This is a genomic window from Deltaproteobacteria bacterium, assembly GCA_005879535.1.
Classification (GTDB): domain Bacteria; phylum Myxococcota; class Myxococcia; order Myxococcales; family 40CM-4-68-19; genus 40CM-4-68-19.
In genome coordinates, this window is sequence record VBKI01000060.1 from 3,747 (window position 1) to 94,216 (window position 90,470).

Genomic DNA, 90,470 nt, shown 5'->3' on the forward strand with positions numbered 1-90,470 from the left:
CCCTATCTCGACGCTGCTCTGAGGCTCTCGCCGTCCAGGTGGGTGTTCCCTGCCGCGGATGGATCGCAGCGCGCACCCGACACCAATCTCAAGGCCGTCCTACAGCGCTCCCTCGGCCGCGCCGGCATCGTCGATGGCTACGAGCACCGCTGCCGCAAGCCAGGCTGCGGCCACGTCGAGCTTGCCAACGACGACAGCAACCGCCGCTGCCCGAAAGACAACCGCGCGCTCTGGATCCGGCCGCTGCCCAAGAAGGGCATCGTTTTCCACTCGCTCCGGCACACGACGGCGACACTGCTCGCGCGCGCGAAGGTTCATCCTTCTGTGGCACAGAAGATCCTGCGGCACGCGAACATCGAGACCACGCTCGCGATCTACACGCACCTAGACGGCATCGAAGACATGCGCGCGGCCGTCGCGAAACTCGACTTCGGGCCGCTCGCGGAGCGAGCGCCAGCTCCCGTTGTTCCGCTCAAGAAACAGGGGACCTTTGCTGCCAATTTGCTGCCAGCAGCCCTTTCCCCAAAACCTGAGGCCCCTGACCGTCCCGAAAACTTCGGAAAGATCAGGGGCCTCCAAGAGTCGGGGCGACTGGATTTGAACCAGCGACCACTTGCACCCCAAGCAAGTGCGCTACCAGGCTGCGCTACGCCCCGGCACGGTCCAACGGGGGCAGCGTCGTAACACCCGCTCCCGCGGGCGTCAACGCTTCAGGCCGACTTGTTGAGCGCGTTCTTCAGGACCTGCGAGGGCCGGAACGTCAGCACGCGCCGAGCGGAGATTTCGATCTCCTGCCCGGTCTGCGGATTGCGGCCGACGCGCGACTTCTTCTCGCGCACGACGAAGTTGCCGAACCCGGAGAGCTTGATCTTTTCGCCGCGCTCCAGCGTGTCCTTCAGCGTGTCGAAAACCATCTCGACGATCTCGGCGGACTCCTTCTTGGAGAATCCGACTTTGCCGCAAACGCTGTCGATGACGTCAGCCTTGGTCATGGCACGACAGTACACGGACAGCGCCAACTCGGTCAAACCCCGAAGGAAAAGGCCCTCTCTTACCCGTATGACGCAACGCATTAGCGCAGCGCGGCGCAGCCCTTGAGAAGCATCTCCAGGACCGCTCTGCTAGCGTTCGCGCCGATGCAGTTCTGGTTCGATTTCGCCTCCACGTATAGCTACGTCGCCGCTCTCCGCGTCGCGGACGAGTGTGCGGGCGCCGGTGTGGAATTGGAGTACAAGCCGTTCCTCCTCGGGCCGATCTTCACCCAGCTGCTCGGCATCAAGGATTCTCCGTTCAACGTGGAGCCGATCCGGGGCCGGTACATGTGGCGCGACCTCGAACGCCTCTGCGAAAAACACCGGCTTCCCTGGCGTCGCCCAACGGTCTTCCCGCGCAACAGCCTGCTGGCCGCTCGCGTGGCCTGCTGCGCCGGAACCGCGATCTCCACGCTCACGCGAGCGATCTTCGGCGCCAACTTCGCCGACGATCGCGACATCGCGGATCCCGCAGTGCTGCGCGAGATTATCGATTCCAGTGGCGCCGATGGACGCCGACTCGTCGATCTCGCGCAGACGCCGGAAGTCAAAGCGCAGCTTCGCGCCAACACCGCCGAGGCGCAGCGGCTCGGCATCTTCGGCGCACCGGATTTCGTCGCCGATGGCGAGCTCTTCTTCGGGCAGGACCGGCTGGAGGATGCCATCGCATGGGCGCAGCGCTCCGAAAGATTCAAGCGCGGATTTCCGCCCCCAACCGTGCCTTGAGCCGATCGCGGATCGCGGTGCAGAGCGCGTCCGCTTCGGCGTCCGTCAGCGTGCGATCCGGCGCTCTGAGCGAAAGGCCGAACGCGACGCTCTTGCGTCCCTCCGGCACCGGCGCCCCCCGGTACACGTCGAAGAGGGTGACCCGCTCGAGCAGCTTCCCTCCATCCGCGGCACGGATCTCCCCGAGCAGTTTCTCCGCCGGAACGTTGGCGTCAACCACGAACGCCAGGTCCCGCGCGACGGCCGGGAACCTGGGCACCCCGCGAAGCTGCTTCAGCGCGAGGGAACGCTCGAGCAGCGCCTCCCAGTCCAGCTCGGCGAGATACGTCCCGGCAGGCACCTCGAAATGCGCGGCGACTGCCGGATGCACTTGCCCGAGATGTCCCGCGGCTTGCCCTGCGACGAGCAAAGCCGACGCGCTCGCCGGATGCAGCGCCCGATGCGCAGCGAGCTGGTAGCGCGAATCCGCGATTCCCATCGCCTCCAGCACATCCTCGACCACGCCTTTGAGGTCGTAGAAGTCGGCCGCATCGCCGCCGCCATTCCAGCTCTTCGCGCGGCGGGCTCCGCTCAAGACCACACCAAGCCGGCGCGGCTCGTGCACCGGCCAGGCCAGCTCGCCCGACGGATGGCGCGCGTCCCGCTCCGGCAAGTACACGCGGCCGAGCTCATAGAGCTTTACGTCCGGGACGCCGCGCGCGAGGTTGTAGGCGACGTTCCGCAGGAGCCCGGCCAGAAGCGTCGTGCGCATCGCGCCTTGTTCGGTGGTGAGCGGGTTGGCGAGGCGAATCGCTCGCTGCGCGGAGACCGCCGCCAGGTCTTTCTCCGCCAGGAAGCTGTAGTTGAGCGCCTCGTCGAAACCGTGCGCCGAGAGCGCGGCGCGGGCGTGCGCAGTGACGCGCCTCTCGGGCGCAACCGCCGCGGTCTCGCCGACGCCCGCGGGATGCGGCTTCACCGGGATGGTGTCGTAGCCGCGCAGGCGCGCGATCTCCTCGATGCAGTCGATCTCCCTCGTCAGATCGCGCCGCCAGGAGGGCACACTCCAACGGCCGTCACCGACCGGAACGAGCTGGAGCGCGCGCAGCCAGCGATCGACCTCCGCGTCGCCGATGGTCACGCCGAGCACCGCCGAGACGCGGCCGGGCCGGACCATGACCTTCACCGGTTCCCGCGGCGCCGGGTAGACGTCGAGCGCACCGGGCAGCAGCCGACCGCCGGCGAGCTGCACGATCAGCTCCGCGCAGCGATTCGCGGCCGCTTCCGCCGTTCGCTCGTCCATCCCCCGCTCGAACCGATGCGACGCCTCGGTGTGCAGCGCGTGCCTGCGCGAGGTGCGGCGGATTCCCGCCGGGTCGAACATGGCGCTCTCCAGCAGGATCCTCGTCGTGCCGTCACCCACCTCGCTGGTCTGACCGCCCATCACGCCCGCAAGCGCGACCGGCTTCTCGCCGTCGGCGATGACGAGGTCGTCGGCGCTGAGCTTGCGCTCCTTGCCGTCGAGAGTCGTCATCGGTTCGCCTTCGCGCGCGCGGCGCACCAGGATTCGCCGGCCAGCGAGCCTGTCCAGGTCGAAACCATGCAGCGGATGCCCGAGCTCGAGCAGCGCCAGATTCGTCGCGTCCACCACGTTGCTGATGGGTCGGACCCCACAGGCGCGCAGCCGCTCCTGAACATGAAGGGGAGAGGGACCGATGTGCACGCCCTCGATCACGCGGGCGACATAGCGGGGACACCGCTGCGTGTCCTCGATGTCGATCCGCGCCGGCAACTCACCCTTCCCGGCCGGCTGCGCCGGTGGCACCCGCACCGCCACTCCCGTGATCGCCGACAGCTCCCGGGCAATCCCGAGGTGCGACAACGCGTCGGGCCGATTGGGCGTGACGTTGATCTCGAGAATCGTGTCAGGCACCCCGAGCAGCTCGTCGAGGGGCGTTCCGACCCGGACGTCGCGGGGCAGGATCATCAGGCCGGATTGATCGTCGGAGAGTCCGAGCTCGTGCGGCGAGCAGAGCATCCCATCGCTCTCCACGCCGCGAACCTTCGCCCGCCGGACCTCCATCCCGGCCGGCAACCTCGCACCGGGACGCGCCATCGGTACCACGTCGCCGGCGGAATAATTCTGCGCCCCGCAGACCACCTGATGCGTTCCGGCGCCGTCGTCCACCTGGCACACGCTCAGCTGATCGCTCCCCGGGATCGGTGACCGCGTCACCACCACCGCCGCGACGACGCCAGGTCCGAGGGCGCGCCTCTCGCGACCCTCGACCTCGAGGCCGATGGCCGTCAGCTTGCTCGCGATCTCGTCGTCGGAGAGCGCGACCGGGCAAAGCTCGCGCAGCCAGCTCAGCGAGATCTTCATAGCTGCTCCAGGAACCGGACGTCGTTCTCGAACAGCGTGCGCAGGTCATCGAGGTCGTGGCGCAGCATGGCCAGCCGATCGATGCCGACGCCGAAGGCGTAGCCCGTGAACTGCTCCGGGTCATACCCGACGCCCGCCAGCACGTCGGGGTTGACCATGCCGGCGCCGAGGACCTCGAGCCAGCCGCTTCCCTTGCACAGCTTGCACCCTTTTCCGCCGCAAAGCGGGTGCGAGATGTCGACCTCGGCGGACGGCTCGGTGAACGGGAAATAGCTGGGGCGCAGTCGCGTCTGGATCGTCGGCCCGAAGAACGCCTTGACGAAAGCGTCGAGCGTTCCGCGCATGTGCGCCATCGAGATGCCTTCCTCGACGTGCAGGCACTCGACCTGGTGGAACATCGGCGTGTGCGTCGGATCCGAGTCGGAGCGGTACACCTTGCCGGGGCAGATGATCCGGACGGGCGGCTGGCGGCCGAGCATCGCGCGCACCTGGACGGGGCTGGTGTGCGTGCGCAGCAGGAGCTGCTGCATGGCTCCCTTCGTGGGAGGCGAGCCCGGCGGGGGCGGCGGTTGCGACGCCACGTCGATGAAGAATGTGTCCTGCATGTCGCGCGCCGGGTGATCGGGCGGAAACCCGAGCTTCTCGAAGTTGTAAAGGTCCCATTCGATCTCGGGGCCATCGGCGACGTGGAACCCGAGCCGGGCGAAGATCTCCACGATGTCGTCCATCGCCTGGCTCACCGGATGGCGGTGTCCGCGGCGCCGCGTCCGTCCGGGCAGCGTGACGTCCAGCTTCTCGCGATTGAGATCCTTGTCCAGCTCGCGGCGGCCGACGTTCCGCCGTGCGTCCTCGAGCAGCGACTCGAAGGTCGCGATGGCGTCGGTGACGAGCTTGCCCACCCGTGGCCGATCCGCTGCCGCAATGGCGCCGAGCGACTTGCGCAGTCCCGAGAGCGAGCCGCTCTTGCCGAGGTACTTCACCCGCGCAGCCTCGACCTGTTGTTCGCTCTGCGCCGCGGACAGCTCCTGCCGCGCCTCGGCGAGCAATGCGTCGATCCGGTCGATCACCTCATGCTCCTTCGGAAACGACGAAAGCCGCGCCGGGATTCGCCCGACGCGGCCTCGTTGGGAACTGCCTCGAGTGCCTACGCCGCGGCGCGCTTGGCGATCGCGGCAAACGCCTGTGGATCGGCTACGGCGATGTCCGCCAGAACCTTGCGGTCCAGGACGATGTTCGCCTTCTTCAGGCCAGCGATGAAGCGCGAGTACGAGACGCCGTTCAGCCGCGCCGCCGCGTTGATCCGCGCGATCCAGAGCGAGCGGAAGTCGCGGCGGCGCACGCGGCGGCCCCGGGCCGACTGCATCATCGCGCGCTCGACGGCCTCGATCGCGCGTTTGTAGGTGCCGTGACGCCGGCCGCGGAAGCCCTTCGCGAGCTTCAGGACGCGATTTCTCCGGCGACGAGCCTTGAATCCACGCTTGACGCGCATGTCCTTCTCTCCTCGTCCACCACCGGGGACTTCCCGGAGGCCCGCCGCGGGCGCTGGTCCATGCGGCGAGTGTGGGGCCTTGCTTACTTCGGCAGGCCGTAGGGCAACGCTTTCTTGAGGTGTCGTTCATCCCGGCGCTGCAGGATGAGCGCGTTGCCCAACCGGTTCTTGCGCTTGCGGTTCTTTCCCAGCGACAGGTTGTGGCGCCGGCCGGCCTTGCCAGCCTTGATCTTGCCCGAACCGGTCATGCGGAAGCGCTTCACGGCGCTCCGCTTCGTCTTCAACTTCGGCATCTTGCGGATCCTTCCGGTCGCTGCGAAAGACGGCGCTTGTACACGCGCCGTCCCTGACCGTCAAGCCTTCGGCGCCTCGGCGTGCTGGGCCGGGGCGGGAGGAGCGACAGAAGCCGCCGACCCTCCGCTCGCCTGGCTGGCGGACGGTGCCGGCCGCGGCTGCGGCGGGCGCGGAGGGTGCGCAGCCTGGGCGGCTGGCGCCTTGGCCCGCTGCGACTGCAGCCAGCGCGGATTGGGGGCGAGGATCATGAAGAGCAGGCGGCCTTCGAGGCGCGGCGCCTGTTCCACCACCGCGATGTCCTTCAGGTCCTGCCCGATGCGGCTGAGGATCGCCTGCCCAATCTCGCGGTGCGTGATCTCGCGCCCGCGGAACATCACCGTGCAGCGGGCCTTGTTGCCCTCCTCGAGGAACTCGCGGATGGCCTTGGTCTTGAAGTTGTAGTCGTGCTCTTCGGTCTTGGGCCGGAACTTCACTTCCTTGAGCTTGACGACCGTCTGCTTCTTCTTGGCCTCGTTGGCCTTCTTCTTCGCTTCGTACTTGAACTTGCCGTAGTCCATGATCTTGCAGACCGGCGGCTTGGCCATCGGCGAGACCTCGACCAGGTCGAGGCCATACTCTGCTGCTTTGGCGAGGGCGACTTCGAGGGGTATCACCCCCAACTGCTCTCCCTCTGGACCGATGACTCGAAGCTCACGTGCGCGGATTCGGCGGTTCGTACGTGCGTCGCGGATGGCAGACTCCCTGGTTTGAGGCCTTGCTCTGAAAATGATTCCGGCGGGACCCCGGGCGATTCAAGGGGCACCGCCGGCTTGAACCTACGCTCGTGTAGTGAAAATCCCGCAGCAGCCCGCGCATGGTAGCGAGTGTAAGCCTCGTGTCAAGGGCAGCGGACGCGCGTGCGTGCCACCGGATGTGCGCCGCTACACTGCTGTAGAAGGAGCCATGCTTTGTCTCCTCCTCGCCCTTCTCGCCGCCCCGCCAGAAGACATGGCGGCGCGCGTGAGCCGACCGGTTGCTCTTCGCGTCCCCGGAATGGACAAAGTCCGAGTCCAGCGCGATCTCGTTTACGATCCCGGCAGCGGTCTGCGTCTGGACGCCTACACGCCTCCGCGGTCCCGGCGCCATCCGGTCGTCGTCCTGTTGCACGGCGGCGTGCCCGACGACGTGCCTGTTCGTCCCTCGAGTGCCGCTGAACGACGCTTCGCCGTTCAATAGGGTGCCGCGGCTATGGACGTGCGACCTGCGTCGAGTGACTCCGGCATTAGGGGCACTGGAAATTCGTGCAGCTCGTCCTGCAGAAGAGTCCGTCGGAACAGCAATCGACCAGGCCATCAGCGCACTTCGGTGGCGGCGGAGGAGGAGGGGGCGGCGGAGGGTCACAGCGGTTCGAGACATTGCAGGTCGACCCATCGACGGCGCACTGGCCGCACCAGATGTAGCCGCCGCATCCGTCGTCGATCGAGCCGCATACGGCACCCACCGCCGCGCACGTCCTCGGAATGCAGGCGCTGCAATCATCCGGACAAGAGTTGATCTTCGCGCCCGACGAGTTCCGCGCCGGCTGACATACGGCGGCATGAGCTCCCATCAAGAGCGGCCAGTCCGGCGCGACTCCGGGGATCGCGGAGTCGTCCGCGAAATTCCGACGGACGGACAAAGACAGCGTGCCGCCGCCGGCGTGTGACAAGGACACCGTCCAATCGCTGGGAAGATCGCGGTCGGCGCTGCCAACGAAGTAACCATACGGTTGTTGGTTCGCAATATAGGCTGCAAAGTTCGAATCGCCGGCCCACCCGTTCGCGGAGTCCTGCCGCGTCAGGTTGTAGTCTGGATGGACGGCGCCGACGCACAGGGGAAGAGCAGGTTCGTAGTCAGGAACCTTGAACGTCGCCTGGAGTCCGTCGAAAGCAGTGTGCGTGGCAAAGGGATAAGGCGCGTGCGACATGGCCTTGATGTGGACAGTACTGGTCTTTGGCACATCCTGCTGGTGCAACCATGTCATCGCCACCGCAGGGTGCAGTTCCGTCCTGTAGCCGTAATCAAAGCCATAGGCCACAGCGGTATGTCCGCAGTCAAAGACGGGTACCCCGCGGACCGCGGCCTGGTCCCCGCGCGTGGGAAAATCGGCCCGCCACCCATCATTGTTCACGACCGTTGGTGGAAGAGGCTTGGGCTCACCGGTGCTCCGGTCGACGACGAAGAAGTCGCTCGGTTCGCGCGTGCGCAACATGATCGGGCCAGTCAGGCTCGAGGTCCAATATGTCGCGGGTCCCTGACGGGGATACAGGTACATCCACTCAGCCTCGATCCCCAAAACCGGAATCGACCCGTCCTCGGGAGCCATCTTGTTGGCCCATCCGAGGAGGGATCCGTCGATGTAACCGTCCGGTCGAAGCGGGATGATATGCACGTTGAAGTCGCGGTCACGATGGTGCGGCGTCCAGTCGTCGTGCGCGACTCTTGTATAGGCGCATACGTTCGACGCCGAGCCAGGCTGCAGCGAGGTTCCCTGGGGGACGGTACACGACAGACCGTCGCGCACGCAGCCAGCCTCATCGGTCCAGCCGCCTCCGGAAACGATTCCAGCGGCGGTGCCCAGGTAGTACGGGAAGTTCGAGTACACGTAGTGGAAGTGGTCGTCCGTCGGCGGGATGCTGAAGTTTTGCAGCGCAGTGGTGACTGCGTCGTCGAATTTATACGGGCAATAGGTGATGCCCGGCGTGTTGAACATGATCCCTGGATTCACATAGCTGAGATTGAGCTTCGGTGGCGACGTCGGGCACGGAAAGACGAAAACGCCCGAGTTTCCGATCAGGTCGTTCGAGCCCCCGATCGGCGAAATGCCGTGCACGTAGATCTTCTTGTTTCTGAGCTGGTAGTTGAGCGCCGCGCTAATCGGAATGTCGAAGCGGAGGGCCGTCGCTCCGTCGAGCTTGCAGGCTGAGGCGACGTCGGGCTCGCTCGCGAGATTGGCGGTGGCCGCCGTCACGAAGGTGCCGGAACCCGCGGGTCCGCCCGCATAGAGGTGAACGTTGATCGAACCGGCCACTCCGTGGGCGCATGCCCAACCGGGGATGTGCTGCGCGTCGGATGCGGTGGGAAAGATCCCGTCGATGTTGCCGACGACGGCGCCATCGGGAAACTTGAAGGCGCCCGAATTGGACAGCAGGTCATTTGTGGTTCCAACCGGCGAGATCCCGTGCACGTAGATCGGCGCCGACTTGAACTGGCTGACCATCGACGGCGTGATGGGAATGTCGAACCGGTATGCACCACCGCTGACGTAACAAGCCTGCGCGACGGCTGGTTCGCTCGCGACGCTCGCGGTAGCCGCGGTGACGAACGTGCCGGACCCGGCCGGTCCTCCTGCGTAGACGTGAACGTCGATCGATCGCGCGACGTACTTTGCGCATGCCCAACCCACGATCCGTGGCTGCCCGGCGCGTGACGGAGCCCCGTCGATATAGCCGGTGATCTTGCCATACGCGATCATGCATGAACCGTCGCCGTCGCAGATTCCGGCGCCACCGTTGCACGATGTCCCATAGGCCAGCGGCAACAGATCCCAGCCGCCGGTATCGGACGAGCAGATCGCCTTGTTGCACTCCGGAACGTACGGCGCTGGTCCGCAACGACCCAGTGCCATCGCACGCATCGGAACGCCCGCTGCAAGTACGCAGGCGGTCAGGAACAGACTTCGAGTCGACAAGTGGTTGGCAACGCCCCGAGCCATCGGACTTCCCTCCTCCGGACTCTGCTGCGGCCGGGCCCGACGCGACGTGGTCTGCTGGAACTCCCCCTCAACAGCGCGCGGATGGTGGCATACGCGAAGAACGCGCACAAATACGGAGCTCTTTATTCAATGATTGCGGGAGGATCCGTTAATACGGAGCCGCGGCTTCCGCTGACAACTTCGCAGCGAACGCGTCCAGCGGTTGAAAGCCGAGGTCGGCGTCCTTGCCTTCGCCGTGCTTGCGTGGCGAGACGCCCTTTCCCTCCACTTCCTTGTCGCCGATCACCAGCGTGTACGGCACCTTCATGAGCTGGGCGTCGCGGATCTTCGCGCCGAGCTTCTCGGACGACTCGTCCAGCTCGACCCGCAGCCCCCGCAGCTGGAGCTGTGCGTAGACCGCGCGCGCCCAGTCCATGTGGCGGTCGGCCACGGTGATGATCCGCGCCTGCATCGGCGCCAGCCAGACCGGGAAGTTCCCGGCGAAATGCTCGATGAGGATGCCGATGAACCGCTCGAAGCTACCGTAGATGGCGCGGTGGATCACCACCGGCCGATGCTCCTTGTTGTCGTCGCCCACGTAGCCGAGCTCGAAGCGGTCGGGAGCGTTGTAGTCGAGCTGGATGGTCCCGAGCTGCCACTCGCGGCCGATGCTGTCCTTGACGTGGAAGTCGAGCTTGGGGCCATAGAACGCGCCATCGCCCGGATTCTCCACCCAATCGATGCCCGTCTGCTGGACGGCCGCGCGCAAGCTCGCCTCGGCGCGGTCCCACAAGTCATCCGCTCCGATCCGCTGCGGCGGACGGGTCCCGAACTTGGCGCGGAACGGCAGCCCGAGCGCGTCGTAGACCTTCTTGATCAGCTCGGTGAGCCGCTTCACCTCGTCGACGATTTGCGACTCCGTCAGGATCACGTGCGCGTCGTCCTGCTGGAACTGGCGCACGCGCGTCAGTCCCGAGAGCACGCCCGTCGCTTCGTTCCGGTGCAGCACGTCCTGCGTGTGGTAGCGGATCGGCAGCTCGCGATAGCTGTGCTTCTTCATCTGGTAGAACAGGTAGTGCGAAGGGCAGTTCATCGGCTTGAGCGAAAAGCTCGCCCGCTCGTCGATGTTCTCTTCCTTCGACTCCGGGTCGAGCACGAGGAACATGTTCTCCCGGTACTTGCCCCAATGGCCACTGCGCTCCCAGAGCGTCTTGTTGAACATCAGCGGCGTCTTGATCTCCTGGTAGCCGTTGCGCAGGCACAGGCCGCGCATCGCGTCGCTCAGCGCCTGGAAGAGCAGCGTCCCGCGGTGGGTCCAGAAGACCGCGCCCGGGGCCGCCGGATGGAAAGCGAAGAGATCCAGCTCGCGCCCCAGCTTGCGATGGTCGCGCTTGCGCGCCTCTTCCTGCTGTTTCAGCCAGGCGTCGAGATCCTTCTTGTCGAAGAACGCCGTCCCGTAGATCCGCTGGAGCTGCGGGTTGCGATGATCTCCGCGCCAGTATGCGCCGGCGACGTTGAGCAGCTTGATCACGCCGATCTTCCCCGTCGACGGTGCGTGGGGCCCGAGGCAGAAGTCCACCCAGTCGCCGTGCGAATAGAGGGTCAGCGTCTTCGCGCCCTTGCTGAAGATGTCCTCGACGATCTCCTTCTTGAACGTCTCGCCGAGCCTGTCGAAGAGCTGCAGGGCTTCTTCGCGCGAGACTTCCTTGCGCACGAAGGGAAGGTCCTTGCGGATCTCCTCGTTGGCCGCCTTCTCGATCTTCTCCAGATCCTCCGGCGTGAACGGCTCCTTGCGGAAGAAGTCGTAATAGAAGCCCTCTTCCGTGTGCGGGCCGATGGTCACCTGCGTGCCGGGGAAGAGCCGCTGGACGACGCTCGCCACCACGTGCGCCGCGTCGTGACGGATGAGGTCGAGCCCCTCCTTCTGCTTGCTGGTGATCACCGTCAGCTTGCCGCCGCGGTCCAGCGGACGGGAGAGATCGAGCTCCTGGTCGTCGAGCTTCGCGAACAGCGCCGCTTTGGCCAGGCCCGCGCCGATCTGCGTCTTCACGAACTCGAAGACGGTGGTGCCTGCGGGCACCTGCTTGCTAGAGCCGTCGGGCAGCGTGATCTGGACTACGTCGGGCATGCGCCCCTCTATAACGCGAAAGGCCCGACCGCAGCCGGGCCCTTCATCTGGTGCTGGTGCGTCCTGCTGGAATCGAACCAGCGACCCCCACCGTGTCAAGGTGGTGTTCTACCGCTGAACTAAGGACGCGAGCCGGGCTGTGGCGTGTAGCAGCGGCGCTCGGACGGGTCAAGCAGTTCGCAAGCTACGCCGGCTGCGGCGGACGCCGCATCAGGTCGATGAAGATCGCCAGGTACTGGGCCCAGGAGATCACCATGCACTGCGCGGCGATCATCGCCAGGGCGATCAGCAGCGGGCCCGGATCGACTTCGCGCGCCCCCTGGACCAGCGCGAAGATGCTGGCGGCGGCGAGGAACGCGGTCCCGTACTTGCCGAAGCGCGTCGGCCGGATCGCATAGGTCCGTCCGCTCCGGGTCAGGATGCCGATCGCGCTCAGGATGCAGAGCTCGCGGAAGACGAGCAGCCCGAGCAGCCACCGGGGCAGCCGCTGCGACCAGCAGAGAAGGACGAGCGCGGAGAGACCGAGGAGCTTGTCGGCAATGGGGTCGAGGATCGCGCCCAGGGCGGTGAACTGCTTGAGCAGCCGGGCGGCGATCCCGTCGAGCCAGTCGGTGACCATGGCGCCGATGAACACCGCCAGCGCGGCGCCGAGCCGGCCGTAGACGAACAGCACGACGAACACGGGGACGGCGACGATGCGCAGGCCGGTGAGGAAATTGGGGACGTTCACTTCGTCGCGGCGTCGCGCTGCTGGTTCCAGCGCGCGAAGGCGTCGTCCTTGTCCACGTCAGCCGGGAACTCCTCTGGCTCGCCCGGGGTCCCGTCGGCGGCGATGAAGATCTGCATTTGCTTGCCCACCAGCTTCTCCCATTGCTCGCGCGTCACCTCCTGCGGCCCCGCCACTTCGCGGCGTTCACCTCCGGGAGATCCCGCTTGCGCCGCGCCCTTTCCCACCGCGACGGAGCCGTCGTAGACGCGCACCAGCACGCTCTTGTCGTCGTTGGCATCGACCCGGAAGGTGGTCCCGCGCACACCCGCTACGGCGTTCTCCGTCTCGACCTCGAACTTCTGTTCTCCCTGGAGCACGGAGGTGACCTTCGCCCAGAGCTTGCCAAAGAACAACCTCGCGGTCAGCCTGCGCCGCGCCGCACCAACGGCGAAGTGCGCTTCCGCGAGCTGGAGCTTCGCTTTGCCGCCGAGCCTCAGCACGGAATTGTCGCTGAAACGGATCTCCAGGCGCGCCTTCTCTTGCGTCTCGATGGTGTCGCCCTGCCCAACTGCCATCCCCAGGCGGAGCTCGCCCCGGGGACCGCTTCCGCGCGATCTCTGCGCCCTGCCTTCGAGCGCGGAGACCTGCGCAGTCTTCGGCGCCGCCCCCGCCGCGAGCACGCCGATGAGGCTTGCGACGGCCGCAAGGCTCATCCGCCGGCCTTCACGGTCCGAGCTCGAGATCCACGGTATTCGCCGTCAGGCCGAGCACGCGCACGGAGAACTTGCCCAGCTTCTTCGTCTCCACCTCCTGCGCGAATTCCTCGGCCGTGCCCAGCATCGTGACGTCGAGCTCCTGCGTCCCGGCTGCGAAGCTTCGCTGCGAGACGTTGCGCACGCCGCGGACGCGCTGCGAAAGCGCCGCGCGGAAGTCCGATGCGGTCCGGAACGAGGGCACCTTGCGCACGGTCACGTGCAGGTCGTTCCCGGACGACACGTCCTTGACGAAGCGGGCGGCGATCTTCTTCGTCATGTCCTGCGCGAACGCGCGCGACGCCTTCTTGATGGCCTCCTTCCCACAGGAGAGATCATCGAGCTGGGCGGCATTCTGCGTGGTTTCCGCAGTGGAAAGGATATCCCCGTTGTCGGTGTTCACGGCGCGTCCGGAGATCGTCGCCGAGCAGGATCGCCAGCCGGGGCCGAGGTCGGCCACCTCTCCGCGCGCGATCGCCACCGCCTGTCCGAACAGGATCACCTCGGCGCCGGTGAGCGACTTCAGCTTGCGCGCCTGCGCGGCGGTGATCTCCGTCGCAATGCCGCCCACCTGGACGGTCTTCTCCGCCGCGATCTCGGGATCGATGAGCTGTGCGAAGCCGCCGTTCTTCAGCGCGTCGAGGACCGTCGTCTCCGCGATGCGGAGATCGGTGGAGACGAGCGCGCGCTCGCCGCGCATCCACACCGCCCGCGGCGCCACCATGCCGATGTTCTGTTCGGCGATCAGCACCATGGTGCGCGGCATGCCCTTGCGGGCCATCAACAGGCCCATCGCCTCGAGGTCCTTGTCCAGCTCCGCGGTGCCGATGAAGGCACGGACGGCGACCTGGACGACGGCGCCATCCATGGATTCCTTGACGATCTCGTAACGACGCACGAACCCCTGCGCATGCGTGAGGACCCGATCCATCCGGATCTGGAAATCCTTCGTCTCCGTCGTGGAAGAGACGCGCGTGCCCGCCGCCATTTCCACCGCGCGGCGGAGGGCGTCGTCGGTCGCTTTCTGGCGCGCCGCCGGACGATCGCCGTCGAGGACGGCCGCTTCGCCTTGCGCCACCTGTACGATCGCATCTCCCTGCACCTGCGCAGCCGGGACCGTGCCTCCCGACGCCGCCAGCGGCGCCACTCCAGCCGGGACGCGGATGGCGCCTGCCAGCTCCGGCGGCAGCTCGTCGAGCGGCACTTCGATGTCGAGAGAGACTCCACCGTCGGAGTAGTAGTGCGTCTTGATCGGCTTGACCCCCTTGAGCGTCCCGTCTACCCGGGTCATCAGCGTCGCGTCATTCTGGAGCATGCCCGCGACAGTCCCGCCGGATTGCACTTCCAAGCCCTTCAGCGACTCGAGCGCATTGCGATAGGCGTCGAGCTTCGCCGCCCGCTCCGCACCGAGCCGCGCCACTGCAACAGAGGGCGCGTTCAGGTCGGGGGCGCCCTGGCCGTGTCCGAGGAGCACGCGGCGGTTCCAGTCGATTTCCCCTTTGGTCTGGGCGAGCGTCGGGGCCGCGGCGAGCACGGCAACGAGAGCGAATCGGCGGAGCACGGCAACCCTCCCGGTCAGGCGTGCGAGTATCCCAAAGAGATCCGGAGGCAGCCAGATCTCGGTCAGCGGGTCGCCTTGCGCTTCCGCTCGACCAGCGCTTCCACGGTCTGGCCGATCCGTTGGGTGAGAATGAGCATCTCGCCCATGTCGGTTGGCGCCTGCTTCTTGTGACCGTTGTCGAGATACAGCATGTGCGACACGCGGCCCCGGTGGAGGATGGGGAAGATCAGCGCGCTGAGCGGGACCTTCTTGCCGAGCGTGGCGAGGAAGCGGATGTTCGCGGGCGTCTTCTGCAGCGGACCCATGTAGTGGCTGCGCGTCTTCACCACCAGCGAGAAGGCCGACTCCGCGGCGAGCGGCATCGCCACCTGGTGCGCGTTCTCCGTGCCTTCGCCGAGACCATCCCATCCCAGCGCGACGCCGCCTTGCACCTGAAGGAGCAGCGCCCGGGCGGCCTTGCTCCGCGAGGCGCGCAGGACGATATGCGCGATCGAATCCCGGTCCGACACCCCCGCGAGAGCCTGGAGCGCCTGCTTGAAGTCGAGCGGGCTTTCCTCACGTGCCGGCGGCGGCGGCGGTTCCGGGACGTCGTCCCAGGCTACTGACGGCAGCGGCGCCTCCTCTGGTTCGACGGCGGCGGCAGCGAGCTGCATGGGCTCGGTGACGATCGCGTCCGCAGGAAGCTCCGCGAGGATGGCATCCTCCGGCAGCGACTCCAGCTTCTCCTCCTCCGGTTGCGGCTCCGGAGGCTGGATGTGCGGGAGCACCGGCGCCCTCGAGGACTGTCCACGATGCGAGTACCAGGAGGCGGCGGGCTCCCTCGCCGCGGGCGCCGTGATCGGCGGCGCAGGCTGCGGCGGCGTACCCGCCGGCTGCACCATCCGGTTGTAGATCTCGTTGAAGGCGCCCTCGTCGATCAGCTCCGGCGTCGTGTCCGCCAGCTTCTCCACTTCCTTCGCCTTCCGCTTCAGCCGGCGGCCTTCCTCGGGCACGACGCCGAAGTCGAGCGCGCGCATCTGCCGGATCGCCTGGTAGTGCATGCGCAGGAGCTGGAAGACGCGAAACTCGGGGGCGATCACGGGCACGCACGTGCGACCCGTCTTGTAGGAGAGCTGGTCGAGCTCGCTCACCTTGATCTCGCAGCAGAGCAGCTTCAGCCGACGCTTTTCCACCTTCCAGGGGACGATTTCATGCCGGTCGGCGACGTGCTTCGGGATCGAGCTGACGAGCGACGGATCGACCTGCAGCTCGCCCCACGCCACTTCGGCGCCGAGTTGCTTGCCCAGCGCGCGTGCGAGCTGTACTTCTTCCACCAGCCTCAGCTCGAGGAGATTGGTCCCCAGGCGGCCGCCATAGAGCACCTGCCAATCCAGCGCTTCCTCGAGCCCTTCTGGGGTGAGGTGGCCCTCGCGGATGAGCACCTCGCCGATCTTCGCCATCTGCCCACGCAGGCTAGCACGGACATGGCGCCTGCCCGCAAAGCGAACGTCCCCGGGCAGAAATCCCCGACTCCCGGCGTTGCAAGGGTCATGAGACGCACGCTCGCCATCCTCGCCGGCCAGGCCCGCGCCCATCCGGTGCACCAGCGCGCGGTGATGCAACGTGGCGATCGCGCCGGCCTGCCCACCGCAGGAGTGACCGGCGCTGGTGCGGGGACGGTCAAGGAAGGGATCGCGGTGCGAGGATGAAGGAGCGCCAGATGATCACCCAGGACGATTGGCGGCTTCAGGGTCAGGATTGGCTGCGCGAGGAGCTGCTCCGGTACGCGGCATATCGGCCGCCGCGTCCCGGCTCCGAGCACGACCACTGCGAGTTCTGCTGGGTCCCCTTCCGCACACGCGAGCTCCCGGGCACCGCGCGCGAGGGCTACGTGACCCAGGACCGCCGCTGGATCTGCGAGACCTGCTACGAAGACTTCAAGTTGATGTTCGACTGGGTGATCGAGACGTAGTCAGCCGACGCGCGCGAGCGAGAGCCGCCCGCGCCAGCGGTGCATCAGGTCTCGCACCGCCGCGTTCTCGGGGCTGCGCAGCTCGGGATCCTCCTCGACCAGCGCGAACGCCTCCTCCCGCGCCTCCTGCACGATGACCTGATCGCGCGCCAGCTCGGCGACGGCAAAGTCGGGCATGCCGCTCTGCCGTGTCCCGAGGATGTCGCCCTGGCCACGCAGCTCGAGGTCCTCTTCCGCGATGCGGAAGCCATCCGTCGTCTCTTCCATCACCTGCAGCCGTCTCCGGGCCTCCGGACCCCACTCCGCTCCCGAAGTGCCCGTGAGCAGCAGGCAATACGACTTCGCGGCTCCCCGTCCAACCCGGCCGCGGAGCTGGTGCAACTGCGAGAGGCCGAACCGCTCCGCGTGCTCGACCAGCATCACAGTGGCGTTGGGCACATCGACGCCGACCTCGATCACGGTGGTGGCCACCAGGATGCGCGTCTCGCCATGCCGGAACCGCTCCATCTCCTCATTGCGCTCGGCCGCGCTCTGGCGCCCGTGGACAAGACCGATGGTGACGTCGGGGAAGACGTCCAGCGCGAGGTGATCGCGCTCCTTGATCGCCGACTTGACGTCGACGAGCTTCTCGCTGTCTTCGACGAGCGGCAGGACGACATAAGCCTGCCTGCCTGCGCGCAGCTCCCGCCGGATCACGTCGTACGCCTTCTCGCGCACGGCGTCGCGGTACACCTTGGTCGCGATGGGGGTGCGCCCGGGCGGAAGCTCGTCGAGAACGCTGGTGTCGAGATCGCCGTACACGGTCAGGGCCAGCGTTCGCGGAATGGGGGTAGCCGTCATCACCAGCACATCGGGCCGATGGCCCTTCGACATGAGCTGCGCGCGGGTCATGACCCCGAAGCGGTGCTGCTCGTCGATGATCGCGAGGCCCAGCCTGTGAAAGGCAGTGGCCTCTTCCGCGAGCGCGTGCGTGCCCACGACGATCTGCGCCGTCCCCGAGCGAAGCAGCCGCGCGGCATGGTCACGCTCCCTCTGCGACAGGCTGCCGCTCACCAGCTCGACGTGGACCTGGGCGCCTCGCAGGAGCATCCGCAGCGACCGCGCGTGCTGCTCGGCGAGGATCTCGGTCGGGGCCATCAGAGCGGCCTGATACCCGTCCTCGACGGCGATGCGCGCCGCGCAGAGGGCGACCGCCGTCTTGCCGCTGCCCACGTCCCCCTGGAGCAGCCGGTTCATCGGCTCCGGCTTGCGCATGTCGTCGGCAAGGGCAATGACCGCGCGCTGCTGGGCGCCGGTCAGCGGCCAGGGCAGCGCGGACACGATGCGGTCGACGGCCTCTGGAAGCGCCCGGAACGAGATTCCCGGCTCGACCTTCACGCCGCGCCGCCGGAGCGCCAGCCCCAACTGGACGAGGAACAGCTCCTCGAACGCCAGCCTCCGACGCGGCTGGCCCCCGGGAACGCCGCGGGCCAGCTCTTCGGCAAATTTCTCGGGAAAGTGGGCCTCGCGCAACGCTTCCGGCAGCGTGAGCAGCCGCCGGCGCTTGCGCACCGGTTCCGGGAGCAGGTCCTCGACGAAGCGGACGTACTCGTCGACGGCCCGCTTCTCGATGCGCCGGAACGTCCGGGGCGGGATGCCTTCGACGTCGCTGTAGACCGGAACCACGCGCCCGAAGGAATCGTCGTCACGGGGGCCCGACGGCTCACCGGACGGACCGAGGAGCTCGACGTCCGGGTGGTGCATCACCTTGCCGCCACCGCGATATCCCTGCCGCACCTCACCGGAGACCATCGCCTGCGCCTGGAGCGGAAAGCGCTGCAGGAAGCTGGGCCGGTAATGGAACCAGATGCAGACCAACGTTCCACCTGCCTGGTCGCGGATCAGCACTTCCAGCCGCCGCCGGCGGCCGCTCGCCTCCTGCGCCTTGACAATCTTCCCGGCGATCACCGACCGCTCGCCGACGGGCGCCTGCGCAACCGTGCGCGGAGTCCGCCGATCCTCGTAGCGGCGCGGCAGGTTGAGGAGCAGGTCTCCCGTGGTCCGCAGGCCCTTGGCCTCGAGCTTTTCCGCGATGGCGGGGCCCACGCCGCGGAGCTGGATGACGGGGGTGGAGAGCGGATCCGCGGGGGTCTTCGGCGCCGCGGCAGCTTCTTTGGACATGGGCGCGAGCCTGCCACCCGCCCCTGACATCCCCTGCGCCAGGGCCGCGATCTCGAGCGGGACGGGCAGCAGCGCGCCCAGCTCCCGCACCAGGGCGGCGATCGCCTTCCGCCGCTCCTCCTCCCCCGCGGCATCGAATCCGCGGACGCTGGCCGCGAGCCGGTCGAGGGGGCCGGCCGAAGCGGCGGTCGCGTAGGCGCGCGCCTGTTCCACGACCCGCGCCACCAGGTCCTCGAGCCCGTTCAACCGGGAAACCCCGGCGCGGGTGGCGAAGCGCAACGGCTGAAGGAGCGGCGACAGCGCAAGCGAGAGCGCGGGGTCGCCCTGGCTCACGGTCACTCCTCTTCGTCGACCGCGTACTCGGCGAACAGCACTTCGAGGACCTCATACTCCCGCTCGCCCCCCGGAGTCCGGATGGTCACCGTGTCGCCCACCTCGCGCCCGATCAGGCCGCGGGCGATGGGGCTCGTGATGCTGATGCGGCCCTTCTTCAGATCGGCTTCCGTCTCTCCCACGATGGTGTACTGCGCGCTCTGCCCGGACTCGGCTCCCTCGAGCTTCACCGTGGCCCCGAACACGACCCGATCGCCGGAGAGGCGCGAGACGTCGATGATCTCCGCGCGCGCCAGCCGGTCCTCCAGCATCTGGATCCGCCCTTCGACGTGCGACTGCCTTTCCTTGGCGGCGTGGTACTCGGCGTTCTCGCTCAGGTCGCCGTGATCTCGCGCGACGGCGATCTCCTGGACGATGCGAGGGCGCTCGACGGCCTTGAGGCGCTTGATCTCGCGCTTGATGGCGTCGGCGCCGGCTTTGGTCATCGGGATGTTGTCGCCTGCCATCGGGGCTGCCCTGTGCGAATGAAACGAAATGCGGCCGAGCCCCTCGCGAGGGTCCGGCCGCGACAGCGAATCATCGCCGCCCCGGCGGGGTCCGTCAAGCGAAAGTAGGTGAAGGTAGTCGTCGAGGTCGCTGGCAACGTCGCGTGCGATTTCGCTTGCGCGGCGCGGCAAACTGCATAATTATGCGTTCGCATGCAGACCGTACCCGTGGGGATCATCGGTGCGTCGGGATACAGCGGCCTCGAGCTGAGCCGCATCCTCGCGCTGCATCACCCTCATGTGGAGATCAAGCTGCTGGGCAGCGACAAATGGGCTGGCGAAAGTGCCGCGCGGCGCGCCGGCCTCCCTGGAGCGGCCGGGAAGCTGAAGTATGCGCCGCAGGACCGCAGCGCCGAGCTGGCGCGCGAGTGCGCCGCCGTGTTCCTCGCGACTCCGGCCGAAGCTTCGCTGCAGCTCGCGCCGGCGCTCCTCGATGCGGCCGTCCGGGTCATCGACCTCTCGGGCGCGTTCCGGCTGCGCGATGTAGCGTTCTATCCGAAATTCTACGGCTTCGCGCACCCCCGTCCCGATCTCCTGGCCAAGGCGTTTTACGGTCTTCCCGAGCTCCACCGGACGCCGAAAGGCGCGGCGCTGGTCGCGAACCCTGGCTGCTACCCCACCGCCGCCGCTCTCGCCCTCGCGCCGTTGATCGAGGCGGGCGCGCTCGATGGGAGTCAGCTGATCGTCGACGCCGCTTCCGGCGTCACCGGCGCGGGCCGCAGGGCGGCGGAGGACTATTCCTTCGCCGAGATCGACGGCGACTTCCGGGCGTACAAGGTGCTGCGCCATCAGCACCAGCCGGAGATTGCCCAGATGCTCGGCAGGTCCCTGACGTTCACGCCCCATCTCCTTCCCACCAGGCGCGGGATCCTGGCCACGTGCTACGCGAGGCTCGCTGCCGATCGTGTCGCTTCCGACCTCACTGGCGCATACGCGCATAAATATGCAGGAGCGCCGTTCGTCGAAGTCCTCGAGTCGCCGGATGCGGTGACGCTCAAGGGCGTGACGGGCACCAACAAGTGCCAGGTCGCGGTCGCGGCCGAGGGCGACGTGGTGGTGGCGATCTCCGCCATCGACAACCTGGTGAAGGGCGCCGCGGGCCAGGCCGTGCAGAACCTGAATCTCATGATGGGCTGGCCGGAGACGGCCGGCCTCGACACCTTGCGGGGGTTCCATCCTTGAAGCTAGCGAAGGGGTTTCTCTGGGCCGGCATCCAGGCCGGCATCAAGCCGAACCGCAAGGACCTGGCGCTCGTGTACAGCGAGATGCCCTGCTCCGCCGCGGGCTGCTTCACGCAGAACCTCGCCAAGGCGGCGCCGGTCCTCGACGCCGAGAAGCGCCTGCCTGCCGAGCAACTCCGCGCCGTGGTGATCAACAGCGGCAATGCCAACGCGCTCACCGGACCGGAGGGGCTCGAGGACGTCAAGACGGTCTGTGAAGCCGCCGCAAGGCAGCTGCGGATACCTGCCAGCGCGGTGCTGACCGCGTCGACGGGAGTCATCGGGGTGCGGCTGCCGGCGCACAAGATCGTCGCCGCGATGCCGGCGCTCTCCGCCTCGCTCAAGCCCGACGCCATGGCGGCAGCGGAAGCGATCATGACGACCGACACCCGGGTCAAGCTCGCGAGCCGGACAGTCGCCATCGGCGGCAAGGACGTGACGCTGACCTGCATCAGCAAGGGGTCGGGAATGATCGCTCCCTCGCTGGCCACCATGATCGCGGTGGTCGCGACCGACTGCGCGATCACGCCGCACGCGCTCGCCGAAGCCCTGCAGCAAGCGATGCGCCGCAGCTTCAACGCGCTGACGGTGGACGGCGACATGTCCACCAACGACTGCGTGTTCGCCCTTGCCAACGGCGCCGCCGGCAACGCGCCCATCGCCGACCCCGGGCCCTCGCTCGACGCCTTCTCCGCCGCCCTCGACGACGTCTGCCGGCAGATGGCCAAGGAGATCGCGGCGGACGGCGAGGGAGCCACCAAGCTGCTCGACATCACGGTCGAGGGCGCACCCCGGGAGGAGATCGCGCTCGACCTGGCGAAGGCGTGCGCCGGCTCGAGCCTGGTGAAGGCCGCCATCTTCGGCGCCGATCCGAACTGGGGCCGCGTGCTCGCCTCCATCGGCGCCCGAGCCGGGACCGCCGGATACGCCATCGAGCCGGCGGAAGCCCGCGTCACCGTCCAGGACGTCGCCGTCTACGACCGGGCGCCCCTCGCCTACGACGCGAGCGTGCTGAAGGCGCGCATGCGCGAGCCCGAGGTGCGGGTGCTGGTCGATCTGCGCCGTGGTGAAGAGAAGGCCCAGGCCTGGGGCTGCGACCTCTCCTACGACTACGTGAAGATCAACGCCGACTACACTTCGCTGATCGTCACCACGCCGGACGGCGGCGTCGCCAAGGACGACCGCCTTTCCAACTACAGCCCCACCTTCAAGGTGAAGCTGCTCGTCGACGCCCTCGGATACATCCAGAAGTTCTCCGGCACCCGTTGCGTGATCAAGTACGGCGGCGCGGCGATGGTGAAGGACTCGCTGAAGCGCATGTTCTGCGACGACATCCGCCTGCTGCGGTCCGTCGGGCTGCGGCCGGTCGTGGTCCACGGCGGCGGCCCGGAGATCACGCGCACGCTGGAGAAGCTGGGCGGGAAGGCGGAGTTCGTCGACGGACAGCGCGTCACCAACGCTTCCGACGTGAAGGTGGTCGAGATGGTGCTGACCGGTTCGGTGAACACCGAGCTGGTGACGCTGCTCAACGGCAACGGAAGCGCTCTGGCGGTGGGAGTCTCGGGCAAGGACGGCGGACTCATCCGCGCGCGCAAGCTGGTGCAGGAGGGACGCGACCTCGGGCAGGTAGGCGAAGTCACGCAGGTGAACCGCGACTTTTTGGAGATGCTCCTGCAGCAGGGGTACGTGCCGGTGATCTCGCCGGTCGGCCTCGGCGCCGACGGCCAGAGCTACAATATCAACGCCGACAACGTCGCCGCCGAGGTGGCGGTGGCCATCGGCGCCCAGAAGCTCATCTACCTCTCCGACGTGCCCGGCATCCTGAAGGCCGGAGAGCTGATCGGGCAGCTGACCGCCGCCGATCTGGAGACGCTGATCGACGACGGGACCATCGTCGGCGGAATGAAGGCGAAGGCGAAGAGCATCCTCAAGGTGCTCTCCGCAGGCGTGCACAGCGTGCACCTGCTCGACGGGCGCGTGCCGCACTCGATCATCGGCGAGCTCTTCACCGACAACGGCGTCGGCTCCTGGATTCGAGCATGAGACTCGTCCGCGAAAGGACCGGAAAGCACGACCGGCACGAGGAGATCCGGCGCCTGTTGCGCGCCCGGCGCATCTCCACCCAGCAGGAGCTGGCCGAGCTGCTCGTCGCGCAAGGCATCGAGGCGACGCAGGCCACTCTCTCTCGCGATCTGGCAGAGCTGGGCGTGCTCCGCGTCTCGCGGCCCGAAGGCGCGGTGTACGAGCTCGAGGTGGTGAACGCGACCGCCACCCCGCAGCTGGCCGAGCTCGGCGAGACCGTCCTCTCCCTGCGGGAGAACGACGTTCTCGTCGTGCTGCGGACGCGGCCCGGAATGGCCTCGGCCGTGGCGCTGGCCATCGACAACGCTCGCATGCCGGAGTGCCTCGGCACGCTGGCAGGCGACGACACCATCTTCGCCACACCCGCGCGCGGCGTCGCCACACGGCGGCTCGCGCAGCAGATCCGCAGTCTCTTCGGAAGGGAGATTCCGTGACCAGGCAGAAAGTCGTACTCGCATACTCCGGCGGTCTCGACACCAGCGTGCTCGTTCGCATCCTCACCGACGAGTACGGATACGACGTCATCGCCTGCCACGCGGACGTCGGCGAGTCGAAGGACCACGAGAAGCTGAAGGCCAAGGCGCGCCAGGCGGGCGCGGTCGCGGCGGAGATCGTCGATGCGAAGGAGGAGTTCGCGACGCGGTTCTGCTTCCCCGCGCTGCAGGCCAACGCGCTCTACCAGGGCGTCTATCCACTCAGCGCCGCCCTCAGCCGCCCGCTCATCGCCAAGCACCTGGTCGCGGCGGCTCGCAAGCATGGGGCGACGGCGGTGGCGCACGGAGCGACGGGCAAAGGCAACGATCAGGTCCGCTTCGATCTGGCGGTGAAGGGCATGGCGCCGGATCTGAAGATCCTCGCCCCCCAGCGGGAGCGCAACATCACGCGCGACGCCGCGATGGAGTATGCGGCCAGGCACGGCATCGAGGTCCCCACGTCCAGGAAGTCGCCGTTCTCCATCGACGAGAACCTCTGGGGCCGGTCCATCGAAGGCGGGGTTCTCGAAGATCCGGCGCAGGAACCCCCGGAAGCTGCTTTTGCCTGGACGCGCAGCATCGAGGCTGCACCGAGCACGCCCGCCCATCTCAAGATCGGCTTCCAGCGCGGGCTCCCGGTGACGGTCAACGGCGAAAAGCTGAAGCCTGCGGCGTTGATCGCGAAGGTCGGAGAGATCGCCGGACTCCACGGCGTGGGCCGGATCGATCTGATGGAAGATCGCGTCGTCGGCATCAAGAGCCGCGAGACCTACGAGTGCCCCGCGTCGGTGGCGCTGATCGCCGCACACCAGGAGATCGAGCGGTTTACGGTGATGGGCGACGCGCTCCGCGTGAAAGCGCAGCTCGACCAGCGGTTCGCGCAGCTCACCTACGAGGGCTTCTGGTTCAGCCCGCTTCGGATCGCGCTGGAGGCGTTCAACGACTCCTTGGCGCAGACGGTGGATGGCGAGGTGACCCTGAAGCTCTACAAGGGCTCGCTGCGGGTGGTCGGGCGCACCTCGCCGCACGGCTTGTACAACCACGCGCTCTCTACCTACGGCGTCGAAGATCGCTTCGACCACCGGGCGGCGGAGGGATTCATCCACCTCCTCGGCCTGCAGCTGCAGGAATTTGCCCGGCAGCACGGCGGAAGCGAAACGTGACCGTCGTCGGTTCCGGCGCCGCCTCGGGGGGAGCGCAGCTCCTGCCCGAGGTGCTGGCGTTCTCCAGCTCGCTGCCGCTCGACCGGCAGCTCCTGCGCGAGGACGTGATCGGGTCGATGGCGCACCTGATCATGCTCTCGCGCACGGGGATCGTTCCCCGCGAGGCGGCGTCCGCCATCCGCGCGGAGCTCACCCGCATCCTGGAGACCGGGCCGGAGCTGCCCGAAGAGGAAGACGTGCACATGGCGGTCGAGACGTTGCTGGCGCGGGCCCTCGGGGAAACGGCCGGCATGCTGCATACGGGCCGGTCGCGCAATGATCAGGTGGCGCTCGACCTGAGATTGCACGTGCGCGAGCAGGCGGCCCTGGCCCTGGAGGAGCTTGCCCTCCTGCTCCGCGATCTGGCCGAGCGTGCCGCGCGCGAACGCGACACCTTGCTGCCCGGGTACACGCATCGCCAGCGCGCGCAGCCGGTGAGCGCGGCGTACTACCTGTGCGGGTGGGGCGCGATGTTCGCCCGGGATCTCGATCTGCTTCGCGCTGCCTCCTCGCCCGAGATGCCGCTCGGGGTCGGCGCCCTGGCCGGGACTTCGCTTCCCATCGATCGCGAGATCGTGCGCCAGTTGCTGCGCTTCGAGCGGCTGACGGCGAACGGCCTCGACACCGTTGGCGACCGCGACTTCGCCCTCGACTTCGCTTACGCGGCCGCGCGCGCGCTGCTGCACGCGAGCCGCGTGGCCACGGACGTGATCGACTTCTGCACCGCCGAATTCGGCTACTTGCACCTCGACGACGAGATCGCCATGGGCTCGTCGATGATGCCGCAGAAGCGGAACCCGGACCTGTTCGAGCTCATCCGCGGGAAGTGCGGCCGCGCCGTCGGAAACCTCAACGCTCTGCTCGTGACCGTGAAAGGGCTTCCTGGCGGGTACAATCGCGACCTGCAGGAGGATCGCCAGCCGCTCCTGGACACAGGGCCGCTCCTCGTCTCCGTCTTGCGGATGCTGCGGCTGGGCCTCGGCCGCGTCCGATTCGACCCGGGACGGGCGCGGAGCGCGCTGGAGGATGGCGCGACTGCCGCGACCGACGTCGCGGAGGCGCTCGCCCAGAGCGGAGTGCCGTTCCGCACCGCGTACAAGCTGACCGGGGCGCTGGTGCGGCGGTGCATGGATCAAGGCGTGCCGTTGAGGCGCGCGCCGCTCGAGCTGGCGCGGCAGATCGATCCGCGCTTCACGGCCGAGGTCCTCCGCGCGGCCGACGCAGCGTCCGCAGTGGCGCGGAAGAAGAACGCGGGCGGGACTGGACCGGTCTCGATCGAGGCGCAGATCGCGTCCCTGCGCAGGATCGCCCAGAGCGCTGCATCGGCCGGACAGGCGATTCCGCGGCTGATGCAGCTCCGGGCCGAGCTCGAGGAGGCATCGCTGTGAAGCGTGATTTCTTGCAGCTAGCGGACCTCTCGGCGGAGGAATACCGCACCTTGTTCAGGCGCGCCCGGGAGCTGAAGGCGAAGCGGCGCGGCGGCGAGGCGGTGCGAACGCTCGAGAGCCGCTCCCTGCTGCTCCTCTTCGAGAAAGCGTCCACGCGCACCCGGATTTCGTTCGAGGCCGCCATCGGCCAGCTCGGAGGTACCGCGATCACGCTTCCGACGGCGGAGAGCCAGATCGCGCGCGGAGAAACGATGGAGGACACCGCTCGCGTCGCCTCCCGCTACGTCGACGCGATCATCTTCCGTACCCACGGCGACGACCGCCTGCGCGCCTTTGCGCGCGCCGCGACGGTCCCGGTGATCAACGGCCTTTCCGACGGGGGCCACCCGGTGCAAGTCCTCGCCGACCTGTTCACGGTGGAGGAGAAGCTCGGCGCGGTCGCCGGCAAGACGTTGGCGTTCGTCGGCGACTGCGGCTCGAACATGGCGCTCTCCTTCTGCGAGGCGGCGCCGATCTTCGGATACCAGCTCCGGCTGGCGGCCCCCAAGGGCTACCGCCCCCCGGCGGCTGCGCTGCGGGGCGCGACGGTGACCAGCGATCCCGACGAGGCCGTCGCGGGCGCCCAGGTCGTGATCACCGACGTCTTCGTCAGCATGGGCCAGGAGAAGGAGGCGGCAGCGCGAATGAAGGCGCTCGCCGGGTATCAAGTGAACGCCGCGCTGCTCGCGAAAGCCGACCCGAAGGCCGTCGTGCTCCACTGCCTCCCGGCGCACCGCGACGCGGAGATCTCCGCGGACGTCCTCGATGGGCCGCAGTCCGCCATCTTCGACGAGGCGGAGAACCGCCTCCACGTGCAAAAGGCGCTCCTCGAGCACCTCATCCTGCGCGGCTGACCCAAGTGTTCCGAAGTGAACTCGCTCCCGGATCGGACGCAATGCGTCAGACGCGTACTGGCGCGAAATGACGTTCGTTTTCTACCGACCCTGATTCAGCCGGCTGAACCAGAAGTGTTGGAAAGTCAACTCGCCCCGGGGCGAGTTCTTCGCCGCAATGCCGCGCCTTCCCGGACATCCGGGGTCTGGGACGATCTAATCCAAGGCGAGCTTCATGCCCTCGTGCGTGGCGCGGAAGCCCAGGCGCTCGTAGAAGCGGTGCGCGTCCTTGCGGGACTTGTTGCTCGTCAGCTGCATGCGGCTGCATCCCCGACGGCGGGCTTCGTCGATTGCCCAGCGCATCATCGCCGCGCCATGGCCGCGGCCACGTTCGGACGCATCGACGCGAACGGCCTCGATCTGCGCAACCAGTCCCCCGCGCCTCATCAGGTGCCGGATGAACGTCAGCATGAAGGTGCCGACGATGCGGTCGTCCACCTCGGCGACGTAGATCCCGTTCCAATCGGCATGTTGCATCTCCGCGAAGGCGTCCGCGTAACAGCGCGCTTGGGGGTCCGCCTCGTTCGAGGGGGTTGCGCGGTCGTCGAACAACATCCGCAAGATCTCCGGCAGATCCTGAGCCGTCGCGCGTCGGATGTGCATGACGCACGAGTGTAGCCGTGCGCAGCGCGGCGGTCAGTGGGCCGCTTTGGCCTTCACGCCCCCATGGTCGTCACAGGCGCCTTTGTCCTTCTGCTGCCCCTGCGTCTGGATGCTGCCATCGTTGCAGTGGACGCGGGCCCTGGAGCGCTTTTTCGCTGGGCTCCGCTTGGCGTGGGGAGCTCCGAATGCGGAGTAGGGGCTCTCGTGCGCGGGACGATCCTCTGCCCTCTGCGTAGGCGGAACCGACTCCTTGGCGGGCGAAGGCTTGGACGGTCCCTCGGGAGCCGCGACGAGGAGCGCGAGCGCTGCTAACCAGGAGAGGCTTTCCATGCGACGAAGGTAAGAATCCACGTCCGCCCGCAGGAGTGTCGCCCGAAAGGCGAGCGGTCTCTTGCTCGCAGAGATGGTACGAAACAGCGATGCGATTGCACCTCCTGATCTTTCCGGCGCTCGTTGCTTGCGGCGGCGGTTTCGAGGCGTTCACGTGGTCTTCCAAGGCGCCGCTGCCGATACCCCGGACCGATCTCGCCCTGGCGAGCCTGGGGGGAAATCTCTACGCCATCGGTGGTTACTCGGGTTCCACCCTCGCGCGCCTCGACCAATACGCACCGGACGCGAATACGTGGACGCAGAAGGCGAGCCTCTTGTCGGCGAGGCGCGAGTTCGCTGCCGGCGTAATGAACGACAAGATCTACGTCGCCTGCGGCATGGCCTGGACGGACCCGAACGCCGTCACCTACGTGATGACGACCGAAGAGTACGATCCCGTGGCAGATCGCTGGAGCGCGCGCGCGCAATGCCCCATGCCGCAGGCTTTCAACAGCGTCTATGGCAATGTGCACATCGCCGGGGCGGCAGTGAACGGTCGGCTCTACGCCCTCGTCTACAACACCAACATCAATGGCGCGGCGGCGATGTACGAGTTTGATCCGCTGGCGAACGCGTGGACGACGAAGTCGCCACCGCCCTTCAGCTATGCGACCTATGCCGCTACGGAGCTCGGAGGGCAACTGTAACTTGCAGCCAGCGGGAACCTGGGCGGAGGCGGCCCGCCGGCGACGAACTTCGCCAGATACGATCCCGCCACCGACACGTGGGTGATTCGCGCATCGCTCTTCGGAATCTGGGGTTCGGCGCTGGCGTCGGCGAACGGCAAGGTCTACGCCCTGGGCGGCGTCGGTGCGACGCGTTCCGGAGCCGGGGCGGCGAGTGCAAACGTGAACGAGTACGATCCAGTCACGGACAAATGGACGGCAGCAGGGCGGTTCGGGAGCGCCAGACAATCGGCCGGCGCCTCTCTTCTCGGTCACGACCTCTATGTCGCAGGAGGAGCCGTGCCGGCGAGCGGTTACGGACTGCAGCCTGTTGCGAACCTCGAGATTGGCGTTCCGCGCCCGAAGTAGCGCTGGTTACGCCGCCGAGTGGTACTCCTGCAGCGACTTCACAGTGAGCGGCCCCTGCGTCAGCGCCTCGATGGCCGCGACCGCCGCCCGGCAACTGGTCAGCGCGGTGAAGTATGGGATCCCGTGCATGAGCGTCTGGCGGCGGATGCTGTAGCTGTCCTCGATGGCCTTCTTTCCGCTCGTGGTGTTGAAGACGAGCGCGATCTCGCCGTCGATCAGCTTGTCCACGATGTGCGGCCGTCCTTCGGCGACCTTGAAGACCTTCTCGCAGGGCACGCCGTGCGCACGGAAGAACTCCGCTGTCCCCACGGTCGCCACGATCTCGAAGCCCAACTTCACCAGCCGGGCTCCCAGCTCCACCACGCCGGCCTTGTCCTCGTCGCGCACGGAGATGAAGACGCGGCCGCCGAGAGGCAGAGCGTTTCCCGCGGCGATCTGCGCCTTCGCGAAAGCGCGCGGGAACGAATCGTCGACGCCCATCACTTCGCCGGTGGAGCGCATCTCTGGACCGAGGATGGTGTCCGCCTTGGAGAAGCGGTGGAAGGGAAACACCGCTTCCTTGACGCTGAGATGGCGCGGGACCGCGGTGCCGCGGATGCCCTGCTCCGAAAGCGACTTCCCCACCGTGCAGAGCGCCGCGATCTTCGCCCACGGCACGCCGGTGGCCTTGCCCACGAACGGCACCGTGCGCGAGGCGCGCGGATTTCCTTCCAGGACGTGAATCCGGCCGCCTTGGACCGCGAACTGCACGTTCATGCATCCGACCACGCGGAGGTGCCGGGCCAAGGCGAGGGTCTGCCGCGCGATGTCCGCGACGATCTCCTTCGCCAGCGAGAACGGAGGCAGCGCGCAGGCCGAGTCGCCCGAATGGATGCCGGCCTCCTCGATGTGCTCCATCACTCCGGCGACGACGTATTCCTTGCCTTCGCCCACGCAGTCGACGTCGACTTCGGTGGCGTCCTTGAGGAAGCGGTCGATGAGGATCGGCCGCTCTTCGGACGCCTGCACCGCCTCGGTCGAGTACTGCACGAGGCCGGCGTCGTCGTAGACGACCTCCATCGCGCGTCCGCCGAGCACGAAGCTGGGCCGCACCATCACCGGATAGCCGATGCGGCGGGCCGTGGCGAGCGCCTCGTCGGGGCTCCTGGCGATGCCGTGATCGGGCTGGCGCAGCTTCAAATCCTCGACGACCTTCGACCACAGCTCGCGGTCCTCGGCAGCGTCGATGGCGTCGACGCTGGTGCCGAGGATCCGGATACCCGCCTTCTCCAGCCCGCGGGCGAGCTTGAGCGGCGTCTGGCCACCGAACTGCACGATGGCGCCGATGGGCTTCTCCCGCCGCGCCACCGCCAGCACGTCCTCGAGCGTCAGGGGCTCGAAGTACAACCGGTCGGAGGTGTCGTAGTCGGTCGACACCGTCTCGGGATTGCAGTTGACCATCAGGGTTTCGTAACCGGCGGCCCTGAGCGCAAAGGAGGCCTGCACGCAGCAGTAATCGAACTCGATGCCCTGGCCGATGCGGTTCGGTCCCGATCCGAGGATCAGCACCTTCTTGCGGTCGTCGGGGCGGACTTCGTCCTCGTCCTCGTAGCTGGAGTAGAGGTACGGGGTGTTCGCCTCGAATTCCGCGGCGCAGGTGTCGACGCGCTTGAAGACGGGGTGGAGATTCATCGCCTCGCGCTGCGTGGCGATGTCGGCCTCCGTGCGTCCGGTGAGGCGCCCGATGCGCTTGTCCGAGAAGCCGAGCCGCTTCCAGCGGACGAGGTCGGGGACGTGTGCGCCAGCGCGGAGACCCTTGGCGGAGTCGGCGATCTGCCCTTCCGCGTCGACGAGCAACTGGACCTCGCGAATGAACCAGGGGTCGATGGCCGACAGCGCGTAGAGCTCCTGGGCGGCAATGCCGGCGCGGCAGGCCTCCGCCAGCCAGAAGAGGCGGCGCGGCGTCGGCGTCTTCACTTCCTTGCGGATTTGCTCCAGCTCCTCGGCGGAGTACTGCGCGCGGGCGCCGTCGCGGCGGAGCGGAGAGTCGAGCCCGTCGGTCCGATTCTCCATGGAGCGCAGCGCCTTCTGCAGCGCGATGGCGAAGGTGCGCCCGATGGACATCACCTCGCCGACCGACTTCATGCTGGTGGTGAGCGTCTGGTCCGCGTGCGGGAACTTCTCGAAGTTGAAGCGGGGAATCTTCACCACGCAGTAGTCGATGGCGGGCTCGAAGCTCGAGGGCGTCGTCTTGGTGATGTCGTTGGTGATCTCGTCGAGGGTGTACCCGACGGCGAGCTTCGCGGCGATCTTCGCGATGGGAAATCCCGTCGCCTTGGAGGCCAGCGCCGAGGACCGGCTGACTCGCGGGTTCATCTCGATCACCACGATGCGCCCCGTGTCCGGATGGACGCCGAACTGGATGTTCGACCCGCCGGTCTCGACGCCGATGGCGCGGATCACCTGGCGCGCCATGTCGCGCATCGCCTGGTACTCGACGTCGGAGAGGGTCTGCGCGGGCGCCACCGTGATGGAGTCGCCGGTATGCACCCCCATCGGGTCCACGTTTTCGATGCTGCAGATGATGACGACGTTGTCCGCCTTGTCGCGCATCACCTCCAGCTCGAACTCCTTCCAGCCCAGGACTGATTCCTCGATCAGCACCTCGTGCGTCGGGCTGTACCCCAAGGCCCGCGCGCCCAGCTCCTCCAGCTCCTCGCGGTTGTAGGCGATGCCCCCGCCCAGGCCGCCGAGCGTGAAGCTGGGCCGCAGGATGAGCGGGAACCCAAGCTCCAGACCGATGCGCATCACGTCGTCCAGCGAGTGCCCGACGCCGGACCTCGGCACGTCGATGCCGATGGCGGTCATGCAGTCCTTGAAGCGTTGGCGGTCTTCCGCCTTCTCGATCGCATCGAGCTGTGCCCCGATGAGCTGGCAGCCGTACCTGGCCAGGATCCCCTGTTTCGCCAGCTGCACCGCCAGGTTCAGCGCCGTCTGGCCGCCCATGGTGGGGAGGACGGCGTCGGGGCGTTCGACAGCGATGATCCGCTCCGCCGCTTCCACGGTGATGGGTTCGATGTAGGTGCGATCGGCCCACTCCGCGTCCGTCATGATCGTCGCGGGATTGGAGTTCAGGAGGATGGTGCGGTACCCCTCTTCCCGCAGCGCCTTCAGCGCCTGCACGCCCGAGTAATCGAACTCGCAGGCCTGCCCGATGACGATGGGACCAGAGCCGAGGAGGAGAATGGACTTGAGGTCTTTTCTTCGGGGCATCTGGGGAGGCGGATGTAACACGGAGAGCAGGTGGTGACCACGGCGGAACTGGAGGCGCTGGCGAGGAACGATCGCTACCTCCACGAGTTCGTGGAGGCGTTCCGCCTCTGCCCCTACGCGAAGTCTTGCCGGGAGAGCGGCAAGCTCCACAGGCGCGTCCTCCGGAGTCGCGACGAAGCGCTCCCGGCCATCCGGGAGATCGAAGCGTTGCCGGAGCAGGACGTGGAGGTCGCCCTGCTCATCCTTCCCTCCGAGCCGGCGTCCGGCGAGCCTTCGGCCCGCGACTTCGCCGCGTTCTGCGCCGGGCTCCGCGAGCGGATGTTCGCCGCACACGGCGGCGACGCGCCGTTCTACTGCGTCGCTTTCCATCCCGATCTTCCCCGGGACCTGCTCGACGCCAACCGGGCCGTACACTTCATCCGCCGGAGCCCGGATCCGACCCTCCAGCTCGTACGGGCGTCCGTTCTCCGGGCGGTCCGGGGCGAGAGCGGCGGAGGCTCACGCTACGTGGACACCAGCAAGCTGTCGCTGGAGGAGGCGATGGCCTTGGCGAGCCCGCTCAGTCTCGCCGAGCGGATCGCGCAGACGAATTTCGCCACTCTCCAGCGCGAAGGCGCCGGTCGGCTGGAGGCGCTGCTCTCGTCGTTCCGACGCCGCTGAGCGCGCCGTTACTGTACCGTCTGCGCGGTATTCACCCACAGCGGCATGCTGTGCGGATCGTTCTCGCGGATCTTGAAGATGGTGTAGGAGTCCACCTGGCGCGCGATCCCCGTTCGCGGCTCGAACACGGTCCAGAACTCGTCGCGCGTGTTCGCGGGCTTGAACCAGATCATCTGAGCGTCGGAAGCCAGCTCCGGGCGCAGCACGGCGCCGTGCTTGAGCAACGCGTCGTTCCCGGGCTCGAACCCGACCGGCCTCCAGAGGAAGACGCGTTCACCGTCGGCGTAGTGGACCGCCAGCGCGCCGCAGGCCTCGTCTCCGGGCGCAAAGCACTCGATGGAGGCCATGCGCTTGCCGGCGCACGCGATCAGGTTTGGATCCGCGGCCCAGCAGGAGCGCAAGTTGTCCCGCGCATGCGTCAGCCGGTTGGCGGCGCAGGCCGTCATCAGGAGGAGCGGCAAGAACCGGTTCACGGATGCACCTCCGAGAGCCGCCGCGACACCCGGCCGGCCCATTCGGGCTCAATTTCGCTGCAAGCGACCCGGCGTTGCAAGCGAAGCGCCGCCGCCGGAATGCTCCCGCTTCCCGCGAACGGGTCGAGCACGAGGTCGCCGGGCCGGGACCATTGCCGCACGAGCGGCTCCAGCACGGAAAACGGCTTGTGATTCGGATGATTTCCCCACTTGGCCGCCTCGCCTTCGTCGTCGTAGGCCGCCGCCACGCACCAGGCGCGCTGGACGTCCTGCGGCCGAAGCTCGGAAAGCGGCTCCTTGAGGAAGACCAGCGCCGTCTCGTAAACGCGCAGGAGCAGCTCGTTGCCGTCGCGCTCCGAGGTTCTCTTCGCCCAGAGGAACTCACCCGCCTCGCGATATCCGAGCTCGCGCGCCGCCGAGCGGATGGGCTCCTTGCCGAGGAAATTCGTCCAGACGACGAGCGGTCCGTCGACGTGCGCCGCGGCGGCCGGAAGCCACTCGGCGGTGAAGCGGCGATAGGCGCGGACGTCCTCGAATCGCACGACGGGATCGCGATCGATCTTCACGCCCCTGCGCTTCTCGCGCAGGTCGCCGCCCTTGCGCCGCCGCGTCAACAGGCAATAGGGCGGATCGGTGAGCAGCAGCGCCGCGCGCTCCCCCTGCAGGACGCGTCGGTACGTCTCCTCGAGCCGGGCATCCGCCGCCAGGCATCTCACGGCCGGACGCGAGTCTCGTACCGCGTCATGCCGCGAAATGTAGCTGACGTCCGCCCCGCTTGCAGCCGTGATAGGTTCGTGCCAGAGGAGAGCAGCGAACTGCCCCGCCAGGAGACCCATCCATGGCTTTCGTGGTTGCCGAGCCGTGCATCGCCTGCAAGTACACCGACTGCGTTGCCGTCTGTCCCGTGGATTGCTTCTACGAAGGCGCCAACTTCCTCGTGATCCATCCCGACGAATGCATCGACTGCGGCGCCTGTGAGCCGGTGTGCCCGACGAAGGCGATCTTCCCGGAGGACGATCTTCCGGACAAGTGGAAGGAATTCACGGCCCTCAACGCCGAGCTCTCGACGAAGTGGCCGAACATCAACAAGCAGAAGGAGCCGCTCCCCACGGCCGAGGAGTACAAGGAGAAGGAGGGCAAGCGCAGCATGCTCTCCATGGATGGCTTCGCGGGATAGCGGGTGAGCGACCTCGCCCCCGGGCTCCTGATCGCGGTGCCGCAGCTCGACGATCCGAATTTCGCCCGCTCCGTCGTGCTTCTCATCGAGCACAACGAATCGGGCGCCATGGGCATCGTCTTCAACCGCCCGAGCGACATCGGCCTCCAGGACATCGGCAAGGAGCACGGGATGGAGGTGCACGAGTCCGCGGGGAACGCCTTCATCGGCGGACCGGTGCAACGGGAACGCGGCTTCCTCGTCCACCGCCGATCGGAGGTGGCCGATTCGGTGCATCTGCAAGACGACGTCTACCTGTCGGTGTCTACCGACGCGCTACGCACGCTGCTCGCCGGCGACCCCGCCGCGTACCGGCTCTGCCTCGGGTACGCCGGGTGGGGACCGGGACAGCTCGAGCGCGAGATGGTCTCCGGCGGCTGGCTGAATTCCGGCATCTCTTCCAAGCGCATCTTCGACACGCCGGTGGAGAAGATCTGGGAAGCGGTGATCCGCGACCTCGGGATCGATCCGGCCTTCCTCGTGCAGGGCGGAGGCAAGCAATGAACCGACTGGCGCTGGTGGCCGCGCTCCTCGCCGTCGCCTGCGGCGGCGGCAAGGCGGCGCGGCCGGACGGCGCTTCCGACCAGGCGCCGTCCTGGCTGTCCGAGGGGACGGGTGCGATCCGCGGCGAAGGCGGCCGCAGGCTCCAGGGTGTCGGGGTCGCGAGCGGCGTGAGCGATCCCAAGGCGCGCCGGCGGCAGGCGGACGGAGCGGCGCGCGAGCAGCTTCAGTCCGCCGTCGATGCGCTGGCGCGTGCGCTGGCGAAAGCCGGCGAGTCGCCGCAGGATGGCGAAGCGGTGCGCGCCATCGCGCGGAAGGCCGCGGTGCAGGAGGGCGCCATCCGCGACCACTGGGTCACCCCGGATGGAGACGAGCGCGCGCTCAGCGTCATCGAATTCGACGCATTCAAGCGGGCGCTGCAGTCGGTCGACGGCGACGAGCGGGTCCGCCGCGAGATGTTCTCCAATCTCGATCGGGCGTTCGATCAGGTAGCTGCCGCGAGCCGATGACGGCTTCGGGTCATGCCGCGCCAAGGGCCTTTCGGTACGTCTCCGCGTCCCATTTCGAGAAGCAGCAGAAGACGATGCGCAGCGCGGGATCCGTTTGCTCGAAGGTACGCGCTTCGCGGATGGCGATCTGCGTGGCCTGCTCCAGCGGGTACCCGTAGGCCCCGGTAGAGATCGCCGGGAACGCGATGCTCCGCAGCGAGTGCTGCTTCGCCAGGCGCAGCGCATTCCGGTAGCACGAGGCCAGCGCTTCCGGTTCGCCGCGGCTGCCGCCTTGCCAGACGGGACCGACGCAGTGGATGACGTGGCGCGCTTTCAGGCGATGGCCGCGCGTCATTTTCGCCTCGCCGGTGCGAGCGCCGCCCAGGGTCCGGCATTCCGCGAGCAGCTCCGGGCCCGCGCGGCGGTGGATGGCGCCGTCCACGCCGCCGCCGCCGAGCAGCGACTCGTTCGCGGCGTTGACGATGGCATCGACGTCGAGGAGCGTGATGTCCCCTTCGGTCACTTCGATCATGCTCTCCTCCCGCTCTGGCCATAGGCCAGGGCGCCGCCGATCAAATGCGCGAGCCGCAGAGCCTCCGGCACGTTGCCGGTATCCGTCAGGCGCTGCAGGGCCTCCGCCGTCTCTCGCGGGTCGGCGCCGTGCACCTGGTACACGAAGGGCCCGTGCACGTGAATGGGACCCGCGCGCCGCAGCAGGGCGAGGCGGGCCTGCGGGCGGGACAGGCGTCGGGCCGCGCGCTCCATTGCCGGAAGGTCAGGCAGCTTCCGCATGACGGCGATGCACGGCCGCTGCAAGGCGTGCGCGAGGCGCGGCAGATCGACGACGTTGAATCCGCCCAGCGCAATTCCGTCGAGCAGCACGAGGTGGATCTGCGGCAGGAATTTGCCCTCGAGCAAGAGCGCTTCCAGCGCGGACGTCGCGCGCCAGCCGTCGCGGCGGACGGTGCCGTAGACCATCCCCTCGAACCGCGTCCCGGCGCAGACGGCGCCGACCACTCCGACCGTAGCTTTCCGCCGGTGGCGCCAGGGGACGTCGTCGAATCCGATCACCCGCAGGGTGCGCCCTGCCCGCGGAAGTGCCATGTTCCTCCTCTACATGAGCGAAGAGCTGGAGAAGAAGCCTGAGCTCCCGGTCCTCGCGCGGCTGGTGGTGGAGATCCGTTCCGACGGCCGGCACACCATCGCCCGCGGGATGGCCCAGGACGCCACCGGCGAGCGCGTCCAGGTCGAGGCCGAAGGGAGCACGCCGCTCCAGCTTGCGCTCGCCCTGATGAAGGCGCTGCGGGAAGTTCCCTCTCTCGCGCGCAGCTTCACGAAGGGGCTGCTACCCGGACGCCGCAAGTAGCTGGGCGGTGAGCGCGGAGATGTCGCTCGCCGGGTTCGTGCAGGGGTGGCCATCGGTCCACAATGCCTGCGCGTCCGCGCGGCGGAGCACGAGCTGCAGCGACGACCGCGTTCCGTACCCGATGTTGTCGGCATGCACGCAGGCGCTCTCCAGCGGCTCCCCGGCGTGGACGGTCATCGGCGGCCGCCAGGCGTCCACGCCCGGCTCGAGGCGGGCGAAGGCCTCCAGCACCGATCGCTCGCGCGCGCCTTCGCCGGCGCCGAAGCTGCGCTCGGTGATCACGTGCACCTGTCCCGGCGCCAGCAGAGCGTGCTGGACCGCGTAGCCGTCGCTCCAGCTGACGAACGCATCGCGCAGATCGGCATAGACGAGGTGAAAGCCGTTGTGCCGATCGCCGCGCAGCTCGAGCAAGGCGTCGTGCAGGCCGCGCGCACTGCGCGCCTGCAGCGCCTCCAGCACCAGAAGTCCCCTGCTCTTCCGCGAAGGGTCGATCATCGCCCCGCGCCGGTTGGTGACGCAGACGAACAGGCCGTGCCGGTTGAGGCCCAACCAGCTTCCGTGCGCCAGCTCGTCGCGCGGAGCCAGGATGCCTTTCTCCACCATGGGGCCGCGCGCTGGCCGCGACAGGAGCTCGTTGCGGTTGCCCGAGATCGCGAGCAGCTCCGAGGGCCGTTGGAGGAGGACCAGCGTGCACATGCGCTGCTCTTTATCGTGTAGATTGCGCGCCCGCCATGGCGACTCGCTCCCAACTTCGCAAGCCCTTCCAGAAGGCCCGCACCGTCGATCCCCATCCGATCACCGGCCGCGAGTCGCCGCACGATCTTCTGCAGCATGCGTTCGGCGCCTACGTCGGCCGGCAGGAGCGGACGGCCTACGAGCTGATGCGCCGATCGATCGCGGAGGACTGCAGCATCTTCCTCACCTTGAGCGGCGCGATGACGCCGGCTGGCCTGCACCAGAGTTGCCTGATCCCGCTGATCGAGCGCGGCATCGTCAGCGCGCTTACCACCACCGGCGCGAACCTCTACCACGATGCGCACAGGATCATCGGCCACGCCATCCGGGAGGTGAACCCCAACGCCGGCGATCTGCAGCTCCGCCTCGCCCGCGTGATCCGGATCTACGACCTGGGCTTCTGGGAAGAGGCGCTGCTCGACACCGACAAGCTCTTCTCGGCGCTGATGCAAGGGCCCGACTTCCAGCGGAAGATGACCACGCCCGAGTTCCACGGGCTGCTCGGACGGGACATCGCGAAGATGGAGAAGGCCCTCGGCGTCGAGCAGCCTTCGCTCCTCTCACAGTGCTGGAAGCACGGCGTTCCCATCTTCGTCGGCGCGGTGCAGGACGGATCGATCTTCCTCAACGCGGTGAAGCTGCGGCGCCTGTTCCCCGATACGTTCCGGTTCGAGATCGACATCAACGACGACGTCTACGCCATGGCCGCAGTGCAGCATTGGGCGCGCCACAACGGCTCGAAGCGGCTCGCCATCTGGATCCTGGGCGGCGGCGTGCCCAAGAACTACACGCTGCAGGGGGAGCCGCTGCTGGACCAGATCCTCTTCGTACCGACCACCGGGTTCGACATCGACGTGCAGTTCTGCGTCGACCCGGTCGACAACGGCGCGCTCTCCAGCTGCCCTGCGGGCGAGGGCCATACCTGGGGCAAGGTTTCCGTCGAAGCGGTGGAAGCCGGCTCCGTCTACGTGCACACGGACGTCACCGCCGTGTTTCCCTGGCTCACTCACGCGCTGATGAGCGATGCGAAGATGCGGCGCAAGCCCAAGCGGCTCCTGGATCGGCTCGCGGAGGCGCGCGCATTCCTCGACCGCGACGTGGAAAAGAACCGCCGCGAGCTGCTCAAGACGGTGGTGTATCCCGGTACTCCGACCCGGCACGAACCGGAGAGCACCGTCCGGTGACGGTGACCGCGGTGATCGCGGACGGGTCGGACCTGGTTTCGGTCGCGCTGGAGCAGGCGCGCGCGGCGCTGGGTAAAGCCCGATTGGTCTGGATCGACTCGGACTCGCGCGGCCCCGAGGTGGAGGCCCTGCTCAGGGACCTGGGCGTGCACCCGCTTACCATCGAGGACGTCTTCGAGACGCGGACGGTGCCCAAGGTCGAAGACTTCGGACGCTACCTCTTCATCCTCGCCCATGCTGTGCGCGTCCCGGCCGAAGGGCCTTCACGCCTCCAGGAAACCGAGCTCGACATCGTCGTCGGAGCGAGATGGGTCTTCACCCACCATGAGGCCGCGCTGACGGCGCCCGCCCGCCTTCGCGAAGAGGCGCTGCGGACGCGGCGCGCGCTGGATCCGGTCAAGATCGCGCACGCCTTGCTGGATCGCCTGGTCGACGACGCGCTGCCTGCCATCGACGCCTTCGACGACGAGCTGGAGCAACTGGAGAAGATCTCGCTCGCGCGAATCCCGCGGCGCACCACGGTCCCGCGCGTGCTGGCCTTGCGCTCGGCGCTGCACCGCTTCCGGCGGGCGGCGGTGCACCAGCGCGAGGTGCTGCTCCGCCTGGCGCGCGGCGAGTTCGCTCTGATCCCGGCCGATCAGCTTCCGTTCTTTCGCGACGTCCACGATCACGCGGTCCGTATCGCGGACGAGATCGACGACGCGCGCGAGCTGCTCTCCGGAATCCTCGAGGCGCACCTGTCGATGGTCTCGAATCGACTGAACGAGATCATGAAGGTCCTGACGATGATGGCCTCGGTATTCCTGCCCATCTCGTTCATCGCCGGCGTGTACGGAATGAACTTCGAAGCGATGCCGGAGCTGCGCTCGCCGTGGGGTTATCCCGCCGTTCTTGCGGCGATGGCCCTCACTGTCGCGGGCCTTCTCTGGTGGTTCCGCCGCCGCGGCTGGCTGGAATAGCGGGCTCAGCCGCCCTGCTGCATCTCCGGCGTCCGGCCGCGCTTGGAGAGGAACGGGGTCTGGAAATTGTAGATGGCGTGGATGCTGACATTCCGAAACCGCTCGTGCTGCAGCGCCATCCGCTCCAGCTCCCAGAGCAGCGGGCGCGGATCGACCGCTCCCTTCTTCTTGCGCCGCTTGATCTCGCGCCGGATCTCCGGCTCCACCTCGTGCGGGTGGTACGTGAAGCTGGTCGAGAAGTGATAGGTGCGGTTGACGGGGACCAGGCGCGACTCGAACAGGTCGCCGATGTCGAGGCCGTGCATCTGCCGCCGCTCGGTGACGTCGAAGTCGTCGCCGGTCAAAGTGTCGCGCACCCGCACCTGCCCCTTGGCGGGACGGGAGAAGAAGCCGCGCGTGCCCCGGTATTCGTACAGGCTGAGCCGCGACTGCGCGCAGCCCATCAGCACGTCCTTGTCCTGGCTGGGCAGATCGGCGCCCTTCTCGCGCAAGAAGCGCTCGACGGGGGTCGAGCCGTCCTTCTGGCGGCGGTCGAAGAGGAACCAGTTGAAGAAGGCCTGCATCCGCTGCTCGTAGCAGCGGTCGTCGGCGTGCACCTCGCCGCCGGTCTGCGCGAAGTATTCCTCCCTCGCCCGCACCAGCTCGTCGACTTCGCGGCCGAAGTACTGCAGGAGCATGTCGACCTGGGGCTGGATCATGAACCGCCTTCGATGATCTGCATGAAGCGCCGGAACAGGTATCGGCTGTCGTGCGGACCTGGATTGTCCTCCGGATGGTACTGCACCGCGAACATCCTCAGATCGGGGGCGGCGATGCCCTCGACGGTATTGTCGTACAGGTTGATGTGCGTCACCTGGACCTTGCCTTCCAGCGACTTGTGGTCGACGGCGAAGCCATGGTTCTGCGAGGTGAGGTCGATCTTGTCGCCGATGACGTCGCGAACCGGATGGTTCGCGCCGCGATGGCCGAACTTCAGCTTGTACGTCTTCCCCCCCATCGCAAGCGCGAGGATCTGGTTCCCCAGGCAGATGCCCATCACCGGGACCTTCCCGAGCAATTCGCGCGCCTGCACGTCGGCGCCCACGACCGCGGCCGGGTCGCCCGGCCCGTTCGAGAGGACGACGCCGTCCGGCTTGCGCGCGAGAATCTCGGATGCGGGCGTGCGCGACGGCACGACGGTCACGCCACAGCCGATGTCGACGAGCTGCCTGAGGATTCCTCTTTTCACGCCGTAGTCGACGACGACCACTTCGTGCTTGCGCGCCTGCGGTTCGCGGCCGGCGACGCCCTGCTCCCAGCGGTACGGCGCCTTGGTCGAGACCCTGGTGGCCAGATCCTGGCCTTCCATCCCCGGCGCCTTTCGCGCGCGCTCGATCAGCGCCTTCGCCGACGCGCCGCTGCTGTCGATGATTCCCTGCTGCGCCCCCGTGGTCCGCAGGATGCGGACGAGCCTCCGGGTGTCGACGCCCTCGATGCCGACCAGGGCGTTGCGCTCGAGGAAATGCGGCAGCGACTGCTGCGAGCGCCAGTTCGAGGGTTCCCTGCAGACCCTGCGCGCGATCAGGCCCGCCGCCTGCGCGGTCTCCGCCTGCTCGTCTCCGGAGTGGATGCCGTAGTTGCCCACCTCGCTGACGGTGAACGTCACGAGCTGTCCGGCGTAGGAAGGATCGGTGAGGATCTCCTGATAGCCGGTATGGCTGGTGTTGAAGACGACTTCGCCGACCGTTTCCCCCTCCGCCCCGACCGCCGTGCCTTCGAATACCTCGCCGCACGCCAGCGCCAGCATCGCCTTCTTCGGACCGCTCACTTCCCCTCCTCATGCACCAGCTTGCCAGCCACGAAGGTTTTCACGACCTTTCCCCGAAGCGTCCAGCCCGCGAACGGACTGTTTCGCGATCTCGAATAGAAACGTTGCGGGTCCACTTTCCATTCACGCTCCGCGTCGATGACGGCCACGTCCGCGGATGCGCCCGCGCCGAGCGTTCCATACGGCAGGCCGAAGCAGCGGGCCGGTCCCACGGTGAGCCGCTCCACGGCGCGAGGCAGGGGCAGCTCGCCCGAGCGCACGAGCGCGAGCGTCAACGCGAGCGATGTCTCGAGTCCGATGATTCCGTTCGCCGCGTGGATGAATTCCACCTGCTTGTCGAGGGCCCCGTGGGGAGCATGGTCGGTGGCGATGGCTTCGATGGTGCCGTCGTTCAATGCCGCGACCACGGCCGCCCGATCGCTTTCCGCCCGCAGCGGGGGGCTCATCTTCGCGTGCGTATCGTACGGGTCTGCCGCGGGCTGGTCGCCCGAAGCCGCCATGCCGGCGACGGCCTCGTCGGTGAGCGTGAAGTGGTGCGGCGTCGCCTCCGCGGTGATGCGGACGCCGCGCGCTTTCGCCTCGCGGATGGCGCGCACGCTCCCCGCCGCGCTGACGTGAGCGACGTGGAGCCGCGCTCCGCAGGTCTCCGCCAGGAGGATGTCACGCTGGACCATCGCGACCTCCGCCGCGGCCGGGACGCCAGGCAGACCCAGCCGGGTGGCCACCGGGCCCTCGTTCATCGCGCCGCCGGAGCTGAGCGTGAGATCCTCCGCGTGGATCATCACCGGCAGATCGAGGTCCCGGGCGTATTCGAGCGCGCGCCGCATGACGCCGGCCGACATCACCGGCCGCCCGTCGTCCGTCACGCAGACGCAGCCCGCCTCTTTCAGCTCCGCCATGTCCGCGAGCTGCTCGCCCAGCGAGCCACGCGTGATGGCGCCTGCCGGAACCACCCGCGCAAACCCGGCCTCGCGCCCGCGCGCCGCCACGAATCGCGCCAGGGCGGCGCTGTCGCAGACGGGCTTGGTGTTCGGCATCGCGATCACCGTCGTCACTCCGCCTGCGGCGGCGGCCCGCGCTCCGGTGGCGATCGTCTCCTTTGCCTCCTCGCCGGGCTCGCGCAGGTGCACGTGCAAGTCGACCAGGCCGGGCAGCACCCAGCGGCCGCGGCAGTCGATCACCTGGTGCACGAGCTTTTCAGCGGGCGTGGCGGCGAGCTCGCGCACCTCGCGAATGCGGTCTCCGTCGATCAGCACGGTGCGCGTGCCGTCGATCCGGTTCGCGGGATCGATCACCCGGGCGGAGTCGAGGACGATCACGGGGGAACCTCCGCGCGCAGGCAAAGGGCGAGCGTGGCCATTCGCACCGCCACCCCCGAGTCCACCTGGTCCATCACCAGGCTCCGCGGCGAATCGAGCACGTCGCTCGACAGCTCGACGCCCCGGTTCACCGGACCGGGATGCAGGACCAGCGCCTCTTTCGGGAGCATCTCCAGCGTGCGCGCATTCAGCCCCCAGGTCCGCGCGTAATCGCGCGCGCCGGGAAGCCTGGCGTCGGCGATCCGCTCGTTCTGGATCCGCAGCGCCATCACCGCATCGGCGCCGGTGAGCGCGTCGCGGAGCGATCGCGCCACGGTGCAGCCGAGCTTTTCGATGCCCGCGGGAATCAGCGTGGAAGGTCCGCCGACGCGGACATGGACCCCGAGCTTGCTCAGGCAGTGGATGTTCGAGCGCGCGACGCGGCTGTGCGCGATGTCGCCGACGATCGCCACCGTCCGGCCCTCCAAGGATCCCCAGCGCTCGCGCAGGCTGAGCGCGTCGAGCAGCCCTTGCGTCGGGTGCTCGTGCGCGCCGTCCCCGGCGTTGATGACGCTCGCCCGCACCGCGCGCGCCACGAGCCGCGGCGCTCCGGCCGCGGGATGGCGGACGATCAGGGCGTCGGCGCCGATGGCGTCCAGGTTGCGGACGGTGTCCTCCAGCGACTCGCCCTTGGCGACGCTGGAAGCGTCCTTCTGGAAGCTGAGCACGTCCGCTCCCAGCGCCTTCGCCGCGACCTCGAACGAGCTGCGCGTGCGCGTGCTGTTCTCGAAGAACAGCGTGACGACGTTCCTGCCGCGCAAGAGCGCGCGCCGGTCGGCGGCGGCCTCCCCGGCGCGCGCCCGCGCCCGCTCGCGCTTGAATCTCGCCGCCAGCGAAAGCAACGCGTCGATCTGCGCCCGGGTCAGCGCTTCCAGCTCGAGCAGGTGCCGGGGAAACTCCAGCGCCATCTCAGACCCCATGCAAGAGCCGCCGCGCGAAGTGCGGAGAAAGCCCGGCCTCCAGGATTTTCCGGGCGGTCTTCTCCGCGTTGTACGGTACGCGGTGGAACTCGACCGCCTTGGACCGATCGTCCCAGATGCCGTAGCAGGCGCGTGGATCGTAGTCGCGCGGCTGGCCGCAGCTTCCGATGGAGATCAGGTAGCGGCGCGCGGGATCGATGCGAATCCGCTCCGCCCAGACGTCCTTGACGGGGTTCCCGAGCTGGAACGCGCGCTGCAGGTGCGAGTGGCCGATGAACGTCACCGGGGAGAGCTTCTCCTTCCCTCTCAGCACCAGATCCTCGGCCTGTTCCAGCGCGAACACGTATTCGAACGCTTGCGGGTCCCGGGGCGAGGCGTGCCCATAGGTCACCTCGCCCTCCGCGCGCTGGTAAGGCAGCCCTCGCAGCCACTCCATGTTTTCCTTGGAGAGCTGCAACGCGGTCCAGTCGAGAACTTCGCGCGCGGCGGCGTAGTAGTAGCTGTAGTCCATCCGGCCGGCGACCGCCGCGTCGTGATTGCCGAGGACCGTGAACTCGCACCTGGTGCGGACCAGATCGCAGGCGGCGTTGGGGTCAGCGCCGTAACCGACCGTATCTCCCAGACAAATGAATCGGTCGACCTTCTGCGCCTCCGCCGCCGAGATACACGCCGTCAGCGCCTCCAGGTTGGCGTGGATGTCCGTCAGAATGGCGGTGCGCATCGGCGCCGCCCTGAGTACACAGAAAGCGCGCTGACTTCAAGCGCACCCCATCGCGCGCCCGCGCTCGACGGAAGCGACTGCGGCGCACGAAATCGTCGCGGTGCCGCCGACGATGGTCGCTACGGCGGTGACGTTCCACGCGGAACGTGGCAGAAATCGGAATGCTCCGATTTCGGAGCCCGGGCATCTGTGTTGCTGCGGCGCGCCGGCGATTGCGCGCTGCACGGATCGTTGCTCGCCGGACGAAGGGTCGATTGGCGCGAGGTGGATTGGATGGCAATTCCCGTAGCACAGATGATGACGGTTGCCCGATACGTGCTCAAGCAGCGGCTCGCCAGGCGTGACCGCTACCCGCTGGTGCTGATGCTCGAACCGCTCTTCCGCTGCAATCTTTCGTGCACTGGCTGCGGAAAGATCCAGTACCCGGCCGCGCTCCTGAAGAAGGACCTCTCGGTCGAGGACTGCATCCGCGCTTCCGACGAGTGCGGCGCGCCCGTAGTCAGCATTGCCGGCGGAGAACCTCTCCTCCATCCGCAGATCGCCGGGATCGCGCGCGAGCTCGTCCAACGCGGGCGGTTCGTGTACCTCTGCACGAATGCGCTCCTGCTGGAGCGCAAGCTGGACTCGTTCCAGCCCAGCAAGTACCTCAGCTTCAGCGTCCACATGGACGGGCCGCGCGCGGAGCACGATTTCTCCGTCTGCCGCGAGGGCGGCTATGACGTAGCCGTACAGGCGATTCGAGCAGCCCTGAAGCGAGGCTTTCGGGTGACGACGAATACCACCGTCTTCGACGGGGCCAATCCCGAGAGGATGCGAGGGTTCTTCGACGACATGATGGAGCTCGGCGTCGAGGGAATGATGATCTCGCCGGGATACTCGTACGAGAAGGCGCCGGACCAGCAGCATTTCCTCCGCCGGGAGCGGTCGCACCGGCTGTTCTCGCAGATGCTGGAGGCGCCCAGGCGGAGCTGGCGCTTCAATCAGTCGCCGCTCTTTCTCCGGTTCCTGATGGGAAAGCAGGACTTCGAATGCACACCCTGGGGAAATCCCACGTACAACATCTTCGGCTGGCAGCGGCCCTGCTACCTGCTTCAGGACGGATACGCGAAAACGTTCCGTGAGCTGATGGAAGAAACGGATTGGTCGCGCTACGGGCGCAAGAGCGGCAATCCCCGTTGCCAGGACTGCATGGTGCACTGCGGATTCGAGCCCAGCGCCGTGCGGGCCACCTTCGATTCCCCGCGGGCGATGGGCGCGACCGTCGCTGCCATGGTCACGGGACGGCTATGACGGATGCTCGGCTGGCGGAGCTCGTGGAGCGGGCGTTCGATTATCGGGGATACGTGACGCTCAGGCGCACCGACGGCTCCGAGCTGGTCGGCTTCGTCTACGATCGCAGCGCATCGCATCTCGACCTGTACGACGAAACCGCCACTCGCCGCGTGCGCGTATCCCTCGCGGACGTCGCCGACATCGCCTTCACCGGCGACGACGCCGCACGCAAGGCGCAGGCGCTCTGGGAGCGCCGCAAGGGAACGCTCGAGCCGCGCGAGACTTCCGCGTGGGGCGAGTGGAGGGAATCCGGGCCGGTCCTGCTGCTGGTCGCCCTCGATCGCGAGCTGCGCAGCGTCGCGCGGGCGCTCGGCCTCGTCCGCCGCGGCGACCGCGCACGAGGGCAGTCGGGCGGCAATGAAGTGGTGGGGCTCGCCCTCGGAGTTGGTGGAGGTGCTCGCCGGGCGGTGGTCGACGAGCAGCCCCGCCTGGTCGTGAGCTGCGGCTTCTCGGGCGCACTCGATCCGGCGCTTGCGCCGGGCGATCTGGTGCTGGCGACAGCGGTGCGCGACGAAACCGGCGACGAGCTCGCCGCACCGCCCTTGATCCGCCAGCGGGCAGCAGAGGCGCTGGGCGGCCTGCGCCATTTCGAGGGCGAGCTCGTCTGCACCACCGCAGTCGCAGCCACCGAGGTGGAGAAGCTGGCGCTCGCACGGCCAGGCGCGCTGGCGGTCGACATGGAGAGCTATCCCGTCGCCCGCGCGGCGGCCGCCGCCGGCATTCCCTGGCTCGCGATCCGGGCGATCGTCGACCCCCTCCGGTCGTCCCTCCCAGCCTTCACCCGGGACCCGGCCGGTGGTTACGTCGGGCCGGCGATGAAATACGCGCTCTCGGGACCTCGGGCCGCGGCAGACCTCGTCCGGCTTGCCACCCGCGCCCGCGCCGCCGCTGCCGCGCTGGAGGTTGCGCTGCACCGGCTCCGTCCCATGCTCGGGGCGACGGAGGCACGCGCTTGAGGGCGCTCGTCACCGGCGCGAGCGGGTTCATCGGCAGCGCGGTAGCGCGCGCCCTCCTCCACCGGGGAGCGCAGGTCCGGTTGCTTCTCCGCCCCGGCGCCACGCCGAACCTCCCGGAACGCCGCGACATGGAGATCGTACGCGGAGACCTGCGCGATGCGCAGGGCGTGTCCGCGGCGGTGCGCGGTTGCGACGCCGTCTTCCACGTCGCCGCGCTCTACTCATTCGCCGCGCCGGCAAGCGAGGTCGTCGCCGTCAACGTCGGTGGAACGCGCAACGTCATCGAGGCCGTCCGCGCCGAAGGAGCGCGGCTGGTCTACACCTCCAGCATTGCCACAGTGGGCGCCATGCACGACGGCGTCCTCCCCGACGAGCGCTCGATGCCCAACGGGCCCGCGCCGGGTCCCTACAAGAAGAGCAAGCGCGATGCGGAAGCCCTGGTCCGGGAGGCAGCGGAGCGCGGACTGAACGCCGTGATCGTGAATCCGACGTTTCCGGTGGGCGTCGGCGACGTCAAGCCGACCCCGACCGGCGCGGTGATCCGCGATTTTCTCGAAGGACGCCTGCCGGCGTACGTCGATACGGGCATGAACGTGATCGACGTCGACGACGTCGCCGAAGGAGAGCTGCTGGCGTTCGATCGCGGCGAACGCGGCGAGAGGTACATCCTCGGCCACGCCAATCTGACGATGCGCGAGTTCCTCGAGGAGCTGGCGGCGATCTCCGGCCGCAAGCCACCCCGGATCCGGATGCCGCACCTGGTCGCATTGGGTCTCGCGCATGCGGACGCCTTCGTCACCGGGCGGATCCTCCGCCGCCCGCCGCGCATCCCGCTCGAAGGAGTGCGAACGGCCCGCGAGATCATGTTCGCAAGCTCCGCCCGCGCCGTCCGCGAGCTCGGTTTGCGGCAGACCCCCATCCGCGACGCGCTGGCGAAGGCGGTGCAGTGGTTCGAGGAGCGGAGCCGGCTCCGGCGGCGAGGCGTGTCGTGATCGGGGCCCGGACCCGGATCGAGCGCTCGGGACTCGACCTCGTCATCGAGCGCGCGCAAGGGTGGTTCGAGCGGCAGCAGTACCCGGAAGGGTACTGGTGGGCGGAGCTGGAATCGAACGCGACGATGGATGCCGAGTACCTGCTCCTCACGCATTTTCTCGGCGCCAGGAACGAGGACCTCTGGCGCGGCGTCGCGCAGGACATCCGAAACTACCAGCGCGACGACGGCAGCTGGGCGATGTACCACGGCGCCCCCGGCGACGTTTCCACCAGCATCGAATGCTATTTCGCGCTCAAGCTCGCCGGCGACCGACCCGACGCGCCGCACCTGGTGCGGGCCCGCGCGTTCATCCGCGAGCGCGGCGGCATCGCCCGGGCGCGGACCTTCACCCGCATCTGGCTCGCGCTGTTCGGCCAGTGGAGCTGGGACGACCTGCCGATCATGCCGCCGGAGCTGATGTTGCTGCCCCCGTCCGCGCCGCTGAGCATCTACCGGTTTTCCTCCTGGGCTCGGGGGACCATCGTGCCCCTCCTGCTCCTGATGGACGACCGTCCTGTGCACCCGGTGCCCGATTCGGCGCGCCTCGACGAGCTGCGCGTCGCCGATGCGGCTCCACGCGTTCCGCGCGACGCGATCGATCGGCTGTTCCGCGGCATCGACGGCGCGTTGCGCGCCTACGACCGCCTCCCGTTCCATCCCTTTCGCGAGCGCGCCCGGAAGGCAGCAGAACAGTGGATCCTCGCCCACCAGGAAGCGGACGGCAGCTGGGGCGGAATCCAGCCCCCGTGGGTCTATTCGCTGATGGCGCTGCACGCGCTCGGGCATCCGCTGGACCATCCCGCGCTGAAGAACGGCCTTCTCGGGATGCACGGGCGCTGGATGCTCCGGCACGGCGACGGAAGGCTGCGGGTGCAGGCGTGCCTGTCGCCGGTCTGGGACACCGGTCTCTCGCTGCTCGCGCTCGTCGAGTCGGGCGCGCACCCGTCGGTTCCCATGGTGCAGCAGGCGGCGCGCTGGCTGTTGCGCGAGGAGATCCGCGTTCCGGGCGACTGGTGCGTGCAGGTCGAGGGGGTCGAACCGAGCGGGTGGGCATTCGAGTTCGAGAACGATCTCTACCCCGACGTGGACGATACAGCGGTCGTCCTGCTCGCCTTGCACAAGGCGGACGCCCTGGACGCCGAGACCCGTGAGCGTGCGTTGCGCTGGGTGCTGGCGATGCAGAGCCGCAACGGCGGCTGGGCCGCCTTCGACAAGGACAACACTTCGCGCCTCCCGGCGCTGATTCCGTTCGCCGACTTCGGCGAGATGATCGACCCGCCCAGCGCCGACGTGACAGGGCACGTGGTCGAGACGCTCGGCGCCTTCGGCCTCGCTCGCAGCCATCCCGCGATGGAGCGCGGGCTGCGCTATCTCTACGCGCACCAGGAGAAGGAGGGCTCCTGGTTCGGCCGCTGGGGAGTCAACCACGTCTATGGCACCGGCGCCGTCCTTCCCGGGCTTGCGGCCGCGGGCGAAGCGATGGACGGCCTCGCGGTCCGCCGCGCCGTCCGGTGGCTGGGCGAGCGGCAGAACGCGGACGGCGGCTGGGGCGAGACCTGCGCCTCGTACGTCGACGTCAAAGCGCGCGGCCGCGGCGACAGCACTGCGTCGCAGACGGCATGGGCGCTGCTTGGCCTGATCGCGGCGGGGCGGGCGGACGGCAAGGCTGCATCCCGCGGGGCGCACTTCCTCGTCGATCGGCAGCGACCCGATGGGTCCTGGGACGAGGAATCGTTCACCGGCTGCGGCTTCCCCGGCTACGGCATCGGCGAGGAGCACGGCGCCCGCATCGTCGAAGGGCGCGAGCTCTCCGCCGGCTTCATGATCCGTTACCACCTCTACCGCAATTGCTTTCCGCTGCTCGCCCTGGGCCGTTACCGCGCTGCCCTCGGTGGCGCGGGTGCCATCCGCAGTGAAGGAGGTTCTTGATGCGATCGCCGGAGTTCTACCAGGGGCATCTCGACGCCGTGAGCCGCAGCTTCGCCCTCTGCATCCCGCAGCTCGCCGCGCCGTTCCGCCAGCACGTTGCCCTCTCGTATCTGCTCCTGCGCGTGCTCGACACGGTCGAGGATGCGTCTTTCGCGGACAAGCTCCACCAGCAGCGCCAGTTCACCGCCTTCCGCCAGTTTCTCGTCAAGCCGCCCACGGGGGCGCAGGTCGACGCCTTCAACGCTGCCTTTCCGGACAGCATCAGCGACGGCGAGCGGGCGCTCCTCGCAGACACCGGGGCTTTTTTGGAAGACGCTTACGGCCTGCCTGCCGCGGCGCGCGCGGTGATGTTCTCTGCCATCGACCGGATGGCGTTGGGCATGGCGGCGTACGCGCGCCGGCCGGCGACCCGGCTGGTCGATCTGGAGGACGTTTCGCGTTACTGCTGCATCGTCGCCGGCCTGGTCGGCGAGATGCTCACCCGCCTCTGGACCCTCGATGGACGACCGGGCCCGCGGATGCTCTTCGCCTACCGCTTCGGACTGTTCCTGCAGAAGGTGAACATCCTCAAGGACCAGCCGGAAGACGAGGCGGCGCACCGGTTCTTCGTCCCCGACCGGCGCGCGATCCTGGCGAGTCTGCGTGCGGACGCGGACGGGGCCTTGTCGTATCTGACGTCACTGCCGCAGAGCGAGCGCGGCTACCGGATCTTCTGCGCCTGGTCCTTGATGCTCGGGGCCGCTACCCTCGGTCAGGTGGACGGCCCGCGCCAGAGCCGCCGCGCCGAGACCATGGAGCTGCTCGGCCACATCGCCGACATTGCGCAGGACGACGAAGCGTTGCGCCGCCAGTTCGCCACGCTGTTGCCGAGGCTTCCACGTGCGCCTGCAAAGGAGCCGCTGCCGAAGCCGGAACCGGCGGACTGGTTCGTGCGGACCCTGAACGCGCCGCTCTCCGAACGAGAGCTGATCGACCTGGGAGCGATCGCGGCGGTCTCGCTGCAGCCGGCCGCGGTACATCAATAGGGGTATCCGATCTCCACGTACACCTTCCATCCTTCGCCGCCCGTAGCGACGTCGATCCGGCCGACGACGTTGGGCCGGACCCAGGCGCGAAAGCCGACGCCGCCGGTGACGCGCGGCCGGGAGAACGCTTGATCGATCGCGCGGTACACCTGTCCGACGGCGATGAACGGGTCGATCCGCCAGTCGGCCGTGACGCCGTAGATGTGCGTCTGCAGCAGGCGGATCCGCTGCTCCGCTTCCAGCGTCCAGGCGTTCTGGTCGATGAAACGATCTTCGGTGAATCCGCGGAGCAGGAATGCGCCGCCGAGCGTGCTCTGGTCGTAGAACGGCGCGCGCGGCGTGCTGACGGCAGTCCAGTCGAACCGCGCGGCACCGGCGACGAAGCCGAGCTCCGGGTGCAAGGCCCGCACGCGGATCGATCCGCGCAGGTAGGCGGGGGCTCCCGACAGACCCTCGACGACACCCCCGGCGGCGTTCGCGAACAGACCCCGCTCGGAATTCTCGCCGTTCGGCCGGCTGTCGAAGCGGATGTCGATCGTCTGTCCAGCGATGGTCGAGCCGTCCATGCCGGGCGCGAGCCGCTGAGGAGAGACACGCCGGCTGAGCGGCAAGCCCGGGACTCCAAGATCCTGGACGGCGTCGGTGTGGAGCAGGACCCCGATTCCGGCGTTCCAGTTGCCACCGAGGTTGAAGCCGCGGCGCGCCTCGCCGAGGCCGCGGACTCGCGTGTAGCTGGTTTCGGCGGCTTCGGTCGTGTCCGGGCCGAGGCCGAAGAAGCGATAGAAGGCGCTGCGCTGCCAGCGCAGCTCGATCTCGGTGGTGAATTCGCCGGCGCGCCTGGGAAGGTCCCGCCATTGGAGCAGCACTCCGGAGTTGATGCGGGTACTCGCGCTGGCAATGAGGGTGAGCGTCTGATCGTCCGCTGGATAATGAAACCAGCGGAACGTCCCGGTCCAGTGGATCACGTCGTTCCAGGTGATGCTGGGGGCGATGATCGATTCGGTCCTCGCGTTCGCATCGCAGACGCGCAGGAAGACCGGCATGAACCCGAGGGTGTCGCCCTCGTTCGGAAGCGTCGCGTACACCGGAAGGGGAACGACGCGCGTGCCCAGGCCGCCAGCGCACTCCGCGCCGGCTGCGGCTGTGGCCGCCGGGAGAAGGCAGCCGGCCAACAGGAAAGCCCGGGCGCTGCTCATCGCACCCGGCTCACGGTGGTCTGCCGATGCTGAACGACGCTCGCGCCACCGCTTCGATGTCGGCGCGCGCTCGCGAATGGCTGCTGCCATCCCGAACGATGAAGCAGCGTTCCCTGGGGCCGGCCATCGGGCTCGTGTACGTCGCCCTGATCGGTGTCGCCGGCGGTCTGCGGATCGACCATGTCTTGATCGGCTCGCTGGGCCTGCTCGACCTGTACAACGAGAAGACGCGGACCTTCCTGCGACAGTTTCTCCCCTTCATCGCTACCGGCGTGGTCTACGACTCGATGCGATACTTTTACTGGCCGGCGATCGCGGACCGCGTGCACGTGGCGGGACCTTACGAGGTCGAGCGCGCCTGGTTCGGCATCGGCGGCCGCACCCCGAACGAATGGTTCCTCGCCCATCACTGGCCCGCCCTGGACCTGGCCTGCGGGTTCGCCTACCTCGTGTTCGTCGGTGAGTACCTGGCGGTGGCTTTCCTGCTCTTCTTCCAGCGGCGCTCCGAAGTGCTGCGAACGTTCAGCGTCGCGTTCCTGGTCGTGAACCTGCTCGGCTTTGCCACCTACTTCATCTATCCCGTCGCACCTCCCTGGTACGTGACCGAATACGGCCTGGGCCCCGCGCGGCTCGACGTGCTTCCGGCCGCCGCAGCGGCGAGCCGCTTCGATCTGCTGCTCGGAACGCATTTCTTCGACGGAATCTACGGCCGCGGCATCGACGTCTACGGCGCGTATCCCTCGCTCCACGTGGCCTATCCGCTGCTCGTGATCTGGGCAACGTTTCGCACCTCTGGGCTGCGCTGGGCGCGGGCGCCCGCGATCGGCTTCTTCCTCCTCATGTGCCTGAGCGCCGTCTACCTGCAGCATCACTATGTGATCGACGTGCTTCTCGGGATCGCGTACGCGGTCGCCACGCTGGCGCTCCTCGGAGCGTTCCCGGCGCTCGCTCACCGCAGCGCCGCGCGGGCATCGTCCGCCCATCCGGCAGCGTCCGGATCTCCGCGCCAGGCGGCGTCCATGGCGAGCCGAAGCGCCTGCGAATAGGCGCTGCGCGCCTCCGCCGCCCGACCCTTCTGCTTCAAGGCGTCGCCGAGGGCCAGCTGGTTGGGGGGAAATTCCGGCGCCGCGCGGGCCGCCGCTTCCGCCTCCGGCAGCGCGGCATCGGGATCGCCGGGACCCAACGGCCAGCCGGGCGCGCGGAGCAGGACGATCGCAAGCAGCCGGTGCGGCCCGGCGTGGTCGATGTCCGGGTCGTTGCGAACGGCGCGCCGGAGCAGGTCGACCATCCGCGGCAGCGCGTCGCGGCCCGTCGCGCTGCGCTCCCGCGCCTGCAGGCCCAGGGCAGCGGCGAGCCAGTAATCGCACGCGGCGGCAGCGGGGACGTTTTCCTCGCAGAGCTGGCCGACGATCACCGCGCTCTCGGCGAGGCGGGAGCGCTCGCCGCCGTCCTTCTCCCGTCCGATGCGAAACGCTTTGGCCCGGATTGCGCCGGCGAACGAGCCGGGGTTGCGCGGATCCGCGCGCGCCGCCTGCAGATAGAGATCCTCGGCGGCCGCGGCTTGTCCCGGCTCGCCTCGCCGCCCCCAGGCGGCGTCGGCATCGGCGAGAAGCTGCGCCGCGGCGGCGCCCGGAGCAGCGGCGATCGTCTCGAGCGGCGGCGGCTTGTGCAACGCCTGCGCGCAGCCGACGCAGAGGACCAGCAAGGCGGCGCCTCTCACCGTGCGTGCCGCCAGGCTGCGCGCGCCGCTGCGAGGGCGTGTTCGTCGAGAGGAACGAAGCCGGTCATCCGGACGCCGTCCAGCGCCTCCCGCGCGGATCGATCCTCGGCGAGTCGCAGAAAGGCCGGCTCGAGCGCCTTCCAGCGTTGGTCATCGATCCGTTTGCGGACCGTCGCGATCACGGCGACGGGGACAGGCGGCGACGTCTCGACGGGGGCAAGCGAACCGGCGAACGGGAGCGTGGCCATCGCCGCTGCCTGCGACCCGTCGAGCAGCACCGCCACCTTCTCGCCGCTCGCGGCCCGGCGGAGCGCGGAGAGCACCGCGGACGTCTGCTCGATCTCCACCCCGCCTGGCAGCTTCCGCGCCATCGCCCGAACGAACCGCTTCGAGTAGCCCGAGCTCGACTGGACGGTATAGCCCTGGAGTGAAGGAGGCCGCTCCTTGGCGGTCACGAGCGTCCACCTCTCGAGCGTCTCGCCTGACTGTGGCATGGCCGAGAGGCGAGCGACGAGCCCGAGCTCCTGCTCGTGGGCGAGGTAGAACGGAAGCGTCGCAAGCAAGAGCGCGGATTCCTTTTGCTGAAGCCGCTGCACGCCGCCCGCCGCCGTCTCCTCGTACACGGCAGTGAAGGAGCCCTCCGGCGAGTGGGTGGCCCGGGCGAGGGCGCGAGCCAGGGAGTCCATCGCCGGTTGAGCCTCCGCGGTATTGCCGGGATACCCGGGAGCGCAGACCACCAGAGTCGTTGCCGCAAGCGCGAGCATGCCGCTTCTCTACGCGAAAAACGGGATAGGTTGGAAGCGGTGAACGACCTTCCCGCCCGGATCCTGGCTCGCATCGTTTCCCTGCGCGCGCCCATCCTTCTCGTCTATGCCCTGCTGGTCCCGCTGGCCGCCGTCCGCGCCGCGCGCATCCCGTCGGAAGGCGGGCTCGAGCGCCTGATCGAGCCCAGCGATCCGGACTACGCCGCGACGCGCGAGTTCCAGCGCATCTTTCCCGATTCGCCCTCGGTGGTCCTGCTGTTCGAGTCCGACGATCCGTGGGCGCCGGCGAACGTTTCGCGCGTGGATTCGGCCGTCCGCGAGCTTCGCGCAGTGCCCCACCTCGGTGCCTTCTCCGTCCTCGATGCTGTCCGCCGGGCGCGGCCCGGCGCGCCTCTGGCGGAGCTGCGGCGGCTGGCCACAGGGACGGAATTCTTTCGCAGGCAGGGCCTTCTCGGAGATCGGTTCCTCTCCGTAGTGGTGGACCTGGACGTGCACGGCGCGGCGGAGCGCGACGGCGCGCTTTCCTCCGTCGACGCCGCCCTTGCGCGTGCGGGCGCCGGTGCGGTCCGCAGGGTCGGCGCCCCTTACGTCCAGTCCTGGATCGAGCGCGAATCCGGCGCCGCATCCGTCCGCTACTTCCCTTTCTTCGGCGCCCTGGTGGTCGGAACGGCGCTCCTGCTCTATCGGTCGGTGCGCACCCTCCTCGCGTTCGTGCTCGCGCTCGGATCCGCGGTCGCGCTGGCCGTCGCGGCGGGAGGGCTTCTCGGCTTCACCTTCACCATCGTCTCGGTGCTGGTGCCGCTCACCGTCCTCGTCACGACGCTCGCGACGCTCGTCTACCTCCAATCCCGATTCGTCGATCGCCCGCCCGGCACGCCGGTCGCCGTGCATCAGCTCGCGGCCCTTCGAAACAAGGTTCTGCCGGTGACCGCATCGACGGTCGCCGCGGTGCTGGGCTTCGCGGCGCTATCGGTGTCCAGGGTGCGGCCGATCAGGGAGCTGGGGATCTGGACCGCGCTCGGCCTCGCCATCTCCTGGCTGGTGGCATTCACGCTCTTTCCCGCCTTGCAGCTCGCGCTGCGCACACCCACCGGCACGACCCGCGTCGCGGGAGGCAGGGTCTACGGGCGCCTGGCGGCTGCGTTGCCGGCGTTCACCTTTCGCCATCGCCGCGCGCTCGTGACCACGGCGCTGCTGCTCTGCGCCGCCGGCGCCGTCGCGCTCTTCGGTATCCCGGGACGGCTCCGGCCGATGCCGGTCGCGGTCGATTCGCTCACTTACATCGATCCGTCGCTTCCGCTCCGCAGCGACCTGGTCTGGTTCCGCACGAACGTCGCGGATCTGAACGTCGCGCACGTCTGGATCCACTTGCCTCGCCCGGCCGGCACCGATCCGGAGGTCCTGCACGCCGTCGATCGCCTCCAGTCTGCGATCGAGGCCGTTCCTTCCGTGATCGCGGTGCTTGGCCCCACCACCTTTCTCCGCTTGCGTCGCTACTTCGCCGGCGGCGGAGAGCGGCTGCCCGAAGACCCCGCTCAGTTCGCGCGGGCGGCAGCTGATCTGGAACAGATGCTGCTGGCGGAACCGGGCCTGCGGGGCTACGTCGACGTGAACGGTTTCCGCGACTTGAACGTCACCGTCCTTTTCTGGCAGGGCGACGTCGAAGGCTACGCGGCGCTCTCGCGGAACATCGCGCGCGCCTGGGACGGGCTCGGAGCCAAGGCGCCGGCTGGAGCGCGAATGCGCGTGGTGGGCGAGTCGCTCCTCGAGGTGAAAGTGGGCGCGAGCCTCGTTCCCACCCTGGCGCAGAGCTTCGCCATCACGGCCGCGCTGATCTTCGTGGTCTTCCTCTTCGTCTTCCGCAGCGCCACCGCGAGAGTCCTGGCGATGATTCCCTCCCTCTTCGCCATCCTGGCGACGTTTTTGGGAATGCGCCTCTTTGGCGCCTCCCTGAACGTCGCGACGATCCTCATCGCCACCACCGTCCTCGGGACGACGGAGAACGACCAGATCCACTTCTTCCACCACCTGCACGAGCGCGACGGCCATCCGCTCGGCGATGCTCTCGCGCACGCCTTGCGCGTTTCCGGCCACGCCATCGTCTTCGCGACCCTGATCAACGCCGCCGGCTTTTTGGCGCTCTCCGTCTCCAGCTTTCCCCCGCTACGGCAATTCGGGCTCGTCACCAGCGCCGCGTTCATTCTCGCGCTGATCGCCGACTTCACCGCGCTGCCGGCGGGGCTCTGGATCGTGAATCGCCGCAGGAGGCAGGGTCAGCCGACCTGATCGGGCAGCGCGTCGAAGTGCACGAGATGGCGGAAGGCGTCGTAGCGGAGGCGCACTTCCGCAAGGTCGAGGTCCCGCAAGCGGTCGAGGCTGAAGCGCTCGACGGTGAACGAGGCGATGGTCGAGCCCATCACCGCGGCCTGCCGCAGCGCCGGGGGCTCCCCCGATTCGAGTCGCCGGCGCCGGTCGGATCGACCACGTCCGTCAGGGGGAAGGCGGGCGCGAAGAACCGGTGCTCCGCGGTAACGAGCAGCGCGCCGTACTCGCCGCGCTTGATCACCACCGACTTCGCTCCCATCCGCTGCGCTGCGTGCGCGGCCTTCATCACGTTGCTCTCGCCGGCGAGCTGGCGGACCTCGCTGTCGTTCACCATCAGGACATCCACGCGCGGCAGGAGCTTCAGCAGCTCCGCCCGCCGCGAGTTGATCCAGTAGTTCATGGTGTCGGCGCAGACGAGACGCGGGCGTTCGGCCTGGTCCAGCACCCGGATCTGCAGCTCGGGATCGATGTTTCCCAGAAAGATCCTCTCCGCCCGGCGCGCCTGCGCGCCGAGACGGGGCGAGAAGTGCTCGAAGACGTTGAGCTGCGTCTCCAGCGTCTCGGCAATGTTCAGATCGAACCCGTACCGTCCGCGCCAACGGAAGGTCTTCCCGGGGACCTTCTCGAGCCCGTCCAGATCGACGCCGCGGCGGCGGAGGAACTCCAGATCCCCGAGGGGAAAGTCCTCGCCGATCACCCCGACGACGGACACCTTCGTCAGCAGGCTGGCGGCGGCCGCGAAATAGGTACCGCTTCCTCCCAGCACGTCGTCGCGCCTGCCGAACGGCGTCTCCACGGAGTCGAGCGCGACGCTGCCCACCACCAGGAGGCTCATGCCTTGAACCTGTCTCCGAGGAGCAGCGCCAGCCGTTCCCGCGCCGAAGAGGAAATGCGGGCGGGCGCCGTGAGCACTGCGCTGTCCAGCGCGTGCCCGCAGGAGCAGGTGCGCTCGCGGATGCGGCCGAGGCCCAGGACGGCGTTGCGGATCACTTCGCGCGCCGTGGCGACGTTCTTGTGCATGGTCTCGATCACCTGCGTGACGGTGACGGCGTCGTGCGCGGGATGCCAGCAATCATAGTCGGTGGCGAGCGCGACGGTGGCGTAGCAGAGCTCCGCCTCGCGGGCGAGCCTGGCCTCGGGCATCGCGGTCATTCCGATCACGTCGATGCCCCAGCTCCGGTAGAGCTGGCTCTCCGCACGGGTGGAGAACTGCGGCCCCTCGATGCACAGATAGGTTCCGTCCGGATGGGCCGTCGCGCCGGCCGCGAAGCAGGCGCCGTTCAGGTGCTCGTGGAGCTGCGGGCACACCGGATCGGCGAACGCGACGTGCGCGACGATCCCGTCGCCGAAGAACGTCCTCGGCCGCCCCACGGTCCGGTCGATGTATTGCTTCGGCAGCACCAGATGCCCGGGCGCGATGGCCTCCTTCATCGATCCCACTGCCGAGACGCTGACCACGCGCATGGCGCCGAGCTGTTTCAGGGCGTGCAGGTTCGCCCGATACGGCACCTCGCTGGGCGTCAGGCGGTGCCCGGCGCCGTGGCGCGCGACGAACGCCACCTCCTCTTCGCCGAGCCGGCCGACGACGATCTCGTCGCTCGCGTCGCCGAACGGAGTCCGCACCTTCTCGCGGCGTACGCCGGTGAGGCCGGGAAGGTCATAAAGGCCCGAACCGCCGATGATCCCGAGCACGGCGCGCGGGTTTCGCACGGCGGGATGCCGAGGTCAATTCCCCGCCTCGCCTGTGCCGGCAGCGTCGCGAAGCTCGGCGCGGCGACGACAGTGTCCGATCTTGAAAAGGGCAATAAATGGCCACGGGGGAATACTCATAGCCCGCCCGAAATGACGCTGATTGGCCCTTTCAGGCGCATGAAGGCGCCCTTTGCCGGCGTGACGGCCGTGAACGCGATGCGCGCGGTGAGATCGAGGACATGCACGATCGTGCTACCGATGTGCTCCTGCCACGTCAGCATCACCAGCCCATCGCGAACCTCGACGGCTTCGTACTCGACGGTATCCGTGAAACCGGCGTTGTGGCCGGAAACGATCTGCACGGTCAGCTCGCGATCGGAGAGGAACGTGATGCGCGGCGTGAACGGCGGAAACGCGATCTCGAGAACCTGTCCGACGCGTCCTGTCATGCCAGGCCCCCTCGCGCCTCGCGCTGCCCCTGCACCGCGAGCTGGCCGCAGGCGGCGGCGATGTCGCGGCCGCGGTTCTTGCGCACCATGGCGGTGACCCCGCGCGCGTCCAGCGCCTTGCGGAAGGCGACGACGCGCTCGGCGCCCGGATCGCCGAAACCGAGTCCCGGATTTTCGTTGTACGGGATCAGGTTCACCTTCACCGGCAGATTCCGGAGCAGCGCCGCCAACCGGGCCGCATCCTCGTCGGAGTCGTTCACGTCGCGCAGCAGCACGTACTCGAACGTCACCCGGCGACCCTGGCGGGAGGGAAACTTCCGGACGGCGTCCATCAGCGCGGCGATGTCCCACTTCTTGTCGACCGGCATCAGCCGGGCGCGCTGGTCGTCGGTGGTCGCGTTGAGGGAGACCGCGAGCTTGACCTGCGTGTCCTCGCCGAAGCGCACGATGTTCGGCACCAGGCCGCTGGTCGAGACCGTGATGTGGCGGTGGCTGAAGTTCGCCCCCTCTTCGCTGAGGAGCAGCTCGAGCGACCGCATCACGTTGTCGTAGTTGTGCAGCGGCTCCCCCATTCCCATGTAGACGAGGTTCGTCAGCGGCCGCTCTCCCGGTACGCCGAGGCGTCGCAGGTCGTCGTTGACGCGATAGACCTGGTCGCAGATTTCCCCAGCGGTCAGGTTGCGCACGAGTCCCATCGTCGCGGTCATGCAGAAGCCGCAGCCCATCGCGCATCCGACCTGCGTGGAGACGCAGAGCGTTCGCCGCACGCGGATGTCGGGCTCCTGCTCGTCCGCCTCCGGATCGAAGCTCTGCGGTCCCGACTCGTCCGGCATGTAGACGCTCTCGATGAACTTGCCGTCCCAGGTGCGCATCCGGTACTTGCGCGTTCCGTCGCTCGACTGCTGGACGGCGTCGACGGCAAGCGTCGTCAGCCGCGTTTCCGCGGCGAGCCGCTCACGAAATGCGCGCGGCAGATCCGTCATGGCGTCCAGCGACGCCGCGCCCTTGCGGTGCAACCAGGAGTAGAGCTGGCGCGCCCGGTACGGCTGCTCCCCCAGGCGCGAGACCAGCGCGGAAAGCTCGGAAAAGCCCAGCGAGCGCAGGTCGGGCCGCGCTGCGTCGTCCAGCAGGGGAAGCATGTCTCAGTGGACTTTGTCCGGCGGGACCGGCAGCTGCAAGGGTCCCGGCTGCTTTTCCGGCCCGGAATGCTGGGGCCCGGTCACGGCGGAGCCGGCGGCGGGCTTGCGGGCGATCTCCACCTTCTGCACCCGCCGGTCATCCGCCGCCTTGACGGTGAACGTGAGCCCGCCCCAGACCACGAGCGAGCCCGTGGGCGGCACTCGTCCGGCGGTGGAGGTGAGGAATCCGCCCAGCGTCTCGTAGTCGCCGCCCTCGGGGAAGTCGACGCCGAGGTGCTCCTCCAGGTCGCGGATGGAGACCTGCGCGTCGGCGAGCACCACGCCGTCGGAGAGGATCTTGATGCGCTTCTCCTCCACGTCGCTCTCGTCGTGGATCTCGCCGACGATCTCCTCGACCACGTCCTCGAGGGTGACGATGCCGCTGGTGCCGCCGAATTCGTCGACCACGATGGCGAGATGCGTCTTGCGCCGCTGCATCTCGGTCAACAAGCGCGAGACCTTCATCACCTCGGGCACGAAGAACGGCTTGCGCACGTACTTCGTGAGCTGGAATTCCTCCGGTTGGATTCCCTTCTTCACGTCGGCGAGCAGCGTCTTGGCATGGAGGACGCCGACCATCTCGTCGAGGCTGCCCCGGTAGACGGGGATGCGCGACAGCTCGCTCTCCGTCACCAGCTTCAGCGCCTCCTCGTAGGTGGCGGTCTCTTCCAGGGCGACGACCTGCGTCCGCGGGATCATGATCTCCTTCACTAGGACTTCGGTGAAGGCGAGCACGCTGGAGAGCAGCTCCTCGCGCACCTTGTCGATCGATCCCTGCCGGGCGCCCATCTCGATCAGGTACTCCAGCTCCTGCGAAGTGACGGATTCGCCGGAGGGCGGGCTGCTGCCGATGGCGCGGCTGAGCGCGCGCGGGATCTGCACGAACAGCCACGCCAGCGGATAAAGGACCCAGTACACGAGCGCGACCAGCGGCATGATGAAGATCGCGTATCCGCTGGCATGACGCTTGGCGAAGGTCTTCGGCGTGATCTCGCCGAACAGCAGGAGGATGACCGTGGTGAGCCCGGTGAGCACCGCGATCGCGTGGCTGTAGCCGGCCTCGTCCGCAATCAAAGCGGTCAGCGAGCCGAGGCCGACGTTGACGAGCGTATTGCCGAGCAGCAAGGCGGAGAGGATCCGATCCGGATGGTTCTGCCAGAGCTTGAGGAAGGCGGCGCTACGTCGCCCACTGTCGATGAGCGAACGGACACGCGCTTCGCCCAACGCGGTGAGAGCCGTTTCCGCGCTGGAGAAGAAGGCCGCGCCCAACAGGCCGACGACGAATGCGAACCACTGCCAGGATGGGACCAAAGCCGGGCGAGTCTAACCGGCGCCCCACCGAGCCGTGGCGCTCGGATTGGATCCAGAGCTGCGCCCACCCGCGCGTAGTGGCGGAAAGCTCCCACTGTTCGTGCACGCGCCAGGCCTGCCCGCGACGCGCTGCGTGAATGGTCCGCGCGGGGCCGACGGATCCGTCGCTGTGCTTCCACGCGAAGGTGATATTGCCCGCGCGCGCGGCGAGGATGGTGCCGGTAAACACCAGCTTGACCGGGCAATTACCAAAGTAGATTGCCTTGCTCGCTTCCGCGTGGGACCAGCGCACGACGCGGGGTTCCGCCGATGCGGCGGTGCAGAGCAGCGCGGCGATCGCTCCGATCCGCATTCCCGACCACTGTACCGGCAGAACCGGAGCGGACGAAGGGAACTACTTCTTCCAGTCGTACCGAACGAGCTCGGTCTGTGCGAAGAAGTAGGCGATTTCCGTCGTCGCGTTCTCCGCCGAGTCCGAGCCGTGCACGCTGTTGGCCTCGATGCTCTTCGCGAAGAGCTTGCGGATGGTGCCCGGCGCCGCGTTCGCGGGGTTGGTCGCGCCCATCACTTCACGGTTGCGTGCCACCGCGTCCTCGCCTTCGAGCACCTGGACGATCACCGGCCCTGAGGTCATGTACTGCACGAGGCTGCGGAAGAACGGCCGTTCCCGGTGCACGGCGTAAAATCCCTCCGCCTCCTGCTGCGTGAGGTGGAGCATCTTCATCGCCACGGGCTTGAGGCCCGCCTCTTCCAGCTTGGTCAGGATCTTCCCGAGCACGCCGCTCTGCAGCGCATCGGGCTTGAGGATGGAAAGCGTCCGCTCGGTCGCCATCGCGCGTGGCACCTAACACGCTCGTCCGCGAAGTTCAACGCATCATCGCGCTGGCGCGATGTCAGAAGCGCGAGGTGGCGAGTCCGACCAGCTTGCTGATGTCCTCGTCGGTGAAATAGAGCCCGGCTCCGAGGAAGAAGTCACGGCCGGACACGATCCGGGTCACATCCGGCGTCTCGACCCGCGGAGGATTGACCAGATCGTCGGCGCCGGCGGTGATCAGGAGGTGATCGAGGAACCGGTAATCCAAGTACACCTTCACCCGTGGATGGTCCTTGAGAGGGTTGGCGAACTCGAACGCGTCGGCCGACAAGGTGAGCGCGTCGTTCAGCAAGTGCAGTTTGAGGCCGATCCCGCCCGTGTTCTCGAGAATGCCGAACCGTCCGCTGAACGGCCCATAGCGCTTCGCCATGTAGGCGCTGAACTTGAGCTGCCGTTCGGTGGTGGTGGTGATCACCCTGTCGGGGTAGTTCGGATAGCACACCAGCGTGCCGCAATTGGCGGTGTTCGTGGTCTCCACCCGCCGGGTGAGTCCGCGTGGATCGTCGACGATCTCGAGCCCGTACCACTTGTCGGGCCTGGGGATGATCCGGAGACCGAAGTAGTTCTTGGTCCACGGATTGTAGGCCGTGTTCGCGGTGATTCCGGCCAGGTTGGTCGGGTTGTCGATGGTGCCGCCGCCGGGCGCGCCGATGAACAGCTCGCTGCGCCAGTTCACCTCGATCTTCAGCCTCTCCGCGCCCCCCAGGAGATTGGTGAGCGAGGAGGATGCGCGGTCGAGGTTCTTCGCGAGCTTGTCGTCGTTGATGAGATGGCCGACGGTGCCCTGCCCCTTGTTGATCTTGTCGGTGATCTCCTGGAAGTTGGTGAGCGAGGCGTCAAGCTTGGCGAGGTTCGACTTCAGGCTCTTCACGCTTTCCTTGAAATCGCCCTGCTGCTGGTTCGAGCCCACGACCTGGCCGATGGTCTTCAGGATGTCCCGCGCCTCCCGCGTCGCGTCCCGGGTGTTCTGCAGGATGGCCACGATGTCGCCGCTTTCGCTCGAGGAGAGCTCCGCCAGATCGCCGGAGAAGCGCTGGAAGTTGGCCAGGGTCGCGTCGAGCTTCGCGCCGCTCTGGTTGATGATGCGCTCGATCCCTTCGCTGATGCGCAACAGCCGCGACACCAGCGTGCGCATGTTGTCCTCGCCTTCGGTGCCGCCCAGGACCTTCCGCAGGTTGCCGGTGATGTCGGAGATGTCACCGGCGATCTTGTTCAGCGACTGGAATACGTCGTTCATCGAGGGCTGGCGGATGACGATGCGGATCTCGTCGCCGTCCTGCAGCTGGGGCTGGTCCGGCGTGCCCGGGCCGACGTCGAGGAGGAAGTCGCCGAGGATGGATTCGCTGCGCTTGGTGATGGTGGCGTTGCGGTGGAGGACGAACTGGCGCCGTACGCGGAGCCAGACCTTCGCCTTGGAAAGCTGCTGGTCCAGCTCGACGCGGTCGACCTGGCCGATGGGGATGCCCGCGATCTGGACGCGCGAGCGGACGCCGAGGCCGGTGGCGTCGTCGAACACGGCGTAGACATTGTAGGTACGGTTCGCACCGAACTTCTCCGCGCCGATCAGGTACAAACCGAACCCGAACGCGGCCACCGCGAGGGCGACCACGAGTCCGACGCGCAGCGGAGTCCAGAACGATTGCACGTCCCTCCGATCCTACGTCCTTCCAAACCACGTCGCGAGAAAGTGCTGTGTAAACGGCTCTTTGGTCTTGCGCACTTCCGCCGGTGTTCCTTCCGCCACGATGCGGCCCTCGTTGATCACCGCGATGTGATCGCCGATATGAAAGGCAGACCCGATGTCATGGGAAATGACCACGCTGGTGACGGAGAGCCGCTCGCGCGCATGGATGATCATCTCGTCGACGCTCTCGGTCGTGATCGGATCCAACCCGGTGGTCGGTTCGTCATAAAGCACGATCTTGGGATCGCGAATGATGGCACGCGCAAGTCCGACGCGCTTGCGCATGCCCCCGGACAGCTCGGCGGGGAACTTCTGTTCGACCTCGTGCAGATCGACGACCGCGAGCTTTTCCTTCACCTTTTCCAGGATCTCCTTCTCGGACATGCCAGTCGTGTTGTGCTCGCGCAATGGGAAGGCGACGTTGTCGCCCACCGTCATCGAATCGAAGAGGGCGGAGCTCTGGAATACCATGCCCATCCGCTCGCGGAAGACGGCCAGCTCCTGCCGGCCCATCGTGGAGACGTTCTGGCCGTCCACGATGACCTGACCGCGGTCCGGCTTGAAGAGTCCCATGATGTGCTTCATCAGCACCGTCTTGCCGCTCCCCGACCCGCCCAACACCACGGTGGTGGTGCCCTCCATCATCTTGAGGTTGATGCCCTTCAGTACGCCGAAACCAGCGAAACTCTTCCACAAATCCTGAACGTCGATCACCGGCTCCGGAGCTTGCGGAGGACTCATCCTCCCAATCCTCCGCCCGGCTGCTGAGGGCCGCTCAGCGAGATCGCCGTGTAGACGTAGTCGATGGCGAAGATGGCCACGAGGCCGCCGACCACCGCCTGCGTGGTGGCAATGCCGACGCCGCGCGCCCCGCCCTCGGCACGGTACCCGCGGTAGCAGGCGATCATGGTGACGACGAAGCCGATCACCGAGGCCTTGCCCAGGCCGTTGGTGATGTCCTTGACCTCGACCAGCGTCTGGATGCGGTTGAGGAACGTCCCCGGCGAGAGGTCCTTTGCCCAGACCGCGATGCCGTAGGCGCCGAAGGTCAACAGCGGCGCGGCGATGGCCGCGGCGACGATGCGCGGGACGACGAGGTAGTTGAGCGGATCCACCGCCATGGTCTCGAGCGCGTCGATCTGCTCGGTGACGCGCATGGTCCCCAATTCGGTGGCGGCGGCGGATCCGACGCGCGCCACCAGGACGATGCAGGTGAAGATCGGCGCCAGCTCGCGCGCGAGTGAAATCTCCACGGTGGCGCCGACCAGCGATTGCGCGTTGAAGAGCCCGAAGGCGTAGACCGTCTGCAGCGCCAGCACCATTCCGGTGAAGAGACCGGTGAGGCCGACCACGAACATCGAGCCGTAAGCCATGAACTCGAGCTGCACCATCAGGAGGCCAACCCGGTACGGCCGGCGCGCGATGGCCATCACCGACTGGCCCGTGAACAAAGACAGCTCGCCGAGCACCACCAGCGGGCGCTCCAGCGGCTTCAGCCAGCTCGGTCGCGGCTTCGGGGCCACGGCGGTCTGCTCGGCCATCGCCGCGTTTCTATCCCGAGACGCGGCGCGGCGCGAGTTGTGTATGGCTGTCCGAAGCTGAACCTGGCGCGTTGCGCGCCCGGACGACGATGGTCAGCGTCGCGCGCATGTGGCTCGCCGTGCTCCTCGCCGTCGCTCCCGCGGACGCGGCGCGCGCGTATTCGCTGCTCTCGTATGTCGGCGGCGACTACGCATCGGCGGTCGGTCCTCGCGGCGAAGTGATCTCGCGCCAGGAGCTGGACGAGCAGAGCGCCTTCGCAACCGACGCGGCAGAGGGCCTCCGCGCGGCGGGAGCTGCGGATCTCGCGGAGCAGGCCGATTGCCTTCGCAGCCGAATCGTGGCTCTGGCGGCGCCCCCCGAAGTGATGGCGCTTGCGCGAGCGCTGGCGGCGCGCGTGGCGGCCCGGTTCAAGTTGGCGATGATCCCCGAGCGCGCCCCGGACCTCCGCCGCGGAAACGAACTGTATCTGCAGGCCTGCGCGGCCTGTCACGGCGCGGACGGCTCGCCGCGCGTCGGGCAGCTCGAGCTTACGACGCAGCCGACGGCATTCTCGTCGAGGCAGCAGGTGGCGCGCCTCAGTCCGCAACGCATCTTCTCGGCCGTCAGCTTCGGCGTACCGGGCACCGCGATGCCGTCGTTCTCCGACGCGTTCGACGAGGCGGCGCGCTGGGATCTGGCGTTCGCCGTCCTCCTCCTCCCGCACCCGCCGGAAGAGCTGCGGCGCGGCGAGGAGCTGGTGCGCAAGCTGCCGCGGCGACCGGACTGGCTGCAGCTGGCGGTGCGTACCGACGATCAGCTCCGCGGCTCGCTCCAGCAAAGCCCATTCTCCGCCGAAGATCGCGAAGCGGTGATCGCCGCGGTGCGGGCGACGTTCGCCGACGCGAAGGTCACGACGGCAGACGCCAATCGCGGGCGGTGATCAATCGCGCCGCACGCTTGGAAAACACGTAGCTCCACACCCATTGCGAGAAGACCACCAGGCGATTGCGGAAGCCGATCAGGTAGAGGATGTGGATGAAGAGCCAGGCGAGCCAGGCGAGATAGCCGGTGAGCCGGAACCGGCCGGTCTGCGCGATGGCCCTGTGCTTGCCGATGGTGGCCATCATCCCCTTGTCGCGGTAACGGAATGGCGTCCGTGGCCGGCCGTCGATCGAGGCGAGGACGTTGCGCGCCGCCGCACCGCCTTCCTGGATGGCGGCCGGCGCCAACCCCGGCACCAGGCCATATCCCTCCTCGTCGCGGTGAGCCATGTCGCCGATGACGAAAGCATCGGGGTGGCCGGGGATGGAAAGATCCGCGTTCACCTTCACCCTGCCCGCGCGGTCCAGCTCGACGCCGAGCGACCGTGAAAGGCTCGAGGCCTGGACGCCGGCTGCCCAGAAGACGCTCTTCGCCTCGATCCGCTCGCTGCCGACGTTCACCCCATGCGCATCGATGCCGCTCACCGCCGAAGACGTGCGCACCTCGACGCCGAGCGCGCGCAGATCGTCCGTCGCGCGGCGGGAGAGCTCTTCGGCGAACGCAGGCAGGATGCGGGGCCCTGCCTCGATCAAGAGAACGCGCGCGCTGGCCGGATCGATCCGGCGGAAGTCGCGCACCAGCACCGTCCGGCTGATGTCGGCGATGGCTCCGGCGAGCTCGACGCCCGTCGGCCCTCCGCCGACGATCACGAACGTGAGGAGCTGCCGCTGCGCGGAAGCATCGGGCTCGTTCTCCGCCGACTCGAAGGCGAAGAGGATGCGCCGGCGGATCTCCGTGGCTTGCTCGAGCGTCTTCAGTCCCGGGGCGAACTCCTCCCATTCCGGATGCCCGAAGTAACTGTGCTGGGCTCCGCAGGCGAGGATCAGGAAGTCCCACGGAAGCTTCGTCCCGCCTTCCAGCGCGATCTGTCGCTGCGCGAGATCGACGGCGGCGGCGCGTCCCAATCGCACGCTCACGTTCGCGGCCCGGGTGAACTGCGCGCGCACCGGCACGGCGATGTCCGCCGGGTTCAGGCCCGCCGTGGCCACCTGATACAGCAGCGGCTGGAAGAGGTGATGATTTCGTTGATCGACGATGGTGACCTGCGCCGCCGGGTGCCCCGCGAGCGTCCTCGCCGCCTCCAGGCCGCCGAAACCGGCGCCGACCACGATCACTTCTTTCGCCATCCGCTGCCACCACTACTACACTCGTCGTGAATGGGGTCGCGCTTTCCGGCGGAATCGTCGTGGCTCGAGATCGATGCCGCGGCTCTGGCGCACAACGCGGCCACCTTCCGCGAAGTGCTCGGCGCCGGCGTGCGCCTGGGCGGCGTGCTCAAGGGCAACGCCTACGGGCACGGGTTCGCGGAGGTGCTGCCCTTCGCACACGCCGCCTGCGATGCGCTCTACGTGATCGACGCGCGCGACGCGCTCGCCATCCGCGAGTTCGAGGCGCGCACCGCGGCGCCGCCGCGGGAACTGCTTGTGCTCGGGCCGGTCGGCCCGGACGAGGCGGTCGAGCTCGCTCGCGCCCGGATCGGCCTGGCCCTGACCGATGCGGGACAGGCGCGATTCGTCCCCGCGCTCCGCGCTGCCGGGGTTCGCCTGCGGGGTCATGTCCATGTGGACACCGGGCTCGGTCGCGAGGGGTTCGCCGCAGGCGAGCTTTCGTCCGCGCTCGCTTTCCTCGCCGGGGCGCCGGACGCGATCGAGGTTGCCGGAGTGCTTTCCCACTTCGCCAACACCGAAGATGTGACCGAGCAGAGCTACGCTGCGCAGCAGCTTGCGGCGTTCGACGAAGGCGTGCGGCGGGTGCGCGAGGCGCTGCGGATCCCGACGGCGCTCGAGCGGCACATCGCCGCCAGCGCCGCCGCCCTGCTCCTGCCTCAGGCGCGGCATGACGTCGTCCGGATCGGCATCTCGCTTTACGGGCTCTGGCCATCGAGCGAGACGCGGCTCTCGGCCCGCGCCCTGCTGGGCCGCGTGCCCGAGCTGAAGCCGGCGCTGTCCTGGCGCTGCCGCAGCCAGCTCACGAAATGGCTTCCGGCTGGAAGCTTCGTCGGGTACGGCTGCACGTACCGCTGTCCGGTGGCAACGCGGATCGCGGTGCTGCCGATGGGCTACTACGACGGATATCCGCGGTTGCTCTCCTCGCGTGCGCATGCGCTGGTCAACGGGCAGCGCTGCCCCGTGCTCGGACGCGTGATGATGAACCACGTCGTCATCGACGTCACACGCGCTACGCAGGACGAAGGGCCCGTCACCGCCACGCTGCTCGGGCGCGACGGGGACGAGCAGGTGTCCGCCGATCAACTCGCCGTCTGGGCGCAAACCATCAACTACGAGATCGTCACGCGAATCGGCGCGCACCTTCGCCGCGTTGTGATCTAAGGTCCGTCGCGCCATGGCGACAGCCCTGAGGGTCGGCGGCGACATCGACGCGTGGTGCACGCGCTGCAAGATGAATCTCGGACACACCATCCTGGCTTTGGTGGGGACGAGACCGGCGCGGGTGCGCTGCAACACCTGCCAGGGCGAGCACAACTACCGGGGAGACGGCGGCGACGGGCCGCGCAAGGGCTCCTGGGAACCGCGTGAAGCGCGCGAGCGGCGTGAAGCCAAGCCCTCGGTGACGAGCTGGGAGGCGTTGCTCGCAGGGAAGGATCTCTCCCGGGCCCGCAAATACTCGGCGAAGGAGAAGTACGCGGCCGAGGAGCTGATCCAGCACCCCTCGTTCGGCATCGGGCTGGTCCAGGAGGTGCGCGGGGACAAGATCCAGGTGGCGTTCAAGGCCGATGTGAAGACGCTGGTGCACGGGAAGTAGGAAGGCTCAGAAGGTCGACAGGCGGCGCGCGGCCCGGAGCAGATCCAGGCAGCGCGCGATGTCGTCGGGAAGCGGCGACTCGACCCAGAGCCAGCCCCGCCCGCGCGGATGCGGGATGCGCAGGGCGGCAGCGTGCAACGGTGTGCGGGCCAGCACGACGGTCGCCGGATCGGGCGCCCCCGACCAGAGGTCTCCGACCCGCAACCCACGGTCGTCTCCGTAGCGTGGATCGCACGCCAGCGGATGGCCGATCAGGGCGAGATGGACGCGGATCTGGTGCGTGCGGCCGGTCCGCGGCCGGCAAGCGCAGAAGGTGTATCCGCCGAATCGTTCCTTCGGCTCGACCGCCGTCTGCGCCGCACGGCCCCCCTGGTTGTTCCCGGCGACCCGGACCCGACCCCCTCGCGGCTCTCGCAGCGAAGCGTTGATGCGCTGCGGCTTGGCGAGATCGCCGCGGACGAGCGCCAGGTACGTCTTCTCCGCGCGCCTGCTCTCGAAAGCCGCGTTCAGCGCCCGATGCGCCTCGCGCGTCACGGCGAACAGGACGACGCCCGAAGTGTCCCGGTCCAGCCGGTGCACGGGCAGGGCATCGGGGGCGATTGCGCGAACCTCTTCGGACAATGCCGGCCCGCCGCTGCCGCGGCCGGGAACGGTCAGCACGCCGGCAGGTTTGTCGACGGCGAGGACCTGGGCGTCGTGGTGGAGGATCCGCACGGACCGGACGCTAACAGACTGGGGGCGTCGGAATGGACGTTACCAGCATTCGGAGTAAGTTCCCGCTGCGTGTTCGCGCTCGTTGCCGCCCTCGTCGCCGCCGGTGGCCCGCTGGGCTTGCGCACCCAAGGACCGCTCCGGGAGCTGTTTCTCGAGGTCACCGCGGCGGACGCGCGGCCGATCGAGCATCCCGAGATCGACGTGCGCTGGAGCGTCGCCAACACCTGGAACGAGCCGATGAGCCTCCGGCGCGGCAGCGAGTGGGCCAGCCAGACGATGGACGAGCAGGCCGACGCGCTGACTCTGCGCGTGAGAGCCCCGTGGCCGGGTTTCGCGACCGTGTGGACCGCCTTGGAGTGGAAGGTGACGGAGCACTGGGGCGGCTGGAGCGACGCGCCGATCGAATCGTGGCATTCGCTGACCGGCGCCTTCAACTACCAGCGGTCGTTCTATCGCCGAAACCAGGTCCGGCTGCTCTATGCCGATGCGCAGGGAACGGCCTTCGACGTGCGCTCCTCCACGCTGGCGCCCGGCGACCTCACCGCTCGCACGCAGATCCTCTTGCTCGACGCTCCGCTCGCCGTGGCGGCGCGAGTGGACCTCAAGATCCCCTTCGGCTCGCTTTCGTCGGCCGGAGGGTCCGGCGGTTTCGATGCCGGCGCCGGGCTGGTCGCGACCTGGGCGCTCTCGCCGGTCGCGGCGCTGCACGCGATCGTCGCGGTCAGCCGCTTCTCCAACCTGTCCGCGTCTACCGCCCTGCAACCCAAGCGGTGGCACTTCAGCGCCGAAGCGTCGTTCGAGCTGGAAGTGGGCGGCGTGACGCTGCTGATCGAAGACCGGTTGCTCTCGCCGCTCCTGCAGCCGGGATGGGGTCGCTCGGACGGGAACTCGGATCAGGACGCGCTCCTCTCCAGCGGCCTGTACGCGGACTTCCGCCCGCACAACCAGATCAGCTTCGGCCTGCGACGCGGGCGAATCACCACCTGGCTGAGCGAGGACTTCACGCCCGGTCACAACGCGGCGAGCGTGCTGAAATGGGCCTGGGTCTCCAATGCGCCCGACATCGTCGTGGGCATCGCCTTCACCCAGCCGCTGTAGAGGGCGGGGACCTAGTCCCGAGGCAGCGCGCGGACCACCGCGGCGCTGCGGGACAGCCGGCGCGACCACGCGCCGGGCTAGCCGAATTCCTCGAGCTGGCGCACTTCGATCGGGCAGAGGCCGTCCAGCGCGCGGCGCGAAGCCTCCGCCTCCCCGACGACGATCAAGAGCGCCCCGTCGCGCGCTGGAGACAGCTCCGCCGCCATTTCCCGCGCCTGCGCCGACGTCACCGCCAGCACCCGACTGCGGTAGGTCTTGAGGTGCTCGAGGCCGAGACCGTCGAGGAGCGCGTCGGCGATCTGCTCGGCCAGTGCCTCATGGCTTTCCAGGCCCAGCGGGAAGAGGCCGGCGAGAAACCGGCGCGCCTTGTCGATCGCCTCCTCTTCAGGTCCGGCAGCGGCGTACGCGCGCATCCGCTCGAAAGCGAGGTCGACGAGCTCGCGGAGCGTTTCGTTCTTGGTGAAGCTGGCGAAGACGCTCAGGCCCGCCCGCCGGTTCATGTGCAGCCGCGTCGATACGGAGTAGGAGAGGCCGCGATCCACGCGGATCGCGTCGACCAGCAGCGAAGTGAACCCACCGCCCAGCGCGGTGTTCGCGACGACCGCCTCTGCGTACCGCGGGGTCGAGCGCGGCAGGCCGGGAGCCACGATGCGGACCTGCGCCTGGGTGGCGTCGGGCTTGTGGATCACGACGGCGCGGTTCGTCTGCGAGGGCGCAAGGGCGGCGAACTGCAGCGCTCCCCGCTGGCTGCGGCCGGGCCACGACGGTTCCCATTGCTGAAGCTTGCGCTTGAGCAGATCGATCAGCTCACCTGGCGCGGACTGTCCAACGGCCGCGAGCAGAGCGCCCTGTTGCTGGTAGCGGGTGGCGTGGAAGCTGAGCGCGTCCTCGCGCTGGAAGGTCTCCACGTCGCGGCGGAATCCCGGTGCTGGATGCGAATAGGGATGTCCCGGCCCGTATCCGAGTGAGACCAGCGCCCGTCCCGCGACGGTGCTCGGTTCGTCGAGCTCGCTCTGCAGCGCGGCGATGGTGCGTCGCCGCCCGGCGGCGACCTCGGCTTCCTCGAAGGCCGGTTCGAGCGCAACCTCGAGGAGCGCATCGAGGGCGCGCTCGGCGAGCTCGGCCGGGACGGTCAATGCCAACGCTGCTTCTTCCATCGAGACGTCGCTGAAGAGCTGCGCGCCCATCGACTCGATCATTTCGTCGACGTCCTGGGCGGGGCGCCGTTTCGTTCCGCGCCGCAACAGGTCCACGGTGAACTGCGCCAGCCCGGCCTTGCCGCGCGGATCCTCGCACGCGCCGGCCGGCAATGAGAGGCGCACATGGAACAGGGGTAGTCCGCGCTTCTGCACGGCGAGCAGAGTGAGGCCGGAAGGGAGCTTCTCGATCTGCAGCGGCGGGAGGGCGACGTCGTGCGCGATCACGCCTCCACCTCGCCCGGGATCAAGGTGACGACGTTGCGACGGTGCGGCGGGAAGGTCTTGCGCGCGACCCGCTGGACGTCAGCGGCAGTGATCGACGCGTAGCGGTCGGGCAGGTCGAGCATCGCGCGCCAGCTCCCGAGCATGACCTCCATCTGGCCGATCGTGTGCGCGCGGCCGTTGGTGGTGGCGAACGCCCGGAGGAGCTGCGAGCGGACCAGGTTCTTCGCCCGGTCCAGCTCGTTCGCGGGCATCTGCTCGTCGCAGACGCGCATCAGCTCGGCCCAGAGCGCTCCTTCCGCCCGGACCGGGTCCACGCCGGGGTTGAGCTTGAGCGAGATCTCGAAGAGGCCGGGATCCATGCGCCAGGCGAAAGAGACGTGCGCGTCGACGCAGAGCTCCTGCTGGTAGACCAGCGCCCGCTTCAGGCGCGCGCCCTCTCCGGCGCTGAGGGCGGCCTCGATCAGATCGAGGACCAGGGAATCGGGGTCTCTGCCGCCCGGTCCGCGAAAGCCGGCGAGCAGGGCTGGCGCCTGCGAGGGATAGCGGATGACGGCGCGGCGCTCGCCCTTCTGCGGCGGCTCTCCCGTCGGCACTGGCGGCAACCCGTCGCCGGCCGGGACCTGTCCGTACAGCCGTTCGATCTCCCGCAGCGCGGCCCCGGGCTCGAAGTCGCCGACCAGCACCAGCGTGCAGTTGTTCGGGGCGTAGTAGGTGCGGAAGTAGCGCTCGCAGTCCGGCCGCGCGATCGCCTCGATGTCGCTCATCCAGCCGATCACCGGCCAGCGATATGGATGGGCGAGGAAGGCGAGCGCGCCCAGCGCCTCGTCGAGCATTCCGTCGATGTCGTTGTCGGTGCGGAAGCGGCGCTCCTCCTTCACCACGTCGCGCTCGCGCGCGAGCGAAGCGTCGTCGATCAAGAGCGACGCCATCCGATCCGACTCCAGATCGAGCACCAGCGGGAGGGCCTCGGAGGCGAAGTCCTCGTAGTACGCGGTCACGTCGTTGGAGGTGTACGCGTTGGAGGTGCCCCCCGACGCTTCCAGGCGGCGGTCGAATTCCTTCGGGCCATACTTCTTCGACCCGTTGAACATCATGTGCTCGAAGAGGTGCGAGATGCCGGTGATGCCGGGACGCTCGTTGCGCGAGCCCACCCGAAAGAAACTGTAGAGCGTACAGACGGGCAACGAGGTGTCCGGCAGCAGCCGGATCTGCAGCCCGTTGTCCAGGCTGCGTTCCTCGACAGGGAAGTCCTTTTCCGAGAGCGGCATCAGTCCTCGCCGGGCGGGTGCAGAGGCTTCATCATGACCTGCTCCGCGGGGGTCATCAGCCTCTTGCGGGTGTTGCATTCCTTGCAGGCCGCGACGACGTTGCCCTTCGCACTCTGCCCCCCGCGGGCGACCGGGACGATGTGATCCATGGTCAGCGTCGCGGGCGGCACGGTCCGGCCGCAATACGCGCAGATGCCGCGTTGGATCCGCCGCCGCCACCACGCCGTCTTCCGCAACGCGCGGGCTTTCTCGCGCTGGCGGGCGACGTGGGCGGGGTCGGCGGCGAGGTCGAACCACTCTTCCGTCATGCGCGAAGCGTTGTAACCCGCCGGGGCAGCGGCTTCCATGGCTGGGTAGCGGGTTTCCCACCCCCCAAGCGCCTGCTCGCTGGCCTGCACCTTGGCACGGAGCGTGTAGATGCCCGTCCGCAGAGCGTCGTCTTCGTTGGGGGTGCCGGATGGGGCGGCGGGCATTGGCAGGTGTGCTGGTCGCGGCGGCCTGCGGAGGCGCGAGCCAATCCAACGTGCGCGCCTTGGGCGGCATGCTCTCCGTCGCTCCCGCAACGCTCGACTTCGGCGACGTTGCCCTGGGAAGGGAGCAGACGCGCCGCATCACGGTCCGCAATACCGGCCTGGTCTCCATGACCGTGGCGCACCTGGACCAGTTCCAGGACCCGGCGTTCGAGGTGACGGGCTTGCCGGCTACGCTCGGACCGGGCGCCTTCCTGGACGTGAGCGTGCGCTATCGGCCGCCCCAGCTGGGCGCGTATGAGCGCATGCTGCGGATCGCGACAGACTCCCCCGCGAGCAACGGCGCGGACGTGGACCTCCGCGGCAATGCCGTGCGCGGGCTCGCCACGCTTTCCGGCGATTCGTTCGATTTCGGTCCGGTGGTGGTGAACGAGCCGGCGACGCAGGACCTGCTCGTGACGAACAACGACGGCCACGCCGAGACTGGTATCGCCATCGCTCCGTCCCAGGACCCGGCGGTGTTCTCGGTCGCGCCCGGCGGCGAGCAGGCGATCCCGGCCGACCAGTCGATGATCGTCCGGCTGCAGTTCCGGCCCGACCGGCTGGCGAGCTTCAGCTCCACCATTTCCGTCACTCCCTGCCCCACCTGCTCGCCGCGACAGATCAACCTGACCGGCAAGGGCGTCGACAAGCTGCTCGTGGTCCAGCCGGAAACGCTCGATTTCGGTGAGCTGAAGCTTGCGGCGGAGTCCACGCAGTCGTTCACCGTCACGAACATCAGCAAGGCCCCGGTCTCGATCGACGCGCTGACCCTGACCGGAAGCTCGAACCTCACGGCGACGCTCGGCGGCGCCACGCCTCCGCGGACCTTGGGACCGGGGGAGACCGTCAGCGGGACGGCGCGGTTCCTCGCCCAGCAGCTCGGGGTCCAGCAGGCGCAGGCTTCGTTCCAGGCCTCCGACGGAGGACCGGGGATTCTCGCGATGACGGGCACCGGCATCGGAGCCGTGCTGCAGGCGCGACCGAAGTCGCTGTTCGTCGGAGCGACCGCCATCGGTACCACCCGGTCGGGCGTGGTCACGGTCACCAACGTCGGTGTGGATCCGCGGCAGGTTGCGCCGCTGGCGTTGACGGGGGTGTGGATCGACCGGAACGACGGGACCTGGTCCGTCCAGGGGGGCGCGATGATGGTCGGCGAGCCCGGCGCGAAGGTCGATTTGCCGGTCTCCTTCACGCCGCGCGTGCCTGGAATGTCGCAGGCGACGCTCGTGATCGAGTCGAACGACGGCATGCATCCCCACGTCGAAGTTCCCCTGTCGGCGATCGGGCGCGACCTGCTGCCCTGTTCGCTCCAGGTCTCGCCCGGGACCCCGGTGGACTTCGGAGCGCAGCGGCCCTTCGTTCCCATCGTCGAAGGATTCGAGCTGATCAACAAGACCGCCGACGACTGCATCGTGGGCGACCCCGCGATCGTCTCCGGCGCGCCGGCCTTTCGCTGGCCGGGCGGCGTAGCGCCTTCGGGCCGCACTCTGCCCCCAGGGGGACGGATGTCGGTGCGCGTCGAGTTCATGGCGGAGCAGGCGCAGACGTTCTCCGGGGCCGTCCGCTTCTACGTCAGCAACCGATCGGCGCCGTCGATGACCGTCGACCTGGTCGGATCGGGCGGCGTCAGCTGCTTCTTCGTCACGCCGCCGACCGTGGACTTCGGACCGACCATCCTCGGCTGCGGCATCCCCGACCAGTACGCGTATGCAGTGAACCAGTGCAGCTTCCCGGTGACGGTGACGCGCGTCGACACCACCGGCGCACCGTTCTCGGCGAGCGCGTCCTTGCCCGTCCGGATCCAGCCGAACACCAATCTTCCGATCGCCATCTCCTATCGTCCGCCGGCGACCGGGGACGACGTCGGCGCGGTCCAGGCATGGACCGACATGCGCGCCGAGCCGTTCCAATCGGGGATCACCGGCGGCGCGCAGACTGCCGCGACCATCGTCGATCAGTGGGACCAGAGCACGCCCAAGGTCGACATGCTGATCGTCATCGACAACAGCGGCTCGATGAAGGAGGAGCAGCAGGCTCTGGCGCAGAGTCTCGACCGGCTCTGGAACCGCATTGAGCGCGCGAATGCGGACTACCACATCGCCGTCACGACCACCGGAATGCACCCGTTCACCTCCGGCCTCAACCACTGCCCCGGCGGCGCCGAGGGCGGAGAGGCAGGACGCTTCTTCCCCGTGAACAACGAGCGGCCGCGCCTGCTCACGCCACAGACACCGAACGTGCGCGACGTGCTCTTCGCCAACACCAACGTGGGAATCTGCAACTACGACGAGCGCTTCCTGGACCCCGTGCTCGCCGCCCTCAGCGACCCGCTGATCAGCTCGACCAAGGCCCCGGGAACTCCCTGGCCCAACGACGGCAACGCCGGCTTCTTGCGCGACGACGCGCGCCTTGCGCTCCTGGCGGTGAGCGACGCGGATGACGCGAACGACATCATCAATCCTCCGCCGGTGAGCGAGTACGTGCGGCGTCTGGTGCAGGTGAAGAGGGGCGCGCTCGATCTCATCTCCTTCGCCGGCATCGTTCCTTTGACGCACTGCGAACCGCAGGCGGAAGGCATCGGGACGCGCTACATCGAGCTGGCGAAGGAGCTCAACGGGCATCTCGAGGACATCTGCGACCTGCGCAATTTCGGCGCGATGCTGGAAAGCTCGCTGGGTGGGCTCCTGATGCCGCTCTCCAGCTTTCCGCTTTCCGCGCGCCCGCGCGATCCGCAGGCGATCGCGGTCACGGTGGATGGCGCATCCGTGACCAACTGGACGTACGATCCGGCGGCGAACCGCATCGTGTTCCCGGCGAGCGCAGTGCCACCGCCCGGCTCCCACATCACCGCCAGGTACGAGCCGGGCTGCCTGTGAGCGGCCGCACGCCCGGCGCAGCGGACGATCGGGCGTGAAATGCTTGCACGGCCTGCCGGTCGGGGAGATCATCGATCGACCGGCATGGCCATCACGAAATCTCCCGTCGATTCGGTCCAGGACGTTCTCCGGGACCCCGAAATCCGCCGGCTCCTCGACAGACCCGAGCACCAGGGCCTCGAGCTGCCGCACAGCAGGCAGATCTATACGAACCGCGCGCTGCAGATGGACCAGATCGGCGTGGTCGGATTCGACATGGACTACACGCTGGCCGTGTACTCCATGCGGCAGATCGAAGAGCTCGCCTTCCACATGACGCTGGACCGGCTGGTGGCCGGGCGCGGGTACCGGGCCGAGCTGCGCAACCTCAATTACGACCACGAGTTCGTCATCCGCGGTCTGGTGGTCGACAAGGACTTCGGCAACATCTTCAAGATGGACCGGCACAACCACGTCGGCCGCTGCTATCACGGAAGGCGGCAGCTCTCGCTCGACGAGCGCCGGGCGCTCTACCAGACCAACGAGAAGATCCGGTTGAGCCTGCCGCGCTTCGCCTGGATCGATACGCTCTTCAGCCTTCCCGAAGCGTGCCTCTACGCGGAGATCATCGAGGGGCAGGAGGGGCGCGGCGAGAAAGTCGACTACCACAAGCTCTACGACGACACGCGGGAGAGCATCGACGAGGTGCACCGCGACGGGTCCCTGAAGAGCGAGGTGCGCAAGGACCTGGGGCGATTCATCAAGCCCGATCCGGAGCTGCCCTCGGCGCTGCACAAGCTGCGCTCCGGGGGGAAGAAGCTGTTCGTGCTCACGAACTCCCTGTGGGACTACACGGACGCCGTGATGAGCTTTCTGCTCGACGCGCGGCTGCCCGAGTATCCGTCGTGGCGGAACTACTTCGACTACATCGTGGTGGGGGCGCAGAAGCCGGCGTTCTTCGCCGAGCACAGCCCGTTCATCGAGCTCAATCCCGACGGCACGGTGGCGCGCTCGCAAGTCGATGCGCTGGAGCGCGGCAGGATCTACGAAGGCGGCAACCTCTTCGACTTCGAGCGGATGACGGGGTTCGCGGGCGACCGCGTGCTCTACGTCGGCGATCACATCTACGGCGACATCATCCGCAATCGGAAGGCGTCGCAGTGGCGGACCTGCTTCGTCGTGCAGGAGCTGGAGCGGGAGATCGAGTACATCGAGGCGCACGCCGAGGACGTGGTCCGCCTCAACGAGCTCGACGAGCTGCGCGCGAGACTCGACGACATGATCAACCATCACAAGCTGCTGCTCAACGCGATGGATCGACGGATCGAGCGGGGCGGGCCGCTGCCGGCGGACCTCGAGCCACGGCGGCAGCGCGAGAAGCAGGACCTGGAGAAGCTGCGTCGCGCGTTCAGGACCACGCTTGCCGAGGGGGCGGAGCTGGAGGCCCGATTCGAGACGGGCGCGAATGCCTATTGGGGGTTGGTGTTCAAGGAAGGAAACGAGAACTCCCGCTTCGGCGAGCAGGTGGAGGACTACGCCGACCTGTACACGTCGAGGGTCTCGAATTTCCTCTACTATTCTCCGATGCAGGTGTTCCGCTCGCCGCGCGCCACCATGCCCCACGAACGGACGACGCTAAGGCGCGGATAGTCCCAAGGCAGCGCGCGGAACCCCGCGGCGCGGAACCCCGCGGCGCTGCGGGAGAGCCGGCGCCACCCCGCGCCGGGCTACGCGGCCGCCGAAGGCGGCTTAGCGACTACGCTTTAGCCGGTACAGGTTGAATGCCGCACACGGTCACGACATCTCACGTGGCGCCGAAGTCGCCCTGAGGTCACCATGAGGGGAATGAGCCCCCGCGTCCTCCCGCTGCTTGCATTCATCTCCGGCCCGGTCTTCGCGCTGGGCGTCGCGCCCGCACACCTGCAGCCCGGGCCCACGCTTTCCCTTCCCTGGGCCGAGCACGGGCGCCTCTCCCAAGTGACGGGACGTTCGGGCGTCGGATGGTCGCAGGAGGCATACGTCGTGCCGCAGCGGCCGGGAAAGAACCTGGTCCGGTATTTCGATTATCAATGGCGCGATTACGATTATCTGTCGGACGACGGCTCCGCCGGGCTGCGGCTCTATTTCTATGACCGCGAATATCCCGTGGCGCGCATCGCGGGTGGCCTGATTCGCGAGAGCTGGCGGTACCTGAGCGATCGCTTCCAGTACAAGCCGTCGTTCCGCGTCCCCTACATCCTTTACAACACGTACCGCGAGTTCCTGGAGACCAACGTCTTCGCGGTCCAGGAGGGCGTGCTCGGCGTCACCAGCCCACAGGACCTGCGGATGTCCTTGCCGTACGCGGGAGAGCGGGAGTTCTTCAAGCTGGTCTCGACGCACGAGATGACGCACCAGTTCCACATCCAGAAGGTGGCGGAGCGCGCCGCCAGCGCCGGGCTCGAGAGCCCCATCGGGATGATGCCGCTCTGGTTCATCGAAGGACTCGCCGAGTACTACGCGCACAACCAGCAGATGGACAGCGAGACGGAGATGTTCCTCCGCGACATCGTGCTGAACCCGAACGGCGAGATCGGCTACGACTTCCCGTCGCTCGCCGAGGATCGGCCGTATTCGTACCTGTATACGTACAAGTACGGGCAGGCGAAGCTGGTGTTCCTCAGCGAGGTGTACGGCGAGCGGGTGATCCAGGGCGTGCTCGATCAGAGCCCGAGGCTGGCGGGCGGCGGTCGCGGTCGCGGCGACTCTCGCGAGGGATTCATGCAGCTCCTCGGCCACGTCGCCGGCGACACGCCGGCGCAGATGAACGCCCGGTGGTCCACCTGGGCGCGCAAGCGCGTGATGCGCACGTATCTCGACGCCAAGCAGGACCTGCCCGACGTCACCGAGCTGAAGCTGTCGGACGAGCTGGACGCCTTCACCAGCTCGAAGGACGGCAACCTGCTCTTCTACCGCGGCGTCGAGCGCGAGACGGCGCGCGCCAAGCTGATCGTGCTCGACCGCCGCGACCCTTCGTCGGCAACGCAGATCGCGATCGACCAGCATCCGGGGACGGAGAGCCTGCACCCGGTGCTGCGGTCGGTGATGGCGGTGAGCGACGACGCCATCGCCTGGTTCGCGCAGTCGGGCGATTCCGACGTCCTGCACGTGCGGTCGCTCCGGCGGCAGGAGCGGAAGCCGGGCAAGTCCCCGCGCGTGCGCGTCGATCTCAAGCTCGGCGAGACCCGGGTGATCCGGGTCATCCGCGACGGACTGATCGAGGCGGGCGATCCCACCTTCAGTCCGGACGGGACGCAGCTCGCCTTCTACGGACTCGACCGCGACGGCAAGATCGACATCTACACGCTGAACCTGCAGGACAAGGATCCGCACGTCCGCCGGCTGACCGACGACCTGTACAGCGAGCGAGATCTGTCCTGGGGCGACGACGGCATCATCTACGCCAGCGACGCGACCGAGAGCAGCCGGTACAACCTCTTCCGGATCGACCCCGAGCACGGAACCCGCACCCGGCTCACCGACGCTCCCGTCGACCAGCGCTATCCAGTGACGCTCGCCGGCGGCGCGATCGTGTTCGCCAGCGACGCGGGCGGCAAGTACGACCTGTGGTTCATGCAGAACGGCCGGATCAAGCGCGTGACCGACTTCGCGACCGCGCTCTCGCACCCCGGCCTGGCTCCCAACGGCCTGTACGGAGTGGCGTTCTATGGCGCGCGCTTCCGCCTCTTCGAAGTGCAGACTCCCGCGCTGCTGAGCGTCGACGAACAGGACGCGGTCCCGCCCAGCTATCTCGCGACCATCGACAAGCCGCAGCCGTTTCCGGACGAACCGATTCCGCAGAACGCGCCCACCTACGATCCCTACGACGTCGGCAAGAACTGGAAGGTGGAGGGCGGCGGCGCGGCCATCGGCGGAGCGGGCGTCGGATTCGCTCCGGTGGGATCGGGCGGGGTGCTCTTCGCGGACATCATGCGCGACCGGTCTGCGCTCATCAACCTGGCCATCTATGGGTCCTTCGATCTCACGGATGCCCTCGCGTTCTACGTGGACAGGTCGCAGCGGCTGACCTGGGGCATCGGCGCGTTCCACACCTTCCAGCAGGGCCGCGATACGCAGTTCCCGTCGGCGCGCCAATGCTTCCAGCCGCTCACGGTGGCGAACCAGGCGGCGGCGTGCGAGATCCTCTACCTGCAGCGCGAATTCGGCGTGGAGGGGCTGCTGTCGTACCCGTTCTCGACGTTCAGCCGGCTCGACGCAAGCGCACGCTTGATGGGGGTGACGCGAAGCTTCTTCGACAACTTCGCCTACGACCGCTTCGGTTACCCCTCGGCCAACGTGCCCGCGGACGAGCTGTCGGCGATCAAGGGATCGGATCCGCAGGGCGAAGTGAGCCTCGGCTATGGCTGGGATACCACCCGCTACGGACCGGGCGGATCGATCGGCGGCACCTCGCTGCTGGTCCAATTGGGCGGCGGCGACATTCCCACGCGCGGCCTCGACGGCTTCTACACATACCTGCAGGCGGACGCGATCCACACCTTCCGGGTGGTGGGCCGGAGCAAGCTGAACCTGCGCCTCGCTGCCGGCGCGGCGCAGGGCAGCCGGTTCGGGCGACGCTTCTATCTCTCGAGCTTCGACAACCTGCGCGGGTTCCGCTGGGGCGATGCCCGCCTGCTCGGCGACGGCTACTACGTCGGCCAGGCGGAGTTCCAGTTCCCGCTCGACGTACTGATCCGCTTCGCCTTCTTCAGCGGCCTGACCGGCGTAGTCGGATTCGATTTCGGCGGCGTGGTCGATTCGAACCACGCCGTCCTCAACCACTCCGGACGGGGCTGGACGAAGCTGCACTCGACGCTCACCGACGCCTGGGCGAACCGAACTGCGGATTACGTGCTCGGCGTGAACTTAGGATTCGGCCCCTTCGAGCTGCGCGTCCAGTTCGCCCACGGCATCGACGTCGGCGGGCTGGTTCCGGAGCAGGACTCCCACGGCAACCCCACCTGGGTGCCAAACATCTCGCTGCACTACGTGTACTTCTAGGAGATCCCTCACGCACTGCCTGTGATGCACGCTCTAGATCCGGCGCCTTCGGCGCCTCCACCAAGGGGGAGCTCGCTCCCCCCTGGACCCCCAAGAGCATCGAATGAACGAGCGGGCGGCTGCTCGTTGAAAACGCGGCGCTGCGTGCCGACCCTTGGCCCACATCGGGAGGCAGCATGTCGCTCACAATGGAATGGAACGGCGCGCGGTTGCGGAAGGAAGCGGCCCTGATACCGCCGCGGGCGGCGCTCGGCGCGAGCATGGTCTACCACGGGCTCTTAAAACTGCGGGAGGGAGCGCCGGAGCAGGTGGGCGGGTGGTTCGAAAACATCGGGTTGAAACCGGGCAAGCCTCTCGCCATCGCCACGGGAGTCGCCGAGATGTTCGCGGGAGTCGCCGCGATCCTCGGCCTGTGGACGCGGCCGGCAGCGCTCGCAGTCCTCGTCACCCAGTCCTTCGCCGTCGGCAGGGTGCACGCGAAGAACGGTTACGACGTCACCAAGGGCGGGTTCGAGTACAACATCGCCCTGATGTGCATCGCGGGCGCCCTCCTCATCGCCGGCCCCGGCCTGTTTTCGGCCCACGAGGGCATCGAGCGACTTGCCGAAGGCCGCGGCCCGAGAAAGTTTCTCCGCAAGGCCCGGCCCTCGCCGCTTCTCCGCTTCATCAAGCTGCTCAAGTAGGCCGGAGTCCCGTGCCGGCTGAACCAACAAGCCCCGCCCTACCCGGCTGAACCGCCCCCGCGATTCACCGACGCGCCGCGACAAGAACTGGCGCCCCGGCCGCCACCGTCCCTGCGAGCATGCCGAGCACCCCCGCGACGCCGGCGATGGTGCACCCCAGCGCTCCAGTCAGCGCGGCGACGGCCACCGCCGCGGCGACAAACCGCCGATCCGGCTCCCGGCGCGCCGCGCTTCTCGCGATCATCACGCCAGCGACCGCTCCGCCCACCACGCACGCAGGCAAACACAGCGACATGCACGCCGGACCGAAGCAGGCGTGACCCAGCGTCGCCATCAGCAGCGGCATCCCGAGCGGAGCAGCGCCGGCAATGAGACCCGGCACGATGCCGCGCCCACCCGGCCCCCCCGCGTACGAACCACCGACGCAGACGACAAGGAGCGTTCCGGCCAGCGCGCTGGTCAACGCCAACGGCCGCCCGCAGGCGACCGCCGCGGCCGCCGCCGCGAGGACGAATGGCGCGACACGGAGCGCTGCCCGCAGCCGCCCCAACTCGTACGCACGCCGGGCGCGCATCTCCAGCGCGACCGCGCTCTCATTCGCTGCCATGTCGCGTCCTCCAGGCGAGCCGGAAACGCGCGAGCGCCCGCGCCAGGCGCTTGCGAAACGTCGCGCCCTGCACTGCCCGCGGCCCGCCGGCCATCGCCATGATCGTCTCCAGATCCATCGGTCGAAGGCTCCCCAGCACCGCCTCGGCGGCGACTGAGAGGTCGCGCTCGATCGCCACTTCCTCCGGCGACGCGCGCACATCTGCGCGCTCCGGCGGTGGAACCGGCTCCTCGCGACGCCGCTGGCGCTGGCGCCGCAACGTCCGGCACTCCGACGCTGCGATCCCCAGCGCCCAGGCGAGCGCATCGCGGTCCCCGTCGTACTCGCCCGCGCGTGAGAACACGCGCAGCAGCGCAGCCTGCGCCGCATCCTCGCCATCGGCCGCTCCGACATAGCGGACGGCGAACGCGCGAAGCCGCGGCCAGAGCAGAGCGAACGCCGGCGAAAAGGCGCCGCGATCGCCGTCTGCAAGCCGCTGCATCAGCCGCCGCAGCTCGGCGCGCTCGCCGCCCTCCACACCCGCGGCTACCTCTTGCTCAGCGGGCAATCTTCGCACGGGATGGGACAATTCTCCCCGCACGGCAGGCTGCACCGCAAGCCATTCCCCGCCCACGCAAGCGCAGGCAACGAGAGCGCCGCAATCAGCGCGACCCACTTGAGCCTCATGTCGACCTCCTGTTCCGGCCGCGCACATCTGCGCGGCCTTCACCTCCTCTAGGCGCGAGAGCCCGCCCGCGTGACAGGCAGCCTCGCACAGGGGTCTGACAACCCGGCAAATGAGCGCCCCCACTCGACCGCGCCCGTGGTAGAGAGCGCACCCCCATGGCCACGCTGCTGCTCGCGGTCCTCCTCGCCCTCCGACCTTTCACTCCGGAAGAGCTGCTCGCCACCCGCCGGGCCGACGACGTCCAGGTCTCGCCGGATGGCCGCTGGGCATCGATCACCGTCCGGCAGAAGAACCTCCAGACCAACAAGGACGACAAGGACATCTGGCTCCTCTCGCTTCCCTCCGGACAGCCGCGTCAGTTCACCCGAAACGGCCGCAGCGAGCACGCCCGCTGGTCTCCCGACTCGAGGCAGCTCCTCATCGTCCGCGAGAGCCAGCTCTGGCTGTACGATCTAAACGGCGGCGACGCCCACGCGATCACCGCGTTGAGCGGCGGCGCGGACGCGGGCGTCTTCTCTCCCGACGGCCGCTGGATCGCCTTCAGCAGCGAGGTCTATCCGCAATGCGGCGGGAACGACGCCTGCAACAAGGAGCGCAAGGAGCAGCATGACAAGAGCGGCGTCCAGGCGCGCATCGTCGACCACCTCTTCGCGCGCCATTGGACCGAGTGGAAGGAGGGGAAGCGGACGCACGTCTTCGTCATGCCCTCCGGAGGCGGCCCCGTCCGCGACGTCACGCCGCTCGACTCTGACTGGCCCAGCGTCCGCGTCGGCGGAGGCGACGACTTCCGGTTCACCCCCGACGGCGAGCTGATCATCAGCAGCAAGCCCGCGCAGCGCGAAGCCTGGAGCACCAACGGCGACCTCTGGCTCATCGACCGCAACGCCGGCCCGCCGCGAAACCTCACGACCGACAACCACGGCGACGACGCGCAGCCGCGCCCCTCTCCCGACGGCCGCTACCTGGCGTGGACCTCGCAAGCTCGAGACGGCTACGAGTCCGACCAGTGGAAGCTGAAGATCCAGGATCGTCAGACGGGGCGGATCGTCGCGGTCGACGTCGACGGCGACGACGTCGGCAATTTCGTCTGGCGCCGCGACAGCAAGGGCCTCGTCGCCTCCGTCGGGCAGAAAGCCCGACACTGGCTCTACGCGGTGTCGCTGGAGGGCAAGTACCGCCGCTTCACCGAGGTCCCCGTGGGCGGCGGCGACTTCGACCTGACCCCGGACGGCATCGCCATCGTCGCCGCTGCCGCACTCACCCGGCCGCCGGAGATCGTCGCCGTCAAACCCGGCGCGCAGGCGGTGCGGATCTCCCGCTTCAACGACGAGCAGTACAAGGAACTGAACCTCGGCACCGTCGAAGAGCTGTGGGTCGACGCAAAGGACGGCACCAAGGTGCGCTCCTTCGTGGTCCGCCCCGCGAACCCAGCGGCGAAGCTTCCCCTGCTGGTGCTGATCCACGGAGGCCCGCAGGGTTCGTGGGAGGACGCCTGGAGCATGCGCTGGAACGCAGCGGTGTTCGCTGCCCGCGGCTACGTCGTGCTGCTCACCGACTTCCACGGCTCGACCGGCTACGGCCAGAAGTTCAAGGAACAGATCTCCGGCGACTGGGGCGGCCTCGCCTACGACGACGTCATGCGCGCAACCGACGCCGCCGAGAAGCTGTCCTTTGTCGAGACCGGCCACACCTGCGCCGCCGGCGCGAGCTACGGCGGCTACATGATCGACTGGATCGCGGGCCACACAGACCGGTTCAAGTGCCTGGTCTCCCACGACGGCGTGTTCGACCTGGTCAGCGAGTACGGTTCCACCGAGGAGCTCTGGTTCCCGGAATGGGAATTCCGCGGGCCGCCCTGGGAGAACCCGGACCTGTACCGCCGGCTCTCCCCCAGCAGCTACGTGCAGAACTTCAAGACACCGACGCTAGTCGTGCAGGGCGAGCTGGACTTCCGGGTTCCCGTCGAGCAGGGGCTCGGCATGTTCACCGCGCTTCAGCGTCGGGGAGTCGAATCGCGCATCCTCTACTTCCCGGACGAGGGCCACTGGGTCTTGAAGCCGAGGAACAGCCAGCTCTGGTACCGGACCGTGCTCGACTGGATCGACGCCCATGCCAAGCCGCGAAATAAACAGGCCTCCCGGCCGTAGGCCGCGCGCCTGCGCATCGCCAACTGGAGATCGAATGAAGCGACTTCTGCTCGCCGTCGCCGTCGCCGCCTGCAGCTCGGCGCCGCAAACGAAGCCCGCCAACGAACCCGCGACCGGCGCGACGGCCACCCAGACTCCCCCTTCGCCCGCGAATCCGCCCGGAGCTGCGACGGCCGGAACGCCCTCTTCCGCTCCTCCCGCCGCAGGCCAGCCGGCGACGCCCCCTGCATCCGGCGCGGCGGGCAGCGCAGTGGCGCAGGCGAAGCCGGAGCCGCCGTCCATCGACGAGAGCGCGATGGACAAGTCGATCGATCCCTGCACCGACTTCTACCAGTACGCCTGCGGGAGCTGGCTGAAGAAGACGCCCATTCCCGACGACCGGGCGAGCTGGGGCCGCGGCTTCAGCGAGATCTTCCAGCGCAACGAGGCGCTGATGCACGACATCCTCGAGAAGAACGCGCGTGGCGAGGCCGACTCCGCCGATCCGTTCTCGCAGAAAGTAGGTGACTTCTACGGGACCTGCATGGACGAGCAGAAGGCGGAGACGGCGTCGCTGCAGGCGCTGCAGAGCGATCTGAAGAGAATCGACGCCATTCGCGACGTGAAGGGCCTCGCGCAGCAGGTGGCCTATCTGCAGGCGCGCGGCGCCCCCGCCCTTTTCGGCTTCGCGTCCCAGCAGGACTTCAAGGACGCGACCGAGGTGATCGGCGGCGCCGACCAGGGTGGCCTCGGACTGCCGGACCGCGATTACTATCTGAAGGACGATGCGCGCATGAAGGAGCTACGCACGCTCTACCAGGACCACGTCGCCAGGATGCTGGCTCTCGCCGGCGCGCCGGAGACCGCGGCGAAACAGCAGGCGCAGGTGGTGATGAATCTGGAAACCGCGCTCGCGAAGGTGTCGATGGACAAGGTAGAGCGGCGCGATCCCAACAAGGTGTACCACCGCCTGGAGCGCGCCGGATTGAAGAAGGCGGCGCCGCACTTCCTCTGGGACGTCTATTTCGCGGAGCTCGGGGCGCCGGACGTGCAGGCCATCAACGTCCTGGTGCCGGGGTTCTTCAGCGGCATGGACAAGCTCGTCGCCCAGCCTTCGAAGCTGAACGATGTGAGGACGTACTTGCGCTGGACGGCGGTGGAGAGCGCCGCCAACGCGCTGGGAAGGAGCTTCGTCGAGGAGAAGTTTCGTCTGACCAAGGCCTTGACGGGGGCCAAGGCCATCCTGCCGCGCTGGAAGCGCTGCGTGCAGATGACGAACAACGCGATGGGCGAGGCCGTCGGGCGCAGCTTCGTCGCCGCCACCATCGGCGACGAAGGAAAGAAGATCGCCAGCGAGATCATCGAAGGCATCGAGGGCGCCTTCGAGCGCAACCTGGCCGAGGTGTCGTGGATGGACGAAGCGGCTCGGGCCGCGTCGAAGGACAAGCTGAAGAAGATCAACAACAAGATCGCCTATCCGAAGAAATGGCGCGACTACTCGAGCATGGACATCGGGAAGGAGTCGCTGCTGGCGAATCTGAACGAGGCGGCGCGCTTCGAGACCAAGCGCGATCTGGACAAGATCGGCAAGCCCGTCGATCGCAACGACTTCCAGCTCAGCCCCGTGGCGGTGAACGCGTACTACGATCCCTCGCTGAACGAGATGGTATTCCTCGCCGGAATCATGCAGACACCGTTCTTCAAGACGGGAGCTCCGGAGCCGGCGAACTACGGCGGCCTGGGAATGGTCGCCGGCCATGAGCTGACCCACGGCTTCGACGATCAGGGCCGGCAGTTCGACGGGGACGGCAACCTGCACGAATGGTGGTCGAAGAACGTAGGCGACGCGTTCAACGAGCGCGCCGAATGCGTGGCCAAGCAGTACGACGCGTACCCCGCGGTGGACGACACGAAGCTGAACGGACACCTGACGCTGGGCGAGAACATCGCCGACATTGGCGGCCTGAAGATGGCCCTGCAGGCGCTGCGCCAGAAGCGCGGCGGCCAGGTGGAACCGAAGACGGAGCAGGACTTCTTCGTCGCCTTTGCACAGACCTGGTGCACGAACTACCGCCCGGAAGCAGCGCGGTTGCAGGCGCAGACGAATCCGCATTCCACGGCACAATGGCGCGTGAACGGGCCGATCTCCGACAACCCGGACTTCGCCAAGACGTTCTCCTGCAAGGCCGGAGCTGCGATGGCGCCGCAGAACCGCTGCACCGTCTGGTAGCCGCATTCTTGCGCCCACCGGCGGTGGGCGAGTAGGAAGGAGAGGATGGATCCGGCCTCGTTCAGCCTCTTGGTGAAGGCGCTGGAGCCCGCGCTCGGGCTGCTGGCGTTGTCGATCCTGCCCATTGGCATCACCTGGATCGTGAAGCACCACAAGCTGCGGATGCGGGAGCTGGATATCGAGGAGCGGATGCTTCCGAAGAGCACCGAGACGCGACTGTCGGCGATCGAAGCGAGGTTGGCGTCGATCGAGCAGGCCGTTGGCGCGCCGTCTCAACGGTCCCTGGGGGAACGTGCCGCGCTCCTCGAGGGACCGGCGACGCGGGAAGAGCCGGAAGCAGCGCCGCCGGTCCGCGGGCGAGAGCGCTGACGATTGCAGGGGGAATGGGAGCTCCCTGAATCGCAGCTCGAGGCGCGGTTGCGCACCTGGGCGATTCCCGTTGCGCTCGGCGGGTCGTTCCTGCTCGTTGCGACCGGCCCCGGGCGCTTCCTCGTCCGCGTCTTCCTCAGCATGTGGGTGCACGAGATCGGCCACGCCACTACGGCGTGGCTGTGCGGATTTCCCGCCTTTCCCGGTCCCTGGCTGACGCCGATGGCGCAGTCGAGATCGCCCCTGTTCGGACTCATCGTCTTCCTGGCGCTCGGCGTGGGAGTGGCGCTCCAGCTCTTCTGCACGCTCGCTCTCTCCGTTTCGCGGGCGAAGCAGCTCGTCGTCTTCATGGGCGATGGCGGCTGCCTCGTGCTCGGATCGCTCCTCATGCTCACCGTCTACGCGCCGGAGGACAGCTCGCTGAAACGCGGGTGGTTGCGCTGGGGCTTCCTTGCCATCGGCGCCGCAGCGTTTGCCGACGCTTTCACGCAGTGGTGGGCTTCGCGGACCGACTTCGATCGGATTCCCTTCGGCATGAACGAAGGCGCCGGGCTCAGCGATCCCAGCGTGCTGAGCGAAAACTTCGGCTGGTCGACGAACCAGATCGTGCACCGCTACGTCGCGCTCGGCTTCGCCTGCCTGACGGTCGTCGCCATCGCATACGTGCGCGGCCTGATGCGCGCTCGCAGCGACTGAGCGCGCATCGCGGTCTCAGCTCGTCACCCCGAACAGCGCCTGCATCTCCGCGTACGTGACGGCGCCTTCGCCCAGCCCGGTCCAGGTCCCGCGTGTCTTGAGCTCCGAGGCAAACTGGCGCAGCCGTCCGTACGCGACCCGCGAGGGACCGGAGCCGAGACTGACGCGCCGCACGCCCATCCGCTGCAGGTCGGCGAGCGGCGGCGATGCCGGCGTTCCCAGCACGTTCAAAGGCCCGCGAATTTCCCGCGCCAGCCGGGCGATCGCCTCCCGATCTGCGACGAACGGCACGAACGCGCAGTCCGCTCCCGCCGCGAGGTAGGCATTCGCGCGGCGGATCGCCTCCTCGATCCCCGCCTTGGGAAACGAGTCGGTCCTGGCGTTGATCACCAGATGAGGCGCCGCCGCCCGCGCGGCGCGCACGCGCTCCACCTGCACCTCCATCGGCAGAAGCGCTCCCTCAGGCTTGGCATCCTCCAGATTCATCCCGACCGCGCCGGCAGCGATCACGCCCCGCGCGGTTTCCGCCGCGGCCTCCGCCGTCACCCCGTACCCGGCCTCCATGTCCGCGGTCACTGGCACGGCGACCGACGCCGCGATGCGGCGGACCATGTCCAGCATCTCGGCCCTGCTGATCCGCTCGCCATCCGGATAGCCGAGCACGTTGGCGACGCCGGCGCTGGACGTCGCAACCG

The 90,470-nt window shown here is 68.1% G+C and carries 82 protein-coding genes, 2 tRNA genes and 2 pseudogenes; 37 read left to right on the forward strand and 49 right to left on the reverse strand.

Translation table 11 applies throughout. The annotated features are described in order from the left end of the window. Window positions 1–18 precede the first annotated feature (18 nt). Window positions 19–390, forward strand: a pseudogene (locus E6J58_10045) (hypothetical protein). Window positions 391–582: 192 nt separating this feature from the next. Here E6J58_10045 and E6J58_10050 read toward each other — a convergent pair. After that, window positions 583–656: transfer RNA gene (locus E6J58_10050), tRNA-Pro, on the reverse strand. A 54-nt stretch (window positions 657–710) separates the two neighbouring features. Then, on the reverse strand, window positions 711–992 hold the full coding sequence (locus E6J58_10055) for an integration host factor subunit alpha (protein ID TMB37887.1): 282 nt from the start codon (window positions 990–992) through the stop codon (window positions 711–713). Window positions 993–1,136: 144 nt separating this feature from the next. Here E6J58_10055 and E6J58_10060 point away from each other — a divergent pair, with 144 nt between their 5' ends. Next, entirely contained in the window at window positions 1,137–1,757 is a 621-nt protein-coding gene (locus E6J58_10060) for a 2-hydroxychromene-2-carboxylate isomerase (protein ID TMB37888.1), read from the forward strand. Here the strand turns inward: E6J58_10060 and E6J58_10065 are convergent. From E6J58_10065 to E6J58_10120, 12 genes are all read right to left on the reverse strand, one after another. Then, on the reverse strand, window positions 1,723–4,116 hold the full coding sequence (locus E6J58_10065) for a phenylalanine--tRNA ligase subunit beta (GenBank protein TMB37889.1): 2,394 nt from the start codon (window positions 4,114–4,116) through the stop codon (window positions 1,723–1,725). The two genes, E6J58_10060 and E6J58_10065, sit on opposite strands and share 35 nt — an antisense overlap. Continuing rightward, window positions 4,113–5,183, reverse strand: coding sequence for a phenylalanine--tRNA ligase subunit alpha (gene pheS, locus E6J58_10070; protein TMB37890.1), 1,071 nt, complete (start codon window positions 5,181–5,183; stop codon window positions 4,113–4,115). The genes E6J58_10065 and pheS overlap by 4 nt, the downstream gene beginning before the upstream one ends. A 77-nt stretch (window positions 5,184–5,260) precedes the next feature. Then, on the reverse strand, window positions 5,261–5,605 hold the full coding sequence (gene rplT / locus E6J58_10075; GenBank protein TMB37891.1) for a 50S ribosomal protein L20: 345 nt from the start codon (window positions 5,603–5,605) through the stop codon (window positions 5,261–5,263). Between the two features lie 83 nt (window positions 5,606–5,688). Beyond that, on the reverse strand, window positions 5,689–5,898 hold the full coding sequence (gene rpmI / locus E6J58_10080; GenBank protein TMB37892.1) for a 50S ribosomal protein L35: 210 nt from the start codon (window positions 5,896–5,898) through the stop codon (window positions 5,689–5,691). Window positions 5,899–5,958: 60 nt separating this feature from the next. Next, window positions 5,959–6,630, reverse strand: coding sequence for a translation initiation factor IF-3 (locus E6J58_10085; protein TMB37893.1), 672 nt, complete (start codon window positions 6,628–6,630; stop codon window positions 5,959–5,961). 530 nt (window positions 6,631–7,160) lie between these two features. Continuing rightward, on the reverse strand, window positions 7,161–9,545 hold the full coding sequence (locus E6J58_10090) for a hypothetical protein (GenBank protein TMB37894.1): 2,385 nt from the start codon (window positions 9,543–9,545) through the stop codon (window positions 7,161–7,163). A gap of 235 nt (window positions 9,546–9,780) precedes the next feature. After that, window positions 9,781–11,739 (reverse strand): threonine--tRNA ligase, encoded by a 1,959-nt coding sequence (gene thrS, locus E6J58_10095; GenBank protein TMB37895.1) that lies wholly within the window; start codon window positions 11,737–11,739, stop codon window positions 9,781–9,783. A gap of 54 nt (window positions 11,740–11,793) precedes the next feature. Then, window positions 11,794–11,868 (reverse strand) — tRNA-Val (locus tag E6J58_10100). A 55-nt stretch (window positions 11,869–11,923) separates the two neighbouring features. Then, complete coding sequence (locus tag E6J58_10105; GenBank protein TMB37896.1) at window positions 11,924–12,499, reverse strand: CDP-alcohol phosphatidyltransferase family protein; 576 nt, start codon at window positions 12,497–12,499, stop codon at window positions 11,924–11,926. Then, entirely contained in the window at window positions 12,466–13,161 is a 696-nt protein-coding gene (locus tag E6J58_10110) for a FecR domain-containing protein (protein TMB37897.1), read from the reverse strand. The genes E6J58_10105 and E6J58_10110 overlap by 34 nt, the downstream gene beginning before the upstream one ends. Before the next feature lie 10 nt (window positions 13,162–13,171). Next, entirely contained in the window at window positions 13,172–14,761 is a 1,590-nt protein-coding gene (locus E6J58_10115) for a hypothetical protein (GenBank protein ID TMB37898.1), read from the reverse strand. A 62-nt stretch (window positions 14,762–14,823) separates the two neighbouring features. Then, the gene (locus E6J58_10120) at window positions 14,824–16,335 is read right to left on the reverse strand and encodes a hypothetical protein (GenBank protein ID TMB37899.1); all 1,512 of its coding nucleotides are present in this window, start codon (window positions 16,333–16,335) and stop codon (window positions 14,824–14,826) included. Window positions 16,336–16,460: 125 nt separating this feature from the next. On the opposite strand from E6J58_10120, the gene E6J58_10125 reads away from it, so the two are divergent. Continuing rightward, a complete protein-coding gene (locus E6J58_10125) occupies window positions 16,461–16,712 on the forward strand; it encodes a hypothetical protein (GenBank protein ID TMB37900.1) in 252 nt (83 codons plus the stop codon). On the opposite strand, the gene recG is transcribed toward E6J58_10125, so the two are convergent. Then, window positions 16,713–19,211, reverse strand: a complete 2,499-nt coding sequence (gene recG, locus E6J58_10130) for an ATP-dependent DNA helicase RecG (GenBank protein ID TMB37901.1) — start codon at window positions 19,209–19,211, stop codon at window positions 16,713–16,715. Beyond that, entirely contained in the window at window positions 19,208–19,711 is a 504-nt protein-coding gene (gene greA, locus E6J58_10135) for a transcription elongation factor GreA (protein ID TMB37902.1), read from the reverse strand. The genes recG and greA overlap by 4 nt, the downstream gene beginning before the upstream one ends. 192 nt (window positions 19,712–19,903) lie before the next feature. On the opposite strand from greA, the gene argC reads away from it, so the two are divergent. From argC to argF, 6 genes are read left to right on the forward strand one after another with little or no spacing between them, the layout of a single operon-like run. After that, window positions 19,904–20,932, forward strand: coding sequence for an N-acetyl-gamma-glutamyl-phosphate reductase (argC, locus tag E6J58_10140; protein TMB37903.1), 1,029 nt, complete (start codon window positions 19,904–19,906; stop codon window positions 20,930–20,932). Then, complete coding sequence (argJ, locus tag E6J58_10145; GenBank protein ID TMB37904.1) at window positions 20,929–23,013, forward strand: bifunctional glutamate N-acetyltransferase/amino-acid acetyltransferase ArgJ; 2,085 nt, start codon at window positions 20,929–20,931, stop codon at window positions 23,011–23,013. The genes argC and argJ overlap by 4 nt, the downstream gene beginning before the upstream one ends. After that, window positions 23,010–23,486 (forward strand): arginine repressor, encoded by a 477-nt coding sequence (argR, locus tag E6J58_10150; protein ID TMB37905.1) that lies wholly within the window; start codon window positions 23,010–23,012, stop codon window positions 23,484–23,486. Before argJ ends, argR begins: the two co-directional genes overlap by 4 nt. Beyond that, the gene (locus tag E6J58_10155) at window positions 23,483–24,688 is read left to right on the forward strand and encodes an argininosuccinate synthase (GenBank protein ID TMB37906.1); all 1,206 of its coding nucleotides are present in this window, start codon (window positions 23,483–23,485) and stop codon (window positions 24,686–24,688) included. Before argR ends, E6J58_10155 begins: the two co-directional genes overlap by 4 nt. Further along, entirely contained in the window at window positions 24,301–26,115 is a 1,815-nt protein-coding gene (argH, locus tag E6J58_10160) for an argininosuccinate lyase (protein TMB37907.1), read from the forward strand. Before E6J58_10155 ends, argH begins: the two co-directional genes overlap by 388 nt. Next, window positions 26,112–27,008, forward strand: coding sequence for an ornithine carbamoyltransferase (gene argF, locus E6J58_10165; GenBank protein ID TMB37908.1), 897 nt, complete (start codon window positions 26,112–26,114; stop codon window positions 27,006–27,008). Before argH ends, argF begins: the two co-directional genes overlap by 4 nt. Window positions 27,009–27,203: 195 nt before the next feature. Here argF and E6J58_10170 read toward each other — a convergent pair whose 3' ends face one another. Together E6J58_10170 and E6J58_10175 are read right to left on the reverse strand one after the other, a co-directional pair. After that, window positions 27,204–27,650 carry a GNAT family N-acetyltransferase gene (locus E6J58_10170; protein ID TMB37909.1) on the reverse strand — a complete coding sequence of 149 codons (447 nt, stop codon included), beginning with the start codon at window positions 27,648–27,650 and terminating at the stop codon, window positions 27,204–27,206. A gap of 33 nt (window positions 27,651–27,683) precedes the next feature. Further along, window positions 27,684–27,980 carry a hypothetical protein gene (locus E6J58_10175; protein TMB37910.1) on the reverse strand — a complete coding sequence of 99 codons (297 nt, stop codon included), beginning with the start codon at window positions 27,978–27,980 and terminating at the stop codon, window positions 27,684–27,686. Between the two features lie 89 nt (window positions 27,981–28,069). Here E6J58_10175 and E6J58_10180 point away from each other — a divergent pair, with 89 nt between their 5' ends. Together E6J58_10180 and E6J58_10185 are read left to right on the forward strand one after the other, a co-directional pair. After that, window positions 28,070–28,666, forward strand: coding sequence for a hypothetical protein (locus E6J58_10180; GenBank protein ID TMB37911.1), 597 nt, complete (start codon window positions 28,070–28,072; stop codon window positions 28,664–28,666). 18 nt (window positions 28,667–28,684) lie between these two features. Further along, window positions 28,685–29,053, forward strand: a complete 369-nt coding sequence (locus E6J58_10185) for a hypothetical protein (protein ID TMB37912.1) — start codon at window positions 28,685–28,687, stop codon at window positions 29,051–29,053. Between the two features lie 6 nt (window positions 29,054–29,059). Here E6J58_10185 and carB read toward each other — a convergent pair whose 3' ends face one another. After that, a complete protein-coding gene (carB, locus tag E6J58_10190; GenBank protein ID TMB37913.1) occupies window positions 29,060–32,305 on the reverse strand; it encodes a carbamoyl-phosphate synthase large subunit in 3,246 nt (1,081 codons plus the stop codon). 30 nt (window positions 32,306–32,335) lie between these two features. On the opposite strand from carB, the gene E6J58_10195 reads away from it, so the two are divergent. After that, window positions 32,336–32,965 (forward strand): DUF1415 domain-containing protein, encoded by a 630-nt coding sequence (locus E6J58_10195; GenBank protein TMB37914.1) that lies wholly within the window; start codon window positions 32,336–32,338, stop codon window positions 32,963–32,965. 8 nt (window positions 32,966–32,973) lie between these two features. Here E6J58_10195 and E6J58_10200 read toward each other — a convergent pair whose 3' ends face one another. Beyond that, a complete protein-coding gene (locus E6J58_10200) occupies window positions 32,974–33,438 on the reverse strand; it encodes a hypothetical protein (protein ID TMB37915.1) in 465 nt (154 codons plus the stop codon). After that, complete coding sequence (locus E6J58_10205) at window positions 33,435–34,274, reverse strand: site-specific DNA-methyltransferase (protein TMB37916.1); 840 nt, start codon at window positions 34,272–34,274, stop codon at window positions 33,435–33,437. The genes E6J58_10200 and E6J58_10205 overlap by 4 nt, the downstream gene beginning before the upstream one ends. A 2-nt stretch (window positions 34,275–34,276) precedes the next feature. Between E6J58_10205 and E6J58_10210 the strand changes: the two genes are divergently transcribed. From E6J58_10210 to E6J58_10220, 3 genes are read left to right on the forward strand one after another with little or no spacing between them, the layout of a single operon-like run. After that, complete coding sequence (locus E6J58_10210; GenBank protein ID TMB37917.1) at window positions 34,277–34,615, forward strand: ferredoxin family protein; 339 nt, start codon at window positions 34,277–34,279, stop codon at window positions 34,613–34,615. 3 nt (window positions 34,616–34,618) lie between these two features. Next, window positions 34,619–35,158: a YqgE/AlgH family protein gene (locus tag E6J58_10215; protein ID TMB37918.1), complete on the forward strand. Its 540-nt coding sequence runs from the start codon at window positions 34,619–34,621 to the stop codon at window positions 35,156–35,158. Beyond that, window positions 35,155–35,664, forward strand: coding sequence for a hypothetical protein (locus E6J58_10220; protein ID TMB37919.1), 510 nt, complete (start codon window positions 35,155–35,157; stop codon window positions 35,662–35,664). The genes E6J58_10215 and E6J58_10220 overlap by 4 nt, the downstream gene beginning before the upstream one ends. 10 nt (window positions 35,665–35,674) lie before the next feature. Here the strand turns inward: E6J58_10220 and E6J58_10225 are convergent, their stop codons facing one another. Together E6J58_10225 and E6J58_10230 are read right to left on the reverse strand one after the other, a co-directional pair. Beyond that, a complete protein-coding gene (locus tag E6J58_10225) occupies window positions 35,675–36,175 on the reverse strand; it encodes an O-acetyl-ADP-ribose deacetylase (GenBank protein ID TMB37920.1) in 501 nt (166 codons plus the stop codon). Then, window positions 36,172–36,747, reverse strand: a complete 576-nt coding sequence (locus E6J58_10230; protein ID TMB37921.1) for a DUF99 family protein — start codon at window positions 36,745–36,747, stop codon at window positions 36,172–36,174. The genes E6J58_10225 and E6J58_10230 overlap by 4 nt, the downstream gene beginning before the upstream one ends. Between E6J58_10230 and E6J58_10235 the strand changes: the two genes are divergently transcribed. After that, a complete protein-coding gene (locus E6J58_10235; protein ID TMB37922.1) occupies window positions 36,746–37,009 on the forward strand; it encodes a hypothetical protein in 264 nt (87 codons plus the stop codon). The two genes, E6J58_10230 and E6J58_10235, sit on opposite strands and share 2 nt — an antisense overlap. On the opposite strand, the gene E6J58_10240 is transcribed toward E6J58_10235, so the two are convergent. Then, window positions 36,989–37,705 carry an NRDE family protein gene (locus tag E6J58_10240; GenBank protein TMB37923.1) on the reverse strand — a complete coding sequence of 239 codons (717 nt, stop codon included), beginning with the start codon at window positions 37,703–37,705 and terminating at the stop codon, window positions 36,989–36,991. The genes E6J58_10235 and E6J58_10240 overlap by 21 nt on opposite strands. 35 nt (window positions 37,706–37,740) lie before the next feature. On the opposite strand from E6J58_10240, the gene E6J58_10245 reads away from it, so the two are divergent. Together E6J58_10245 and corA are read left to right on the forward strand one after the other, a co-directional pair. After that, window positions 37,741–38,928: a deoxyhypusine synthase gene (locus E6J58_10245; protein ID TMB37924.1), complete on the forward strand. Its 1,188-nt coding sequence runs from the start codon at window positions 37,741–37,743 to the stop codon at window positions 38,926–38,928. Next, window positions 38,463–39,887 (forward strand): magnesium/cobalt transporter CorA, encoded by a 1,425-nt coding sequence (corA, locus tag E6J58_10250; GenBank protein TMB37925.1) that lies wholly within the window; start codon window positions 38,463–38,465, stop codon window positions 39,885–39,887. The genes E6J58_10245 and corA overlap by 466 nt, the downstream gene beginning before the upstream one ends. A 5-nt stretch (window positions 39,888–39,892) precedes the next feature. Here the strand turns inward: corA and E6J58_10255 are convergent, their stop codons facing one another. The 5 genes from E6J58_10255 to E6J58_10275 are packed head-to-tail and all read right to left on the reverse strand — an operon-like array spanning window position 39,893 to window position 44,693. Beyond that, window positions 39,893–40,585: a hypothetical protein gene (locus E6J58_10255; GenBank protein ID TMB37926.1), complete on the reverse strand. Its 693-nt coding sequence runs from the start codon at window positions 40,583–40,585 to the stop codon at window positions 39,893–39,895. After that, complete coding sequence (gene carA, locus E6J58_10260) at window positions 40,582–41,673, reverse strand: glutamine-hydrolyzing carbamoyl-phosphate synthase small subunit (protein ID TMB37964.1); 1,092 nt, start codon at window positions 41,671–41,673, stop codon at window positions 40,582–40,584. The genes E6J58_10255 and carA overlap by 4 nt, the downstream gene beginning before the upstream one ends. Window positions 41,674–41,690: 17 nt before the next feature. Then, on the reverse strand, window positions 41,691–43,037 hold the full coding sequence (locus tag E6J58_10265; protein ID TMB37927.1) for a dihydroorotase: 1,347 nt from the start codon (window positions 43,035–43,037) through the stop codon (window positions 41,691–41,693). Then, entirely contained in the window at window positions 43,010–43,960 is a 951-nt protein-coding gene (locus E6J58_10270) for an aspartate carbamoyltransferase catalytic subunit (protein TMB37928.1), read from the reverse strand. Before E6J58_10270 ends, E6J58_10265 begins: the two co-directional genes overlap by 28 nt. A gap of 1 nt (window position 43,961) precedes the next feature. Then, entirely contained in the window at window positions 43,962–44,693 is a 732-nt protein-coding gene (locus E6J58_10275) for a metallophosphoesterase family protein (protein TMB37929.1), read from the reverse strand. A 273-nt stretch (window positions 44,694–44,966) separates the two neighbouring features. Between E6J58_10275 and hpnH the strand changes: the two genes are divergently transcribed. The 5 genes from hpnH to E6J58_10300 are packed head-to-tail and all read left to right on the forward strand — an operon-like array spanning window position 44,967 to window position 50,968. Then, window positions 44,967–45,983 carry an adenosyl-hopene transferase HpnH gene (gene hpnH / locus E6J58_10280; GenBank protein ID TMB37930.1) on the forward strand — a complete coding sequence of 339 codons (1,017 nt, stop codon included), beginning with the start codon at window positions 44,967–44,969 and terminating at the stop codon, window positions 45,981–45,983. Further along, on the forward strand, window positions 45,980–46,981 hold the full coding sequence (locus E6J58_10285; GenBank protein ID TMB37931.1) for a hypothetical protein: 1,002 nt from the start codon (window positions 45,980–45,982) through the stop codon (window positions 46,979–46,981). Before hpnH ends, E6J58_10285 begins: the two co-directional genes overlap by 4 nt. Then, a complete protein-coding gene (locus tag E6J58_10290; GenBank protein TMB37932.1) occupies window positions 46,978–47,973 on the forward strand; it encodes an NAD-dependent epimerase/dehydratase family protein in 996 nt (331 codons plus the stop codon). The genes E6J58_10285 and E6J58_10290 overlap by 4 nt, the downstream gene beginning before the upstream one ends. Continuing rightward, entirely contained in the window at window positions 47,928–49,943 is a 2,016-nt protein-coding gene (shc, locus tag E6J58_10295) for a squalene--hopene cyclase (GenBank protein TMB37933.1), read from the forward strand. Before E6J58_10290 ends, shc begins: the two co-directional genes overlap by 46 nt. Then, entirely contained in the window at window positions 49,943–50,968 is a 1,026-nt protein-coding gene (locus tag E6J58_10300; protein TMB37934.1) for a hypothetical protein, read from the forward strand. The genes shc and E6J58_10300 overlap by 1 nt, the downstream gene beginning before the upstream one ends. On the opposite strand, the gene E6J58_10305 is transcribed toward E6J58_10300, so the two are convergent. Then, window positions 50,962–52,164, reverse strand: coding sequence for a hypothetical protein (locus E6J58_10305; protein ID TMB37935.1), 1,203 nt, complete (start codon window positions 52,162–52,164; stop codon window positions 50,962–50,964). The two genes, E6J58_10300 and E6J58_10305, sit on opposite strands and share 7 nt — an antisense overlap. A 26-nt stretch (window positions 52,165–52,190) precedes the next feature. Between E6J58_10305 and E6J58_10310 the strand changes: the two genes are divergently transcribed. Then, entirely contained in the window at window positions 52,191–53,210 is a 1,020-nt protein-coding gene (locus E6J58_10310; protein ID TMB37936.1) for an inositol phosphorylceramide synthase, read from the forward strand. Here the strand turns inward: E6J58_10310 and E6J58_10315 are convergent. Both E6J58_10315 and E6J58_10320 read right to left on the reverse strand, forming a co-directional pair. Then, the gene (locus tag E6J58_10315; GenBank protein ID TMB37937.1) at window positions 53,114–53,884 is read right to left on the reverse strand and encodes a hypothetical protein; all 771 of its coding nucleotides are present in this window, start codon (window positions 53,882–53,884) and stop codon (window positions 53,114–53,116) included. The two genes, E6J58_10310 and E6J58_10315, sit on opposite strands and share 97 nt — an antisense overlap. Further along, complete coding sequence (locus E6J58_10320; GenBank protein TMB37938.1) at window positions 53,881–54,648, reverse strand: phosphate/phosphite/phosphonate ABC transporter substrate-binding protein; 768 nt, start codon at window positions 54,646–54,648, stop codon at window positions 53,881–53,883. Before E6J58_10320 ends, E6J58_10315 begins: the two co-directional genes overlap by 4 nt. Window positions 54,649–54,687: 39 nt before the next feature. Between E6J58_10320 and E6J58_10325 the strand changes: the two genes are divergently transcribed. After that, window positions 54,688–56,934 carry a hypothetical protein gene (locus E6J58_10325; protein TMB37939.1) on the forward strand — a complete coding sequence of 749 codons (2,247 nt, stop codon included), beginning with the start codon at window positions 54,688–54,690 and terminating at the stop codon, window positions 56,932–56,934. Here the strand turns inward: E6J58_10325 and E6J58_10330 are convergent. The 9 genes and pseudogenes from E6J58_10330 to E6J58_10370 form a co-directional block, all read right to left on the reverse strand. Then, window positions 56,922–57,808: pseudogene (locus tag E6J58_10330) on the reverse strand (sugar kinase). The gene E6J58_10325 and the pseudogene E6J58_10330 sit on opposite strands and share 13 nt — an antisense overlap. Next, window positions 57,805–58,683, reverse strand: a complete 879-nt coding sequence (gene mtnP, locus E6J58_10335) for an S-methyl-5'-thioadenosine phosphorylase (protein TMB37940.1) — start codon at window positions 58,681–58,683, stop codon at window positions 57,805–57,807. The pseudogene E6J58_10330 and the gene mtnP overlap by 4 nt, the downstream one beginning before the upstream one ends. Window positions 58,684–58,799: 116 nt before the next feature. Then, entirely contained in the window at window positions 58,800–59,114 is a 315-nt protein-coding gene (locus E6J58_10340; protein ID TMB37941.1) for a hypothetical protein, read from the reverse strand. Next, on the reverse strand, window positions 59,111–60,253 hold the full coding sequence (gene rlmN, locus E6J58_10345) for a 23S rRNA (adenine(2503)-C(2))-methyltransferase RlmN (GenBank protein TMB37942.1): 1,143 nt from the start codon (window positions 60,251–60,253) through the stop codon (window positions 59,111–59,113). Before rlmN ends, E6J58_10340 begins: the two co-directional genes overlap by 4 nt. A 3-nt stretch (window positions 60,254–60,256) precedes the next feature. Further along, complete coding sequence (locus E6J58_10350) at window positions 60,257–61,603, reverse strand: HlyC/CorC family transporter (protein TMB37943.1); 1,347 nt, start codon at window positions 61,601–61,603, stop codon at window positions 60,257–60,259. Window positions 61,604–61,997: 394 nt separating this feature from the next. After that, entirely contained in the window at window positions 61,998–62,435 is a 438-nt protein-coding gene (locus tag E6J58_10355; GenBank protein TMB37944.1) for a nucleoside-diphosphate kinase, read from the reverse strand. Between the two features lie 61 nt (window positions 62,436–62,496). Next, window positions 62,497–64,122, reverse strand: a complete 1,626-nt coding sequence (locus E6J58_10360; protein ID TMB37945.1) for an MCE family protein — start codon at window positions 64,120–64,122, stop codon at window positions 62,497–62,499. Between the two features lie 12 nt (window positions 64,123–64,134). Next, entirely contained in the window at window positions 64,135–64,875 is a 741-nt protein-coding gene (locus tag E6J58_10365) for an ABC transporter ATP-binding protein (GenBank protein TMB37965.1), read from the reverse strand. A gap of 23 nt (window positions 64,876–64,898) precedes the next feature. Then, the gene (locus E6J58_10370) at window positions 64,899–65,702 is read right to left on the reverse strand and encodes an ABC transporter permease (protein ID TMB37946.1); all 804 of its coding nucleotides are present in this window, start codon (window positions 65,700–65,702) and stop codon (window positions 64,899–64,901) included. A 71-nt stretch (window positions 65,703–65,773) separates the two neighbouring features. Here E6J58_10370 and E6J58_10375 point away from each other — a divergent pair, with 71 nt between their 5' ends. Beyond that, window positions 65,774–66,622 carry a cytochrome c gene (locus E6J58_10375; protein ID TMB37947.1) on the forward strand — a complete coding sequence of 283 codons (849 nt, stop codon included), beginning with the start codon at window positions 65,774–65,776 and terminating at the stop codon, window positions 66,620–66,622. On the opposite strand, the gene E6J58_10380 is transcribed toward E6J58_10375, so the two are convergent. Beyond that, window positions 66,591–67,850 (reverse strand): NAD(P)/FAD-dependent oxidoreductase, encoded by a 1,260-nt coding sequence (locus E6J58_10380; GenBank protein TMB37948.1) that lies wholly within the window; start codon window positions 67,848–67,850, stop codon window positions 66,591–66,593. The genes E6J58_10375 and E6J58_10380 overlap by 32 nt on opposite strands. 30 nt (window positions 67,851–67,880) lie before the next feature. On the opposite strand from E6J58_10380, the gene alr reads away from it, so the two are divergent. Then, entirely contained in the window at window positions 67,881–69,053 is a 1,173-nt protein-coding gene (alr, locus tag E6J58_10385) for an alanine racemase (protein TMB37949.1), read from the forward strand. Between the two features lie 13 nt (window positions 69,054–69,066). Further along, window positions 69,067–69,486: a hypothetical protein gene (locus E6J58_10390; GenBank protein ID TMB37950.1), complete on the forward strand. Its 420-nt coding sequence runs from the start codon at window positions 69,067–69,069 to the stop codon at window positions 69,484–69,486. Between the two features lie 6 nt (window positions 69,487–69,492). Here E6J58_10390 and E6J58_10395 read toward each other — a convergent pair whose 3' ends face one another. Beyond that, a complete protein-coding gene (locus tag E6J58_10395) occupies window positions 69,493–70,200 on the reverse strand; it encodes an RluA family pseudouridine synthase (protein ID TMB37951.1) in 708 nt (235 codons plus the stop codon). Between E6J58_10395 and E6J58_10400 the strand changes: the two genes are divergently transcribed. Next, complete coding sequence (locus E6J58_10400) at window positions 70,060–71,298, forward strand: DUF3187 family protein (GenBank protein ID TMB37952.1); 1,239 nt, start codon at window positions 70,060–70,062, stop codon at window positions 71,296–71,298. The genes E6J58_10395 and E6J58_10400 overlap by 141 nt on opposite strands. A 77-nt stretch (window positions 71,299–71,375) precedes the next feature. Here the strand turns inward: E6J58_10400 and E6J58_10405 are convergent, their stop codons facing one another. Genes E6J58_10405 through E6J58_10415 form a run of 3 tightly spaced genes read right to left on the reverse strand, consistent with a single transcriptional unit; the run spans window position 71,376 to window position 74,298 of the window. Continuing rightward, a complete protein-coding gene (locus tag E6J58_10405) occupies window positions 71,376–72,722 on the reverse strand; it encodes an insulinase family protein (protein ID TMB37953.1) in 1,347 nt (448 codons plus the stop codon). Beyond that, on the reverse strand, window positions 72,719–73,948 hold the full coding sequence (locus E6J58_10410; GenBank protein TMB37967.1) for an insulinase family protein: 1,230 nt from the start codon (window positions 73,946–73,948) through the stop codon (window positions 72,719–72,721). The genes E6J58_10405 and E6J58_10410 overlap by 4 nt, the downstream gene beginning before the upstream one ends. A gap of 41 nt (window positions 73,949–73,989) precedes the next feature. Beyond that, window positions 73,990–74,298, reverse strand: a complete 309-nt coding sequence (locus E6J58_10415; protein TMB37966.1) for an HNH endonuclease — start codon at window positions 74,296–74,298, stop codon at window positions 73,990–73,992. 149 nt (window positions 74,299–74,447) lie between these two features. On the opposite strand from E6J58_10415, the gene E6J58_10420 reads away from it, so the two are divergent. From E6J58_10420 to E6J58_10435, 4 genes are all read left to right on the forward strand, one after another. Continuing rightward, window positions 74,448–77,378 carry a choice-of-anchor D domain-containing protein gene (locus E6J58_10420; GenBank protein TMB37954.1) on the forward strand — a complete coding sequence of 977 codons (2,931 nt, stop codon included), beginning with the start codon at window positions 74,448–74,450 and terminating at the stop codon, window positions 77,376–77,378. Window positions 77,379–77,462: 84 nt separating this feature from the next. After that, entirely contained in the window at window positions 77,463–79,007 is a 1,545-nt protein-coding gene (locus E6J58_10425) for an HAD family hydrolase (protein ID TMB37955.1), read from the forward strand. A gap of 186 nt (window positions 79,008–79,193) precedes the next feature. After that, window positions 79,194–82,397, forward strand: coding sequence for a hypothetical protein (locus E6J58_10430; GenBank protein ID TMB37956.1), 3,204 nt, complete (start codon window positions 79,194–79,196; stop codon window positions 82,395–82,397). A gap of 176 nt (window positions 82,398–82,573) precedes the next feature. Then, a complete protein-coding gene (locus E6J58_10435; GenBank protein ID TMB37957.1) occupies window positions 82,574–83,080 on the forward strand; it encodes a DoxX family protein in 507 nt (168 codons plus the stop codon). Window positions 83,081–83,144: 64 nt separating this feature from the next. Here E6J58_10435 and E6J58_10440 read toward each other — a convergent pair whose 3' ends face one another. After that, the gene (locus E6J58_10440) at window positions 83,145–83,687 is read right to left on the reverse strand and encodes a hypothetical protein (protein ID TMB37958.1); all 543 of its coding nucleotides are present in this window, start codon (window positions 83,685–83,687) and stop codon (window positions 83,145–83,147) included. Next, window positions 83,674–84,168 (reverse strand): sigma-70 family RNA polymerase sigma factor, encoded by a 495-nt coding sequence (locus E6J58_10445; GenBank protein TMB37968.1) that lies wholly within the window; start codon window positions 84,166–84,168, stop codon window positions 83,674–83,676. The genes E6J58_10440 and E6J58_10445 overlap by 14 nt, the downstream gene beginning before the upstream one ends. 341 nt (window positions 84,169–84,509) lie before the next feature. Between E6J58_10445 and E6J58_10450 the strand changes: the two genes are divergently transcribed. Genes E6J58_10450 through E6J58_10465 form a run of 4 tightly spaced genes read left to right on the forward strand, consistent with a single transcriptional unit; the run spans window position 84,510 to window position 89,775 of the window. Then, window positions 84,510–86,501, forward strand: coding sequence for a S9 family peptidase (locus tag E6J58_10450; protein TMB37959.1), 1,992 nt, complete (start codon window positions 84,510–84,512; stop codon window positions 86,499–86,501). Between the two features lie 34 nt (window positions 86,502–86,535). After that, window positions 86,536–88,710, forward strand: a complete 2,175-nt coding sequence (locus tag E6J58_10455; GenBank protein TMB37960.1) for a M13 family peptidase — start codon at window positions 86,536–86,538, stop codon at window positions 88,708–88,710. Window positions 88,711–88,755: 45 nt separating this feature from the next. Next, window positions 88,756–89,079 carry a hypothetical protein gene (locus E6J58_10460; protein TMB37961.1) on the forward strand — a complete coding sequence of 108 codons (324 nt, stop codon included), beginning with the start codon at window positions 88,756–88,758 and terminating at the stop codon, window positions 89,077–89,079. Between the two features lie 3 nt (window positions 89,080–89,082). After that, the gene (locus E6J58_10465; protein ID TMB37962.1) at window positions 89,083–89,775 is read left to right on the forward strand and encodes a hypothetical protein; all 693 of its coding nucleotides are present in this window, start codon (window positions 89,083–89,085) and stop codon (window positions 89,773–89,775) included. Between the two features lie 15 nt (window positions 89,776–89,790). On the opposite strand, the gene E6J58_10470 is transcribed toward E6J58_10465, so the two are convergent. Further along, on the reverse strand, window positions 89,791–90,470 hold a 680-nt coding region (locus E6J58_10470; GenBank protein TMB37963.1), incomplete at its 5' end, for an isocitrate lyase/phosphoenolpyruvate mutase family protein.

Bases quoted from the DNA above. Each gene is read 5' to 3' on its own strand.
- E6J58_10055 (TMB37887.1), bottom strand. From the start codon at position 992: ATGACCAAGGCTGACGTCATCGACAGCGTTTGCGGCAAAGTCGGATTC.
- E6J58_10060 (TMB37888.1), top strand. From the start codon at position 1,137: ATGCAGTTCTGGTTCGATTTCGCCTCCACGTATAGCTACGTCGCCGCT.
- E6J58_10065 (TMB37889.1), bottom strand. From the start codon at position 4,116: ATGAAGATCTCGCTGAGCTGGCTGCGCGAGCTTTGCCCGGTCGCGCTC.
- rplT (TMB37891.1), bottom strand. From the start codon at position 5,605: ATGCGCGTCAAGCGTGGATTCAAGGCTCGTCGCCGGAGAAATCGCGTC.
- rpmI (TMB37892.1), bottom strand. From the start codon at position 5,898: ATGCCGAAGTTGAAGACGAAGCGGAGCGCCGTGAAGCGCTTCCGCATG.
- E6J58_10090 (TMB37894.1), bottom strand. From the start codon at position 9,545: ATGGCACTGGGTCGTTGCGGACCAGCGCCGTACGTTCCGGAGTGCAAC.
- thrS (TMB37895.1), bottom strand. From the start codon at position 11,739: ATGCCCGACGTAGTCCAGATCACGCTGCCCGACGGCTCTAGCAAGCAG.
- E6J58_10110 (TMB37897.1), bottom strand. From the start codon at position 13,161: ATGAGCCTTGCGGCCGTCGCAAGCCTCATCGGCGTGCTCGCGGCGGGG.
- E6J58_10120 (TMB37899.1), bottom strand. From the start codon at position 16,335: ATGGGCGCGGGCCTGGCCGGCGAGGATGGCGAGCGTGCGTCTCATGAC.
- E6J58_10125 (TMB37900.1), top strand. From the start codon at position 16,461: ATGATCACCCAGGACGATTGGCGGCTTCAGGGTCAGGATTGGCTGCGC.
- greA (TMB37902.1), bottom strand. From the start codon at position 19,711: ATGGCAGGCGACAACATCCCGATGACCAAAGCCGGCGCCGACGCCATC.
- argC (TMB37903.1), top strand. From the start codon at position 19,904: ATGCAGACCGTACCCGTGGGGATCATCGGTGCGTCGGGATACAGCGGC.
- argR (TMB37905.1), top strand. From the start codon at position 23,010: ATGAGACTCGTCCGCGAAAGGACCGGAAAGCACGACCGGCACGAGGAG.
- E6J58_10170 (TMB37909.1), bottom strand. From the start codon at position 27,650: ATGCACATCCGACGCGCGACGGCTCAGGATCTGCCGGAGATCTTGCGG.
- E6J58_10175 (TMB37910.1), bottom strand. From the start codon at position 27,980: ATGGAAAGCCTCTCCTGGTTAGCAGCGCTCGCGCTCCTCGTCGCGGCT.
- E6J58_10180 (TMB37911.1), top strand. From the start codon at position 28,070: ATGCGATTGCACCTCCTGATCTTTCCGGCGCTCGTTGCTTGCGGCGGC.
- carB (TMB37913.1), bottom strand. From the start codon at position 32,305: ATGCCCCGAAGAAAAGACCTCAAGTCCATTCTCCTCCTCGGCTCTGGT.
- E6J58_10205 (TMB37916.1), bottom strand. From the start codon at position 34,274: ATGGGTCTCCTGGCGGGGCAGTTCGCTGCTCTCCTCTGGCACGAACCT.
- E6J58_10210 (TMB37917.1), top strand. From the start codon at position 34,277: ATGGCTTTCGTGGTTGCCGAGCCGTGCATCGCCTGCAAGTACACCGAC.
- E6J58_10220 (TMB37919.1), top strand. From the start codon at position 35,155: ATGAACCGACTGGCGCTGGTGGCCGCGCTCCTCGCCGTCGCCTGCGGC.
- E6J58_10225 (TMB37920.1), bottom strand. From the start codon at position 36,175: ATGATCGAAGTGACCGAAGGGGACATCACGCTCCTCGACGTCGATGCC.
- E6J58_10235 (TMB37922.1), top strand. From the start codon at position 36,746: ATGTTCCTCCTCTACATGAGCGAAGAGCTGGAGAAGAAGCCTGAGCTC.
- E6J58_10230 (TMB37921.1), bottom strand. From the start codon at position 36,747: ATGGCACTTCCGCGGGCAGGGCGCACCCTGCGGGTGATCGGATTCGAC.
- E6J58_10240 (TMB37923.1), bottom strand. From the start codon at position 37,705: ATGTGCACGCTGGTCCTCCTCCAACGGCCCTCGGAGCTGCTCGCGATC.
- E6J58_10245 (TMB37924.1), top strand. From the start codon at position 37,741: ATGGCGACTCGCTCCCAACTTCGCAAGCCCTTCCAGAAGGCCCGCACC.
- E6J58_10255 (TMB37926.1), bottom strand. From the start codon at position 40,585: ATGATCCAGCCCCAGGTCGACATGCTCCTGCAGTACTTCGGCCGCGAA.
- carA (TMB37964.1), bottom strand. From the start codon at position 41,673: ATGCTGGCGCTGGCGTGCGGCGAGGTATTCGAAGGCACGGCGGTCGGG.
- E6J58_10270 (TMB37928.1), bottom strand. From the start codon at position 43,960: ATGGCGCTGGAGTTTCCCCGGCACCTGCTCGAGCTGGAAGCGCTGACC.
- E6J58_10275 (TMB37929.1), bottom strand. From the start codon at position 44,693: ATGCGCACCGCCATTCTGACGGACATCCACGCCAACCTGGAGGCGCTG.
- hpnH (TMB37930.1), top strand. From the start codon at position 44,967: ATGGCAATTCCCGTAGCACAGATGATGACGGTTGCCCGATACGTGCTC.
- E6J58_10285 (TMB37931.1), top strand. From the start codon at position 45,980: ATGACGGATGCTCGGCTGGCGGAGCTCGTGGAGCGGGCGTTCGATTAT.
- E6J58_10300 (TMB37934.1), top strand. From the start codon at position 49,943: ATGCGATCGCCGGAGTTCTACCAGGGGCATCTCGACGCCGTGAGCCGC.
- E6J58_10305 (TMB37935.1), bottom strand. From the start codon at position 52,164: ATGAGCAGCGCCCGGGCTTTCCTGTTGGCCGGCTGCCTTCTCCCGGCG.
- E6J58_10310 (TMB37936.1), top strand. From the start codon at position 52,191: ATGCTGAACGACGCTCGCGCCACCGCTTCGATGTCGGCGCGCGCTCGC.
- E6J58_10320 (TMB37938.1), bottom strand. From the start codon at position 54,648: ATGCTCGCGCTTGCGGCAACGACTCTGGTGGTCTGCGCTCCCGGGTAT.
- E6J58_10340 (TMB37941.1), bottom strand. From the start codon at position 59,114: ATGACAGGACGCGTCGGACAGGTTCTCGAGATCGCGTTTCCGCCGTTC.
- rlmN (TMB37942.1), bottom strand. From the start codon at position 60,253: ATGCTTCCCCTGCTGGACGACGCAGCGCGGCCCGACCTGCGCTCGCTG.
- E6J58_10355 (TMB37944.1), bottom strand. From the start codon at position 62,435: ATGGCGACCGAGCGGACGCTTTCCATCCTCAAGCCCGATGCGCTGCAG.
- E6J58_10370 (TMB37946.1), bottom strand. From the start codon at position 65,702: ATGGCCGAGCAGACCGCCGTGGCCCCGAAGCCGCGACCGAGCTGGCTG.
- E6J58_10380 (TMB37948.1), bottom strand. From the start codon at position 67,850: ATGGCGAAAGAAGTGATCGTGGTCGGCGCCGGTTTCGGCGGCCTGGAG.
- alr (TMB37949.1), top strand. From the start codon at position 67,881: ATGGGGTCGCGCTTTCCGGCGGAATCGTCGTGGCTCGAGATCGATGCC.
- E6J58_10390 (TMB37950.1), top strand. From the start codon at position 69,067: ATGGCGACAGCCCTGAGGGTCGGCGGCGACATCGACGCGTGGTGCACG.
- E6J58_10415 (TMB37966.1), bottom strand. From the start codon at position 74,298: ATGACGGAAGAGTGGTTCGACCTCGCCGCCGACCCCGCCCACGTCGCC.
- E6J58_10420 (TMB37954.1), top strand. From the start codon at position 74,448: ATGGGGCGGCGGGCATTGGCAGGTGTGCTGGTCGCGGCGGCCTGCGGA.
- E6J58_10425 (TMB37955.1), top strand. From the start codon at position 77,463: ATGGCCATCACGAAATCTCCCGTCGATTCGGTCCAGGACGTTCTCCGG.
- E6J58_10430 (TMB37956.1), top strand. From the start codon at position 79,194: ATGAGGGGAATGAGCCCCCGCGTCCTCCCGCTGCTTGCATTCATCTCC.
- E6J58_10435 (TMB37957.1), top strand. From the start codon at position 82,574: ATGTCGCTCACAATGGAATGGAACGGCGCGCGGTTGCGGAAGGAAGCG.
- E6J58_10440 (TMB37958.1), bottom strand. From the start codon at position 83,687: ATGGCAGCGAATGAGAGCGCGGTCGCGCTGGAGATGCGCGCCCGGCGT.
- E6J58_10445 (TMB37968.1), bottom strand. From the start codon at position 84,168: ATGCAGCGGCTTGCAGACGGCGATCGCGGCGCCTTTTCGCCGGCGTTC.
- E6J58_10450 (TMB37959.1), top strand. From the start codon at position 84,510: ATGGCCACGCTGCTGCTCGCGGTCCTCCTCGCCCTCCGACCTTTCACT.
- E6J58_10455 (TMB37960.1), top strand. From the start codon at position 86,536: ATGAAGCGACTTCTGCTCGCCGTCGCCGTCGCCGCCTGCAGCTCGGCG.
- E6J58_10460 (TMB37961.1), top strand. From the start codon at position 88,756: ATGGATCCGGCCTCGTTCAGCCTCTTGGTGAAGGCGCTGGAGCCCGCG.